Here is a 114,191-nt window from a genome sequence, read left to right as displayed (position 1 = left end):
TGGTGGTGTAGCGCTTGACGTGCTCGATCGAGCGCATTCCCTCGCGCACCGCAAGGCGCAGGTCCTTGGCGGTCACGTCGTTCTGGTAGTCGACAAAGGCCTTGGCCTTGCCGGGGCTGCGATCGGTCGGCAGTTCCTTATGCGATACGCCGGTGCCGGGGCGATCCTCGGCGACGGCATAGGCGCGGGTGTCGCCGGATTTGCCGAGCGCCGCCACGACCTCCCGGCCTTTCTCGGCGCCGTCGTTCAGCACCGCTTCGATGCCCCAGAGACCACGGCTCGCGCCCGCGATGACGCAATCCTCGGGGGTGCGCTCGGGCAGGAAGGTGGTGCGGTCGTCGTCCCAGGCCAGCGTGCCCTTGGTGTGCGAGAAAAGATGCAGCGAGGGGGTCCAGCCGCCCGACATCAGCACCGCGTCGCAAGCGATATTCTCGCCCGAGCCGACAGCGCCGCCGGAGACCGGGTTGATGCGGATCGAGGTCACCCGCAGGCGGCCCTTGGTGGCGGTGGCGGTGCGGCCCAGCTTGATCGGAATGCCGCGCGCGCGGGCCCCCGCCAGCAGCGCCTCGGAGACACTGTCGCGGGTGTCGGCAATCGCCTGCACCTTGGCGCCTGCGTCGGCGAGATCGAAGGCAGCGTACCATGCGCTGTCATGCGAGGTCAGCACCACGGGGCGCTGCCCCACCAGCACGCCGTAGCGGTTGAGGTAGGTCTGCGCCGAGCCCGCCAGCATCACGCCGGGGCGGTCGTTCCCGTGGAACACCAGCGGCTTTTCCAGCGCGCCCTGCGCCAGAACCACCTGCTTTGCGCGCACCCGCCACAGCCGCTCGCGCGGGGTGTCGGCGGGCTGCTGTGCAAGGTGGTCGGTGAGACGCTCGCACAGGCCGATGAGGTTCTGATGGTAGTAGCCGATGGCGGTGGTGCGGGTCATCACCTTGACGCCCGCCGCTTTCAGCGCGGCCAGTTCCGAGGCGATCCAATCCCACGCCGCGGCGCCGTCGATCTGCGCCTGCGGCTCGGACAGCAGCGTGCCGCCCACTTCCGCGTTCTCGTCGACCAGCACGACCTTCAGGCCGGCATTCGCAGCGACGCGCGCGGCGGCGAGGCCTGAGGGACCGGCGCCGACGATCAGCACGTCACAATGCAGGTTGCGCGAGGCGTAGCTGTCGGGGTCTTCCTCGGTCGGACTGACGCCGAGACCGGCGGCGGCGCGGATGAAGGGCTCGTAGACCTTGTCCCAGAAGCTGCGCGGCCACATGAAGGTCTTGTAGTAGAAACCCGCCGAGAACAGCATGTAGGCGGCATCGTTCACCGCGCCCACGTCGAACTTCAGGCTGGGGTATTTGTTCTGCGAAGTGGTCTCAAGCCCGCCCCAGATCTCCTGCACCGTGGCGCGGGTGTTGGGCTCATACCGGCCCGGCCCGCGGCGGGTGCCGATGAGGGCGTTGGGCTCTTCAGACCCGGCCGCAACCGGACCGCGCGGGCGGTGGTATTTGAACGAGCGGCCCATCAAATGCACGCCGTTGGCGAGCAGCGCCGAGGCGACGGTGTCGCCCTCAAAGCCCTGATAGGTCTTGCCGTCGAAGGTGAAATTCACCGGACGCGCCGCGTTGATGCGGCCCTTGCCGGAAACGCGGTAGCTGCTCATTTCTGGCCCTCCTTCAGCGCGGCGAGATTGGGACGGGGCGCGCCCGCCTCATAGGTGGTGAGGAATTTGTCGGTGATGGTGTTGCGCACTGCGTTGAAGAAGCGCCCGCAGCCATGCATGTGGCGCCAGCGTTCGAAATGGTCGCCCTTCACGTTGTCACGCATGAAGAGGAACTGCTGCCAGTCGTCGTCGCTCATCTCCGAGGGGTTTTCCGGGCGTGCGATATGGGCCTCACCGGCATAGGTGAACTCGACCTCGGGCAGCGTCTCGTCGCAATAGGGGCAATGGATCAGAAGCATGGTCGTCGTCCTTAGTGAGCTACTGCCGCGGCGGCGGCTTCGTCGATCAGGCGCCCGGTGCGGAAGCGGTCGAGCGAGAACGGCGCGTTGATCGGATGCGGCTCGTCCTTGGCGATGGTCCAGGCAAAGACATGGGCCGAGCCCGGCGTGGCTTTGAAACCGCCGGTGCCCCAGCCGCAGTTGACGTAGAGGTTCTTCACCGGGGTCTTGCCGATGATCGGCGAGCGGTCCGGGGTGTTGTCGGTGATCCCCGCCCATTTGCGCAGCATCCGCATGCGGTTGAAGATCGGGAAGACCTCGGAGATCGCCGCGATGGTATGCTCGATCAGCGGCAGCCCGCCGCGCTGGCTATAGCTGACATATTGGTCGGTGCCCGAGCCGATCACCAGCTCGCCCTTGTCGGACTGGCTGCAATAGGCGTGCACGGCATTGGACATGACCACGCAGGGGAAGATCGGCTTCACCGGCTCGGAAACCAACGCCTGCAGCGGCATGCTCTCCAGCGGCAGGCGCACATCGGCGGTCGCCATGACCTGCGTGTTGTGCCCCGAGGCCGAGACGGCGACCTTCCCCGCCTTGATGAAGCCCTTCGCCGTCTCAACCCCCGCGACGGAGCCATCGGCATTGCGGCGGATGGCCGTCACCGCGCAGTTCTGGATGATGTCGACGCCGCGCGCCGCCGCGCCGCGGGCATAGCCCCAAGCCACCGCATCGTGCCGCGCGGTGCCCGCGCGCTCCTGCAGCGCGCCGCCCATGACGGGATAGCGGGCGTCCTTGGAGATGTTGATCGGCGGGCAGTATTCCTTGCACTCTTCGGGGGTGAGCCAGCGGTTGTCGACGCCATTGAGACGGTTGGCGTGGACGTGGCGCTTGAAGCTCTGCACGTCGTGCACGTTGTGCGCCAGCATCAGGCAGCCACGGTTGGAGTACATGACGTTGTAGTTCAGTTCCTGCGAAAGGTTCTGCCACAGGTCCACCGAGTGATCGAAAAGCCGCGCGCTCTCGTCGTAGAGGTAGTTCGAGCGGATGATCGTGGTGTTGCGCCCGGTGTTGCCGCCGCCGAGCCAGCCCTTGTCGATCACCGCGATATTGGTGATGCCATGCTGGGTGGCAAGGTAATAGGCCGCGCCGAGACCGTGACCGCCCGCGCCGACGATGACCACGTCATATTCGGCTTTCGGCTGGCTGTCGGGCCATTGCTCGGTCCAGTCCTTGTGACCGGTGACGGCATTCTTGAGGAGGGTGAAGGCGTTGAAGCGAGTCATGGGCGGCCCCCGCTGGAGTGAGTGTGCTGGCAAAAGTGCTAGAGGATCATTCCGGCCTACACGTGAAGAATTGCGCCAGCAGAAATGAACTGGAGCGTCAGGCGTGAATTTTCTGATGAGTCCAAGGTAGCCGGGCGAGCGCCGGCCCGTGGGGTGGCGCCGCAACGATTGATCCGAGAGCTTTATCCGCGCCACGTCCGAGTGAACTCTTTGCCTCGCGGAACCATGCCAAAGCGCCAGCCCGCCGGGACGGCGTTGTCCATCGCGCTTGGACCGATAGCGCCACGATGAACGATCGCTCGCCCGGCGGCTTCGCCTTGATTCCGGGCGGAGCAGTGCGTCACCCTCTTCCCCACCGCTTCACACTCATGTAAGATTCCGCCAAACCGTGAAGATTCCCGCCATGCCTCCTGCCCCGAGCCGCTCACAGAAACGCCTGCGTGTCGCATTCCTCCTTGCCGACAAGTTCACCCTGTCGGCCTTTGCCAATTTCGTCGATGTGCTGCGCCTCGCCGCCGACGAGGCGGATCATTCGCGGCCCATCCTCTGCGACTGGACGGTGCTGTCGGACACGCTCGAGCCGATCCGCTCAAGCTGTGGTGTCCGGGTACAGCCCGAGACCCGCCTGCGCAGCGCCGAGAGCTATGATTACCTTGTGGTGGTCGGCGGGCTGATCAGCGATGAGGCCGCGCTCAACCCCGCCGAACTGGCCTTCCTGCGGCGACAGGCGGCTGCCGGTGTCCCGATCGTGGGTCTGTGCACCGGGGTCTTCATCCTGCACCAATTGCATCTGCTCGACGGTTACCGCTGCTGCGTCAGCTGGTTCCACCATCAGGATTTCATCGACCGTTTCGAAGCCGAGACACCTGTGTCGGACCAGATCTTCGTCGTCGACCGCGACCGGCTGACCTGCTCGGGCGGCCATGGCGCGGCGCATCTGGCGGCCTTTCTGGTGCAGCGCCACATCGGCCAGTCGGCGGCGATCAAAAGCCTCAACATCATGATGATCGACGACGCGATGAGCGGCGAGAAGGCGCAGCCGGGCCAAGCCCTCACCCGCCGCGCCAGTGACGAGTTGGTCAAACGCGCGGTGCTGCGGATGCAGCAGCACCTCGAAATGCCGAAATCCATCGACGAACTGGCGCGGGATCTGGGCGTGGGGCGCCGCACGCTCGAGCGGCGCTTTCTCGCGGACCTCAAGCAAACGCCGCTGAAGGCCTATCTCGAGTTGCGGCTGGAACGGGCGCTGAACCGGTTGCGCACCACCGACGCCTCGGTGACCGAGGTGGCGCTGGCCTGCGGGTTCTGCGACGGGCCGCATCTGTCGCGCACGCTGAAGGCCGAGCGCGGCGTGACCCCCGCCGAATACCGCAAGGCACAAAGCGGCGGGGCCGAGGATCAGATGGCGGTCGGCGTACTTTTGCCGGGTCCGGACTGAGCGGAAGACTGGGCGGGAACCCGCACGCGACGCGGAACATTGCCGCGGCGCAGCGTGTTGGACCAGCAAGGAGACCTCTCATGCTGACCGACATATTCTCGTCGCCCTGGTTCCTCGCCGCTTGGGCTGCCCTCATGATCCCCGCGCAGATCGTCTTGATCCGCGACCTCGCGCGCAACAACAGCCACCTGATGAGCCTGATGAAACTCGTCTGGGTTCTGACCGTGCTCTACTCCGGCCCCATCGGGCTTGCGGTCTATTGGACCTGCGGCCGCAAAGAGATCGCCCGTGACAGCATCTGGCGCCGGGGCTTTCGCTCGGTGGCGCATTGCTATTCCGGGTGTGGTTTGGGCGAGATCATCGGCGTGACGATTGCCGTCGGGCTGCTGAGCCTCGGCAATTACGGCACCGCCGCGATCACCTTTCTCTTTGCCTATGTCATCGGCTTCCTGCTGACCTTCGGCCCGCTGGTTCAGGACGGCATGCCGGTGCCCAAGGCGCTGAAGGACACCTTCATCGCCGAAACCCCCTCGATCGCGGTGATGGAGATTGTCGCGATCGGCGTCGACCTCGCGCTCGCCGGCAGTGCCGGGATGGGCGATGTGATCTTCTGGTCGTCGATCATCGTCTCGCTGAGCTGCGGCCTCTTCGCCGCCTATCCGGTGAACCTGCTGCTGCTGAAAGTCGGCGTAAAAGAGGGGATGATGGATCCGCGAATGACCGATCACGGCCATGGTCACGACCATGAAGACGCGCACAGCCACGGTCATGAGCACGCGATGAGCCACGGCTGACCGGCCCGCAGACTTAATACGGACTTAAAACGGCGCGCCCAGCCCTCCCAAGCCGGGCGCGCCGTCCGCCGAGAGTGCGAAACGTCTCAGGCGGGTTCTTTGGCGTATCCCATGGGCGTCACCGCGTCGCGGATCTCGCCAAGGATCGCCGGATCGTCGATCGTCGCGGGCGTCTTGAAGTCATCCCCATCGGCGATCTTGACCATTGTCGCACGCAGTATCTTGCCCGAGCGGGTCTTGGGCAGGCGATCCACCACGGTGCAGAGCTTGAATGCCGCGACCGGCCCGATCTGATCGCGCACCAGCTTCACCGCTTCCTTGACCACCTCGTCATGCGCCCGATCACAGCCAGCGTTGAGGCACAAAAAGCCCATGGGCAGCTGACCCTTGAGCGGATCGCTCACCCCGATCACCGCGCATTCGGCCACATCCGGGTGGCTGGCCAGCACCTCCTCCATCGCGCCGGTCGACAGGCGGTGCCCCGCGACGTTGATCACGTCATCGGTGCGCGACATGATGTAGAGATAGCCGTCCTCATCCTTCATGCCCGCGTCGCCGGTCTCGTAATAGCCGGGGAAATGGGTGAGATAGGCGGACTTGAACCGCGCCTCGGCATTCCACAGCGTCGGCAGCGTGCCCGGCGGCAGCGGCAGCTTGATGGCGATGGCGCCAAGCTCGCCGTCCTTCACCTCGTGGCCGCCCTCGTCGAGAATACGCACGTCGTAGCCCGGCATCGGCACTGAAGGCGAGCCAAGCTTCACCGGCATCTCCTCGATCCCCAGCGGGTTGGCCGCGATGGCAAAGCCGGTTTCTGTCTGCCACCAATGGTCGATCACCGGGACTTTCAGCTGATCCTGCGCCCATTTGATCGTGTCGGGATCGGCGCGCTCTCCGGCGAGGTAGACCGCCTGCAGGCAGCTGAGATCATATTTCTTGACGAATTCGCCCTTGGGATCCTCTCGCTTCACAGCGCGGAAAGCGGTGGGCGCGGTGAAGAAGCTTTTCACCTTATGCTCAGAGATGACCCGCCAGAATGTGCCCGCGTCGGGGGTGCCGATGGGTTTGCCCTCAAAGACGATGGTGGTGTTGCCGTGGATCAGCGGGCCATAGCAGATGTAGCTGTGGCCAACGACCCACCCCACGTCCGACGCGGCCCAGAAACGGTCCCCCGGCTCGACGTTGTAGATGTTCTTCATCGTCCAGTTCAGCGCCACCAGATGGCCGCCGGTGTGGCGCACCACGCCCTTGGGCTGGCCGGTGGTGCCGGAGGTGTAGAGGATATAGGCCGGGTGGTTGCCCTCGACCGGCACACATTCGGCGGGCTCCACTCCGTATTGGAAGCCGTGCCAGTTCACATCCCGCCCTTCGATCAGCGTCGCCACTTCCTGCTCGCGCTGGAAGATGACGCAGAAGTCCGGCTTGTGGGTCGCCTGATCAATCGCCCCGTCGAGCAGCGGCTTGTAGTGCACGGTGCGGCCCGGCTCGAGCCCGCAGGAGGCGGCGATGATGCATTTGGGCTTGGCGTCGTCGATGCGCACCGCCAGTTCATGGGCGGCAAAGCCCCCAAAGACCACCGAATGGATCGCGCCAAGGCGGGCGCAGGCGAGCATCGCCTCCAGCGCTTCGGGGATCATCGGCATATAGAGGATCACCCGATCGCCCTTCTCGACGCCTTTGGCGCGCAGCGCGCCTGCCAGCGTGGCCACGCGGTTGCGCAGCTCCACATAGGTGATCTCGCGCTTGGTGTGGGTGATCGGGCTGTCCCAGATGACGGCCACCTGCTCGCCGCGTCCATTCTCGACGTGACGGTCCACGGCATTCCAACAGGTGTTGGTCATCCCGTCGGCGAACCATTCAAAGAGGCCCTCTCCTTTATCGAAGAGCGCCTTCGACGGGGCCTTGTCCCAGTCGATCGCCTCGGCTGCCTGCATCCAGAACTGCTCGGGGTCCTGCATCCAGCTGTCGTACACGTCCTTGTAGCCCATCGTGCTCCTCCTCACGTCGATGCCGATTCTGATACGGCCCCGCCCTGCGCCCCGGCAAGCCTGTTACCGCGCACAGGGACAGTATATCGCAAGAATTTGCGGATTTTTGCGAAATCAGCCCCAGAATACTTTGCAAATTGCGAACTCTGCAAATGAGTCCTGCGAAACATCGCGATTCTTGCAAATCAGCTAACTACCATACCAATTTGGATAGGTAATGTCTTGTGACATATCGCCTACCCGATTGGATAGGGGTAAGCACATATATCATACATTTCGGAAGTTTATTTTTCAGAATCTATTTACATAAATTAATATTGAGCCCAGCATTTTTAATAAGAGGAGGCAGATTCTATCGCGAGCATTACTTTTGCTCACGTGTCGAACAATTGCCCAAGACGACGATAAAAATTAAATAAATATATCGAGTAAACGTCATGGCATCGAGTGATATAACGGTAACCCCGTATGATGGGGCTTTGCTGACAACGCAGCTTCTGGCATCGCAACAGACCATCGTTCTGGGCGATTTCGGGTCGGAGACGAGCGGCACGCTCATCGACGATGATGGGCTTTTAGGATCAACTGACGACGGTACAGCGTTGTTTAATGGCGATCCTGTAACCTACATTGGCAGCGGAACGGCAACGCCAGGTGTTGACGTCGGTGGGGTCACGGTGCCGCTTGGCACATCCGTCGATGTCGTCGCCTTCGAAGCTGCTGGGCAAATCTATTTTCACTACCCCGCCGGGGGGCCAAACCTGCTCAGCGCGGTCGCGGTGGTCGTTGATATCGACACCTCACCATACCAGGTTTTTACCCCGCTTTGCTTCGCCCAAGGCACACATATTCTGACCTCCTTTGGGGACCGGAGAATAGAGACCTTAAGGCGTGGAGATATGGCCAAGGATATTGACGGGAAACTCCATGAAATAAAGTGGATCGGGCGACTGGAACTGCGCATCCCGAACCGCCCCGCCTATCGCAAATGGCGGCCTGTCAGGGTGGCCGCGCATGCCTTCGGGCGCAATCATCCCTACCGCGACACATGGCTGTCGCAGCAGCATCGGGTGCTGGTGAAATCCGCGCTCAACGAATTGTATTTCGGCGAAAATTCCTGCCTCGCGCCGGTCGTGCGCCTCGCCGACGGGGATCGCATCAGCATTGATGCCAGCGTCGAGACGATCACCTATTACCACGTGCTCTGCGAGCGCCATGCGGTACTGCGCGCGAACGGCATGGCCGCCGAGAGCCTGCACCCCGGTCAGGTCGCGCGCGAGGGTGCCGGACGCGCGGCGTTCGGAGAATTTGATCTGGCAGAGATGAAGGACAAGGGAGACGGGCCACCCGCGGCACCTGTGCTGCGCGGTTTCGAAGCCCGTCTGATGGCCAGTCAGGGGATACGCTGAGCCGGCCTGTGGCGGCGCGGGTCCACTCCCCGCGCCGCCGCAGCGTTTTACTTCAAGAGCGCTTTAGCCGTAGTGCGCCACCGGCGTACCGGCAATCGCCGCCATGTTCAGCAGCCCGCGCGAGGTGATCGACGGGGTCACGATATGGGCGCGGTTGCCCATGCCCATGAGAATCGGCCCCACTTCCAGACCGCCCGCCTTGACCTTGAGGATGTTGCGCACGCCCGAGGCGGCGTCGGCCTCGGCAAAGACCAGCACGTTGGCAGCGCCCTTCATCCGGCCATTGGGCAGCAGACGCTCGCGCAGCTCCGGATCGAGCGCGCTGTCCACGTGCATCTCGCCCTCATAGACGAAATCACGCGGCGCGCTGTCGAGGATCTCGAGCGCCTTGCGGATGCGCGGGCCGGACCCGTCGGCATGGTTGCCGAACTGCGAGCGCGAGCAGAGGGCAACCTTGGGCTCGAGCCCGAAGCGCCGCACGTGACGCGCCGCGCCAATGGCGGTGAGCGCGATCTGTTCGGGCGTCGGCTCGATCCAGATCTGCGTGTCCGAGATGAAAAGCGGCCCATCCTCGAGGATCATCATCGACAGAGCGCCATGCGGCTGCGCGCGCTGGCTGCCAAGCACTTGCGTCACGTAGTTCAGGTGCCAGCGGTATTCACCGAAAGTGCCGCAGATCATGCTGTCGGCCTCGCCACGATGCACCATGACCGCGCCGATGGCGGTCAGGTTGGTGCGCATCACCGCGCGCGCCAGATCCGGCGTCACGCCGCGCCGCGCCATGATGCCGTGGTAGGTTTCCCAGTAGTCCCGGTAACGCGGATCGTTCTCGGGGTTCACCACGTGGAAGTCCTTGCCCGGACGCACCGTCAGGCCAAGCCGCTCGCAGCGCATCTCCAGAACCTCGGGACGGCCGATGAGGATCGGCGTCTCGGTGGTTTCCTCGAGGATCGCCTGCGCCGCGCGCAGCACCCGCTCGTCCTCGCCCTCGGCAAAGACGATCTTGCGCGCCGCGGTGGCCGCCGCCTCGAAGACCGGGCGCATCAGCAGCGCCGATTTGAACACCGACGCGTTGAGGCTGTCCTTATAGGCCTTAAGGTCCTCGACCGGGCGCTCAGCCACGCCGGTTTCCATTGCCGCTTTGGCCACCGCCGACGACACGACACCCGACAGGCGCGGATCGAAGGGCTTGGGGATCAGGTAATCCGCCCCGAAGGTCAGTTGCTCGCCATGATAGGCGGCAGCCGCTTCCGCCGAGGTGGTCGCGCGGGCCAGCGCCGCGATCCCCTCGACGCAAGCCACCTGCATCTCGTCGTTGATCTCGGTCGCGCCGACGTCCAGCGCGCCGCGGAAGATGAAGGGGAAACACAGGACGTTGTTGACCTGGTTCGGGAAGTCGCTGCGGCCCGTGGCGATGATCGCATCGGGCGCCACTTCGCGGGCGAGATCGGGCATGATCTCGGGCGTCGGATTGGCCAGCGCAAAGATGATCGGGCGCGAGGACATTTTCTTCACGTGCTCGGGCTGGAGCACCCCCGGACCGGACAGGCCAAGGAACAGGTCGGCACCGTCGATCACCTCGTCCAGCGTGCGCTTGTCGCTCTTCTGGGCAAAGGCCGCCTTATGCGGGTTCATATCCTCTTCGCGGCCCTCATAGACCAGTCCGTGGATATCGCAGAGCCAGATGTTCTCGCGCTTCACGCCAAGCTTCAGCAGCATGTTGAGACAGGCGATGCCCGCAGCGCCGCCGCCGGTCGAGACGATCTTGATGTCTTCGAAGGATTTGCCGGCCACATGCAGCGCGTTGGTCGCGGCGGCACCGACCACGATGGCGGTGCCGTGCTGGTCGTCATGGAAGACCGGGATGTTCATCCGCTCGCGGCAGATTTTCTCGACGATGAAACAGTCGGGCGCCTTGATGTCTTCAAGGTTGATCGCGCCGAAGGTCGGCTCCAGCGCGCAGACGATCTCGGCCAGCTTCTCTGGATCGGGCTGGTCAAGCTCGATATCGAAACAGTCGATATTGGCGAATTTCTTGAAGAGGACAGCCTTGCCCTCCATCACCGGCTTCGAGGCCAGCGGGCCGATATTGCCTAGCCCAAGCACCGCGGTGCCATTCGACACCACCGCGACGAGGTTGCCGCGCGAGGTGTAGCGCGCGGCGTTGACGGGGTCCGCCTTGATCTCGAGGCAGGCCTCGGCAACGCCGGGGGAATAGGCACGGCTGAGATCGCGACCGTTCGCCAATGGCTTGGTCGCGCGGATCTCGAGTTTCCCGGGCTTGGGGTTTTCATGGTAGAAGAGCGCGGCCTGGCGCAGGCTCTCCTGAGCGGTATCGGTCATGTCGTAGGCCTCCCAACGAAGATGGTTCAACGTTGAACAATCTGCCCATACGGGCTCGGGGGCCGGGTATCAGGATTTCGTCATCCGGTAAACGAAAAACGCGCCGGGGCATGTTCACGCCCCGGTCATGCGCAGCCGCGCGGGCCGCTGCGCAGCGCTTAAATCAAGCGTTGCGCTCAGCTGGCCGGCGCTTTCTTGCCTGCGAAATCCTCAAGCTCTTCGATGCGGCGGTCGGCCTCGCGCAGGGTCAGCTCGGCATCGAAATCCTCGCCCACCGCTTCGGACAATTCGCGCAGGCGCACTTCCTGTACGTCGGTCATCGGCTCGCGCGGGTCGGGCGGCACATCCATTGCGGCGTCGACGGTCATGTGGCTCATCATCTGGCTCATGTATCATCTCCTTATGGACGCCCCAACGCGAGCGGAAACGGCTTTGTTCCATGACCTTTGCCGGTTTGCGCTCACAGCCGTGCAGGCGCAGCATTGGCTGCGTGACAAGCCTCGCGCGCGTGCCTATAAACCCCGCGACTGCACATTTGCCTGCAAGATGCACCCAAGGAGTTTCCCGCATGACCACCCTGGTTTTCGGCCATAAATCCCCCGACACCGACTCCACCGGCAGCCCGATCATCTGGTCGTGGTACCTGAACGAGGTGAAGGGAGAGGCAGCCAAGCCCGCGCTGCTGGGCGAGCCCAACACCGAGGCTGCCTTCATGCTCGAGCACTGGGGCCTCGAGAAGCCCGAGATCATCGGCGATGTGGCCGAAGGCGCGCCCGTGGTCATCGTCGACACCAACAACCCCGCCGAGCTTCCGGCCTCGATCAACAGCGCCGACATCCGCGCCATCATCGACCACCACAAGCTGGTCGGCGGGCTGGAGACGAAGGCTCCGATCGACATCACCGTGCGCCCGCTGGCCTGCACTGCGACCATCATGATCGACCTCATCGGCCGTGACGTCGCGAACATGCCCGAGGCGATCAAAGGCGCCGCGCTGACCTGCATCCTGTCGGACACGCTGGCCTTCCGCTCGCCCACCACCACCTCGCACGACAAGGCCGTGGCCGAAACGCTGGCCGCCGATCTGGGCGTCGATCTGGCCGACTTCGCGGTCGAGATGTTCGCCGCCAAATCGGATGTCTCCGAGTTTTCCGACGCCGAGCTGATCCGCATGGACAGCAAGGAATATGAAGTCGACGGCACCAAGTTCCGCGTCTCCGTGCTGGAAACCACCGCGCCCGAGATCCCGCTCGGCCGCAAAGACAGCCTGATGGCCAGCTTCAAGACTGTCGCCGCCGAGGATGGCGTTGACGAGGTGCTGCTGTTCATCGTCGACATCCTCAAGGAAGAAGCCACGCTGCTGATCCCCAACGATCTGGTGAAGGGCGTCGCCGAGAAAAGCTTTGGCGCGACGGTCGAGGGTGACACCGTGGTGCTGCCGGGCGTGATGAGCCGCAAAAAGCAGATCATTCCGAACCTGAAGGTCTGAGCGTCAAACAGCGCGAAGCATCGAGGGCACCCTGCGGGGTGCCCTTTTCGTGCCTGTCCCCGCAAAAGCGCCCGTTTCGCCCTATTGGACTTCGCCTGCCCGCGCGCCATAGTTCTGAGGTGCTCTTACAGCAAAGCGAATGCCCCATGACCCAGCCCGCCAGTTCCCAGCCAGACGTGTCGCTGTCCCAAGCTGACCTCACGCTCACCGTCGCGGCGCTTGGTGCCGAGATGCAGAGCTTTCGCAAGGCCGGGGCCGAACTGCTCTGGCAGGGCAACCCCGAGTATTGGTCGGGCCGCGCCCCAATCCTCTTCCCCATCGTGGGCCCCGCGCCCGAGGGGCGCATCCGCATCGGCAGCCATGAGGCCGAAATGGGCCAGCATGGTTTCGCCCGCCGCCGCGCGTTCACCCTGCTCGAAGCAGGCAAGACCATGTGCCGCCACGCGCTCAGCGACGACGCGGAGACCCGCGCGCAATACCCCTTCGCCTTTCGCCTTGAGGTGACCCACCGGCTGCATCGGGGCCGCCTTGAGGTGAGCGCCGAGGTGATCAACACCGGCGATGTCGCGATGCCCTTCTGCCTTGGCTTCCATCCCGCCTTCGCATGGCCGCTGCCGGGCACCGGGGACGCACCGCATGAGGTGATGCTGGCCAACGCCGGTGAGCCCAAACTGGCGCGCATCAAGGGCGGGCGCCTGCCCGACGGCCGCCACCCCTCGCCCTTCGCCGCCGGGCGGCTGCTGCTGGAACCGGAACAGTTCGAATCCGACGCGATGATCTTTCCCGAGGGTGCGGGTGATGCGCTGACCTATGGCGTCTTCGATGGCCCGCGCCTGCAGTTCACCTTTGAAAACCTGCCCATCGTGGCGCTCTGGCAGAAACCCGGCGCGCCGTTTCTCTGTGTCGAGCCGTGGCACGGGATGCACGCCCGCGTCGGCGCGTCGGCGGAATTGTCCGAACGCCCCGGCGCGCGCAGCCTCGCCCCCGGCGACAGCGCGCGCTTTGGCTATACCGTCACGCCGCGCATGTGAGCGCTGGTCACTCCGTGCGGCCTGCCCTATCAAAGGGCGAACCCAAGAAATCCGGCGTCAGACAAAGGCTTCCCATGTCCCGTATCATCCAGTCGCTTTCCGAGGTCTCGCAGAACTACGAGGCGATGTTCGTCGACCTCTGGGGCTGCGTGCATGACGGCGTGAAAGCGCTTCCCGAAGCCATCGAGGCCCTGCGCGCTTATCGCGCCCGCGGCGGCATCGTGGTGCTGCTGACCAACGCGCCGCGCTCGCGTCACGAAGTGGTCAAGCAGATCGAGAAATTCGGCGTGCCCGAGGATGCGTGGGACAATATCGCCACCTCCGGCGACAGCGCCCGCGTGGCCATGTTCCGCGGTGAGGTGGGCCAGAAGGTCTGGTTCATGGGGGTCGATTTCGATCTGCCGTTCTTCGAGCCGATCAAGCTACTGGACGAGCCGCTTGAGATCGAGCGCGTGGAGCTTGAAGAGGCCGAGGGCATCGTTTGCTGTGGCCCGTTCGACGCCCATGCCCATCCCGACACGCTGCGCCCGCAGTTGCTCTATGCAAAGCAGAAGGGCCTGAAGCTGCTCTGCGCCAACCCCGACATCGTGGTCGACCGCGGCGAAGAGCGCGAGTGGTGCGCCGGTGCGGTGGCCAAGCTTTATACCGAGATGGGCGGCGAAAGCCTCTACTTCGGCAAACCGCATCCGCCGGTCTACGATCTGGCCCGCCGCCGCCTTGCCGAGATCGACCGCGACGTGCCCGACAGCGCGATCCTCTGCGTCGGCGATGGCATCCGCACTGACATCCTCGGGGCGATTGGCGAGGATCTGGATTCGCTCTTCATCACCGGCGGGCTCGCCGCCAAGGAAACCAAGACCGAAACCCAGCCCGAGGCAGAGGCGCTTGCCGCCTATCTCGAGAAGGAAAGCCTCGAGCCGACCTATTCGATCGGCTTCCTGCGCTGAGCCGCTGACCGCCAACCACCGGTTTCCCAAGATCAAACCGCCGCCCGCACCGCCGGGCGGCGGTGTCGTTTCGGGCGTTGGAGCCGCCCCGGACCCGCCGCGATCCCGCGCCGAAGGTGAATTTTACACCTTGATTTTCTGCGCCCGCGAAGTAATAAAATTACCCAAAGCCAATCATGGCAGCCAATTTATTGCCGGACCACCGATGATGGAGGAGAAGATGCTCGACAACCTGCCCCGCGGGACGATCTGCATCGAAGACATCGAGATGGGCATGTCGCGCCACCTGCGCAAGCAGGTCACCGACCGCGACATCGAGCTCTTTGCCGAGGTCTCCACCGATCACAACCCGGTCCATCTCGACGACGCCTATGCGCAGGATACGATCTTTGAAGGGCGGATCGCCCATGGCATGCTCACCGCCGGGCTGATCTCGGCGGTCATCGGCGAGCAACTGCCCGGCCACGGCACGGTCTACCTCGGGCAGACGCTGAAATTCGTCGGCCCGGTGCGCCCCGGCGACACGGTTCTGGCCGAGGTCACCGTGACCGACATTGATTTCGCCAAGCGCCGCGTCATGCTCGACTGCAAATGCACCGTCGACGGCAAACCGGTGCTGGTCGGCGAGGCCAAGGTGCTGGCGCCGTCGCGCAAGTTCGACTGACCCCGCTCAGAGCGTTTTGACCAGCAGCACCCATTCGCGGGTCTTCGTCTCCCAGCCATCGAAACTGCAGGGTCGCGAGGCTTCGACCACATAGCCCTGCCGCTCGTAGAGCCGCCGCGCGCCCTCGTTGTGCCCGGCGACGATGATGCTCATCCGCGAGAGCCCCTCGGCGCGCGCAATCTCTTCAGCCAGTTTCAGCAGGCCGGTGCCCAACCCCATGCCGCGGTGATCCGGATAGCAGGCCAGTACGTTGACATACCAACTGCCCGGAGCGGAATTCTCAAGCTCCTGCAGCGGGCGGTAGATGGCGGGCAGATCGTCGGGCACCGGATCGGGGCTCTGGTCGATGGCGTAGCCGGTCAGCGCGGCAACCGCCCCAGCGCCAAAGTCCACCACGACGACCTGCTCTTCGCCGGCCTTCTCGGCCTGCCGCCGACGGCCCACTTCCCATGGGTCCATCCCCGGCTCAGCCAGATCCTGCCACAGAAAGTACGGCAGCCCCTCCCCGGCAAAATTCACCAGCTCCGCAAGTTCCTGAGCATCCTCGGGTGTTGCGATGCGATACGGCGGTTTCAGGTCAATCATTACCGGTCCTCCCATACGACTGAGGGCCGAGCGTATCACGGGGTTCGGCAGTTGTCGTCTGGCGGCTTTCCGCGCAGTCATCCCGTTCGGCACTAGACGACCGGTCTATTTTGATTATCTACGCCCTATGACAGAGCCGAAGAAATCAGACACCACCCGCCGCAAAATCCTCGCCACCGGCCGCGCACTTGTGCTGCATGGTGGCTTCACCGGTGTGGGCCTGTCGCAAATCCTGCGCGAGAGCGGCGTTCCGAAAGGATCGTTTTACCACTACTTCCCGTCGAAGGAGGCCTTCGGCTGCGCCCTGCTGCACGAGTATGTGGGCGAATACCTTCTGAAGTTCGACGCCCTCGCCGAAGCGCCCGGCACCGCCGGAGACAGGCTCGACGCCTATTGGGACGTCTGGCTGGACGAAAGCGCCCAGGAAGGGCTTGCCAGCCGCTGCCTCGTGGTGAAGCTCGCCGCCGAGATCGCCGATCTTTCGGAAGATATGCGGCGTATTCTCGATGCGGGTGTGGAGCAATTGGTGGCGCGCATCGCCACGCTGCTGCGCGAGGGCGCCGAGGATGGAACCCTGCGCCCGCAGCCAGACCCCATGGCGACGGCAGGCGGGCTCTACGCCCAATGGCTTGGCGCGGCGATCCTGTCGAAACTGGCGCGCAGCGAAGCGCCGCTGCGGCAGGCCCGGGCGGATACGGCGCTTCGGCTCGACCCCCAGACACCCTGACACCCTGACACTCATACACAGACCAAGGAGCACTCCCATGCGAGCTGCCTATCATGACGTCTTCGGCGACCCGGCCGAAGTGATGCTGTTCGGCGAAGCCGACACCCCCGAACCCGGCGCCGGACAGGTGCTCGTCAAGACGATCCTCTCCCCGGTTCACAACCACGATCTGTGGACCATCCGCGGCCAATACGGCTATGTCCCCGAACTGCCCGGCGAGATCGGCGGATCCGAAGCGGTGGGCAAAGTCGTGGCCGTTGGCGAGGGCGTGGACGACGCGCTCATCGGTCAGCGCATTTCGGTCGGCGGCGTGCACGGCAGCTGGGCCGAGTATTTCGTCGCGCCCGCCGCCACTCTGTTGCCCCTGCCCGCCGAGATCGCGGACGAAGCGGCGGCGCAGCTCATCGCCATGCCCTTCAGCGCCATCGCCCTGCTGGACTCGCTGAAAGTCGGCGAAGGCGAATGGCTGGTGCAGACCGCCGCCAATGGGGCGGTTGGCAAGATCATGGTCAGCCTCGCCAAGGCCCGCGGCCTCAAGCTGCTCAACCTCGTGCGCCGCGCCGAGGCGGTGGATGAACTCAAAGCGCTTGGCGCCGAGCATGTGCTCTGCACCGCGGAGGCGGGCTGGCTGGAGCAGGCCAAGGCGCTTCTGGGCGAGGCTGGCGCGGTCTCGGCGATCGACTCCGTCGGCGCGGAACTGGGCATGAATCTGGCCGCGCTGCTGGGACAGGACGGCGAATATGTGGTCTTCGGCACCGCCACCGGTGCGCCGCTGCAACTGCCGAGCGGCGAGATGATCACCAAACACCTCGCGGTGCGCGGCTTCTGGGCCGCACGCGTGTTCAAGGAAATGAGCGGCGAGACGCAGGTTCGTCTGCTGACCGAACTGGTCACGCTGGCGGCTCAGGGCAAGCTGACGCTGGACGTAGGCGGCATCTTTGATCTCGAAGAGATCACCGAGGCGATGAAGGCGGCGCAGACCCCGGCGCGCACGGGCAAGATCCTGCTGCGGGGCTAAGCCCGCCCGCCCCTGCGCAAAGCCGCCGGATAACCAACCGGGGCAAAACAAAGCCCCCTCACCGTCGCCGGAGAGGGGGCAGGTTCCACGGGCCGGGGATGCGCGGCCCGTGGTGGGGATCAGGGAGCGATCAGAGGAAGGCCTGCGCCACCATGGCAGAGCCCACATAGGTGCCGGTCATCACCAGCACGGCGACCACGGCGATCTTCCAACCCGAGGTCTTGGCGATCTCGATCTCACGCTTGGCAATCGCGATGCCCGCATAGGCGAGGCAGGGCGTGGCCAGCGTCAGGAAGTTCACGTGGCTCACCTTGTCGAGGATCCACGCGCTGCCCGGCGTCCACGGCATGGTGGCAAGGATGCCCACGGCAGAGATCCACGCCACCGAGGGCAGCTTGAACGGCACGAATTTGGTCAGCACCATGCCGATCATGCACATCACCCACAGGATGATCAGGCCAACCAGCCCCTGCGGCACGGTGTTCTCGGTCGCAACGGTGTTGCCCACCAGCGCGATCACGCAGACCACCGCCAGCGCCGCGGCATGGGCCCCGAGGCCGAGCTTCGGCTCTTCGGTCAGGTCGATGTCGTCGGTACGGATATCGCTCATGGCTCAGGCTCCGGCTTTGGTGGGCTCTTTGCGGCCCAGCAGGTCATAGAGTTTCTCGGTCAGCGGCAGCGCCACGAAGACGCAGAGGTAAAGACCGGTGGCATAGGTCAGCACGTTCGACGCACCAGCGAGCGCGAGGATCTGCTCTTCCATATCCGGCACCGCATGCACCAGCGCGCCCGAGCAGGCCGCCATCATGCTGCCCGAGCCGATGCCGCAGGCCATGGCCAGCGCTTCGATCGAGAACGCCCCCGAGGTGGCGAGGATCGAGGCGAGAATGGCAAAGATGAAGGTGCCGAAAAGCGTGCCGATCACATAGACGCCCATCACGCCCGCGCCCTCTTGGCTCTTGAGCCCGTATTTGTCGGCGATGATCGCGATGTTGGGCTCGCGCGCCACCGAGAAGCAGGCACCGATCGCCTCGCGGCCCATGCGCAGCACCAGCACCGCAACCGGGAAGGCCAGCACGATGGTGCCGAGGTTGCCCAATTCCTGCAGCACGAGCGCGGGACCGGCGGCGATGATCTTGTCCATCGACGGGCCGATGATCGTGCCGAACTTGGCGATGAAGGGCATGATCGCGATGACGATCAGCGGCGAGGCGGCATGCACCTGCCGGTCGCGGATCAGCGCCCGCGCGCCCGAAATGACGTTGGGGTTGATCAGCAGCCCCAGCACAAAGGCGTAAAGCAGCGGCAGAAGCAGGATCGAGCCGATGCCGATGGGCACGGCGATGACCCCAATCAACTCGGCGATCACGGTGATGACCAGCACGCTGACATGCAGCCGCCAGTCCAGAAGAATGTCTTTGATTGGCATGAGGGGACCTCTCTGTTGACGCCCCCCATTCGGGGTGACGCATTGGCCGGGACCGGGCGCCTACCCGGTCCGCGGCAAAAGTTGAAGGGCAAACGCTCGGGTTCAGCCCGGCGCGTAGCCAAAGCCCTGCGCGGGGTTTTCAGCGGTCTCGACCCAAACGGATTTGGTCTGCGTGTAGGCGGCCAGCGCCTCGCGGCCCGACGAGCGGCCATAGCCCGAGCGCCCGAAACCGCCAAAGGGCGACATGACGTTGATCGTCTTGTAGCTGTTGACCCAGAAGGTGCCCGCCCGGACCTGCGCCGCCATGCGATGCGCCCGGCCCACGTCCTGCGTCCAGACAGCACCGGCAAGGCCATAAGGCGTGGCATTGGCCAGAGCGATGGCCTCTTCCTCGGTGTCAAAGGGCAGCACAGAAACCACCGGGCCAAAGACTTCCTCGTTGGCGATGGTCATCTGCGGGGTCACCTGATCGACGACGGTCGGCGCAAAGAAGTAACCGCCGCTGGCCGCCAGCGCCGCGGGCTTGGCACCGCCGCTGGTGATCTCGGCACCCTGCGCCGCCGCCTCGCGCACCATCTCGTCGATCTTCGACCATTGCCGCTGGTTGTTCACCGGGCCGATCTGCGTCGCCGGATCCATCGGCGCGCCGACGGGAATATTGCCAGCCGCAACGCTCAGCTTTTCAACCATTTGCGCGTGCACGGACCGGTGCACTAGCAAGCGCGAGCCCGCCACGCAGCTTTGACCGCAGGAGGCAAAGATCGCCGCCTGAGCGCCTACCACGGCACGGTCGATGTCTGCATCGCCAAAGACGATGTTGGCCGATTTGCCGCCCAGTTCCAGCACCGAGGGCACCAGCCGCTTGGCCGCCGCGCCTGCGATCTTGGAGCCCGCCTCGGCGGATCCGACAAAGACCACCAGCGCCGTCGCCTCGTTCTCGATCATCGCCTGCCCCGAGCCCGGCCCGTCGCCTGCGATGACATTGACGAGGCCTTTGGGCGCGCCCGCCTTCTCGCACAGGATGCCGACCACGATGGACGACAGCGGCGTCAGTTCCGAAGGTTTGATCATCACGCCGTTGCCCGCGCAGATCGCCGGGGCGACCTGCCAGCAGCAGGTGAAGAGCGGCGCGTTCCACGGCGTGATCTGGCTGACCACCCCGAGCGGCTCGTGCCGGGTGTAGTTGAGATGGGTCGACGGCACCGGGATCACGTCGCCGGTGATCTTGTCGCACCAGCCCGCGTAATATTCGAACATCTCGGCCATACGCGCGGGCTCGCCGGTGGTGTCGCGGATCGGACGGCCCGAGGACAGCGCCTCAAGCTCCGACAGCGCGGCGGCATTGGCGCGCAATTGACGACCGATCTCGAACATGATGCGCCCGCGCTCAGACGCAGTCTTGGCGAACCATTCCTTCTGCGCGCGCGTCGCGGCCTCGGCGGCCTGCGCCACCACATCCGCCCCGGCGTCCTTATAACGGGCGAAGACTTCGCCGGTCGCAGGGTCGGTCAGCTCAAGCGCGTGCCCGGTGCCCGGCACCAGCGCGCCGCCCACATAAGATTGCACTTCGGACGAGCCGGTGAGACCCTTCAGCAGCTCGGCCACGCGGGCCGCGGTATCGACCATGTCTTTGGCCATCACATCTTCTCCTTCTGGGTCAGGCGGTCCACCGCGGGATCGCCCATATGCATGAAATCATCGCCGTCGGTCAGCCCCGAGTTCTCCTCGGCCCAAAGGTCCGCCACCAGATCGGCGACCGGCATGGCGACCCCGCTGCGCTCGGCCAGTTCGCGGGCCAGCCGCACGTCCTTGCGCATCAGCCCGGTGCTGAAGCCGCTGTCGAAGCTGCGCGGCAGCACCCAGTTGGGGAAATGAATCTCCGACAGCGCGCTGCGCCCGGTGGCCGAGTTGATCACCCGCAGCGCGTCCTCTGCGCCAACGCCCGCCGCCTCGGCCAGCCGCAGCGCCTCGAGCGTGGTGACCATGTGGCTCGCGACCAGCATGTTGTTGACCAGCTTGGCGACATTGCCCGCGCCGCTGGGGCCGACATGGAGGATCTTGCCCGCCATCGCCTCGAGCGCGGGCATCGCTTCGGCCACCCAGACCTCGTCGCCGCCGAGCATCACCGAAAGCTGCCCCGCCGCCGCGCCCGCAGGCCCGCCGCTGACCGGCGCGTCAAGAAAGCCGTGCCCCTCGGGCGCCAGCATCGCCGCGAGCTTGCGGCTGACCTCCGCCTCGGAGGTCGAGGTGTCGATGATCACCTTGGGGGCCGCGCCCTTTTCGAGCAGTCCCGCGCCGCCTGCAGCCGCGATCACTGCCTCGACATGCGCCGCCGTAGGCAGCGAGAGCACGACCACATCCGCCGTCGCAAAAACCTCTTCGGGGCTGGCCTTGGGCGCGATGCCCGCCTCGCGGGCGCGCTCCTGAGCCGCCGGAGCGGGGTCATAGCCCGAAACGTCAAAGCCTGCCCGCACGAGGCTCGACGCCATGCCAAAGCCCATCGCCCCTAGGCCGATCACCCCGGCTTGTTTGCCTGTCTGTGCTGCCATGTGATCTCCTGTCGTTGTCCGTTGCCAGCCCCTTTGGGCCGGTGCTTCGGAAAACTATCAGGAGCGAAAGCGTTCTCTGGAAGACTTGGATCAAGCACATCGCGTTGCCCTGAGAGCAACGCGAGGGCTCAGGCGCGGAAGGCCACCATCCGGTCAGACAGGAAGCTCGCCACCAGTTCCACCGATTTCGGCAAGCGCCGCCGGGCGCGCACCAGAAGATGCGTGCTGACCTGATGCAGCGATGGCTCGTCGAGGTCGATCACCGCCAAATCGCCGCGATCCGCCTGAATCGACGCGGAAAACCGGGGCAGAAAGGTCACGCCCATGCCTGCACTGACGTAGCGGATCAACAGCGCGATCGAGGCGGTTTCCACATGCACCCGCAGCGCCAGCCCCCGGTCGGCGGCCACCTGCCCGACGAGGTGGCGAATGGCGTGGCGGGCGTCGAGCATGGCCACCGGCTGCTCCAGCACCTCGGCAAGCGAGACGCTCTTGCGCGCGGCCAATGGTGAATTTCTGGGCACCACCGCGCAGAGCGGCTGCCGCCCGACGGCGACAGAGCGCGTCGCCTCGGTCACCAGCGGGTTGTAGGCAATGCCGATGTCCGCCTCGCCCTCGATCACCCGACGTTGCAACTCATCGGTGCCCGCGTGGTCGATGCTGAAGCGGATCTGCGGCTGCAGGCGGCTGAGGTCCGACAGGCCGTTCTCCATGAGATCGGCGGTGAACCCCTCGCCAAGCGCGATCCGCACGGTCTGGCTGCGCCCGTCGCGGTAGCGCCCGATCTGGTCGAGCAGAAAGGTCTGCTCGTCCTGCAGGTGCAGCGCGTGTTCACGCAGGAGCTCGCCAGCCTCGGTCACCGTGACGCCTTTCGAACTGCGCTCGAAGAGGCTCACCCCCAGCCGCGTCTCGGCGTCGGCGATCTTGCGCGAGATCGCCGAGGGCACGACGTTCAGCCGCTCCGCCGCGCGGCGGATCGACCCCTCCTGCGCGACCGCGAGGAACTCGCGCAGGAAGCGGCTGTCGAAGGCGTCCATCGGCGCGGCCTTACCCGGCGGTGGCGCGGCGGGCGAGCCGCACCCAGTATTCCGCCCCGGCGGGCAGCACCGCGTCGTTGAAGTCGAACTTGGCCGAATGCAGGCCGGGGTTCTCACCCTCGCGCGCAGCACCGAGCCAGAGGTAGGCGCCCGGCACCTCGTTCAGCATGAAGGCGAAATCTTCGGAGGCCATGCTCGGGCCGACCATGGTGGTGTCGAGCCCCATCTCAGCCGCAACCTCGCGCGCCAGCGTGGCTTCGGGCGCGCTGTTGAGCGTGGCCGGGTAGCGGCGCTGGTAGTCGACATTGGCGGTGCAGCCCTGCGCCGCCGCCTCGGAGTCCGCGATGCGGCGCAGCCGCTCTTCGATGATGTCACCCGCTTCGGCACCGAACCAGCGGCAGGTGCCGCTCAACACCGCGCGGTCGGGGCAGACGTTGTAGGCCGAGCCGCTGTGGATCTGCGTCACCGACACCACCCCCGGCTCCAGCGGCGAGAGCGCGCGGGCCGGGATCTCCTGCAGCGCGGCGGCGGTGCGCCCGGCGGCGGCGATCACCCCGTCGGATTGCTCTGGCATGGCGCCATGGCCGCCCTTGCCACGGATCTCGATGTCGAAGACCGAAAACGCCGCCATCATCTTGTCGTCACGCGCCACGAAGCGCCCCGGCGCCAGCCCCGGCCAATTGTGAATGCCGAACACCTTGTCGAGCGGGAACTGCTTGAGCAGCCCGTCCTCGATCATCACCCGCGCGCCGCCTTCGCTTTCCTCGGCGGGCTGAAAGATCAGCGTCACGGTGCCCTGCTCCACGCCCTCTTCGGCGATCTTGCGCGCGGCGAGCAGCAGCATCGCGGTGTGACCGTCGTGGCCGCAGGCGTGCATCTTGCCGGGCACGGTCGAGGCATAGGCCGCGCCGGTCGCTTCCTCGATGGGTAGTGCGTCGATATCGGCGCGCAGGCCGATCACCGGCGCGCCCTGCCCCATTTGCGCGACCACGCCGGTGCCTGCGAGCCCGCGATGCACCCGCCAGCCCCAGCCGGTCAGCAGCCCGGCGATCATCTCGGAGGTGCGGTGCTCTTCGAAGCCAAGCTCGGGGTGGCGGTGCAGATCGTGACGCCAGCCGATGGCCTCTTCGATATGGTCGGTGTCGAACATGCGGTCTCCTTAGGGCGCCTCGGGCGCCTCCTGAAATGTGAGAAGGATGCCGCCCAGCCGGGCGACGTCGGTCAGGACAAGCGCGCCCGCAACCTCGCGATAGGCGAAATCGCCACGGTCGAGGTAGGGGCGGACGCGGTCCAGTGAAGAACAGCCGAGGTCGAGCGAGATCACCGAGGGCGCGCCATCCGGTGCCAGCGCCTCGGGCAGCGGGCCAAAGAGCACCCGCGCGGCATCGCGGCTGACCACGCGCCAAAGGCCCTTGCCGGTGGCCACCTCGAACCCCCAGCCGGTGTCGCGCAGCGCCTCGGGGCCGTGCAGCGTGGTCAGCCAGTCGCGCACCGCGGGCTGATCCGCTGGCGCGGCGAGGATGGTGGCCGAGACGAACCCATGCGCGCCGTTGGGGTGGTCCATCCACTTGGGAAACTCGATGAGATCGCGGCGGTGCTGCTGACAGGCAAACATCGTCAGGCGCGGCAGGCCGGACCGGGTGAAGATCTTCAGCGTGGTCGCTGTGCGGTCGGGCGTGCCATCGTCGCGCACCACGTCGCGCCCGAACTCGATGGTGCCCGCGCATGTCCCGCCGCGCGCCACCACCGCCGCCTCATCCGCCGCCGCATCGCTTGAGTTGAGCGCCGAGAGCGGCACGCCCTCGCGTTCGCCCAGCCCCTGCTGCACGTGGCGGCCAAAGCGGAACTCTCCGGCCGAGTAGCCGTCCAGCAGACTCTCGTCACCGATCCCCACCAGTTCCAGCAACTGGTTGCGGAAGATCACCAGCGCCGTCGACGTCCCCCAAGGGTGCATCCCCGGCGGCTTCATCAGGAAACCGAGCGACAGGTAAGTCTCGCGGGTCTTGGCCAGATCGCGCACGCAGACCAGCGGGTGGTCGATCCCCAGAGAGCTCATTCCGCATCCCCTTTCAGCTGTGCCAGCGGCACGAACCCCGCGAAACGCCCGGCGCCGCGGTCGGTGCCGCGCGGGCCGGTGACCACATGGCCGGGCGGCACATCCTTGGTCACGATTGCCCCGGCGGCCACGGTCGCCCCGGCCCCTACCTCGACCGGCCCGAGGATCAGCGCACCCGCCCCGACCACCGCGCCGCGGCGCAGCTTGGGGTGTCGCCCCTCGCCCATGTCGACAAAATTCGAGCCCAGCGTGACCCCGTGCCAGAGACTCACGTCCTCTTCGATCACCGCCGTCTGGCCGATCACCAGCCCGATGCCGTGATCGAACCACACGCCGCGCCCGATGTCGGCCTGCGGCCAGATCTCGACCGAGAGCGCGCGGGTGAACTGACCTTTCACCGCCAGCGCCAGCTCCTCGCGCCCGGCCAGCCAGAGCGCCCGGCTCACCCGGTAGGACAGCAGCGCGTGATAGCCATTGGCAAAGAGCAGCACCCGCGGCGCGCCGCCGGGCTGAGCGTCACGCGCGGTGGTGACCAGCAGATCGTCAAGCGCGGTCTCCAACAGCTCTGCGTCATGGCGAAACAGCTCCACCGCCAGCCCGCGCAGCCATGCCCGCGCCATGCCCTCGGGCAAGCAGGCTGCAAGCGCGGCGGCCATCAGTTCGGGCAGATCGGTCACCTCTCCCGCCTCGATCCCCAGCAGCACCGACAGGCCCGGCTCGGCGGCAAGCAGGTTTCGGGTTTCGGGCAGAAGGGAGGTCTGCAGGGGATTTGCGGTCATGGGGCCTCGCGCGGGTCTCGGTGGCTGGCGCAAAGCTGCCCCGAGGAGGGTGCTGCGCACAAGAGCAGAATTGCCTCCGCCGTGTTGCCCTGAGAAGAACACCCGGCGGTGCCTTCGTGCACACGCCGAGGCCCAGCGAGGCGGCTGTGTCTGAACGGCGCAGACGGAATGCTCAGCCCTCTGCCATCCGCGCCTTCAGCCATGCACCGAAGGTCCGCGCTGCGGGCACCTGTTCGCGCACCGCGATGAAATAGCCCTCGCGTGCGGCGATCGTCCCGGCGTGCGCGGGCACCAATTGCCCCGAGCTGAGCGCGTCGCGCCCCAAGAGCGCGCTGACCAGCGCCACCCCGGCCCCGCCCACCGCAAGCTGCAGCGCCATGCCATAGGAATCGACGTAATGACTGGGGCGCAGATCGCTCAGCCCATGCGCCGCGCCGAACGCGTCCCAGCCCACCGAGGTGCCGACCGACTCGATCAGCGGCAGCGCCTCCAGAGGGCCTGTCAGCGCCGGCGACTTCAGCGCCATCAACTCGCTCGGCTCCAGCGGCAGCGCGCTTTGCCCGACCTGCCGCTGCGAGCCGAAACGGATCTCCACATCCGCCATGGCGCTTTGGAAATCATCGGGCCAGATGGCGCTGACAAAGCGGATGCGGATGGTCGGATGGCGGCGCTGGAAGTCGGCCAGATGCGGCGCGATCACCCAATGCGCCATGCTCACCGAACTGGCGACGGTCAGCAGCTCTTCCTCGGGAGCCACGTCGAAGGCCAGCGTCGCGGTTTGCAGCATCTCGAGCGCCGAGCCCACCTGCGGCATCAGCTTGCGCCCGGCGTCGGTAAGCGCCAGCCCGCGCGGCTTGCGGGTGAAGAGCGGCGCGCCGAGGCGGGTCTCGAGCGCTTTGATCTGCTGGCTCACAGCCGATTGCGTCATGCCGATTTCCTCGGCGGCGGCGGTGAAACTGAGGTGCCGGGCCGACGCCTCGAAGGCGCGGAACCAGCCGACCGGGGGCAAGGCGCGGGGCATGCATCACTCCATTAGCATAACTAATGGATAAGCCCCGAATTTCCGCGTTTGTCAAACGGCACCTTGGCCACGCATCACTGTATGAGCGAACAGGAGTGAGTGAATGCAGCCGGAAATTCGGAAAATCGTGACTTATGACGAAGAGGTGCTGATCGAAGGGTTTCGCCCCGCCGACACGCCGTGGCGCATGTTCGCCGTGGCTGCCGTGGTACGCAATCCTTGGGCCGGGCGCTACGTCGAAGACCTCAAGCCCGAGATCCACGCCTACGGCCCGGTGCTGGGCGAGATGATGACCCAGCGGATGATCGACCTTGCAGGCGGCGGCGCGGTGATCGAGGCCTATGGCAAGGCGGCGGTCGTCGGGTTGAATGGCGAGATCGAGCACGCCTCGGGCCTCATTCACACGCTGCGCTTTGGCAATCACTACCGGCAGGCGGTGGAGGCCAAGAGCTACCTCGCCTTCACCAACACCCGCGGCGGGGCCAATGCGCCGATCATGGTGCCGCTGATGGACAAGAACGATGCCGGGCGGCGCTCGCATTATCTGACTATCCAGTTCGCCATCCCCGACGCGCCGCGCGACGACGAGATCGTCGTGGTGCTCGGCGCGGCCACCGGCGGGCGTCCGCATCACCGCATCGGCGATCGCTATCAGGATCTGAAGGACCTCGGCCATGATCTGGACAACCCGGCGGCGGTCTGACCTCGGCGGCGGTCTGGCGGGGATCGAGGCGGGGTCTTCGGGCCCGCGCGTGCTGCTGATCCACGGCGTCGGCCTGCGGGCCGAGGCATGGAGCGCGCAGCTGGAGGCGCTTGCGCAGCACTGCCGCGTCACGGCGGTGGACATGCCGGGCCATGGCGAAAGCACTCTGGCCGGAGAAAGCGCGCTGGTGGACTACGCTACGCGGATCGCGGAACCGCTGGACGGGCCTACGCTGATTGCCGGGCATTCGATGGGGGCAATGATCGCCGCCGAGATCGCCCGGCAGGCGCCGGAGAGGGTCAGCGCCCTCGCCTGCCTCAACGCCATTTACCGGCGCTCGGATCAGGCGAAACAGGCCGTCGCGGCGCGTGCCGCGCAGCTGGATGGGCTCAGCATCGCCGACCCCGAGCCGACGCTCAGCCGCTGGTTCGAAGATGCCGAGACCCCCGCCCGCGCCGCCTGCCGCGACTGGCTGACCAGTGCCGACCCCAAAGGCTATCGCGCCGCCTACCGGGTGTTCGCCGCCGAGGACGGACCACGCGATGACACGCTGCGCGGCCTCACCTGCCCGGCGCTCTTCATGACCGGCGGGCGCGAGCCCAACTCGACCCCGGCGATGTCGCAGATGATGGCGGCGCTGGTGCCGCAGGGCCGCGCCGTGGTCCTGCCGGACGCCGCCCACATGATGCCGATGACCCATGCCGATGCGGTCACCGCCGAGCTGCTGCGCCTGATCCCGGCGCAGGGCTGAGCCAATGCCGCCCGCGCCAATTCGGCGCGGGCCATCTCCCAAACCCCGAACGCGAGGAGCCGAGCAATGGAGTTTTCCCTCTTTGCCCATATGGAACGCCTGACCCCGGACCAGCCGCATGAGGTGCTGCACGAGGAGTTCATTTCGCTGTGCAAGATGGCCGACGAGGGCGGGATGCGGGCGATCTGGACCGGCGAGCATCACGGCATGGAATTCACGATTGCCCCCAACCCGTTTCTGTCGATCGTCGATCTGGCGCATCACACCAAAAACGTGCGCCTCGGCACCGGCACGGTGATCGCCCCTTTCTGGCATCCGATCCGGCTCGCCGGAGAGGCGGCGGCCACCGACATGATCACCGGCGGGCGACTGGAGCTTGGCATCGCCCGCGGCGCCTATAGCTATGAGTATGAGCGGATGATGCCCGGGCTCGACGCGGCACAGGCAGGCGCGCGGATGCGCGAGAGCGCGCCGCTGTTGCGCCCGCTCTGGTCCGGCGACTGCGCGCATGAGGGGGCATATTACAGCTTTCCCAGCACCACCGCCGTGCCCAAAGCCGCGCAGGCGGGCGGCCCGCCGATCTGGATCGCCGCGCGCGAGGAAGCCAGCCACAGCTTCGGCGTCGAGAACGGCTTCAACATTCAGGTCACGCCGCTGTGGCAGGGCATGGAGGCGATCACCACGCTCAAGCAGCGCTTTGACGATGCCCGCGCGCGGAGCCCCGGCAAGACCCCGAAGATCATGCTGCTGCACCACACTTATGTGGGCCGCGACGACGCGGATGTGGCGCAGGCGGCAAAGGAAATCTCGCGCTATTACTGCTATTTCGGCGCGTGGTTCCAGAACAAGCGTCCCGTCCGCAATGGTCTGATCGAGGCGCTCAGCGACGAAGAGATCGCGGGCAACAACATGATGGCGCCCGAGAACCTGCTGCGCGACCTGACCATCGGCACCAAGCAGGAGGTGATCGACCGCCTGCGGCGCTACGAGGACATGGGCTATGACGAGTTCTCCTTCTGGATCGACACCGGCATGACCCATCAGCGCAAGCGCGACTCCCTCGCCCGTTTTCTCGACGACGTTCTGCCCGCCTTTGCCTGAGGACCTCCCATGACCGACCTTCCCCACTATCCGCTCTACATCGACGGCGCCTTCTGCGAGGGCTCCGCCGCGCAGGTGATGCGCTCACAGAACCCTGCCAGCGGCGAAGACTGGGCCAGCTTTGCCTGCGCCGCGCCGCGCGATGTGGACCGCGCCGTCTGCGCCGCGCGGCGGGCGCTTGATGCGCCCGAATGGCGCGACCTCAGCCAGACCGCGCGCGGCAAACTGCTCTACCGGCTCGCCGATCTGGTCGAGGCCAATGCGCAGGTGCTCGGGCGGCTGGAGACCACCGACAGCGGCAAGCTGCTGGCCGAGACCGCCAGCCAGACCGCCTATGTTGCCGACTATTACCGCTATTACGCGGGGCTCGCCGATAAGATCGAGGGCGCGGTGCTGCCCATCGACAAGCCCGACATGCATGTCTTCACGCGGCCCCTGCCGATCGGCGTGGTTGCCGCCGTGGTGCCGTGGAACGCGCAGATGTTCCTCACCGCCACAAAGCTCGGTCCGGCGCTGGCGGCAGGCTGCACGGTGGTGCTGAAGGCGTCAGAAGTTGCGCCCGTGCCGATGCTGGAGTTTGCCCGGCTGATCCACGAGGCGGGCTTCCCGCCGGGCGTGGTCTCGGTGATCACCGGCGATGCCAAGGGCTGCGCCATCCCGCTCACCAGCCATCCCGACGTGGACCGCATCGCCTTCACCGGCGGACCGGACACCGCGCGCCATGTGATCCGCAACTCGGCCGAGAATTTCGCGGTCACCACGCTGGAACTGGGCGGCAAGTCCCCGATCCTCGTCTTCGAGGATGCCGACCTCGATGGCGCGGCCAATGCGCTGATCGCGGGCAATTTCGGGGCCTCGGGGCAAAGCTGCGTGGCGGGCTCGCGCGGTCTGGTGCAGCGGAGCATCTTTGAGGCGCTGGTGACCAAGATCACCGAGAAGGCGCAGGGCATCATCGTCGGCGATCCTCTGGACACGAGCAGCCACATGGGGCCGCTCTGCACCCGGGCGCAGGTGGATCTGATCGCGAAGACGCTGAGCGAGGCACAGGCGCAGGGCGCCATCCTCCGCTTCGGCGGCGCGGCACTGGAGCGCGCGGGCAACTACATGGCGCCGACGCTGGTGGAATGCGCCTCGCCCGAGACCGCGACGCTGACCACCGAGATGTTCGGCCCGGTCATGTCGCTGCTGCCTTTCGACATCGAGGAAGAGGCCATCGCGCTGGCCAACGACAGCCTCTACGGGCTGGGCTCGGGGGTGTTCACGCAGAACCTCGCACGCGCCCATCGGGTCTCGGGCCGGTTGCGGGCTGGCATCTGCTGGGTGAACACCTACCGGGCGATCTCGCCCATCGCGCCCTTCGGCGGGTTTGGCGATTCCGGCTACGGGCGCGAGGCGGGGATGGAGGCCATCAAGGACTACACGCGCACCCGCACCACATGGATCAACACCTCGGCAGAGCCCATGGCGAACCCCTTCGTGATGCGGTGAGACGAGAGCCGGGCGAGCGCTGGCCCGTGGGATGGCGCTGCAACTTTCGAGATCTGCGCTTTATCCCGGCCAAGTCCGAATGCCTTCAATCCGCAGCGCAAGAATGACAAGCGCCAGCCCGCCGGGACGGGCCAGCGCTCGCCCGGCGGCTTCGCCTTGATTCCGGGCGAGTTGAGAAAAGGCGCGTTCTATCAGCCCCAGGTCGGGTGGAACTTGCCGCCCGGCGAGAGGGTGAAGATATCGACTCCATCGGCGGTCACGCCGACCGAATGCTCGAACTGCGCCGAGAGCGATTTATCGCGGGTCACCGCTGTCCAATCGTCGGCCAGCACTTTGGTCTCGGGGCGGCCGAGGTTCACCATCGGCTCGATGGTGAAGAACATGCCTTCTTCGAGCACCGGACCCGAGCCCGCGCGGCCATAGTGCAGCACGTTGGGCGCGGCGTGGAACACCCGGCCCAGACCATGGCCGCAGAAATCGCGCACCACCGACATGCGCTGCGCCTCGACGTAGCTCTGGATGGCGTGGCCGATGTCGCCGAACGTGTTGCCCGGCTTCACCGCTTCGATGCCCAGCATCAGCGAGTCGTGGGTCACCTGAATCAGCCGCTCGGCCTTGCGCGAGAGCTTTCCGGCCACATACATCCGGCTGGTGTCGCCGTACCAGCCATCGACAATGACCGTCACGTCGACGTTGAGAATATCGCCGTCCTTCAGCTTCTTCTCGCCCGGAATGCCGTGGCAGACCACGTGGTTGATCGAGATGCAGCTGGCGTGCTGATAGCCCTTGTAGCCAATCGTCGCCGAGGTCGCGCCCGCCTCTTCCACCGCAGTGCGGATGAAATCGTCGATCGCCCCGGTCGTCTGGCCCGGATAGACCAGCGGCGCGAGGTCGTCGAGAATGCGCGCGGCAAGCTCGCCGGCCTTATGCATGCCAGCAAAATCGCCGGTTTCGTGAATGCGGATGCCGTCGCGGGTGAGACGGCCGCTCGTGTCATTTCGCAAGACGGGGCGCTCCATGGGTCTCTTCCCTTCAATACTTAATGCGTGTTGTGCTGCATTGCCAGAGGATGGCAGGGGAACGCAATGCCGCGCGGGCGCGTTATGCACGGCGCCCCGCCGCTGCGCCCACTGGCACGGCATAACGTGATGATAAGACGCGCACAGACGCGAGAAAAGGGATAACGAGGGACGATGGACAGCATCAACGAAGTACTCAACACCGAGATCTACAACGGCACGTCGCTGTCGGACGTGTTCACCTTGGATTATCTGGCGCAGATGCTGGGCAATGTGGTGGCGGCGATCGTGCTGCTGCTGATCGGCCTCTTTATTGGCCGCTGGGTCAAGGGCCGGATCACCGCCATGGCGGCGCGCAGCCCAAAACTCGACGACACGCTGTTCAACTTCCTTGGCAATATCGCGCGCTATACGGTGCTGATCTTCACGGTGCTGATCGTGCTCAACACCTTCGGCGTGCAGACCACCTCGATCATCGCCGCGCTGGGTGCTGCGGGCCTTGCCATCGGGCTTGCGCTGCAGGGCACGCTGTCGAATGTCGCCGCCGGGGTGATGATCATCATCTTCCGCCCGATCAAGCTGGGGGATTTCATTTCGGTTGCCGGGCAGTCGGGCACGGTGAAGGACATCACGCTCAACACCACCGAACTGGCCAGCATCGGCAACTCGCAGATCATCATCCCGAACTCCGAGGTCTGGGGGAATGTGATCGAGAACTACTCGGTCTACGACACCCGCCGCGCCGAGTGGACCTTTGGCGTCGGCTATGGTGCCAATCTCGCGCAGGCCGAGCAGGTGATCCGCGACACGATCATGGGCGACGCCCGCTCGATGAACGAGCCCGCGCCCTTCATTCAGGTCAACAACCTCAACGACAGCTCGGTCGATTTTCTGGTGCGCGTCTGGGTCGCGAGCGGCGATTACTTCCAGTATCAGGCCGATATGAAGCGCAAGGTCAAAGAGGCGCTGGATGCCAATGGCGTCGACATCCCCTTCCCGACCCGCACGCTGCATATCTCCAAGGATGAGAGCGAGGACGCAGGCGAGAAGCGCGAAAATCAGGGCGGTGAAATGCCCAAGTCACAGCTCGTCTGAGCCCGAACCAGTGGATGGGGGCGCTGCCCCCGTCCGCGCCTGCGCGCGGCCTCCCCCGGGATATTTTGATCTAGACGAAGCCCATTGTCCTGCTCAGGGCGCGCGGAACGGCAGAGGTGCGGCGAGACGGATCCCCTCGGGGCTGATGTCGCAGCCCATGGTCAGCACCTCGACGCCCGCCGTATGCGCCGCAGCGAAGGCGCGCGCGTAAGCCGGGTCGATGTCTGCGGCCAGCGTCACCTCGCGCGCATCGGTGCGCTGCACCAGATAAAGCATCACCGCGCGATGCCCCTGCGCCACCATCTGGCGCAACTCGCCCAGATGCTTTGTGCCGCGCGCCGTGACGCTGTCGGGAAACTCGGCAAGACCCGGCTGGCGTGACAGAGTCACCGATTTCACCTCGACATAGCAATCCGGGCGGCCAGCGCCTGAGAGCAGGAAATCGATCCGGCTCTTTTCGCCGTATTTCACCTCGGGCCGGACGGTCTCATAGCCCTCGAGCCCCGGCACCTGCCCCGCCTCGAGCCCGGCGCGCAGCACCCGGTTGGCCGCGCCCGTGTCGACGCCCGTGAAGGCACCGGCGAAGGCGCCGCTCTCATGCTCCAGGAGCCGCCACGCGAATTTGAGCTTGCGCTTGGGATCGTCGTTCGGCTCCAGCCAGACCTTCGCGCCCGGATCGGCAAGCCCCAGCATGCTCCCGGGATTGGCCACATGGGCGGTGATTTCACGCCCGTCGGGCAGCGCGCAATCGGCCAGAAAGCGTTTGTAGCGGCGCAGCAGGCGGGCGGGGATGAGCGGTGTGTCGTAGCGCATGGGGGCCGTCATAGCATGCCGCTTGAGCGGGGCAAGCGCCGCGCGGCGCAATGGGCTTGACGGGAGCACCTCGCAGCGGTCATTCATATGTGGAGATATCTTTCACAGAAGAATGAGAGCGCCATGACCGCCACGCCCCCGCCCACAGAGACATCGAGCCCCGCGCAGGTGGCGCCGGAGCGCCCGCTGGACGGGCTGCTGGTGGTCGATCTGAGCCAGTTTCTTTCTGGGCCCTATTGCTCGCTGCGGCTGGCGGACCTCGGCGCGCGGGTGATCAAGATCGAGCGCGCGGGCGCCGGGGATCTGTCGCGGCACCTCTATCTGTCGGACACGGAGATCGGCGGCGACTCGACGATCTTTCACGCTATCAACCGCGGCAAAGAGAGCCTCGCGCTCGACCTCAAGGACCCCGCCGACCTTGCCGCGCTGCGCAAACTGGTGAGCAAAGCCGACGTGATGATCCAGAACTTCCGCCCCGGCGTGGCGGCGCGCATCGGGGTCGGCTGGGAGGAGATGCATGCGCTCAACCCTCGGCTCGTCTATGGCTCGATCTCGGGCTATGGCGACGATGGGCCTTGGGTGAAATTCCCCGGACAGGACCTGCTGGCGCAGGCGCGTTCAGGGCTGATGTGGCTCACCGGCGACGCCGCGCAGGGGCCCGTGCCCATGGGGCTGGCGGTGGGCGACATGTTCGCCGGCGTGGCGCTGTCGCAGGGCATTCTGGCGGCGCTGGTGCGGCGCGGCATCGACGGCATCGGGCGGCATGTGGAGACCAGCCTGCTGGAGGCGCTGGTCGATCTGCAGTTCGAAGTGCTGACCACATGGCTCAACGACGGGCGGCGCATGCCGCAGCGCTCGGAGATCAACGGCGCGCATGCCTATCTGGGCGCGCCTTACGGCGTCTATGCCGCGAAGGACGGTCATCTGGCGCTGGCGATGACCCCGCTGGACCGGCTCGCGGATCTTATGGAGCTGCCGGAACTGGCCGGGCGCCCGCCGCGCGACGCTTTCTCTGCCCGCGACGCCATCAAGACCCTTATCGCCGAGCGGGTGGCCGAAAAGACCGTCGCCGAGTGGCTGGCGATCCTGCAGCCCGCCGACATCTGGTGCTCGGAGGTGCTCGACTGGTCGGGACTGATGGAGGCCGAGGCGTTCAAGCGGCTCGACCTGCTGCAGACCGTCACCCGCGACGACGGCGTGCGCATCGACACCACCCGCGCCCCGCTCACCATCAACGGCTGCCGACCGCAAACGGCGCAGGCGGCGCCGCGGGTCGGCGAACACTCACGCCTCATCCGGGAGGAATTCGGACTATGATCACCCTCAAGGGCATGACCTGGGATCACCCGCGCGGCTATGACCCGCTTGCCGCGCTGTCACAGGAGTGGGAAGCCGCGCGGGGCGTGCGCATCACGTGGGACCGCCGCTCGTTGCAGGATTTCGAGAGTTACCCGGTGCTGGATCTGGCCAAGGCCTATGACCTGATCATCATTGACCATCCGCATGTCGGGCAGATCACTCAGGAAGGCTGCCTCGTGCCGCTGCCGGAGGCCCCCGAAATTGCCGCGGGCTCGCTGGGCCATTCGTTCGAGAGCTACACATGGGACGGGCAGCAATGGGCGTGGCCGGTGGATGCCGCTGCGCAGGTGCAGGCGGTGCGGCCCGATCTTTGCGCGCCGGTGGCGGATTGGGACGCGGTGATGCGGCTCGCCGCCGAGGGCCGCGTGATGATCCCGCTGCGCCCGCCGCATGTGCTGATGAGTTTCTATACGCTCTGCGCCAACCTCGGGCATCCGTGCCGCGTCACGCGGGACGCGCCTTTCGTGGATCGCGCCGGAGGGCGGGACGCGCTGGCGCTGCTGCGGGATCTGGCGCAGCGGGTGGATCCGGCCTGCTATGAGATGGACCCGATCGAAGTGCTGGCGCATATGGCGCAAAGCGACCGCATCGCCTGCGCGCCGCTGATCTACGGCTACATCAGCTACGCGCTGCCGGGCGCCAAGCCGCACCGTGTAACTTTCCACGACATCCCCGAGGCCGCGCCCGGCGCCGGACCCAAGGGCAGCGCGCTCGGCGGCACCGGGCTGGCCGTCTCAGCCTTTGGCCAGCACCCCGAGGCGGCCATTGCTTTCGCACGCCATGCCGCGGGACCCGAGGCGCAGGCGGGGCTTTGGGCCAGCGCGGGCGGTCAAGCCGGGCACCGCGACGCATGGACTTCGGCCGAGGTTGATGCGGGCGCGGGCAGTTTCTACTCGGGCACGCTGGCAACGCTGGATGCGGCGTGGATGCGGCCCCGCCACGACGGCTACATGCCGTTCCAGCAGGCGGCCTCCGAGCGCCTCAACGCGGCGCTGAAGGACGGGGCATTCGAGGCCGCCATGGACGACCTCGACCAGCTTTTCGCCGAGACCTTCTGAGCCCGTTCAGAGCTTCCAGATGCGCGCCGCGTTGCCCTTGTAGAGCGCGGCGCGTTCATCCCCGCTCCACCCGGAGACGATCGCCCTAGTGGCCGCCACCCAAGTGGAGAGCCCGCCGCCCAAGGTGCAGACCGGCCAGTCCCCGCCCCAGCAGATGCGCTCCGGCCCAAAGCTCTGGGCGGTGTGGTCGACCCAGCGGCGCAACTCGTCCAGCGTCCAGTCCTCGCCGCCATAGGCGATCACGCCCGAGATCTTGGCGCTGACGTTCGGACGCCGCGCGAGATCGGCGAGCGCCTCCGCCCATGGCTCCCAGCCACCCCCGGCGATATCCGGAACGCCGCAATGGTCGAGCACGAAGCGCACATTCGGCGCGGCGTCCACCAGGTCGATGGCGAGCGGCAACTGACGTGCCAAGACGCAGAGATCGAACGGAAGGTCCTTGTCTGCCAGCAGGCGCAGGTTCGCGCGGAAGGTCTCGGTCTGCGACAGCGCGTCAGGCACCACATGCAGCGGACGGCGGAACCCCACCACCAGCGACCGGGACGCCGCGCGGTCGAGGAACTCCGGAAAATCCTCTGCCTCGGGGCGGCAGGCGGCGATCACCCCCTTGAGCGGAAAGACCCCCTCCTGCGCCACCTCCTCGAGCCACTGCGTCTCGGCCTCGATCTGCGCGTCGGCGACATCCACCTCCATGTGCAGCGCGCCGGTGATGCCGAGGCGCCGCGCCTCCTGCGCATAGGTCTCGAGCGGCCAGTCTCGGTCGAGCGGCGGAGCGCCCGACAACCACGGGTACTCCAGCCGCGCTCGGTTCACGAGATGCAGATGGCTGTCCAGGATCGCATCGTCCGACATGAAGTCCTCCCTGAGTGATGCATTCACTCAAGAATGAATCATTCAGATGCGAATGTCTCCCCCTCAGCCCCATTGCCAGCGAAGCGCGAAAGCGCGGCGGTGGTTTCCAGCAACGCCTCGGTCGCCTCTTCCGGGCTGGGCGCGCCTTCGCTATCCACCAGCGGCAGATAGGGGATGGTCACGGCAGCAATCGCCTCGCCGCCCGGCGCAAGCACGGGCGCGGACAGGTTGGTCACCCCGACGGTCTGCGCCGAGGGTTTCACCTCATAGCCGCGCGCGCGCACCATCTCGAAGCGCGACTCGAGCTCGGGCGGGATGTCGCGCGCCGGGGCGCCGGTGTCACGGTTTTCGGCCACCATCATCTGCCGCCGCTCGGGACTGGCGAAGGCCAGCAGCACGTTGCCCGAGCCGGTGTCGAACAGGTTGATGTGGCTGCCGACGCGGATCGAGATGCCCCAGTAGCCCGGCGCCTCCTGCTGGGCGATGACCACGGCATTGCCCCGGTCGAAGACAACCAGTTGGTTCGCCTGCCGGGTACGCTCGGACAGATCGCGCAGCAGCGGCGTGGCCAGCGAGGCCAGCCGACGCGTCGGGGCATGAAACTGCGCCATGCCGAACATCTTCAGCGTCAGCGCATAGCGGTCCCCCTCGACCCGCGCGACATAGCCGCGCCGCGCGAGGCGTTCGAGCATGCGGTAGAATTCATTGGGGGACCGTCCGAGCGCCTTGGCGATCTCGGACTGGGTGAGCCCGCCTTCGATCCCCGCCAGCAACTCGAGAATATCGAGCCCCTTGTCGAGGGCCGGCGCGCGGTAACGGTCAGCGGTGTCGGTCATTCTGCTCTCTGTGAATTTCGTCATTCATATAAGAATACCCTCTGCACATCCAGCGGAAAACCTTGACAGGCGGGCACGGTCGGTATTTGCATATAAATAGATTATCCATAAGTGAGCAAATTTTGTCTCGCGGATTTTCAGGGAGGAGAACCATGAAATATCTGACCACCGCCTCCGCGGCGGTGCTGGCGCTTGCCAGCGCGGCCGCCGCGCAGGATCTGCCCGGCAGTTTTGAGGGCGTCACCATCGAGGCCAAGCTGATCGGCGGCCAGCAGTATGAGCCGCTTTATGCGCGCATCGCCGAATGGGAGCAGGCAACGGGCGCCAAGGTCGAGGTGATCTCGAAGAAGAACCACTTCGAGCTTGATCGGGAGATCAAATCCGACATCGCCACCGGCCAGCTGGGCTGGTGCGTCGGCTCGAACCATTCGTCCTTTGCCCCGCAATACCCCGGCATCTATGTCGACCTGCGCGAGTATCTGCCCGACGAAGCGCTGGCCGATTTCGTGGCGGGCAACATCGAGGCCGCCACGCTGGACGGCAAGCTGGTGATGCTGCCGCGCGCGCAGTTCGACGTCTCGGCGCTTTATTACCAAAAGAGCCTTTACGAAGACACCGCCAAGGCCGAGGCCTTCGAGGCGGAATACGGCTATCCGCTCGCGGTGCCGGAGACCTGGGAGCAGGTCGCCGATCAGGCGAAATTCTTTGCTGACGCGCCGAATTTCTACGGCACTCAATATGCGGGCAAGGAAGAGGCCATCGCCGGGCGCTTCTACGAGATCCTCGTGGCCAATGGCGGCGAATTCCTCGACGCCGATGGCGCGCCTGCGTTCAACTCTGAGGCGGGCGTCGAAGCGCTGAACTGGTTCATCGACCTCTATGCAGCCAAGGCCGTGCCTGCGGGCGTGCCGAACTACCTGTGGGACGATCTGGGTCAGGGCTTTGCCTCGGGCACCGTCGCGCTGAACCTCGATTGGCCGGGCTGGGCCGGGTTCTTCAACGATCCCGAAGCCTCGAAAGTGGCGGGCAACGTTGGCGTCGCACCGCCGCCCAAGGGCTCGGCGGGCATTCGCTCGGGATGGTCGGGCTTCCACGGCTTCTCGGTGACGCAAGACTGCGAGAGCCCCGAGGCCGCCGCGTCGCTGGTCTGGTTCCTGACCAACGAAGACAGCCAGAAGCTGGAAAGCGCCGCTGGGCCCCTGCCCTCGCGCACGTCGGTCTGGGAGCATGTGATCGCCGAAGCCGAAGGCGACGCCTATCGCACTGAAGTGCTGCAGGCCTTCCAGACCGGTGCCGAGACCGCTTTTGCGGTGCCGAAAACGCCCAGCTGGATCGAGATCACCAACGTGCTCTACCCCGAGCTGCAGGCCGCGATCCTTGGCGACAAGAGCGCGCAAGACGCGCTCGACACGGCCGCCGAAGAGGCGACCTACGTGCTCGAAGACGCGGGCGAGCTTTGAGCCGCCCGGCGTAATCCCTGCCACGGGCCGCGTCCGCGCGGCCCGCTTCCCCTGACAGGAGACAACGATGAAGGCCTCGCGCCTCCCCCCTCATATTGTGCTGCTGCTGCCGGCGGTGATCGTACTGGCCGCGGTGGTCGTGCTGCCGCTGGCGCTGTCGCTGTGGTCGAGCTTTACCCCTTTCCGCCTGACCAGACCCGAGTCCGTCTACAGCTTTATCGGCTTTCGGAACTACCAGCGCATCTTTGGCGACATGGATTTCTGGATCGCCTTCGGGCGCACCGTGCTGCTGCTGACCGTGGCGCTGAACCTCGAGATGCTGATCGGCCTCGGCCTTGCGCTGCTGGTGGACCGTCAGACCCGTGGCCAGCGCGTGCTGCGCACCATCCTGATGTTCCCGATGATGTTCTCGCCGATCCTCGTCGGCTTTCAGTTCAAGTTCATGTTCAACGACAACGTCGGTCTGGTGAACAACGCGCTGCAATCGCTGGGGCTGACCGATCAGGCGATCCCGTGGCTGATCGACGGCAAGCTGGCCTTCATCGCCATCACCGTGGCCGAGATCTGGTCCTCCACCGCCGTTTTCGCGATTTTCATTCTTGCCGGGTTGATGGCCATGCCGCGCGAGCCGCAAGAGGCCGCACGGGTCGACGGCTGTACGCCGTGGCAAACCTTCCGCTATGTCACATGGCCCTTCCTGATGCCATTCGCCTTCATCGCGATGACCATCCGCAGCCTCGATGTGGCGCGGGCCTATGACATCATCAAGATCATGACCGACGGCGGCCCGGCGGGCCGGACCGAGGTGCTGTGGACGCTGATCGCCCGCACCGCCTATTCGGACGCGCGCATGGGGATGGCCAACGCCATGGCTTATGTGGCGATCCTGCTCTCGGTCGCCTTCACGGCCTATTTCTTCTCCAAGCTCGGCAAGGCCCGGGCGCAAGTCGCGGCGGACTGGTGATGGACGAGAACACTTCTGCAAGACTGAAAAAACGCAGCTCTGGCTGGGCTCTGAACATCGCGCTGTTCATCTCGATGATGATCATCTGCCTGCCGGGTCTGTGGATTGTGCTGAACTCACTGCGCCCGACGGTCGAGATCATGGCCAAGCCGCCGGTCTGGATCCCGCGCGAGCTGTCGTTCGATGCCTATGTCGACATGTTTTCTGGCGTCGGTCAGGGCGGCATCCCGGTGATCGAGTACTTCCGCAACTCGGTGATCATCGCCGTCACCTCGACGGTGATCTCGCTGGCGATCGGCATGTCCGGCGGCTACGCCTTCGCGCGCTACCGCTTCAAGGGCAAGTCGGCGTGGTTTCTCGGCCTGATGCTGACCCGCACGGTGCCCGGCATCGCGCTGTCGCTGCCGCTGTTCTTTCTCTACGCCAAGACCGGGCTGATCGACACGCACGCAGGCATGATCATCGCCTATGTGGCGCTCAACGTGCCCTTCACCATCTGGCTGATCGACGGCTTCTTCCGGCAGGTCCCGCGCGATCTGGCCGAGGCGGCGCAGATCGACGGCTGCACCCGCTGGCAGGCCTTCTGGCAGGTCGAGTTCCCGCTCGCCCGCCCCGGCATCGCCAGCGCTGGCATCTTCGCCTTCCTCACCTCGTGGAACGAGTTTGCGCTGGCCAGCCAGCTCACCCGCTCCACCGACAGCAAGACCCTTCCCGTGGGCCTGCTGGATTACACCGCCGAATTCACCATCGACTGGCGCGGCATGTGCGCGCTCGCCGTGGTGATGATCATTCCGGCGCTTCTTCTGACCTATGCGGTGCAAAAGCACCTCGTCTCGGGCCTGACCTCGGGCGCGATCAAGGGATAAGACATGGCCACGCTCACTCTATCCACACTCGACAAGAAATACGGTGCCTTCCACGCGGTAAAGGGCATCGACCTCGACGTCGCCGATGGCGAGTTTGTCGCGCTCGTCGGCCCGTCGGGCTGCGGCAAATCCACCACGCTGCGGATGATCGCCGGGCTCGAGGACATCTCGGGCGGTGAGTTGCGCATCGGCGAGCGGGTGGTCAACGACCTGCCGCCGCGGGATCGCAACATCTCGATGGTGTTCCAGTCCTACGCGCTCTACCCGCATATGACGGTGGCCGAGAACATGGGCTTCTCGCTGAAGATCGCCGGGCGAGATGCCGCCACCATAGACACCGCCGTGAACGAGGCCGCGCGCATCCTCGACATCGAGCCGCTGCTGGAGCGCCGCCCGGCGCAGCTTTCGGGCGGCCAGCGCCAGCGCGTCGCCATGGGCCGGGCCATCGTGCGCGACCCGGACGTGTTCCTGTTCGACGAGCCGCTGTCGAACCTCGACGCCAAGCTGCGCGGCCAGATGCGCACCGAGATCAAGCAGTTGCACGCGCGGCTCGGCTCCACCGTGGTCTATGTCACCCACGACCAGATCGAGGCGATGACCCTCGCCGACCGCATCGTCATCATGCGCGGCGGTGTGATCGAGCAGGTTGGCAGCCCGGACGAGGTGTTCAACCGCCCCGCCTCGCGCTTTGTCGCCAGCTTCATCGGCTCGCCGCCGATGAACATGGCCGAAGCGGTGGTCACCGGCGGCGCGCTGCGCATGGACGATGGCACCACTCTGCCGCTGCCGCCCGCGTTCAACGTCGCCGAGGGGCGGCGTGTGGTGCTGGGGCTGCGCCCCGACGACGTCTATCCCGAGGGGCATGGCATCCACAGCGAAAGCGGCCACGCGGTGGAAAGCCGCGATCTGCCGGTGATGCTGTCCGAGCCGCTGGGCAATGAGACGCTGCTGTTCACCGAACTGGGCGGCCAAAGCTGGACGGCGCGGATGCTGAACCCACGCAGCGTGAAGCGCGGCGAGATGCTGCGCTTCCATCTCGACCTGTCGCGCGCCCATCTATTCGACGCCGAGACCGGGCTGACCCTGCGCGGCTGAGGAGTGAAGATGGACACGCTGAAACAAGACTGGACCGCGCCCGGCACCCGCCGCCCGATCGTCATCTTTGGCGCGGGCTCGATCGTGCGCGACGCGCATCTGCCCGCATGGGCCGCAGGCGGCTATGAGGTGGCCGGGATCACCGATCCCGATCATGCCAAGGCCGAGGCGCTGGCCGCTGAACATGGCACACGGGCGCTTTCTGCCGAAGAGGCGCTGGCGGTGCCGGATGCGCTCTTTGACCTTGCCACGCCGCCCGATGCCCATGCCGGGATCCTTGCCCAACTGCCGAAAGGCGCGCCGGTGCTGATCCAAAAGCCCATGGGCAGCACGTTGGACGGCGCGACAGAGGTGCTGCGCATCTGCCGCGAGCGCGATCTGCTGGCGGCGATGAACTTCCAGCTGCGCTTTGCCCCTATGGCGGTGGCGTTGAAGGACGCCATCGACAAGGGCCAGCTGGGTCAGGTGGTCGATATCGAGATGCATGGCGTGCTGGCGACGCCGTGGGGCCTCTGGACCTTTCTCGAGGGGCTGCCGCGGATCGAGATCGCCATGCATTCGATCCACTACCTCGACCTCATCCGCCACCTCGTGGGCGACCCCAAGGGCGTCTCGGCCCGCACGCTCGGTCATCCGAGCCACGCCGTCGCGCAGACGCGCACTGCGGCGATCCTCGACTACGGCCCCGAGTTGCGCTGCCTGCTCTCGGTCAACCACGACTGGGACTTCGGGCGCCCGCATCAGGCCTGCGAGCTGCGCGTCGCGGGCACCAAGGGCGCGGCCTATATGAAGCTCGGCGTGAACCTCGACTATCCCAAGGGCGAGCCCGACGTGCTGGAGATCAACGACGGCAGCGGCTGGCAAGCGATCCCGCTCACCGGCTCGTGGTTCACCGAAAGCTTCACCGCCCGCATGCACAACCTGCAGCGCGCCGCCGCCGGAGAAGAGGCGCTGATCGCCCCTGTCGCGGACGGCTGGCGCACCATGGCGCTGGTCGAGGCCTGCTATGCCGCCTCTGCCGCGCCGCTGACCCCCATTCAGGAGACCCCGTGATGGAACGTCCCCGCTACCTTGATGAGATCGAGATCGGCGAGATCCGCGAGACCTATGGCCGCACGATCACCGAGACCGATTTCGTCGTCCACGCCGGGCACACCGGCGATTTCTTTCCGCATCACATGGACGCTGAGTTCATGGCCAAGTCCGAGTTCGGCGGGCGCATCGCCCATGGCACGATGATCTTTGCCATCGGGGTCGGGCTGACGGCGACCGAGATCAACCCGCTCTCGTTCTCTTATGGCTATGACCGGCTGCGCTTCGTCCGGCCCGTGTTCATCGGCGACACCATCCGCACCCGCGTCACCGCCGCGCGCAAAGAGGACGACCCAAAGCGCCCGCAGTCGGGCAAGCTGTTCGAGACGGTGCAGGTGCTCAACCAGCGCGATGAGGTGGTTCTGGCCTGCGAGCACATCTACGTGGTGCAGAAGAAACCGGCACCTGCCGCCTGAGCGATGCACCTGAGCCGGGCCGTCTTGGCACGGCAGCCGATCCGCGCAGCTGTGACAATCCCGGCCTTGTTAATCTTTGGCAAGGCTGGGAGACTGCGCGCGACTCGCCGCCTCGGAGCAGACACCGCGGACCAGCCATGGCCAAGGAAATCGAGCGTAAATTCCTCGTCGCCTCGGGTGACTGGCGCCGCGCCGCGACCCATAAGGTTGAGATACGCGATGGCCTGCTGGCGTTCCGCGACGGACGCAAGGTGCGGGTGCGTTTCTACGATGATCGCGCCACGCTCAGCGTGAAGGGGCCGAAGTCCGGCCTCACCCGCGATGAATTCGAATATGAGATCCCGCATGGCGATGGGCTGACGCTGCTGGAGCAGCATTGCGATGGCGAAGTGCTGCGCAAGACCCGCCATTTCGTGCCCGAAGGCGCAGACGTCTGGACCGTCGATGAATATCACGGGGTGCATGAAGGGCTGGTGGTCGCAGAGCTGGAGCTTGCCACCGAAGAGACCCCCTTCGAGCGTCCGTGCTGGCTTGGCGCGGAGGTCACGGGCAAGAGTCGCTACCGCCAGTCTTCGCTGTTCAAAGAGCACCGCCGGGTGATGAAGCGCACGGGCTGAGGCCGCATTGTCCGAGAGTATGTCGCGATCAACGGCTCTGTTCGCCGGGGTCCGCTGCGGCGTGTTGGCGGCCGATCCCTACGCGGGATGAACCCACCCAGAATGAAAATGCCGCGCCAGCGAAGGGCCGGCGCGGCGCTCGATCAGGGCGGAGGAGATCAAACCGCCGGCAGGTGATCGAGATACTTATCGAGCGTCATCGGATAGTCGCGCACGCGCACGCCGGTGGCGTTGTAGACCGCATTGGCCACGGCGGCGGCGACACCGCAAAGCCCCAACTCGCCGACACCCTTGGCCTTGAGCGGCGAGGCGATCTCGTCGAGCGTGTCGAGGAACAGCACCTCCTGCGCGGGGATGTCCATATGCACGGGCACCTCGTAGCCGGCGAGGTCATGCGCCGGGAAGTACCCACGGCCGGTGTCGATCGCCATATCCTCCATCATCGCGGCGCCGACGCCCATCACCATGCCGCCGATCACCTGACTGCGCGCGGTGATCGGGTTGAGGATGCGCCCAGCGTCACAAGCTGCCAGCATCCGGCGCAGCCGGATCTCGCCGGTGCCCACATGCACGCCCAGTTCGACGAAATGCGCCGCGAAGGTCGAGACCACATGCTCGTCGCGGGTGCCGCCGAACTCCATGCTGTCCTCGGCGACCAGCTCTCCATCCGATGCCAGCGAGGCGAGCGTGACCTCGGTCTCTCCGGTGCTGACCGAGCCACCCGCAAAGCTGAGCGTGTCGGCGTCATTGACCTTCAGCTTGCCAGCGATCTGCTCGCGCAGCGCAAGGCAGGCGGCATAGGCGCCCGCCGTGGCGCTGGCCGCGCCCCACTGCCCGCCCGAGCCTGCCGAGACCGGAAAGGCACTGTCGCCGAGACGGACATCAACCGCATCGAGATCGACGCCCATGGTCTCTGCCACGGTCTGCGCAAGGATCGTGTAAGACCCGGTGCCGATGTCGGTCATATCCGTCTCGACAATGATCCGGCCCGTGTCCTGCAAGCGCAGCCGCGCGCCGGACTTCATCACCGGCCCGCCGCGGTAGGCCCCTGCCACGCCATGCCCGATGAGCCATTGCCCATCCCGCGTCGCGCCCGGCGCGGTGTTGCGCTGGTCCCAGTCAAAAGCCTTGGCCCCCTCGCGCAGACATTCGACGAAATGCCGGTCGGAAAAGCTCTTCTCCGGATCTTCGGGGTCCACCTGCGTGTCGTTCATGGCGCGGAACTCCACCGGGTCCATGCCCAGCTTCTCGGCCATCTCGTCCATCGCGATCTCGAGCGCCATCAGTCCCGAAGCCTCGCCCGGTGCGCGCATCGCGTTGGCCTCGGGCAGATGCATCTCGGCCAGATGTTTGACGATCAGCCGGTTGTCCCCGGCATAGAACTTGCGGGTCTGGTCCACCGCGTCCTCGCCCGAGCCACCGGGCAGCGTGTGCGAGATCGCCTCATGGGCGATGGCGGTGATCTTGCCGCTTGCTTCCGCCCCGATGCGAATGCGCTGGATGGTCGAGGCGCGGTGCGTGGTGTTGTTCATCACAATGGGCCGCGGCAGCATGACCTTCACCGGCTTTTGCAGCTTGCGGGCCGCCAGCACCGCCATGACCGCATCGGCGCGGAGGAACAGCTTCGCCCCGAAGCCGCCGCCGATATAGGGGCTGTCGACACGGATGTCGTCCGCATCCATTTCCAGCGTGGTGGCGAGCGACTGGCGATCCCATTCGATCATCTGGTTCGAGGTCCAGACCGTCAGCTTGCCATCCTGCCATTCGGCGATGCTGGCGTGGGGCTCCATCATCGCGTGGCTGTGACTGGGGGTGCGGTATTCCTGCTCGAGCGTCACATCGGCGGCCTCAAAGGCGGCTTCGAAATCGCCGACGCGGGACACCGGGTCGGAACTGTCGCCCTTCTTCTGCTGCCAGACCGCTTCGAGATCGAAGCTGCCCTTGGTGACCTCATAGTCGACCTTCACCAGCGCGGCGGCGGCGCGCGCCTGCTCAAAGCTTTCCGCCACCACCACGGCGATGGCCTGATGGTAGTGCCAGATCTCGGCACCGCCAAAAAGCGGCGCGGTGTGCATGCCCGAAGGCGTGGGCATCTCGCCGACGTCCAGCGTGGTGACAACGCCGACAACACCCGGCGCGGCCTCGGCGGCGGCGGTGTCCATCTTGGTGATGCGGCCCTGCGCGATGGTCGAGACCACCGGGTAGCCCACAAGCTGCCCCTCGGCCACATCGTGGCGCTCGTAGGCGTAAGGCGCGCGCCCCGAAACCTTCAGCGGGCCGTCGATGCGCGTGGCCGGGCGTCCGACGTAGCGGGCATTGTCAAAGATGTTCTTTCCGGCGGGTTGATCGAATTTCATGATCTCACTCCTCTGCCAGCATGGCGGCAAGCGTGCGCGTCGCCAAGGTGATCTTGAAGGCGTTCTCCTCGGTCGGGCGTGCGCCCTCCAGCAGCTTCGCCATGACGGCCTCTGCGCCTTTGGGCAGTTCCGCATCCGCCTCGGCAGAGCGCCACGGCTTGGGCGCGACGCCCCCCAGCGCCACCCGCCCGGTGCCATCGGGCTGGCGGATCAGCGCCACCGAGATCAGCGCAAAGGCATAAGACGCCCGGTCGCGGACCTTATGGTATTTGTGCACGCCGCCCACCGGCGCGGGCAGGGTCACCGCAGTGATCATCTCGCCGGGTCGCAGCACGGTTTCCTGCTCCGGCGTGTCACCGGGCAGAAGGTGGAAGTCTTCGAGCGGGATGCTGCGGGCGACGCCGCTTGGGCTCATGGTCTCGACCACCGCATCCAGCGCGCGCATCCCCACCGCCATGTCGGACGGATGGGTCGCGATACAGGCATCTGATGTGCCGATGACGCCAAGCTGACGCGAAAACGCCCCCTCGCTCAGCGCCGCGCAGCCCGTTCCGGGCGCGCGTTTGTTGCACGGCTGGGCAGTGTCATAGAAATACGGGCAGCGGGTGCGCTGGAGCAGGTTGCCCGCCGTGGTCGCCTTGTTGCGCAACTGGCCTGAGGCACCCGCCACCAGCGCGCGGGTGAGCACCGGATAGTCCCGGCGAATGCGCTCATCTGCGGCCAAAGCGGTGTTGCGCACCAGCGCGCCGATGCGCAGCCCGCCTTCTTCGGTTTCGGTGATCTCATCAAGGCCAAGCCCGTTCACGTCGATCAGATGCACCGGGGTTTCGATCTCGAGCTTCATCAGGTCGAGAAGATTGGTGCCGCCCGCAATGAACTTCGCACCCTCGACCTCGGCGGCGCGTGCGGCGGCGTCGATGGGGCTGGTGGCCCGCTCGTAAGAGAACTCCCTCATGTGCGTGCTCCTTCGCTCTGCTCTTCGGCAACCTGCGTGATGGCCGCGAGGATGTTGGCATAGGCGCCGCAGCGGCAGATGTTGCCGGACATGCGCTCGCGGATCTCTGCCTCGGTGGCTTCGATGCGGGTGGTCAGATCGGCCGTGACATGGCTGGGAATGCCCGCCGCGATCTCTTCGAGCACCGATTTGGCCGAGCAGATCTGCCCCGGCGTGCAATAGCCGCATTGGAACCCGTCATGCTCGACAAAGGCCGCCTGCATCGGATCGAGCGCCTCGGGCGCGCCGAGCCCTTCGATGGTTTCCACCTCGTCGCCATCATGCATGACCGCAAGCGACAGGCAGGAGTTGATGCGTTGCCCGTTCACGCTGCAGGTGCAGGCGCCGCATTGGCCGTGGTCGCAGCCTTTCTTGGTGCCGGTAAGCTGCAGGTGCTCGCGCAGCGCGTCGAGCAGCGTGGTGCGGTTGTCGACGGTCAACTGGTGCGTGGTGCCATTGACGTTAAGGCTGACGGTGCTGGTGGCAGGCCCGACCGCGCCTTTGGATGCCGATCCGGACAGAGCGCCGTCGCGGCTCGGGTTGAAGTCTGTATCTGGGGGCATGGTCATTTCCTGTGTATCTGGCTGGCGCCGGGAGGCGGCGGCTGGGTCGGAGGAGCGGTTTCGGCTCAGGTAGCCGGACAATGCGCGACAGCCACGTCGCGCGGCAAAAACGGCAGGGTTTCCCCCTCACAAAATGGTCATCTGCTGCTCTCAGGTCCGTCTCTGGCCGGGCAGCGCGCGCAATCGAGGAGGCGGAGGGGCCGAGCCCTCACCCATGATCAGAACGCCCCCAATGCGCAGCCGGTTCCCCTCCTGCGGTACCGCGGACGGCTGCGATCCTGCGAAGGCGCCGTTGCAGCGGGCGGGCAAAAGAAAACGCCCGGCGCGGGCGCCGGGCGTCGAAAGGCACTGAATGCTTTGTGCGTCAGCGCAGCGCAGCCACCGCGCGCGCCAGACGCCGCACGCCCTCTTCCAGTGTCTCCGCCGGATTGGCGGTGAAGTTCAGCCGCGCGCTGCTGCGGTCGCGCCCCTCGGGATCAAAGACCGAGCTGGGCGAGATGCAGACGCCATGCTCCAATCCGACCCGCATCAGCGCATCGGTGTCGAGCGCCGAATCCTTTGCGGTGATCCAGACAAACATCCCGCCCACCGGCCGGGTGAAGGTGAAATGCTCGGACAGATGCGCCTCAACGGCGGCGCAGAGCACGTCGCGGCGCGGCCGATACGTGTCCAGCGTGGCGCCCCGCACCCGGTCCATCAGCCCGTTTTCCAGCGCGCTGCAAACCATGCGCTGGCACAGACTGCTGGTGGCCAGATCCGACCCCTGTTTGACCACCGTCAATTGCTCGATCACCTTGGGCGCGGCGATCACCCAGCCCACCCGCAGCCCCGGCGCCAGTTCCTTCGAGACGGTGCCAAGATAGATCACCGGCCCGTCATAGCGCGCGGCGGGATGCGCCTCGGCGTCGATCTCGATCATCCGCGGCAGCGGCGTGTCGTCGTAATAAAGCGCGCCGTAGGGGTCATCTTCGACCAGCGGCGTGCCACTGGCACGGGCGGCGGCGACCAGCGCGCGGCGCGCGGCAAAGTCCACCAACGCGCCGGTCGGGTTGGAGAAATTCGGCACCGTATAGGCAAAGCACGCGCCGCTGAGCGCGGCAGCGGCGCCGCTCGCGAGCGTCTCAAGGTGCATCGAGCGATAGCGCGGATAGCGCGGCCGCCACGCATCGAGCGCACCAAGATAGGTCGGCGCCTGCGCGGCGATCACATCGCCCTTGTCGGCGTAAAGCTTGCCGACCAGATCGAGCGCCTGCATGCCGCCGGTGGTGATAAGCACATTCTCCGGCCCCAGCTTCAGCGCCCCGGTGGAATAGCGCCGCGCCAACGCTGCGCGCAGGTCGGGCAGACCCTCGATCGGGGCGTAACCAAGGCTTTCGGCGGGATGATCCGCAACGGCGGCGCGCGCCAGTTCCGCAAGCTCTTCGGTCGGGAAGGTCGCCGGGTCCGGCAGGCCGCCGCCCAAGTTGATCATGCCCGGAATGCCCGCCGCGCCAAGGAAGGTGCGCGTGACCTCATTGGTCTCGCCCATCCACGCGGCGGTCGGGGCGATGGCGGGGGCAAGGCTGCAGTCTGTCACGTCTCGGCTCCTGTCGGTCTCGGTCTGGCTGGCGGCGCGACCCGCGTCCGTCCGTGGCCGGTATCGTACCAGAGACGCGCAAGAGCAAGCGGCACGTCGCGGCGTATTGGGCAAAGGATTTGGCCTGCGCGCCCTAGGCCCGCCATGGATCGGCCACGCGAAAGCGGGTGCAGCAATGCGGATGATCACGCTTACAATCGGTTGCCGTCGCGCAACCGCCTCTCTTAGCGAGAGAAATCCGGCCCGTATCCGCGCTGCTTGAGGGTTGCCGCGACCTGCATCAGCGCGGTCACCGCGTGGCCCTCGTCGGGAAAACGCTCGGCCCGGCTGCGGCCACGTGTCCCGACCCGTCCCCATTCCTGAACGAGGCTGGCCCCGCCAAAGAGATCGCGCTCCACATGCAGGCGGTAAAAATAGCGCGTGGTCCGGTTGGGCGCGACGCGCAGCAGGCGCAGGCGCGACGGGAAGACCTCGAACTGATCGGTGCAGGCGTTCATGAGCTACGGGCAACAGGTTGACGGACCGCCGGTATAGCAGCGCCTTTCCGGCGCCGCCATGCCCCTTGCGCGAGCTTTTCCCGGCCCGGCGCGCAGGCGTCTCGCTGCCCGTTTCAGCCGGTCCTTGCCGCCTCAGCCGGTTCCGCCTCAATCGGTTCCGGCCATGCCCGCGGTTCCGAGGATCGTCGCCAGCCCCGCGTAAAGCCCGCGCAGCGACAGCTCCGGCGCGACGTCGATCCATTCCTCCAGCGAATGCGCCCGCCCGCCGGTGCCGCCCGAGCCGAGGCAGATCGCCGGAACGCCAAGGCTCATGGGGATGTTCGCGTCGGTCGAGCTCTGGCCGGTGCGCGGCTCGAAGCCGAAGGCCGGAAGCGCGCTCAGCGCAGCGCGCACGATGGTGCTGTCATGCGCCGTGCTGCCCGCCGGACGGTTGCCGATACGGGTCAGCTCGGCGCGGATCGCGCCATTGGCCGTGTCGCCGCGCGCGTTCTCGCCCTGCACCGCCGCGTCGACCAGCGCCTTGAACGCTTTGTCGAGCTTGGCCAGTTCTCCCGCATCCACAGAGCGCAGATCGACCTCCAGCCAGACAGCCTCGGGGATCGCGTTGATCGAACTGCCGCCGCCCATGATTGAGGCGCAGAAGGTGGTGCGCGGCGTCTTGGGCACCTCGATGCGGGCCATGCCCGCCATCAGATGTCCTAGCGCATAAGAGGGGTTCACCGTGCCAAAGGCGTTCAGCGAGTGCCCGCCGGGGCCACGGAAGGTCACGCGATAGCGCAGCGAGCCGACCGCGCCGGTGGTGAACTGATCCAGCTCCAGCCCGTCGATGGTGAAGAACCCCGCGATCTTTTCCCGATAGCGCCCCGCTTCGAAGAGGTGGCGGACGCCGCGCAGGTCGCCCTTGCCCTCCTCGCCCACGTCGCCGACGAACAGCAGGTCCTGCTCGGTCTCGATGCCCGCCGCGTCGAGCGCCCGGATGAAAGCCAGCAGCGCCGCCAGCCCGCGCGTGTCATCCCCCACGCCCGGCGCAAAGAGCTTTGTGCCCTCGCGCCGCACGGTCACATCGGTGCCTTCGGGAAACACCGTGTCGAGATGCGCCGCCACCACGATCATCTGCCCGTTGCCCCGGCCACGGCGGATCCCCAGCACGTTGCCGATCTCGTCGCGCTCCACATCTTCGAGCCCCAGTTCGCGGAACTTGGCCGCATAGGCCTCGGCCCGCCGGTCCTCCTTGAAGGGCGGCGCGGGGATCTCGGTCAGCTCGATGATCTCCTCGACAAAGCGGTCGTGGCCGAGGCGCAGGTCCTCCTGCGCGCGTTTGAACGGCTCCGAGGCGATGATCCGGGCGACGTCTTGGGTCATTATTGGGTCCTATGCTGCGTGCGATGTGTCTGGCTTAAAGCCTGCGATACGCGATCCCCCGCGGGCGTGCGAGGGAGATGCCGACAAGGTGATGCGCTAGGGCCGCGTCAGGCATGGCGTGGCCGCCGCTCCCACCAGAGCCCCCAGAGCGAGCCGCTGACGATCAGCCCGGCCCCCGCAAGCGTGCTGAGCGTGGGGGATTCCAGAAAGAACACCGCGCCGATCAGCGCCGCATAGACCAGCCGCAGGTAGTCGAAAGGTGCCAGCGCCGTGGCCTCTCCGACGCGGAAAGCAAGGAAGTTAAGGCTCTGACCCACGGTCGACAAAAGCCCGATGCACAGCAGCATGGCCCATTGCGCGGGGCTGGGCGCCACCCACGACAGGGCCGCGGGCACGACGAGGATCGCCCCCACGCCCACCGCCTGATAGGTGACGACAGTGCCCAGTTTCTCTTGCTGCGCCAGCTTGCGCACGATGACCATGACCAGCGCCACCGCCCCGGCCGAAAGCAGCGCCAAAAGCGTGTAGTGATCGATCTGGCCACCACGCGGGTCGGTGATCACCACCACCCCGGCAAAGCCCGCCCCGATCGCCACCCAGCGGTGCGCCCAGACGGTCTCATGCAGGATCAGAATGGCGAAGATCGCGACAAAGAAGGAGCGCGAGAAACTGATCGACACCGCATCGGCGAGCGGCAAATGCACCATGGCGGTGAAGCCTGCGACCATGGCCAAGGCCGAGAGCGCAACACGGGCGCCATGCAGGCGCGGCGCATCGGTGCGGAAGGCGCCGCGCGGATCGCGCAGGATGCGCGGGCTCATCGCGGCGGTCATCACGAGCTGGCGTATAAAGAGCACCTGAACCACCGGGATCCCCTCGCCCACGGTTTTGATCAGCGCGGTCATGATGGTCATCACCAGCCCCGCCATCGCCACCCAGATCGCGCCCTGCAGGTTTCCTGGCAGGCCCGCAATCCTCCCGCGCAGCCCGCTGGCCAGCCCCTCTAGGGCACTCAAATCCGAGTACTCGGGGTGTGCGTGGCGCTGTCACGGCTTGGGCGGGGGCGGCGATGGGTGAGGGCATTGCATACAACCAACTTCACAACCGGCATCTATCGCCCCTCATTTCCCAATTTTCCGATCTATTGAGGCAGTCCTACGCCCGGAATTTTCGACTCGCAAGTCAGGTTGGATACAATTATGCGATTTGACATGCCGCGCGGTGACAGGCGGCTCTTTCCCGGGCAGGATCGCGGCACGGGACACGAGGATCAGAGTACGGGGATCGGGGCAGGCCATGTCGACACGCGGGCAGCAGGTGGTGCGCCATATCCGGGACGGGATCGCCGACGGGCGCTTTCCCGGCGGCAGCCGGATGAACGAGGTGGAGATCGCCGAGCGTTTCGGCGTCTCGCGCACGCCCGTGCGCAACGCGCTCAGCGCGCTCGCGGCAGAGGGGCTGCTGGATTACACGCCGAACGCCGGATACACCGTGCGCCGCTTCACCGTAGAAGACATCTCGCGCATCTTCCGGGTCCGCACCGAGCTTGAGGGACTGGCGGCGCGGCTCGCCGCGGAGCAAGGGCTTTCCCCCACCGGCGAGGCCGAAATGCGCGACCTGCTCGACCAGACCGCACGGCTGGTCGAGGCCGCGCGCTGGGATGACGAAATCCGCGAGACCTTCCTGCCCCTCAACCGCCGCCTGCACATGTTGGTGCGTGAGACGGCGCAGAACCCTTTCCTTGCCGAGATGATCCGCAAGACCAACGAGGTGCCGCTCTTCGATCTGATCCGCTGGCGCTGGTTCGACGCCGATCTGCTGCGCCAGTCGCAGGACGAGCATCTGGAGCTTTTCGACGCCCTGCGCAACCGCCAGCCCGACCGCGCCTACCGCATTCAGGCCGAGCACACCTACCGCTCGGGGCGGCGGATGATCGAAAATTGGTCGCGCACCGAGGCGGAGATCCACGCCAAGCGCGGCACGCCCGCGTTGCGTTCCCCCTAAGGTGGCAGCTTAGAGCCGCAAGCGCATTCGCGCAGAAACGGCTGTGCCAAATTCGCCGGAACTGAGAGCGCCGCACGGCTGGGGCGGCCTCAGCCGTCGGCGCTCAGCGGCGGCGGCTCAGCCAGACCCCCAGCAGGATCAGCGCCACACCGGCGATCTGCATCCACAAAACGCCCCCCTCGCTGCGCAGCAGATCGAGCGACACGCTCGACAGCATCTGCCCCGCCACCAGCAGCCCGCCGGTCAGCGCCGCGCCGAGCCGCGGGATCAGCCAGCTGCCGCTGGCCACAAAGATCACCCCGATCGCGCCGCCTGCCCAAGCGAAGATCGGCGCGCTCGCAGCCGTCTCGGGCCAGAGGCTTCCGGCGATCAGCGCGCAGGGCACCAGCACCACAAATCCAACGAGATGGTTCCAGAAAGACGACTGCATCGCCGAAGTGGTCAGCGCCAACCGCCCGTTGAGTTGCCGCGAGAGCGTGACGAGCATCCCCGACGCGACACCAAGACAGATGAGAAAGATCATTGCCCGCTCCCCCGCGCGAAGATGATCAGCAGCGTGCCCGCCACGATCGCCGCCAGCGCCAAGAGGTCATTGCGGCGCGGCATGCGCTTCTCCAGCCCCAGCGCCCCGGTGATGTCGAAGATCAGCGCCAGCACCACCTGCCCCGCCAATCCCAGTGCCAGCGTGCCGGTCAGCGCCAGCGAGGAGTTCACGACGACCGTCGACAGCACCACCGTCAACGCCCCCGAAACACCGCCGAGATAGGCCCAGAGCGGCGCCCGCCGCCGCGGCTGGCCACGCTGCGCCGAGGGGCGGCGCATCCAGAACAGCCCAAGCAGCAGCGCCGCCACCACCGAGCCCACGCCATGCGCGGTGAGCGAGGCGAAGACCGGCGTCGTATGCGCGGCCATCATGCCGTTGCTCAGCAACATGAGCGTCAGCAGGCTGCCCGCGCAAAGCGCCGCAGCGATCTCCAGCGGATGGGGGGGGCGCGGTGATCCGGCGCGGTGGGAGGCAGTGTCAGAGGCGGGCATCGGCGGTCCTTGGGCGGAATGGGCAACGGCAAGGCGACGCTGGGTCACCGGGAATCTCCTGCCACCCATAGCCAGCCTGAGCGCCGGAGGGTACCTCTTGTCACGCAAAGCCAGCCCACGCGTTCCGCACGCACCTTTGAAACCCCGCTGCGCCGTGGAAGAATTTTTGCACTTCAACCGTTCGCAAAATGAGTACGGCTAAATTTCAATCATTTCGCGCGCCGACTACGCCGCCTCTCCCTCGTTTTATTGGCGATTATTCCTGTATTTTCGCCGCAGCAATTCTTGAGCCTGCTCGAATTGCGCTCCGCCTCGCCGATTTTGCCCGAAATATACGCAGCGTGAAAACTCACGTTTTCCCGTTGATCGCACTGCAATTGCCGTTCCATAAATCAGGGCACGAGTAGAAGCGGTCTGGACCCGGTCCTGGACATTGCTCGCCAGTCGTTCCGACACTGACGAGGCCAATATGTCCAACAAGCATCTGCTTATTAACGACAAAATACAAAACCCCGATCTTGCGGCGCATAAGTGCCGGACCTGCCTGATGTGCGCAGATCCGGAACGGCGGCGCTGTGCCCGCGACCGGATGCTGTCTGACGGCATCCGCCGCGCCGAGATCGACCGACTGCAACTGTCCAACAAAATCGCACACTAGGGAGAGGCCCCCATCATGATGTCCAAATCCACCCCGCTCGCGGCATTGGCTTTCGCGCTCAGCGCCACCACCGCGCTCGCCGGTGATCCCGTCACCTATCAGCTCGACTGGCTGCCCGGCGGCGACAAGGCACCGATCTATGTCTGCGTCGATCAGGGCTTCTGCGCCGATGCAGGTCTCGATGTGACCATCGCCTCGGGCCGCGGCTCGTCGGATGCGATCTCGCGCCTCGCCGCCGGATCGTCCGACATCGGTATGGCCGACATCGGCGCGCTGATGGCCGCCAAGGCGCAGGAAGGCGTCGGCGTCACCTCGGTGCTGTCGGTGTTCAACAAGGGCCCGCACGCCTTCTACACCGTCAAGGACAGCGGCTTTGACAGCGTGGCGGACGTGAAAGGCAAGAAAATCGCCACCTCGCCCTTCACCTCGTCCAATGTCTACCTGCCGCTGGTGCTGCAGGATGTGGGGCTGACCGAGACCGACCTTGACCTGACCAAGGCCGACGCGGGCGCGCTCGGGCCGATGCTGATGACAGGTCAGGTCGACGGCATCGTGGCATGGATGACCGATCTCTCGCGCTACACCGGACAGGGCAAGGGCGCGGGCAAAGAGATCATCGCGCTGCCGTGGTCTGCCGCCGGGCTCGAGCTTTACTCCGCCGCGCTGAACGCCAATGACGCCTTCCTTGCCGAGCGTCCCGAGGTGGCCGCGCGCTTCGTCGCCGCCTTCAAGAAATCCATCGAGTTCTGCCAGACCAACCCCGAAGAGGCCGCGCAATCGGTGGTCAACATGGTGCCCGAACTGGAGCATGGCGACGTGCTCGGCTCGCTGAACGACATGCTGGGGCTGGTGTTCAACGATGTCACCGAAGAGGACGGCCTCGGCGTCTTCGAGCCGGGCCGCCTTGCCGCCACATGGACCCGCGTCGCCGCGGCGCAGGGACTGGACGAGAGCGCGCATAGCGCCGAAGATTTCGTCACCCGCAGCTTCCAGCCCGGCGGGGAAGGCTGATGGAAACGCCCGCCGCCATTCGCTTCGACCGGTTGGGTCAGGTCTTTGAGACCGGCTCGGGCCGGGTGGAGGCCCTGCGCAATGTCAGCTTCGAGGTCGCCCGGCACGAGTTTCTCGCCGTGCTCGGCCCCTCGGGCTGCGGCAAGTCCACCTTGCTGCGCATGATCGCCGGACTGCTGGAGCCCACATCGGGCGCGGTCGAGGTGTTCGGGCGGCGGGTCACCGCCCCGCGCGAGGACATCGGCATCGTCTTCCAAAAGCCGACGCTGCTGCCTTGGGCCACTATCCAAGACAACGTCATGTTCCCCGTCCGCCACAAGCGCGGACGGGTGGGCAGCCACGACCGCGACCGCGCGCAGGAGCTTTTGCGCATGGTCGGGCTCGAGGGCTTCGGCAAGCGCCTGCCGGACGAGCTTTCGGGGGGCATGCAGCAACGCGTCGGCATCGCCCGCGCGCTGCACATGGACCCTGACATTCTGCTGATGGATGAACCCTTCTCGGCGCTCGACGCGCTGACCCGCGAGGAAATGGGGTTCGACCTTCTCCGCATCTTCGGCGAACGGCCCAAGACCGTGGTCTTCATCACCCATTCCGTCAGCGAGGCAGCGCTGCTCGCCGACCGCGTACTGGTGATGACCGGCCGCCCCGGCTCGGTGCTAACCGAACTGCCCGTGCCCGTCGCCCGCCCGCGCGGCCGCGAGACGATCAAGGATCCCGCCGTGACCGAGCTTGCCGCCCACCTGCGGGACCTGCTGCTGCAAAGGGACGCCGCCTGATGACCCTCTCCATGCCAGATTACACCAAGCCCGAGAGCAAACGCCCCGACCTGCGCCGCCTGCTCGCCGCGCCCGGCGTCGCCGCGGTTCTCACCATCCTTGGCACCGTCGCGCTCTGGGAGCTTGCCGCCCGCACGCTCGATATCCCGAGCTACCTGCTGCCCGCGCCGAGCGCGATCTTCTCGACCTTCCCCAGCATCGGGGCAGAGCGTTGGGTTGGTCACCTCTGGGCAACGCTGCGGGTGGCGCTGCTGGGCTTTGCGCTGGCCATCGCCATCGCCATTCCGCTGGCCATCGCGCTGGTGCGCTCGCCCGCGCTCAACCGTACGCTCTATCCGCTGCTGGTGATCGTGCAGTCGACGCCGGTCGTGGCCATCGCGCCGATCATCATCGTGGTGCTGGGCGCCGGCGACGCGCCGCGCATCGTCATCACCACACTGATCTGCTTCTTCCCGCTGGTGGTCTCCACCGCCACCGGCCTTGCCGCCACACCGCCGGAACTCATCGAGCTGTCGCGCAGCCTGCGCGCCCCGGCCTTCCGCGAGATCACCCAGATCCGGCTGCCCTTTGCCGTGCCCTACATCTTCTCGGCGCTGAAAATCTCGGTGACGCTGGCGGTGATCGGCGCGGTGGTGGCCGAGTTCTGCGCTTCGGATGCAGGGGTCGGCTACTTCATCCAGTTCTCGACCTCGATGTTCAAACTGCCGCAGGCCTGGGCCGGGCTCTTTGTCCTCGCCGCCATGTCGCTGGCACTGTTCCAAGCGGTGAGCTGGGCGCAGAAGCTGCTCTTCCCGTGGAGCCTGCCACGCAAGCGCTAACCCTATCCGCGCCGGGCGGCCCGCCGCCCGGTGCATCCCCCGGAGTAGAAGCAGACAGGCCCCGGCCCGGACATTGCTCCCCACCCTGCCGGACCCTCCGGCGACCTACTTTGGAGACTGCAATGAGCACCAACTACGACCTTGCCGAGCTGAACAAGGAAACCACCATCGGCGGCATGGGCAGCACCATCGAGCGTGACGTGCCCGCCATCGACCTGTCGGACTTCGAAAACCGCAAGCACGAGATCGCCGACGCGCTCTGGGAGGCCTCGACCGGTATCGGCTTCTTTCAGGTCTACAACCACGGCATCCCCGAGGACGACATCGACGCCGCCTTCGACACCGCATGGGAGTTCTTCGAACTGCCGACCGAGGTGAAGGCGCAATACCCGATGCCCAAGGGCACCAACGCGGGGTGGGAATTCAAGGCGCAGGTGCGCCCCTCCACCGGCACGCCGGACAACAAGGAAAGCTATCAGGTCACCCGTCCGCTGATGGAGGGCAAATGGCCGACCGAGGAAGAACTGCCCCGCTTCAAGGAGCGCGCGCTGAAGTTCGAGCGCCAGAACTGGGAACTGGGCATGCGAATCCTGTCGTGCTTTGCGCTGAAGATGGGCTTCCCCGAGGACTTCTTCACCCACGCCCATGACCCCGAGTCCGACCAGTACCAGTCGACCCTGCGCCTCATTCACTACATGTCGATGGAAGACGCCAAGCCCGAGGACTTCAAGGCATGGCGCGCCGGGGCGCACAGCGATTTCGACTGCCTCACCATCCTGCACCAGAAGGAAGGTGAAGGCGGGCTGCAGGTCTGCCCCGGCAAGGACGCAGGCACCAACGCATGGACCGACGTGCCGCCGCGCCGCGGCTACATCACCTGCAACATCGGCGACATGCTGATGCGCTGGTCTGACGATCAGCTGCAGTCGACCCTGCACCGCGTGCGCATGCCCACCGAGGGCGAATACAAAGGCCGCCGCCTGTCGCTGCCGTTCTTCTGTCAGGCCAACCGCGACGCGGTCATGCAGGGGCCGCTGGGCAAATACGAGCCGATCACCGCGGGTGACTATCTGACCATGCGCATCAACGCCAACTTCGCCGCCGCCAAGGCCGCCAAGAAGTAAGGCGTTGAGCATGGGCCTTCCGGGTGACAACATCACGAAAAAGGGCGGGGTCTCGATCCCTGCGAGACCCAGCTTCGGAAGGTCCATGCTGCACGGCCGCGCATTGCGCTACATCGACGAGGTCGCCCGTCAGGGCTCTATCCGCAAGGCGGCGCGCGAGCTGAACGTCGCCGCCTCTGCGGTGAACCGTCAGGTGCTTGAGGTTGAGGCCGACTTTGGCGTGCCGATCTTCGAGCGGCTGCCCAAGGGGCTGAAGCTGACCGCACCGGGCGAGCTTTTGATCGCCCATATCCGCGAGACGCTGCGCGACCATGACCGCCTGCAGGCACGCATCCACGCGCTGAAGGGGCAGAGCCATGGCACGGTGACGGTGGCGACAATGGCCACGCTCGCCGCCGGACGGCTCGCCGATGTGGTGGCCGACTACCGCGAGCGGCATCCGCGCGTGGATCTGAAGGTGACGGTCTGCGACCGCGCGGGCTTGATGGAGATGGTGGCCTCGGGCGAGGCCGAGATCGGCCTTGGCTACAACCTGCCGCAGGACAATCGCATGCAGCTTGTCGCGGTGTTCCAGCACCGGCTCGGCGCGGTGGTCGCCCCCGGCCATCCGCTCACCGCCAAGCCCAACGTCCGCGTCGCCGATTGCCTGATCTACCCGCTGATCCTCGCCTCGCACCGGCTGTCGCTGCGCCCGCTGATCGAAAACCTCGCCCCGGCCACCGCCGATCTGCGCCCGGCGGTCGAGACCAACTCCACCGAGATGATGAAACGGCTGGTGCGCCAGCCGCCCAATGTGACCTTCCTCAACCGGGTCGATGTGGATCAGGAACTGCGCGACGGCGATCTCGCCTTTCTGCCGCTTCTGGCCGCCGCCGGACGGCAGAGGCTCAGCCTCGTGCACCGCAGCCGCGGCGCGCTGTCGCCCGCCGCCGATGGCTTCATGCAGGCGATCCACGACCATTTCGGCAAAGGCGACGCCTGAGCCGTCCCAGACATACGGAACCGACAAGATGACCCAGACCACCCCCCGCCCGCTGACCGAGGCGCTGGCGTCCGGCGGCGACCTGCTGCTGCGCAACCTGCGCTGCCCCGAGGCTTTGCTCATGGGCGGCGCCCCCGCTGGCGCGCCCGTGGACGCGAGCGGAACCGCCAGTGTGGACATGCTGATAAAAGGCGGACGGATCGCCGCCCTCGAAGCGCCCGGACGGCTGGAGGCAAGCGCCCGCACGGTCGATCTTGGCGGGCGCCATGTCTGGCCGATGCTGATCGACGCGCACACCCATCTCGACAAGGGTCACGTTCTGGGCCGCGCGCCGGACTCGGGCGGCACCCATGCCGGTGCCCGCGAGGCCACCACGCAGGACCGGATCGCCCATTGGCGTCATGACGATCTGATCCGCCGCATGGACTTCGGCCTCTCCTGCGCCGAGGCCCATGGCGTCGCCGCGATCCGCACCCATCTCGACAGCCACGAGGGACAGGGCGAGACCACATGGGGCGCTTTTGCCGAGACCCGCGAGGCGTGGAAGGACCGCATCGCGCTGCAGGCGGTGGCGCTGGTGCCGCTGGACGCATGGGGCACGGAGTATGCGCCGCATCTTGCCGATCTCGTCGCGCGCCATGGTGGGCTCATCGGTGGGGTGACCCGCGCCTCGGGCGGCACTCACGGCTCGCTGAGCGATATTGACGCGCTGCTCGACCGGCTGTTCACGCTGGCGCGCGAGCGTGATCTGGACATCGACCTGCATGTGGACGAAGCCGCCGAGGGCGGGGCTCTGTCGCATGTCGCCCGCGCCGCGATCCGTCATGGCTACGAGGGGCGCGTGACCTGCGGCCACTGCTGCTCGCTCGCGCGCCTGCCAGAGGACGAGATGCATGCGGCGATTGCGCTGGTGAAAGAGGCCGGTCTGTCGCTGATCACCCTGCCGACGGTGAACATGTACCTGCAGGACCGGGTGCCGGGCCGCACGCCGCGCTGGCGCGGGGTGATGCCGCTGCACGAGCTGCGCGAGGCCGGTGTGCCGGTGGCCGTGGCCGGGGACAACTGCCGCGATCCATTCTACGCCTATGGCGATCACGACATGCTCGACACATGGCGCGAGGCGGTGCGGATCTGCCATCTCGACCACCCGCTCGGCGCCGCTGCCGCGCTGGCCGGACCCGCCCCTGCGGGCATCACTGGCCTTAAGGGTGGCAGCCTCGGCGTCGGGCAGCCTGCCGATCTGATGGTGCTGGAGGCGTGGAGCATGGATCAGGTCATTGCCCGCCCGCAGTCCGACCGCCTGCTGCTGCGCGCCGGAAAGCTGCTGGACGTTGCCCTGCCCTCTTACGCCGCGCTGGAGGCCGCGCCTGCCGCGCATGAAGCGGCCTAACCCACGGCCAGCGCCGTGAAAAACGCAACGGGCCGACGTCGATGGACGCCGGCCCGTACCTCCCCTCGCGAGGACCCGCTCAGCCTGCGGGCTGGGCCTTGCGGCGCCAGATCAGCGCGACAACGGCAAGCAGGATGATCAGCGCCGCAGCGATGCCCACCCATGTCAGCCACGCCGCATTCTGAATGAGCCAAGGCGCGCTGCCCCCGGCCCGAATTTGCGCCACGCCATCCGCGTCGAGCCCCGGTTCGCGCCCGCCGAAATTGGCCGCGACATAGTTCGTCAGCCCGGCGATCTGCGCGTTATCGAGGTCGTCTGCAAAGGCCGGCATGACCGTATAGCCGTTCGCGTCATGGCGGCTGATGCCTTCGGCGATGGTCATCACGAGGTTCGACGGGTCTTGCCCGGTGACCGAAGCCGCCGTGGTCAGATCGGGGAAATGGCCGTCGCTGGCGCCTTTGCCGTCCACCCCGTGACAGGCCGCGCAGGCGCCGTTGTAGAGCGCCGCGCCCTCGGTCGTGTCATGACGAGCAAGATCATCGGGGTTGCCGGTCCAATCGGTGGTCTCGTAGCTGGTGAGCGCGACCTCGTGGACCTGCGCATCCGGGGCCACACCGTCCTCGGGCGTGCTGACCGCTGGCACCGTTTTCAGATAGGCGGCAATGGCACCAAGGTCGTCTCCCTCGAGATGGCTCAGCGAGTATTCCACCGCTTCGGCCATCGGCCCGGCCGCCGATGCGCGCCCCGGCGCATGACCGTCGCGAAGATAAGTCACGATCTCGTCCTTGGACCAATCGCCGATGCCCGTCTGCGCATCGGGCGTGATGTTCGGTGCCCGCCAACTGCCCAGCGAGGCACCGCCAAGAAAGGCGCTCTGCTGCGAGTTCATCAGCGGCCCGCGCGGCGTGTGGCAGGTGCTGCAATGCTCCAACGCCTGCACCAGATAGGCGCCGCGCTCTTCACTGGCATCAAGCCCTTCGGGCGGCGTCCAGCCGGGCGCGTCGGTGAACAGCAGGTTCCAGCCCGCCATCAGCGCCCGCACATTGAAGGGGAAAGGCAACTCGGTCTTCTCGGTCAGACCCGCATCCACCGGCTCCACCTCGGTCATCAGGTAGTCGTAGATCGCCGAGACGTCTTCATCGGTCAGCTTGGCGTAGGAAGGATAAGGCATCGCCGGGTAGAGATGCGTTCCGTTCGGGGTCACCCCCTCGCGGATCGCACGGGCGAATTCCTCCTCGCTCCAACTGCCGATGCCATATTCCTTGGAGGGCGTGATGTTGGTCGCGACGATGTTGCCCATGGGCGAGGCGATGGCATAGCCCCCCGCGAAGGGAGCGCCGCCGTTGGGGTTGGTGTGGCAGGCGGCGCAGTCGGCTGCCGTTGCCAGATAAGCCCCGCGCGAGAGTTGGCCGGTGTCATCCTGCGCCGCCATGGCGCCGGAAGCAAAGAGACCGGGCAGCGCGAACGCGGCGAGAGCGGCGGTTCTGACATATCCCATGATCACACCTCCCGCGCGATGGTGTCTGCGGCGCGGATGCCCAAGGCCACCGCGGTCAGCGTCGGGTTCACCACCGAAGAGGACGGCAGGTTGCCGGTGCCCACGACGAAGAGGTTCTCGTGCTCCCAGCTGCGGCAGTCCTTGTCGACCACCGAGTCCGAGGGATCGTCGCCCATGATCGTCGTCCCCATAATGTGGTCGTGGTTGGCCAGATCGCGCGACATGTTCAGCGTCTCGCCGTCCATCGCCTCGACGAAGTTGGTGAAATCGGCGATGCAGGGATCGATCGCGCCGCGGCAGTAGTCGTCGACGTTGAAGGTCAGGCGGATATTGGGATTGCCAAGCGCATCCGTCTTGTCCCCCAGCTGCACCCGGTTGGCCGGGTCGGGCAGCGTCTCGAACATCGAATAGAGGCTCATGTAGCGCGCGCTGTCGTGGCGGATGCGCTCGTCAAGCTCCGAGCCCAGAACCCCCTGCCCCAGAAGCCGCTTGGTGATGTTCTCATTCGGCACGAAGTTGTTCACCGCGTGTTTCATCCCCGAGTGGCGCGAGCGGCTCTCGCCATCGCGGTGGCTGAAGATGGCGCCCTGCTGGATCGGCCCACGCCCCGGCCAGACCGCGTCTTTCGAGAAGAAGTCCACGCCAAGCCCGAGGTGCGGCATCAGGTAACGCCCGACCATATCGTTGGAATTGCCGACGTCCGACATGATCATCAGCTTGGGGCTTTCATAGCCATGCGCCGCCAGAACGAAGGCCTTGGCCGACAGCCGCGCTTCCGAGCCGTCCGAGGATTTGTAGTGCACCGAGGCGATCTTGCCGTCCGGCCCCTTCTCGATCTTGTCGACCGTGGCGTCGGTGATCAGCTTGCAGCCCGCCTCGACCGCCAAGTCGGCATGGAAGACGCCGCTATAGTTGGCCCCGATCGGGCAGACCGGCGCGCAGTTGTTGTTGCCCACACAGCCCGGACGGCCCCGGTAGTTGCCGCTCATCATCGCCGAGGGCTCGGCGACGATCTCGTAGCCCTTGGGCGCGATGGCCGCGGCAAAGGTGTCGAGCATGTAGCTGTTCTTTTGCGCCGGCATCGGAAACTCGCGCGAGCGCGGCGGCCATGTCTCACCGGGGCGGATGCCCGACTGATCTTCCTGCAGATTGCCCGCGACGCCGATCTCATATTCGGCCTTGTCGTACCACGGCTCGAGGTCTTCGTATTCGATCGGCCAGTCGCGCGAGACGCCGTAGAGCGACTTCATCTTGAAATCGCTGGGAATGAAGCGCCATGTCGCCCCGCCCCAATGCCATGTCGAGCCGCCCACCAGTTTGAGGAAGTTAGCGACCATTTCGTAGTCGCCGTCGTTCTCGACGTAACCATGCGACGAGGACGTATGCGCCCAAGGCTGATCGGGGTACGGGCCGTTATAGTCCTGACGGCGCGGCGATTTGCGAAAGCTCTCGATCAGCTTCCAGCGCGGGATGCGCACGCCGGCCTCAAGGATGATGACGGATTTGCCTTGCTTTGCCAGCTCGTAGGCGGCGTTGCTGCCGACGGTGCCGGAGCCGATGACGATGACATCGGCGTCGTAGTCTTGTGCCATATCTGGGAATCCAGTTCGGTGAAAAAGGGGCGGAGGAGACCGGGCAAACCGCCCGCGTCAGTCGTCGGCGACACTCGCCGGAGGCTCGGCCCAATAGTTCATCTTGTGCTGTGAATAGGTGGGGATCGGCGTCGCGTCGGAGGTCGGCCCCCACATCAGCGCATCGCGATAGGTGACGAAGCGCGCGTCGTCGCTTTCCTGCGACGGGTCCGGTGTGCCGGTGTAGCCAAGATACCAGACCGCGGTGATCGTGGTCATTGTATCACGCAGGTCCTGCGCGGGCCCGGTGGCGAGGAATGCGTCCACCGTCTCGCTGCCGCTTTCGGTCAGGGCGGTGTCCAGCGCCTCGAGCTTCGCGCCGAAGTCCGGGTCAAGCTCTGTCAGCTGCGCATAGGCCCGCTCGACCAGCGCCGGGTTCAGGCTGTCCTGACGGGTGACGAAGGCACTGATCGCGCCGAAGCCCTCGGCGCCGCTGCTTGCGGCCAGCACGCGCCCCGCACCGAAGGTCGCGCCCGAGGCCGCCGCCAGACCGGCCAGCGCCGATGTCAGGAGGAACTCACGCCTGCGAAGTCTGTGTCCACTCGGCACGCTGGAGGCGCTTCCGCGATGGGGGGTGCGCCCTCCGCTCGGACTGCGCGGGGGAAACAGGTTCGGCATGGTGATACTCCCTTACTGGAATGCGGGCGCACACCGGGCAGCATCAGAGAAACCTCTGGGAAACAAAGAAGATCCCCGTCCGGCCCGGTGGAGGCGCGGCGCAATGCAGCAATATGCCGCAGGGGAAAGCCGCACAATCCGTCGGCGCTCGAAGGAACTCTTCACGAAAATCGAAAGATAGGGCGCATGCCTTTGCGATTTTCAGGCAGTCCGAAAGGACGCGCGATGAGAAAGGGACCGGCAGCGCCCCGCGCTCCGGTCCCCATCAATACTGGCAGACAGGCGGAGGCCCGCGCTTACCAAGCGTTGTAGCCGAGGTATTTTCCGGACATCTCGATCTTCACCCGGTCGCCCTTTTCATGCGGCACGCGCGTCACCTCCATGTCGAAGTCGATGGCCGACATGATGCCGTCGCCGAACTCTTCGTGGATCAGCGCCTTGATGGTCGGGCCATAGACGCCGACGATCTCATAGAGCCGGTAGATGCAGGGATCGGTCGGCACGGTCTGGCTCCAGACCTTGGTCGGGCTTTCGATCAGCGCCTCTTCGGCTTCGGCGGGCAGGTCAAGCAGCGCCACCAACGCTTTGGCCTTCGCGGGCGGCATCGCGTTCATGCCGACACAGGCCGAATGGGTCCAAACCGGCGACATGCCGATTTCCTTGGCGATCCCCTCCCAGCTCAGGCCGGCACGTTTCTTGGCGGCGAGGATCAGCGCGGCGACATCGTCCTTGGTCAGATCCTGCGGGATGAGTGCGTCTTTCATGGCATTGCTCCTTTCGAGGGTGAGGGTCAGCCGCCCAGTTGGGCGGCGAGGATAAGGCAGAGCGCCGCAAGGATCGCGGAGACGGCCTGCCAGAAACGGACGGGATTGCGCGCTGCAAGCGGGCGACGATGCGCGGCCTGCCAGCCCGGCGCGGGACGGCGCAGATCGGCAAGGAATTCCGAAAGCGCGTCGGGACGGCGGAGCGGGTCGGGATGCAAAGCGCGTTCCAGCGCGGCATCCACCCAGCCGGGCACGCCGCTCGTCTCGTCGCAGGCCGAGCGGTAGACGAGGCGCATCTGGTCCCGGCGCGAGGCGATGCGGGCCACCTGAGAGCCATAGGGCAAAAGCCCGGTCAGCATCTCGTAGCCGATCACCGCCAGCGCATACATGTCGGACCGCCAGCTCACCACATCCCCCGAAAGATACTCGGGCGCGGTGTATTGGTAGGTTCCGGGCATCTCGCCCATGAGGCCCGGCGTCGCCTCTTCCACACCGGCCACGGCGACCGAGCCGAAATCGATGATCCGCAGCGTGCCGTCACCGTCGATCAGCAGGTTCTCGGGCCGGATATCCTGATGGATCATCTCGCGGCGGTGCATCGTGCGCAGCCCGTCCGCCACCTGCTGCAAGATGCTGCGCACCTCGTCGAGCGATGGCTTCGGGTGGTCGGTCATCCATTGGCGCAGGGTGACGCCCTCGACATAGTCGGTGACCCCGTAAAGCGCGCTGCGCGGCCCCGGCAATGGCGCAGCGCGCAGCACATGCGGGCTGTGGATGCGGCGCGCCACCCAGTCCTCCAGCAGGAAGCGCCGCCGCGCCTCTGGGTCTTCGGCGATCTCGGAGGCGGGAATTTTCAGCGCCACCCGCGTGCCGTCTGGTGCGGCAGCGAGGAACACATGGCTGCGCGCAGAATGGTGGAGCGCGCGCAGGATGCGAAACCCGTCGATCTCCTGCCCCGGCTTCGGCAGCGGCGGCACCGGCAGGCGCGCCGCCTCGTCGCCCAGCGCGGCGCTGCCGGGCTCGGGCAACGCGTCGACACGCAGGATCTGCGCGGTGAGATTGTCAGCGCTGCCCCGGCGCAGCGCATGGGCCACCAACTCCTCGGCCACCGCGTCGAGATCCTCGGTCCGGTCCAGCACCGCGCGCAGGTCGCGCCCGGTGACATGCTCATGCACACCGTCGGTGGTCAGCACGAAGACATCCCCCACCTGGAGCGGCACCCGGCGGTGGTCGATGCGCAGCTCTGGGCTGACGCCCATGGCCCGCGCCAGCATCCCGCCGCTGCGGTGGTCTTCGGTGAGCGGCTCTAGGCTGTCGCCGGAGAGGCGCGCAATGTGGCTGTCGCCGATGTGAAAGAGATGGGCGCTGCGGCCCTTCAGCACCATCGCCGAGAAGGTGCACACATAGCCCCGGTCGGGATCGCCCGGTGCCACGGCGCGCGACTGGCCGTGCAGCCATGCGTTCGTCGCAGAGATCACCCGGCTGGCAGAGGTCTGCACCGTCCAGCTTTCGGGCGTGTCGTAGTAATCGGTCAGCATCGCGCCCACCGCCATCTCGGCGGCCGCGCGGGAAAAGCGACTGCTGGAAATACCGTCAGCCAGAGCCACCACCGCGCCTTTGAGCGCCAGTTGCATCCCCTCCGGCAGCAGCGCGCCGTGAAAGTCCTGCATCTGCGGCTTCGCGCCTTGTGCGGCGTGCTGGCCAAGCGAGAGGCGCAATCCGGTGGCGGCGGTCATGGCGTCGGCGGTGTCTCGGGGCATGGCGGATGTCCGGTCACAGGGACAAATGAAAAAGAGGCCCCGCACGCAAGCGGGGCCCAAGGGGGAGGTCAATCTTATTCGGCGGGAACGCCTGCGGTGTCGTCGTTGCGGCCCGCGTTGCGCTTCGGCGATTCACGGAAGTGGGTTGCGTAGATCATGCCGCCCACGAAGGTCAGACCGCCGACGAGGTTGCCCAGCACCACCGGAATCTCGTTGTAGGCGAGGTAGTCGAACCAGGTGAACTGGCCGCCCAGCATGATGCCCGAGGGGAAGAGGAACATGTTGACGATCGAATGCTCGAAGCCGAGGTAGAAGAACACGAGGATCGGCATCCACATGGCCATGATCTTGCCGCCCGTGGAGGAGGACATCATCGCCGCGACCACGCCGGTCGAGACCATCCAGTTGCACAGCACGGCGCGGGTGAAGACGGTCAGCAAGCCTGCGCCGCCAGCTGCGGCATAGCCAAGCGTCCGGGCCTCACCGATCGAGCCGATCTTCTGGCCCACGGCGTTGGGCTCGGTCGAGAAGCCGGTGGTGAAGACGATGGCCATCAGGATCGCGGTGGTCATAGCGCCCGCGAAGTTGCCGCAGAACACCAGACCCCAGTTGCGGAAAACACCTTTCCAGGTGCAGCCCGGACGCTTGGCGATCACCGCCAGCGGCGCGAGCGTGAAAACGCCGGTCAGCAGGTCGAAGCCCATCAGGTAGAGCATGCAGAAGCCGACCGGGAAGAGCAGCGAGGCAACGAGGAAGTTGCCGGTGTTGACCGCGATGGTCACCGCAAAGGCGGCGGCCAGCGCGAGGATGGCACCGGCCATATAGGCGCGGATGAGCGTGTCCTTGGTGGACATGAAGATCTTGGATTCGCCGGCGTCGACCATCTTGGCCGCGAATTCCTTGGGAGCGATATACGACATTTTCTGTGTCCTTTGCTGAGAAGGGTTCGGGGCCGGAAGTCAGGCGCCCATTTCGAGGTTCGGTTCGAGGTTCAGGTAGATGTCCCGCCCATCCAGACGGACGGGGAAGGAGGCGGTGCGGCCTTCGTCGGCGCCTGTGGCGGCACCGGTCTCCAGCGAGATCACCCAGTTGTGCAGGGGACATGTGACGCAGCCGTCATGCACGATCCCCTGACTGAGCGGCCCGTTCTTGTGCGGGCATTTGTCTTCGAGAGCGAAGACGCGGTCATCCGCGGTGCGGAAGACGGCAATCGTGGTCTCCCCGTTTTTGACGCAGCGCGCGCCTTGGCTGGGGATGTCGTCGATGGAGCCGATCAGGCGCCATGCGTTGGTGTCGCGCGTGAGGGCGTTCATTCTGCAGGCTCCACTTTGGCGGTTGCGGGGGCGAGGTCCTCACCGAAGACGGCGAGCGGCTTGAATTCATGCTTGTCGACGCCCGAGACGCGCTCGGACCACGGGTCGGACTGCGAGAATTTCTGGCTCAGCACGAAGCGCTCGTAATAGGCGCGGCGGCTCTCCAGATCGTCGAGGATCGCGGCCTTCACAGTGTCGTAGCCGACGCGATCCGCCCATTTGTAAATCCGCTCGAGGTAAAAACCCTGCTCGCGGTACATCTGGGTCATGGCGGCGGCGATCTCGATCACCTCCTCCTCGGTAGCCACGGTGCCAAGCTTGGTCGTGCCTTGGATGTGCAGGCCCGCAGCGCCGCCGTAGACGATCTCGTAGCCGCTCTCGACACAGATCACGCCGATGTCCTTGCAGGTCGCCTCGGCGCAGTTGCGCGGACAGCCAGTCACGGCCAGCTTCACCTTGGCGGGCGTCCACGAGCCCCAGAGGAACTTTTCGAGCTTGATGCCGAGCCCGGTGCTGTCCTGCGTGCCAAAGCGGCACCACGTGCTGCCGACGCAGGTCTTTACCGTGCGCAGCCCCTTGGCATAGGCGTGGCCCGAGACCAGCCCGGCAGCGTTGAGATCGGCCCAGACCGCGGGAAGGTCTGCCTTCTTCACCCCCAGCAGGTCGATGCGCTGGCCGCCGGTCACCTTCACGTCGGGGATGGCGAACTTGTCGACCACATCCGCGATGGCGCGCAGCTCATCCGAAGAGGTCATCCCGCCCCACATGCGCGGCACGACGGAATAGGTGCCGTCCTTCTGGATATTGGCGTGCACGCGCTCGTTGATGAAGCGGCTCTGCTGATCGTCTTTATACTCGCCCGGCCAGTCGCTGAGCAGGTAGTAGTTCAGCGCAGGGCGGCATTTGGCGCAGCCGTGCGAGCTCTTCCACTCCAGTTCCTGCATCACGGCGGGGATGCTCTTGAGCCCCTGCGCCTTGATCAGGCGGCGCACCTCGCCATGGCCGAGATCGGTGCACCCGCACATGCCCTCGGCCTTCTTGGCGAATGTGTCGCCAAGGGTCAGCGCCATGACCGCCTCCACGAGCCCCGTGCAGGTGCCGCAGGAGGCGCTGGCCTTGGTGTGGGCGCGCACTTCTCCGAGCGACGTCAGCCCCTTTTCATTGATTGCCTGTACGATCTTGCCTTTGCAGATGCCGTTGCAGCCGCAGATTTCCGCGTCGTCCGAAAGATTGGCGACGGCGGCCAGCGGGTCGGCTGCGACGCCGCCACCCTGATGCGCCTGTCCGAAGATCAGCGTGTCGCGCATCTTTGACACATCCTCGCCGGACTTCAGCAGCTCGTTGTACCACATGCCATCGGCCACATCGCCGTAGAGCACGGCTCCGATCACGCGATTGTCCTGCAAGATCACCCGGCGGTAGCTGCCACGGGCGGCGTCACGCAGCACCACGTCCTCGCGGTCCGGCCCGTCGCCGAAATCCCCGACCGAATAAAGGTTGATGCCGGTGACCTTGAGCTTGGTGGGTGTCTCGGCATGGGTGAACGCGGCCTCGGAGACGCCGGAGAGGTGCTCGGCGGCGACCTTTGCCATCTGGTAGAGCGGCGCGACCAGACCGTAGACGCGGCCATCCACCTCGGCGCATTCCCCGACGCTGAAGATGTCCGGGTCCGAGGTGCGCATGGCGAAATCCGTCTGGATGCCGCGCCCCACCTCAAGCCCCGCCTCGCGGGCCAGATCGACCGCAGGCCGGATGCCCACCGCCATAACCACCAGCGAGGCATCGATGATCGTGCCGTCTTCCAGTTCGACGCCTTCGACCTCGCGCTCGCCGAGGATCGCCTTGGTGTTGGCACCGCAGCGCACTTCGATGCCGCGGCTCTCCAGTTCTTTTTGCAGCAGGTAGCCCGCGGCGGGATCGAGTTGGCGCTCCATCAGGGTCGGCATGAGGTGCAGCACGGTCACATCCATGCCGCGCGATTTCAGACCGGCGGCGGCCTCGAGACCAAGAAGGCCGCCGCCGATCACCACGGCCCGGCCGCCCCTATCGGCCGCCCGCAGCATTCCATCCACGTCGTCGAGATCGCGGTACGCCAGCACGCCGGGCAGCTTGTGGCCGGGCACCGGGATGATGAAGGGCGACGAGCCCGTGGCGATCACCAGCTTGTCGTAGGCGGCGGTGATGCCGCTCGCGCCGGTTACGATGCGCGCCTCGCGGTCGATGCCGGTGACCTTCTCGCCGCGGTGCAGCGTGATGCCATGGCCTTCGTACCAAGCGTCGCCGTGGATGATGATGTCTTCAAAGGTCTTCTCGCCCGAGAGCACCGGCGAGAGCATGATGCGGTCGTAGTTCACCCGCGGCTCGGCGTTGAAGATAGTGACGTCATAAGCATCAGGGGCGGCCTCGAAGAGGTGCTCCAGAAGGCGGCCGGGGGCCATGCCGTTGCCGATGATGACGAGGCGCTGTTTGGACATGAGGGGACTCCGGTTTCAGCAGGAAGCGGAACGGGAGACCCCGGGCCGCGGCGATTTCTGTCAGGGAAAACGGAAGGTTGGCAGCTTGCGTTAACCCACGAACCGACATGTGTCGGAGCGAAGATGCAGCGCCTTTGCTGCCTGCCCTCGAAGGGCTCTTGACGGAAATGCCGCGCCGTTGCGGCCGTGGATCGGGGTCGTCCCCGATCGGATGGCTCTGTGCTTAGACCGGACCCGATGCACCCGGCAATATTAATTTGAGGGTCGGTTCCAAATTTTCAGAAAATTACTTCGATGAGGCGCAAAGATGCGCAAAGCACACGCCATGAAAGCCGCGCTTGCGCGGAAAACGTGCATTGCAAGAATGAAGCTCTCTGCGGAAATCAAGCCCCCACGGCTCGCTCATCCCGCCGCGACCACCCTTTGATCGCCGCTCGAACGCGCGCTTTTACCCGTCCGATTCCTCGCCGATCACGATCAGCAGCGCGCCTGCGGGAACCTCAGCCATCCCGGTCGGCACGCGTTCTCCCAGATCGCGCAGGTCGTGCTTCTGCAGCCCCATCTGCGGCAGATCCCGAAGCGCAAAGAGATAAGTGGCGCACGGCGCAGCCGCCTCGGGCAGCGCCTGCCCCTCGCAAAGAACCGCACAGCGATAGGGCGCCCGCACCATGACATTGAGATCAAGCAGCCCGGCCCCGTGAAGTTCTGCCGTGCAGGGCGTTTCGCCGCTGAAGGCAAAGGGGCCGCTCGCCGTATCGAGACGCACCGGCGCGCCGGACCCGACGGTGAGGCTCATCGCGCCGCCCTCCAGCACCGTCAGATTGCGCGACACGCCGGCAAAGGCCGAAAATGGCCCGGAGCCTTCGACCTTCGCCGTGCTGATACGCCACGCGAAATCATCGAACCCCGCGCCCTGCGGGACGCAAATGATCTCTGCGGTCTCGCCGCCGCCGTTCTTCCACGGCGCGAAGTGCCGCTCTGCCCGACTGTGGATCGCGTCGCTCATCATCTGACCTCGCCCGGCGAAGAAGCGGCGTTGAGCCCCTGCGGCTCGATCTTTCCGCTTCCCCTGCCCCCATATTGTATATACATAAAAACAGACGGACAAGCCGTGTCCCCATCGCGGGCATGCGGCGCCCGGGCGCTGACAGGTGAGGCAGGCAACCATGGCAAAAACGACGCTCCACGCGGAACACGCACTTCTTCCCGATGGCTGGGCAAAGGATGTACGGCTCATCCTGCAGGATGGCGAGATCACCGCCGTGGAGACCGCCACGCCGCCGAGCGCCGGAGACGAGCGTCACGCCTACCTTCTGCCGGGCACCGGGAACCTGCACAGCCACGCCTTCCAACGTGCCATGGCGGGCCTTGCAGAGCTGCGCGGCCCCGGCGACGACAGCTTTTGGAGCTGGCGCGAGGCCATGTACCGCTTTGCCCTGTCGATGACGCCCGAGCACGTTCAGGCGGTGGCGGCGCAGCTTTACATGGAAATGCTGGAGGCCGGGTTCACCCGCGTCGGCGAGTTCCACTATCTGCACCACGACAAGGATGGCGCACCCTATGCCGAGATCGGCGAGATGGCCGCGCGCATCGCCGAAGCCAGCCGCGAGACCGGGCTGGGGCTGACCCTGTTGCCGGTGTTCTATGCCCGCTCGGGCTTTGGCGGCACCGCGCCCAATGAGGGCCAGCGCCGCTTCATCAACGAGCCCGACCGCTTTGCCCGCCTGCATGAGGCCTGCCGGGGCATCCTCGGCGATCTTCCCGGCAGCGTTCTCGGGATCGCGCCGCACAGCCTGCGCGCCGCGACGCCGGAGGATCTGGCCGAGGTGCTGCCGCTTGCGCAGGGCGGGCCGATCCATATCCATGTGGCCGAGCAGGTCAAGGAAGTGGAGGATTGCCTCGCGTGGTCCGGCGCGCGCCCGGTGGAATGGCTGCTCGAGAATGCGCCCGTGGACGCGCGCTGGTGCCTGATCCACGCCACGCATATGACCGCTGACGAGACACGCGGCGCGGCCACGCGCGGCGCCATCGCCGGTCTTTGCCCAATCACCGAGGCCAATCTGGGCGACGGCATCTTCGACGCCCCCGGCTATCTCGGGGCCGGTGGCCGCTTTGGTGTGGGCTCCGATTCCAACATCCGCATCTCGCTCACCGAAGAACTGCGCAGCCTCGAATATTCCCAGCGTCTCGGGCTGCGCGCGCGCAACGTGGTGGCCCGCCCCGGCGGCTCCACCGGGCGGCATCTTTTCGAGGGCGCGCTGAACGGCGGCGCCGCGGCGCTTGGCTGTGCGGCTGGCATCGGCACTGGCGCGCCCGGCGATCTGGTCTCGCTCGACACCAGCGCCGCGCCACATGTGCCGCGCGAGCAGTTGCTGGATCACTGGATCTTTGCCGATGGCATCACGGTGGATTGCGTCTGGGCCCGCGGCGCGAAGCGCGTCGCGCAGGGCCGCCACCTGCGCCGCGACGAGATCAGCGCCGCCTTCCGCGCGGCCATGCTCGATCTGGCGCAGAGCCAGCCCTGACAGCGGCGCGCTATCCCGCAAAAAGAAGGACCCTGCCCGGCGCATCCGCAAAGGGACGACCACGGCAGGGCCCAGACATCTGACAGGACGGATTTGAAAAGTCGGATTTCAGCCTTTGCGCACGATCCGCTTTTCAGCCCAAGGCGGGGCGATCCGCATCTCGGGGTGGACCGGGTAGTTCATGTGGTATTCCAGATCGCCGTAGCGGCGCTCGTATACGCCCCAGTCACAGACATACTCGACCCGGTAACCAGCCAGCTTCAGAAGACCTTTGACCATTTTCACTCTCCTTCGTGAAATCTCGGGCCGGTCCGTAGGTGTCGCGGGCCGGTGAAACTGTTCTACCAGCCCACCCCGCCCGGCGCAGGACCCGCGCAGGGATGGGCGGCGGCACCCGGCGGATAGCGACCTAGCCGGTGGGATAGGCGCCGCTCTCCCCGAAGACATATGCGCCAGCCCGCCGCGCCGTCGCGCAGCTGCGACGCCGAGCGACGTCGCGCGATTGCCGCCTTGGTGCTATGGCTGATCCATGGTGTGGAACATTCTCTCTGCTCTGGGCGGCGTCGGCATTTTCCTTGTGGGGATGCTGATGCTCACTGGCGGGCTCAAAGGCCTTGCCGGACGGCAGATGCGCGAGATCCTCGCCCAGTTCACCCGCACCCCGCTCAGCGGCGCGGTCACCGGCGCGCTCACAACGGCGGTGGTGCAATCCTCCAGCGCCACAACCGTGACCGCCGTCGGCTTCGTCGCCGCCGGGATCCTGACCTTCCCGCAGGCGCTGGGGATCATCTTCGGCGCCAATATCGGCACCACGCTCACCGGTTGGATGGTCGCCACGCTCGGCTTCAAGCTCGACCTCGGCGAAGCGGTATTGCCGGTGATCTTCCTTGGTGCGGTGCTGCATCTGTCGGGCCGTCCGCGGCTTGCGGCGCTCGGACAGGCGCTGGCGGGCTTCGGGCTGCTGTTCATCGGCATCGATCATCTGAAGGACGGGCTCGAAGCCTTCGAGGGCGTCGTCACCCCGTCGGATTTCCCCGATGACAGCTTCTGGGGCCGGTTGCAGCTTGTGGGCATCGGGCTGCTGATCACGCTGGTCACGCAATCTTCCAGCGCCGGTGTGGCGACTGCGCTTGCGGCGCTTGGCGCCGGGGCGATCAATTTCCCGCAGGCCGCCGCGCTGGTGATCGGCATGGACGTCGGCACGACATTCACCGCGCTGCTGGCCACCGTCGGAGGCGGCACGATGACCCGGCGCACCGGATCAGCGCATGTGATCTACAACGTGCTGACCGGGATCATGGCACTTGCGCTGCTCGGCCCTTACGCCTCTCTCGTCGCGCCGTGGATCGCCGAAGGCAGCGGGCAGATCGCGCTTGTCGGCTTTCACACGCTGTTCAACGGTTTGGGCGTGATCCTCGTGCTGCCCCTCGCCCGACCCTTTGCGCGGCTGATCGAATGGCTGGTCCCCGAGCGCGGCACCCCGCTCACCGCAGAGCTCGACCCGGCGCTGGTGAGCGAGCCGCGGGTCGCCACGGTGCTGGCGCGGGAGTGTCTGGGCAGGCTCAACACCGCCACCTGCGATCTGCTGGGCCAGCGGCTTGGGGGCACACCCCCGCAGGATGCGCCGACCTATGAGCCGGGGGAGTTGCGCGCGGCGCTGACCGAGCTGCGCGCCTATCTCGACCGCATCCGTCTGACCGAGGCAGATCGCGCGCAAGCGGCGATCATCGGCAGCGCCTTTCATGCCATCGACCACCTGTTCCGGCTGCTGCACCGCTGCGAGCAGGCCGAGCGTGTCGCGGCGCTGGCCAGCACGCACCGGCTGCGGCGTCTGAGCGGCCTCGTCGCGCGCGGCGCCGCCTGTCAGGCGCGGCCCGAGGATCCGATCACCGCCGAGGCCGCGCTGGACCGGCTGCGGCAACTGGCCCGCGATCAGCGCAAGCGCCCGCGCGACCGTATCGTCGATGCGGCGGTGACCGGGCGGATCACCGATGAAGACGCGCTGCACCAGCTTGATGCGCTGCGCTGGCTGCACCGGACCTGCTATCACCTGTGGCGCATCCGGGTGCATCAGAACGCGGCAGCGCCGACCCCTGCGCCCGCCGCCACCGCGTCGGAAGAGGCACGGATCGACGTCGCGCAGGATTGATCTGCAGGGAGAAAATTTCGAGGAGTGCCCAAGCCTTCGGGTTTGGCCGATGCCCACCGCGCGGTTAGGCTCGGGCCATATAAGCCCAGCCTGCCCCCGAGGCCCCATGCTCGAGATCCTCTCCGACCGCGCCTACCGGCACCTTTTCCTAGCTCAGATCGTCGCCCTGCTCGGCACCGGTCTGGCCACGGTTGCGCTGGGGCTGCTGGCCTTCGACCTTGCTGGCGAGAACGCGGCGATGGTGCTGGGCACGGTGTTTACCATCAAGATGGTGGCCTATGTGGGCATCGCCCCCATCGCCGGAGCCTTCGCCGATCGGGTCAACCGGCGGGCGCTTCTGGTCGGGCTCGACCTGCTGCGCGCGGCGGTGGCTCTGGCGCTGCCCTTCGTCACCGAGGTTTGGCAGGTGTATCTGCTGATTTTCGTGCTGCAATCGGCCTCAGCGGGTTTCACCCCGACCTTTCAGGCGACCATCCCCGACGTGCTGCCCGACGAGGCGCGCTACACCCGCGCGCTGTCGCTCTCGCGCCTCGCCTATGATCTGGAGAATATCGTCAGCCCCACCCTCGCGGCGCTGCTGCTGTCGGTGATGAGCTACAACGCGCTGTTCTTCGGCACGGTCGCGGGCTTTCTAGGCTCGGCGCTTCTGGTCGTCTCGGTGCTGCTGCCGAGCCCGCAGCCCGCTGCCCCGCGCGGCATCTATGAGCGCACCACCCGCGGCATCCGCATCTATCTCGCCACGCCGCGGCTGCGCGGCCTCTTGGCGCTGAACCTCGCCGTCTCCGCCGCCGGGGCGATGGTTCTGGTCAATTCCGTGGTGCTGGTGCGCGGCCAGCTTAGCCTGCCCGCCAGCGCGCTTGGCTGGACGATGTTTGCCTTCGGCGCGGGCTCAATGCTTGCGGCGCTGCTGCTGCCGCGGCTGCTGGATCGCCTGCCGGACCGCCCGGTGATGCTCTGCGGTGCCGCGCTGATGGTCGCGGTGCTGCTGGCGCTGGCCGCGCTGACTGCCCGCATGGGCCTCAGCTGGGGCTTACTTCTGCTCTCGTGGATGCTGATCGGGCTGGGATATTCGGCGGTGCTGACGCCTTCGGGACGGCTGCTGCGCCGCTCTGCCCATCCCGAAGACCGCCCGGCGCTCTTTGCCGCGCAATTCGCCCTGAGCCACGCGTGCTGGCTGCTCACCTACCCGCTCTCCGGCTGGCTGATGACAAGCTTCGGCACGGTGCCCGCGCTGCTGGTGCTCGCCGCGCTTTCCGGTGTCGGCATGCTGCTGGCACTGCGGCTCTGGCCCGCGGGCGATCCGACCGAGGTCGAGCACACGCATGACAACCTGCCGCGCGATCATCCGCACCTCAAAAGCGGTCCCCGCCACCGCCATGCGCTGGTGATCGACGACGCGCATCCCACATGGGCGACGAAATTCTGAGCCGCCACCGCAACGCCGGGAACTTGTGCCCGCCGCACAGGCGAGGCAAGACAGAGCAATGCAAACGATGACAGCAGATAGAGGCCGCCGCGGCCAAAGCCGAAAGGCGCGCCGCACATGAGCCGCGCGCTGGTGATCGGCGGCGGACCCGCCGGGCTGATGGCCGCCGAGGCGCTGCTGTCGGCGGGCCATGACGTGACGCTGGCCGAGGCGAAACCCTCGATCGGGCGCAAGCTTCTGATGGCCGGAAAATCTGGACTGAACATCACCAAGGCCGAACCTTTCGCCGCTTTCCTCTCGGCCTATGGCGAGGCTGCGACGGATCTGCGTCCGATGCTCTCGGCCTTCCCGCCCGAAGAGGTGATGCATTGGGCAGAGGGGCTGGGACAAACGCTGTTCACCGGCTCCACCGGGCGGGTGTTTCCGCATGGCATGAAGGCCTCGCCGCTGCTGCGCGCATGGCTGGCGCGGCTCGATGGCATGGGGCTGGAGCGGCACACCCGCTGGCGCTGGACCGGCTGGGACGGCGATGCGGTGCTGATGGACACGCCCGAGGGGCCGCAGCGGCTGACGCCCGAGGCGACTGTGCTGGCGCTTGGCGGCGCAAGCTGGGCGCGGCTCGGCTCGGACGGCAACTGGGCAGGGATCTTCGCCACTGCGGGCCTGCCCGTCACCCCCTTTGCGCCGGCCAACGCCGGGTTGGTGGTGGCGTGGTCGCAGCATATGAAGGCCCAGTTTGGCGCCCCGCTGAAAGGGCTCGCCTTCCGCGCGGGCACGCAGCGGTCACGCGGCGAGGCGGTGATCTCGGCGCGCGGGCTTGAGGGTGGCGGGCTCTACCCGCTGTCGCCCGCGCTGCGCGAAGGCGCGCCGCTGAAGATCGATCTCTGCCCCGACATCGAGCGCGACACGCTGGCCAAGCGCCTCGCCCGCCCGCGCGGCAAGCAGAGCCTGTCGAACCATCTGCGCAAGGTGGTGAAACTCTCGCCCGCCGCCCGCGCCCTTCTGATGGAATGCGCGCGCCCGCTGCCCGATGACCCCGCCGCACTGGCGGCGCTGCTAAAGGCGCTGCCGGTGCCGCATGAAGGGCTGCGCCCGCTGGACGAGGCGATCTCTGTGGCGGGCGGCGTGCCCTTCGCAGCGCTCGACGCAGGGCTGATGCTGAAGGACCGCCCCGGCACATTCGTTGCCGGAGAAATGCTCGACTGGGAGGCCCCGACCGGGGGCTATCTGCTGACCGGCTGCCTTGCCACCGGCCTCTGGGCCGGACGCGCAGCGGCGGCGAGGCTGGGTTAGGCGCCCGCCGCCTCAGGGCTTGGCGGGCGCGCCATGGCGTCAGATATCCAGCGTGTTGTCTTTCTCCCAGCGGGAGAAATGCGACACGAAGGAATTCCACTCCTGCAGCTTCATCTTGGCGTAGGAGGCCGAGAATTCGGCGCCCATCATCGCCTTCAGCTCCTCATCCGCATCATAGGCACGGATCGCATCCAGCAGGTTCAGCGGCAGTTTCGGCGCGTCCTTCACCGTGTGCCCTTCGGCGTACATGTCGATGTCGTAGCGCTGGCCCGGATCGGCCTTGGAGCGGATGCCCGACAGACCCGCCGCGATGATCACCGCCTGCAGCAGATAGGGGTTGGTGGCGCCATCCGGCAGCCGCAACTCGAAGCGGCCCGGCCCCGGCACACGGACCATATGGGTGCGGTTGTTGCCGGTCCATGTGACGGTGTTCGGCGCCCAAGTGGCGCCCGACATGGTGCGCGGCGCGTTGATGCGCTTGTAGCTGTTGACCGTGGGGTTGGTGATCGCGGCCAGCGCCTCGGCGTGCTTCATGATGCCGCCAAGGAAGTGCCCGCCCTGCTCGGAAAGGCCGACCTCGCCGATCTGGCCACCGGCATCTCCGGCGAAAGCATTGGTCTTGCCGTCCAGATCCCACACCGAGATATGCGCGTGGCAGCCGTTGCCGGTCAGCCCTTCGATCGGCTTGGGCATGAAGGTGGCGCGCAGCCCGTGCTTTTCAGCGACCGATTTCACCATGAACTTGAAGAAGCTGTGGCGGTCGGCGGTGACCAGCGCGTCGGCGAACTCCCAGTTCATCTCGAACTGGCCGTTGGCGTCCTCGTGGTCGTTCTGATACGGGCCCCAACCCAGTTCCAGCATGTAATCGCAGATCTCGGCGATCACATCGTAGCGGCGCATCACCGCCTGCTGGTCGTAGCAGGGTTTCTCGGCGGTATCGAACGGGTCCGAGATCTGCGTGCCTTCGGGGGTAAGCAGGAAGAACTCGGCCTCGATGCCGGTCTTCACACGCAGCCCCTCGGAGGCGGCCTCATCGACCAGTTTGCGCAGCACGTTGCGCGGCGCTTGATCCACCGGCGCGCCTTCCATGACGCAATCGGCGGGCACCCAAGCCACCTCGGGCTTCCACGGCAGCTGGATCGCCGCCGCGGCGTCGGGCACCGCCAGCATGTCGGGATGCGCCGGGGTGAGGTCGAGCCATGTGGCGAAACCGGCAAACCCCGCGCCGTCTTCTTGCATGTCCGCGATCGCCTGCGCGGGCACCAGCTTGGCGCGCTGCCCCCCGAAGAGATCGGTGTAGGAGATCATGAAGTACTTGATGCCGCGTTCGCGGGCGAATTCAGCCAGATCGGCCATGGCGATACCTTTCGTTCCCTGTTGTGGCGGGCGGGGCGTCTGCGCACCCTCGCCCGGTCTTCCCGTCGCTTGCAGCCGGTTCAGAAGCCCGGCTTGCCTGGGTACCACTCTGTCCCGGCGAGCGGCACGCGCGCCATGGCGGCGGCCTCCATGGTCAGCGCGCAGAGGTCTTCTGGTTCAAGATTGTGCACATGGCTCTTGCCGCAGGCGCGCGCGATGGTCTGGCATTCCAGCGTCATCACGTTGAGGTAGTTGCGCAAACGGCGTCCCGCGGCGATGGGATCGAGCCGCGCCATGAGATCGGGATCCTGCGTGGTGATGCCCGCCGGATCGCGCCCTTCGTGCCAGTCGTCATAGGCCCCGGCGGTGGTGCCGAGCTTGCGGTACTCGTCTTCCCATTTGGGATCATTGTCGCCAAGCGCGACCAGAGCGGCGGTGCCGATGGCGACCGCGTCGGCCCCCAGAGCCAGCGCCTTGGCCACATCGGCGCCGGTGCGGATGCCGCCCGAAACCACCAGTTGCACCTCGCGGTGCATGCCCAGATCCTGCAGCGCCTGCACGGCGGGGCGGATGCATGCCAGCGTCGGCAGGCCGACGTTCTCGATGAACACATCCTGCGTCGCGGCGGTGCCGCCCTGCATCCCGTCGAGCACCACCACATCGGCCCCGGCCTTCACCGCGAGCGCAGTGTCATAATAGGGCCGCGCGCCGCCGACCTTGATGTAGATCGGCTTTTCCCAGTTGGTGATCTCGCGCAGCTCGAGGATCTTGATCTCCAGATCGTCCGGCCCGGTCCAATCGGGGTGACGGCAGGCCGAGCGCTGGTCGATGCCCACCGGCAGATCGCGCATCCCGGCGACCCGTTCGGTGATCTTCTGGCCCAGCAGCATGCCGCCGCCGCCCGGCTTCGCCCCCTGCCCCACGACCACTTCGATGGCATCGGCGCGGCGCAGATCGTCGGGGTTCATGCCGTAGCGGCTGGGAAGATACTGGTAGATCAGCTTTTCCGAGTGGCCGCGCTCTTCCTCGGTCATGCCGCCGTCGCCGGTGGTGGTCGAGGTGCCTGCCAGCGTCGCGCCGCGGCCCAGAGCCTCCTTAGCATTGCCCGAGAGCGCGCCAAAGGACATGCCCGCGATGGTGATCGGGATCTTCAGTTCGATCGGCTTCTTGGCGAAACGCGTGCCGAGCGTGACCGAGGTGTCGCATTTCTCGCGGTAGCCTTCGAGCGGGTAACGCGAGATCGAGGCGCCGAGAAACAGCAGATCGTCGAAATGCGGCACGCGGCGCTTCGCCCCGCCGCCACGAATGTCATAGATGCCGGTCGCCGCCGCGCGGCGGATCTCGGAATTCACCTCGCGCGAGAAGGTCCAGGACTGGCGCGGCTCGGTGTGGGGGGTCTTGTCCATTGTCCGCTCCTCAGTATTCGTCGGCGTGGTCGATGTTGAAGTTGTAGAGCTTGCGAGCCGAGCCGTAGCGCTTGAACTCTTCGGGCTTGGCATCGGCGCCCGCGCGCTCGAGCAGGTCCTTGAGGATGGCGAGATGCTCGGGGCGCATCTCTTTCTCGACGCAGTCGGCGCCCAGCGATTTGACCGTGCCGCGCACGAAGAGCCGCGCCTCGTAGAGACTGTCCCCCAGCGCATCCCCGGCATCGCCCAGAACGACCAGATTGCCCTTCTGCGCCATGAAGGCCGACATGTGGCCGATGCTGCCATGCACGACGATGTCGATGCCCTTCATCGAGATGCCGCAACGCGAACTGGCGTTGCCCTTGATGTTGAGCAGCCCGCCATGGCCGGTGGCCCCGGCGTATTGGCTGGCGTCGCCGTCGATGATCACCTCACCCGACATCATGTTTTCGGCCACGCCGGGACCGGCCGAGCCTTCGACGTGCACCGTGGCGAGCTTGTTCATCCCGGCGCAATAGTAACCGGTATTGCCCCTGACGGTGACCGACAGAGGCCCGTCCAGCCCCACCGCCATGGCATGCGCGCCGCGCGGGTTCTCAATCGTGAAGCTTTCGTTGGCCTGCGCCTTCGCGGCCTCCTGCAGCGCCGCGTTGACTTCGCGCAGCGGCGTTTGCGACATATCCAGTACCGGCATTCTCAGCGCTCCCAGAAATAGACGGTTGCGGGTTCGGGCTCCCAGACGCGGGCGGCGTCGATGCCCGGCAGATCGGCAAAGGCGCGGTACTCGCTGGCGAAGGCGACATAGTCGTCGGTCTCGGCCATCACCGCGGGCTTGCAGGCGACCGGATCGCGCACCACGCCAAAGCCGTTCTTGGTGCCGGTGACGAAGGTGAAGAAGCCGTCGAGATCCTTCAGCGTGCCCTCCAGCGCCTCGCCCAGCGTGGCTCCCTCGGCGATGCGCGAGGAGATATAGGCCGCGCCCACCTCGGTGTCGTTCTCGGTCTTGGTGAAGACGCCTTTCTTGGCCAGTCGGCGGCGCATGTCGTTGTGGTTCGACAGCGAGCCATTGTGCACGAGGCACTGATCGTCAGCGGTCGAGAACGGGTGCGCGCCCAGCGTGGTCACCGCCGATTCCGTGGCCATGCGGGTGTGGCCGATGCCGTGGCTGCCGCCCATCTCGCGGATGCCGAAGCGGGCGGCCACGTCTCGAGGCAGGCCGACCTCCTTGAAAATCTCCATGCTCTCGCCCGCGCCCATGACGCGCAGCCCGCGCGCCTCGAGCCAGTCGAGTGCCGCCGCCTCATGCTCTTTCGGCAGGGTCAGCACCGCATGGGTGTCGACGACGCGCAGCGTGGCATCGGGGCCGAAGGCCTCGGCCAGCGCCTCGCCAAGACCGGCGAAGGCCGCGTCGGGCGTGTCGCTCTGCACGGTGATCTTCAGACCGCCCGTCTCATCACCGTAGATCGCAATGCCCGCGCTGTCGGGGCCACGGTCGGTCATGGTGATGAGCATGTCGGTCAGCATGTCGCCCAGCTTGGGGCGCAGGTCATCCTTCTTGAGGAAGAGGCCAACGATGCCACACATGGTTTTCTCCGTTAGGTCAGGGGCGCGGCGCGCCCGTCCCCTGCTGGGTAACGGAGCAAAACTTTCCCATCAAGAATATTTATATCTCTTATGGAAAGTTTCGGCCTGCAGAGCGTCACTGCCCAAAAACTGTGCGCCCGCTAGCGCGCCTGAGGGTAGGAGATGATCGCAAGGTAGCGGATCGGCAGCTGCACCAGCTCTCCGGGGCCATGCGGCGCGTCGGCGTCGAAGAACAGCGAGTCGCCCGGCTCCAGCAGATATTCCTGATCGCCATGGCGGTAGTTGAGCAGCCCCTCGAGCATATAGAGCATCTCAAGCCCCTCATGCTGAAAGGTCGGGAAGAGGTCGCTCTCGCTGTCGAGCACGATGAGATAGGGCTCCATGACGACGCCCGAGTTGTTCGAGCCGAGGTGCCCCAAGAGGTGGTACTGGTGGCCCGCGCGGGTACCCGCGCGCTCGACTTCGACGCCCTGCCCGGACTTCACGTGGATGCAGCCGCGCTCTTCCTCATATCCGGCGAAAAGCTGCACCAGCGGCACGCGGAGCGCATGCGCCAGCACAGAGATGGTGTTGAGCGAGGGCGAGATCACCCCGTTCTCGATCTTCGACAACATGCCCACCGACAGACCCGCCTGCGCCGCAAGCTCGGCGCCCGTCATGCGCTGGCGCTTCCGCAGATCGCGTACCTGCCGCCCGATGGCCACCTCGAGGTTCTTCTCGCGCGGGCCGCGCTCGGCATGGGGGTCTTGGGTGAATGCCTGATCCTGTCGCTTCACGCGCGCCTCTCCTGTCGATCGCTTGCGGGCTGCAGCATAGGCGCAGCGCCACAGAAATTGCGACAGGGAATTTTCCTACGAGGAAAATTCGGCGCGCGTGGCGACCTCAGCGCCCGCGTCTCGCCTCTCCGGCCAGTTGCCGGATCACCGACAGCAGCATCGCCACGAGAATGAAAGAAAACGGCACCGCGCCGACCACCATCAGGTCTCGGATCGAGCCGACGCCGCCCACCGCAATCACCGCGCCGGTCGCCGTGGCGATCAGCACCGCCCAGAGGATCGAATGCATCGGCGTCTCGGCCAGTTCGCTGCCCCCTGCGCCGATGGATTTGATCGCGATGATCGCCGCGGTGGCCGAGGACACTACCAGCACCAGCAGGAGCAGAGCCAGCAGCGCCTTCACGGCAACGCCCCCCGGTCCCGGCAGCATCACGTCAATTGCGGCGAAGACTCGGAAGGCATGCTCGGCCTCCAGAATGCGCCCGCCCCCGCGTCCGCCCAGTTCCATCAGCAATGCCGATCCGCCGGTGGCAGAGAACCAGATAAAGCACATCACCGTAGGGCCCAGCATGGCGCCGCAGATAAACTGCCGCACGCTGCGGCCTCGCGAGATGCGCGCCAGAAAGACCCCAACGAAGGGTGCGAAGGCGATCCACCAAGCCCAGTAAAAGATTGTCCAGTCGCTTTGCCATCCGCGCTGTGCCGCGCCGAGCTCGGACCCGTCACCGTAGAGCGTGAAGATTTGCCCGGGCAGTGCTGTCACATAGGCCGTTACACTTTGGGCAAAAACCACGGCGACCCCGTCTCGCCCGCCGCAGAAGATAAAAACGACCAACACCACGAAGGCCAGAACAATCCCCGCGTTGGACATCCATTTCACGCCCCGCTCCACGCCCGAGACCACAGAGGCGATGGTCACCGCAATGGTCAGCACCAGAGCCGAGAGCAGCGCAACCAACGGCGGGTTGCCTACGGAATCAGCGAAAAAGGCGCTGCCGGTGAGGATCGACAGGCCCGAGCAGATCTGTTCGAGTCCAAGCACGATGGTCGTGGTGATCCCGGCGGCAATGGCGAGGATCGAGACGATGTCGATCCCATGCCCCAAGGCCCCTTCGAGCCTCCGGCCCAGCAGCGCGGCCAGCGCCGAACGGATGGTCATAGGATGGCCGCTGCGATGGCAAGCGAGACCGAGCGCAAGGCCGATCACCACGTAGCAACTCCACGCCGACAGCCCCCAGTGCAGAAACACGAAGCGCATGGCAGAGGGCACCGTCTCGGCGCTGCCGGCAGAGATGTCGCCGGCCAGAATGTCGGGGTTGCTGAGGAAGTTGGACACCGGTTCGCTCACGGAAAACACCAGAATGCCGATACCGATGCCTGCGCAGAACATCATCGACAGCCACGACAACGTGCCATGTTCGGGCTTCACACCCGGTATGCCCAGCGTGATCCGCCCCGAGATCGGCAGGCAGACAAGCACCAGATTGAACACCACAAAGCCGCCCATGATGTAGACATACCAGCCCGCGAAGCGCGTCAGCGTAAGACGTTTCAGCGCCTCCAGAACGGTTGTCGAGACCTCCGGCGCCAGTAGCAGAAACAAGGTTCCGAGGGTGATCAGCAGCTTGGCCGATAGCGAGACGACGGGATTGAAACCTCTGTAGAAGCCTCCCGCCACCGTACGGACGCGGATCTGCGATGGTGGCAGTTCTATCGTCATGAAAAATCTCCGGATGAAATCAAATGTGGGCAGGCGCGCAGGCGGAGACTGCTGCCACAAACGGCACAGCGAGGAGGTTCCAAAGTCCTGCGCGCCCTGTCGGGACAATCGGCGACGACGGCTGCGACGCCGCGGTCAGGCCCCGCTGCGGGCGCGACGACTCTGGCTGGGAGCCACCAGAGCGCGCAGCGCCGACGCGAGGGTCAGATCCCGTTCGCTGCCAGGGTGGCGCGTATAGCGCACCACCAGAGAGGCATCGACCGCGATGACCAGCGCATTGATGGCGTAGAGAACGATGATCGGCGGCATCGCACCGGTCTGCACATAGATCATCAGCTTGGAGGCGACGCCGCAGAGGTAGCCAAAGCAGATGACCAAAACGAAGGGCAAACTCTTGCCACGCGCCTGTCGGACGCGCAGCATTTTGTAAATTGAGCAGTACCAACCAGTCGAGAATGCGACGAGCATGATGGCTTCTAGAATATCGGACATAATGCAATCTCTCCAACGGAATGTCGGGAGTGATGCCGGGGGAAGGTGAGTGACCTAAGCACCACTGGGCAGAGGATGCGGGCCAATTGTTGTGAGACTATTTGAAAATCGCAGTTCGCCCGGAGGCTTTTGCGGCTCAGAACTGATAGGCGGCCTGAAACCACAGACGGTTCGTGTCCTGATCCGCCGCGCCGAGAGGTTCGTCGAGGATATGGGTGATCGACAGCTCGCCGAGGAAATCTCCCTGTAGGTGCCGCAACCCCCATGACAGGCTCGCCCATTGATCAGTCTCGGCGCGCAGCAGCGCATTGCTGTTGTCCCGCAGCCAGCCGCCATCGAGCCCGACGAAGCCCTGCGTGCGTTGCAGCTTGCCGGACTGCAGGGCGGGGCCACGGAAATCATGGGCGACTTCGATCCGCGCACCTAAGCAGCGATCGCCATTGACGAAGCTTTGATCGAAGCCGCGCGCGTAGTTGTTTGTGCCATAGCCACAGCGCTGGCTAGGCGGCAAGCTGTCTACACTGTACTGGCCGATCACCCCGAAGTTCAGGAAATTCTTGCCCCGCAGCGGCACCGAAGCCTCGGCGCTCGCCGCCAGCCGCAGGAACTCGCTGGTCACTCCGGGTGCGCTCGCGCGCGGGTTGTCGGCGCGCGACGCCCCCAACCCGGCAAGCCCTTTCGTGAGCGAGACTGAAAGACGGCGCCTCGCGCCGAACAGCTGCCCGGTCTCATGCAAAAGCGCGAACCGCAAAAGGCGCAGATTTTCGTCTGTCCCCGGTTGGCCAAGCACCTCGGCGCGGCTGCCTCTGGCGGTTAGTTCCAGCGATCCGGTCAGCCGCGCATTCAGCCCTGTACTCCAGACCCGGCGCAGACCTAAAGACAGGGTGTCGTTGCTGCCTCGCACGTCGAGCGGCAGCAAATCCTCAGTCCCCAAAAGATAGCCACCCGCATCGTAGTTGATATAGACCGTCGTCTCAGCCCCGAGATCGAAGCGATAGCCGATCCCTCCGGCCAGCAACTCGCGTCCGCCCTCTTCGGCCGGACCGCCAACCACCGCGACCAGATCAAGCTGGCTCGCCACCGGCAGCGCAAACGGAAGTGAAAGCCCGAACGACGCGATATAGGGACCGATGGGCTCGGACCCGATCGAAGAGAGCGTCACAAACCGCTGAGGCTCGTCTACCCGTCGGATTTGCGTGGTGGAGCCGCGATCCACCCCGGTCACCGGATCCGCGACAAACTCGGCAAAAAACGACTGCGCCCGCGCCTCGCCCCCCAAGACCAGAAGGGTGCAGAGCAAAAGCCCTGAAACAATAGATTTTATGATCAAATTGCGGACCTCCTCCGAAACGCATGTTCTGATTTAAATCTCGAACCGTTAGCAATACTCGACCAAAACATGCATATCAGGCTGCCGGAGAACCGATATTCGTGATAGTGTTTTCGGCAACACTCACTCAGCAATTCAAAAAGTCTATAATTCCCTATTTTGCCTAGCCCTTCGCTGGTCGAGGAGCGCATCCAATTACCGAGATCGGACCTATTCACAGCCTGACGTTTTCTGAAGATTTCTCTTCGGCATGGGGCGAAGACGGACAGCAGTTGCGTTTCACCCGTTCTGAAGCCCGCACGCTGGCGCTTCTGGCACGTCATCCCGAGCGGATCGCCACGCGCGAGATGCTTCTCGACGGGTTGAGCGAGGTTGGCTCTGACCGCAACGAACGCAACATCGATTTCATCATCAACCGGCTGCGGCGCAAACTGTCCGACAACGCGCGCGATCCGCGCTTCATCGCCACGCGCTATGGCGAGGGTTATCTCTGGGTCGCCGCGCCGCCCGTGCTGGAGCGCGACGCCGAGGAGGCGGATATGATCGTTGGGCCGTTGCGCGGGCTGGCACCGCTCGGGCCGCTGCGCGGTCAGGCCGAGGCATTCGCCGCCGAAGTCTTCCGCGCCACGAAATCACAGGTCGCCGAAGGCCAGCGCGTCGCCTTCCTTCCCAGCGGCGCGCAGCCGCACGTCCGGGCCGGGACCGAGCCGAAGCTGACGCTTGAACTGACCTTCTTCGCCGAAGCCGGGCAGGTCCACTGCATCACCGCGGCAAAGCTTTTCGACACCGGCCGCATTCTCGCCATGCACCGGAACGCACTGGCTTCGAATGACGCGGCGACGGGCTCGGCGATGCCTGACGTGGCCGATGAACTGGCTCGCCGTGTCCTCAACGATGCGTGGCATATGATCGCCACTTCCGCCGAGAGCGGCGGCCCACTGCCGGTGATGATGCATCTCGCCGGCTTACAAAAAGAGCCCGAGGACGGCACCGCGACGGACAGCCTCGCGCGTCTGAAGGCTTTGCTGGGGGAACGTGAGCGCCATTCGATGGCCAGTTGGAAACTGTCCGAAAGGCGGATTCAGGAACTGCGCGCCGATGCGCCGGATGATCCCCGCCTGAAGATTCTGCAGGCATCGCATCTGCATACCAAATACATCCTGTTCGGACACAAGCTCTTCGCCGATGGCGTCGATGGGCGCGCCGAAGATGAGGACGGGATCGAAACGCTGGTCCTTGAAGCGATGCCGCATATCCGCGGCGCGCCGGAGGTCGCGATCATGGGCGCGAAGCTGCTGCACTTCCTCGACCGCGGTTACAAGGACCTCGCGCGCGAAATCGCAGAAGACGCCTATCGCTCGAGCCTCGCGGTGGACAGCGCATTGCCGTTGATCGGCCAGTTGCGGGCCTATCACGGCGATTTCGAGGCTGCGCTGCCCTGCTTGGATCAGGCGCTGCATCTCGCAACGCCGCGATCCAAGACCCACCTCTATGCGCTGACCATCAAGTGTCAGGCACTGGTTGCCGCCGCAGATGCGAAGGGGCTCGCCGAAAGCCGCCGCGAACTCTATGCTGTCTCGCCGCTTGCGCCGCTGTTCTTTGAGCCGATGTTCGGCGATCCGCACAACCTTTCGCTGCGCGGGCGGGTCGCCACCATGGCCCTGTCGCGCAAGATGTGCGTCGGCGTGCTGATGCACTGCCACTACACATCTGCCCGCCTCTTCCTTCATGAAGCGCAACGCGACAACGTCATCCGCTGCGTGCTGACCATCGTCGCAAGGCGCTTCGGGCCAAGCGCAATCCCCGCGGAAGTCGCTGCGCGTTACCCCAAGGCGATGGCGGAGCTTTCCTGACCACCCGACCGCGCTGCCACAACATAAGTGGTGCAAGACAGTGACACTCGCCCGAAAGGGCTTTGCTACGGCACGCGCGCATCTACATGCTGACTTGTGACACTTTGCAATCGCCCGAGGCCGTGATGCGTTTTTCGCTCTTCAAACCAAGACGGCCTTCACCGGCAGAAACCTCCGACCCTGCATCCGATGATCAAAGGACGCAGAACGAGAGGGAGCGCCGCGAGGCCGGCTATCGCGCGCTCTTCGAAATCATCGACGACGGGTTTTGCATCATCCAATTCATTGATGGCCCAGACGGTCCGCTTTCGGACTACGTGCACATTGAGGCCAACTCGGGCTACGAGCGGCACACCGGCATTCAGGGGATCGTCGGCAAGACGGTCTTTGATGTGGCCCCCAACGACGGGCGCGAGTGGGTGAAGATTTACGGCGAGGTGCTTGCGACGGGAAAGGCGATCCGCTTTGAACGCCAGTTCTCGGAGATCGGCCGCTTCATCGAGGTATCCGCCCGGCGGGTGGAGCCGGAAAGCCTTGGCCAGGTCGCGGTGCTGTTTCGCGATGTCACCGACCGCAAGCGCGCCGAGGCGGAAATCCGCGAGAGCGAGACGCGGGCGCGGGAAAACGAAGCGCGGGTCAATCTGGCGCTTGCCGCGGGTGCCATCGTCGGCACTTGGGTGTGGGACGTGCCCGCGAATGCATTCATCGTCGATGAAGCACTTGCGGAGGCCATGGGGCTTGCCCCCGAGCAGGACCGCGCGGCGCTGACCCTCGATATTCTGGTCACCAATGTCCACCCAGAGGACAAGAACACGCTGCTGCAGCGGATCAACGAGACGCTTGCCGCCGGTGGCCCCTATGCCCAGCAGTTCCGCGTGCTTCAGGCCGACGGCGCGTATCACTGGATCGAGGCCAACGGCAGCGTCGAACATGACCGCGACGGCAAGCCCAAGACCTTTTCTGGCGTTCTGATGAACATCGACGCGCGCCGCGCAGTCGAGGCCGAGCGCGACCGTGCCATTGCCGAGCTCTCGCGCCTCAACGAGACGCTGGAACAGCGCGTCACCGAGCAGACCAACGAGTTGATGGCCAAGGAAGAGGCGCTGCGGCAGGCGCACAAGATGGAAGCGGTGGGACAGCTTACCGGCGGGCTCGCGCATGATTTCAACAACCTGCTGGCGGCCTGCTCGGGGTCGCTGGAGATGATGCGCAAGCGTCTGGACGAGGGGCGCAGCGACGATCTCGCCAAATATCTCGACGCCGCCAAAAGCGCGACCGACCGCGCCGCCCATGTCACCCAGCGCCTTCTGGCCTTCTCGCGCCAGCAATCGCTCGCCCCCAAGCCGACGGACCTCGTGCAGCTCACGCGCGGCATGGAGGAACTGGTGCAGCGCACCATGGGCCCGCATATCGAGGTTTCCACCGTTGCGTCTGATGATGTCTGGCCCACCCATGTGGATCCGAACCAGCTGGAGAACGCCCTGCTGAACCTCTGCATCAATGCCCGCGATGCGATGCCCGAGGGCGGGCAACTGACGATCCGCATCGACAATTGCACCCGCGAGGCGGATCAGGCGCAGGAAGGCGACCTCGCGCCGGGCGACTATGTCGAGGTTTCGGTGACGGATACGGGCACCGGCATGGACCCAAGCCAGATCGCCCGCGCCTTCGATCCGTTCTTCACCACCAAACCGATGGGCGAAGGCACCGGGCTGGGTCTGTCGATGGTCTATGGCTTTGCGCAGCAGACCGGCGGCGCGGCGGTGATCCGGTCCGAGAAAGGCACGGGCACCACCGTGTCACTGCTGCTGCCGCGCAGCCTCGCACCCGCCGAAGACGCGCAGCCCCTCGCGGCCGAGGGCCGCGCGGTGCCTGATGCCTCGGGCAAGACCATCCTCGTGGTCGAGGATGAAATCCTCGTGCGTATGGTGGTGGTCGACGCCCTGCGCGACCGCGGGTTTACCGTGCTCGAGGCAGGCACCGGCACCGAGGCGCTGGACGTGCTGGCCACTGAGGCGGCGATCGACCTGCTGCTGACCGATGTCGGCCTGCCCAAGGGAATGAACGGTCGGCAACTGGCGCAAGCCGCGAGACAGGCGCGCCCGACGCTGAAGGTCGTCTTCGTCACCGGATACGACGAGGGCGTGGCACTGGGGGACGAACTGCCCGCCTCGGACGTGGACGTGGTGCAAAAGCCCTTCGACCTCGACCGGCTGATCGACAAGCTGGCCGGGCTGGCCAACGCCGCAGAGTGACCGGCGAGGCAAGCACAGGCCACAAGGCCCGGCACGGCCTCATCGCAGCCGCCAGCGCCGCCCTGCCAAGCTATGACCTAGCTCAGCTTTCGACGCGGGGCGCACCCTTTTTGAGATCCGGCTCGGCGGGGTCGGACCATGTCACGCGCAGGCTGACGGTGGATGTGCCATCCTCGCGATCCGCCTTGATCCGCACGTTCATCAGTCCGCCGGGTTTCAGGACAAGCTCGTCCCCCTCGTCGCCCAGCGTCATCTCGCCCTTGGAAAACCCCTTGGCCAGCGAAGACAGAAGCGTCTTGATCGTCTTGGAATCCTGCAAGGATTCATGCGTAAAACGCTTCGTCGAGCCGCCCATCAGCTTTCCCCGTGCTGCCGCGTGTCAGATCATCCGGTCCGGCGCGAAATGTTTGGCGCGCGGATAGTCCCTGCTCAGACCGATCACATCCCCGGACGGAAAAATCAAGGTGGCCCCGGCGCCGATCCCGTCGAGCCCCTCGAGGCGGCGCGAGGCGCGATCCAGCGTAACGTCGCCCTCCAGATGCAGCAGCCCGCGCTTGGCCAGCAGGCGCTGGCCTTCGTGGCTGTTCACATGGCCCTGCACCACCATATGGATGCCCGCCTCGTGCAGCGCGGTGACGCCCCGCTCGGTCAGTTGGCAGTCGGTGACGCGGTATTTCGTGCGCACGAGGTTCGCCAGCGGCCCGAAGTAGAACCCCAGCGAGGCCCGTTCGGCCCCAGCCTGATAGCGCGTGTTCACCGCCTCGACGCCCTCGCTGGCGAGCAGCGCGCACATATCGTCGCAGAGCCCCGCATGCACGAAGAGCAGCGAGCCGCTGCGGGTCACCACATCCATCGCCTCGTAGAACCACGCATAGGCACCGCCCGGCTTGAAGAAAACCTCATAGCACTTCAGCACCGACGCCAGCGTCTGGCGATGGCTGAGCCCGGCCCGCGCCAGTTCGCGGTCGAACTTGCGCAGCTTCTCCTCGAGCTTGTCGACCTCCTTGGCGATGACCTTGGCGCGCAGTTCCGGGCGGGCGGCCTTGGCAAAGCGCGCGGCCCAGTCCTCGCCGGGCAAGAGCCGGGCGCGGCAGGCCGCCTCATCCGGCATCGCGGCCAGATCGGCGGGGGTGACGAAACGCTCAAGCACCTCGCGCAGCGCGGGCAGGATCTTGCGCCCCATCCGCACGAACAGATGTTCGTTGAGCGCATGGCGCGGCCCGCGCAGCGCGTCCACCGCCATCCGCATGCGCAGATCGTGGTTCCCGGCAAGGATGTGCAGGTCCGCCCCAATGCCCCGCAGCGCGCCGAGCGCGTCGAGCAGCGCAAGATTGCTCGGGCCCTTGTCGAAACTGTCCCCGCCAAGGATGATCCGCGCGCTCTGGCCAAAGCGGGTGAGCCCGATCCGTCCTCCCTCGCGGCGGATCACCCCGCCGGCGATCAGCGAGCGCAGCAGCCCCTCGGCATCCGCATGCGGGTCGGACACGAAGATCACCGGGCGCTCGGGCCAGCGCCAGCCGCCGTGCTGGCGCGCGCGGGCAAGGCAGGCAGAGATCTGCGGCTGCGCCCCTGCGCCGGGCCATGGCTCGATCTCGCGCGGCAGATCGGACAGGCAGCGCTCGGGATCGAAGACCTGCGGCAGAAGACGCGCGGACGCGCTGATCTCATGGCTGCTGGCCTGACGGATACTGGTCTGACGGCTGCTGTACATGGTCCGGCCTCTCGCTGCGGTGCCGGCTCAGTCGATCGGGTCCTCTTTCGGAGCCCTGACCTTCCACGCGCCAGCCAAATGACGCCATCTACCATCGGCATCATGACACAGAAGTAACGGCCTTGCGTGAAACATCGAGAGTTGGGCGATCTCTTTTTGTGCCAGCAGGCCGAGGTGGTGGCAGGCATGGCGGAACGAGGCCCCGTGACCGGCGTGGATCGTCAGCCTGCCCGGCACGGCGCTGCGGCGCAGATGATCCGCGACGCGCTGCCCGGCCTCCATCAGACTTTCCGCCCCTTCCAAGGGCAGGCGGTACATGCTGTCGGACTTCCAGCCCGGCGGCGGTGCGGCATAGCGCGGATCGGCGGCCAGCGCCGCCTCGATCTGCGGCACCGTCATATTGGCGGCACAGCCAAGACCGCGCTCGGCAAGATCGGAAGTCTCGGCGATGCGCAGCGCCTGATGACCTTGCGCGGTCAGCTCCTTGCGAATTTCCTCGGCGGTCTGCCACGCGCGCAGCTGCCGCGAGGCATAGAGCACCGGCGAAAGCGTCAGCCCCCGCTCGGCGATGATTGCGGCCAGCGCGACACCCGCAGCGCGTGCCTGCGAAAGCCCCTCCTCGGTCAGCGGATGCGGCTGGCGGGCCGAAGGCGCGCCCGGCTGCTGGTGATAGGCCCCGTGCCGCAGGATCGCGACATAGGCGGGCTCTGCATTGGCTTCAGGCATCGAGCAAGGCGCGCCCCTCTGCCGCGAGCGCATCGAAATCCACCCTGCCCGACACCTCGAAGACCCGCACATCGCGCAACGCCTCAAGATAAGGCGCGGGCACCGGCGCGGCGCCATTGGGCTCGAAGCGGCCATCCGAATGCTGATAGAACGGCCCCGGGCTTTTCATGATCGCGCCCAGCAGGTCCGGGCGGTCTGCCAGATCGACGGGCGTCAGCGCCGTCGGTGCGTCGCTCTCCCGGCTCCAGTTGAGCACCCAGAAATCGGTGAGCGGCGCCTCATAGCACACCCTTCCGGGCCCATAGACCTCGGGGATGATGAGATCGTATTTCTCCTCAAGGTCCCAAAGCTCCGCAATCGGCATCGTCGCCAGCTCTGCCCGCCGTTCGGCGCTGAGCAGGCCCTGCAGGCGCGGGTTGCCGAGGATCGTGCCGGGGTTGATGCGCGGGTGCTTGGGAATGCCCAGAGCCCGCGCCGGTGCGCCGCCGCGCACCAGCACCCGGTCGTTCGACACAAAGCGCGTGTCCGCAATATCCATCATCCGCAGGATCGACGTGGATTTGCCGCCCCCCGACAGCCCCGCGATTGCCAGCGACCGCCGCGCCCCGGCGACCGCCGCCGCGTGGCACAGCTGCCAGCCCTCACGCAGGCAGGCGTTCAGCACCTGCGTGTTGATGAAATTGATGACCGTGCTTTCGTTTTGCGCCAGAGGGCCGAAGGCGATGGCATGATCCGGGGATTGCAGAAAGGTCACCCCGCTGCGGACCTTGCGGATCAGCCGCGCCCCCTGCAGATCGAAAATCGCATCCTTGCGCCCGGACTTGCCTCCCTCGCGCGCCCAATCGGACCACGCGGGCTCGTCACCCAGCGCCAGTCCTTCGAGCAGATGCACCGCGATGTCTCCGGGCTGGCCACTCAGGGCGGGGGCGAAATAGCCGACGAGGGCCTCGCGCAAGGGCCCTTGCGGGCAGAACACGCTGATCCGGACGGGCCCCACGGCGAGGTGAAACGGCGGTGCCGAGGTGGCTTGGGTCAGGTCGAGCCGGTCCAATACGTCGCGCGTGGACTTCATGCCGAGACCTCCTTGATCACATGCTCTGCCACCAGCGCCGCCGCGTCGATGCCGCAGCCCTTTTGCGCGCCGCTATAGCCGCCGAAGGCCGAGACTTCGAAGACGATCGGCCCGTCCGGGGTCAGCGCGATGTCGACCGTGGTGAAGGTGAGCCCAAAGGGCGCCTGCGCCTTGCGTCCAAGTTCGATCAGTTCGGGATCCGGCTCAAACGGCGCGTATTTGCCGCCCGAATGGATGGTTGTGTTCCAACTGCCGGTCTGGCTGACCCGGGCATAGGTGCAGACGTACGCGCCGTTGAGGAACACCATGCCAAGATCATGCCCCGACAGATCCGCCTTCTTCTGAATATACATCACCGGGTTCTCGGACTTGAAGGCGGCGATCTGCGCCTCGGTATCGGGTGCCCCGCGCTCCAGCAGCAGCATGCCGCGCGCCTTGGTCGAGAAGAGCGGCTTGAACACCGCGGCACCGTAGCGCTCCAGCGCATCGCGGGCCGCGGCGGGGTCTTCGGTGATCGTCGTCGGCGGCATGGGCACCCCGGCGTTCGAAAGCGTCACCGTGCAGGCCAGCCGGTCCATCAGCCGCAGCACCCGTTCGGCGGAGCTGAAGATGCGCACGCCGCGCGCCTCGGCCACGCGCAGCATCTCGAGCCGGTCAAGCGCGTCGGGGCTGTAGGTTTCGGCCACCTTCTTCAGGATCAGCCCGTCGAGCGAGGCAAGATCGATGCCCTCCGACATCAGCGTTCCGGCGTCGAGGTCCAGCGTCACCCGCGCCATGTCGATCACCTGACGATAGCCGGTCCGCGCTTCGAGCGCATCGGCCAGTGCCTCGGTCGACCATTTGCCAGGGGTGCCGATGACGGCGATCTTCTTAGTCACTGAACAGCATCCTCATGGGAAGTTTGAACCGCGGCTCCTTGCCCTCGGGCACGCCCAGCGCGGCTTCCAGAATGTAGCGGGACCGCAGGATCATGCGCTTGGCGTGATCGCGGTCCATGACGAAGCGCGTGGAACTGGCGAAAGAGCGCGCCAGCCCCAGCGCAAGGCGATATTCAAAGCTGGGGTCTTTCTGCCGCTTGGCAAATTTGGCGGCCATCTCGTGCATCCCCACGGCGACCGATGCGATGCGGGCACGGGCGACCGGATCGAGCACCTGCAGCCGGTAGTTCGACACCATGAAGACCGACACGTCCTGCACATAGTCCATGTAGCGCGAGCGATGCAGGTCGATCAGGCGGATCTTCCCCTCGTCTGCATCGTAGATGATGTTGTCGAGGTTGAAATCCCCGTGGATATAGACCGAGAAGGGCGCTGGCAGGTCGCGCTCGCGTCGCGCCGCGGCGGCGATCAGCCCGTCGAGGCTGTCGACCTTCTGGCCCTGCACGAAATGCGCCGGCTGAGCAAACCGCGGGTGCAGACGGTAGACATCCGGCATCCGCTTGGCCAGTTGCTCCATCGCTTTCATCTGTGCGGGCTCGTCGCTGCGGGTCTGCCGCCAGATGTCACGCACCGTCCGATGCAGCGCCTTCTGCGCCTCGGCAAGCCGCGCCTCCGAAGCGCCCAGCACGATATCCTCAAAGGTCTCGCCCTCTAGGTGCTCGATCAGCAGAGCCGCAGAGCCGCCGCGTTTTTCGTAAGAGAGGATCTCTGGCGCGACACCGGGGTAAACCGAGTTCCAGCTTTTCACCCCGACCCGCTCTTCCTTGACCTTCCGGCGGTCGCCATCCTTGAACACCGCATCGACCGTCTTGCCCTGCCCGTCACGCATCCGCACGCCGGAGATCGCGCTTCCGGAGCGCGTCTCGGCGAGGGGCCGAAGCTCGACATCCTTTTCGGGGCCAATCCCCGCAAGCACGCTGCGCAGGGTGAAATAGCGCTCGAACTGAACGTTCTGGCCAAGGTTGTTCGACAGGATCGCCTCGCTGATCGCCTGCAGCGCCTCTCCGGCGCGGCAAATCTCGTTCAGCGCCAATAGCGCATGCGCCAGATCCTCGGGATGCTTGGCACCGGGCATTTCGGCGGTGTAGGCAGCAAAGAGCCGCGTCCGCAGGCGCTCCAGTGCAGCGCTGCCCTCACCGATCTCCACCGCCAGACGGCTGTCGCGGGACTGCAGCGCTTCGGAAATTCCGGCCACCGAGGCGCGCAGCATGCGCAGCGGTTTGAGATAGGCCTCGGCGCAGAGGGTTTTGCGGCGCTGCACATGTTCCGCGTGCTGAACGCCGCGCCGCGCAAGCCGCGAGATCAGATCAAGATTGCGGGCGATGGTGTCGATGCCCTCAAGCTGCAGTTGCCGCGTGCGGCTCCGCTTGCCCCGGCTCATCGCCGCAAGACAGGCCTTGCGCAGCCGCGACGAGAGGTTGTGCGCATAGCCGGCGCGGCTGACAAGCTGCCGCGCGGTGTCGGGACCGGGCGCTTCGAAATAGCCAATCAGACGCGCAAGCTGGCCGTCGATCTCGGCCAGCAGGAAGGCGAAGTTCTCTTCAACCGCGTCAGGGAGCTTCACAGCGCAGCCTCCCGAGGTAGACCGGCGCATCCGGCTGCAAGAGCGTCAGATCATAGCGCGGCAGAAAAAGCGCATCCGGCGCTGCCGGGTCGGTCCAGATCGTCCCCTCCTGCCGCTTGTCGGGATGCGCACCAAGCTGCGGCGCGTAGTCCTCGGGCACAGAGCACTCGAAAAGGGTCTCCAGAAGCAACCGGGTCTTGCCGTGCCCGACGCGAACCACATCGGCCACATGCAGCAAAGCGCCGACCTCGGGGACCACGCCGATCTCTTCAAGACACTCCCGGCGCAGGCATTCCACGAGGCTCTCGCCCGGCTCCTGCCGTCCCCCCGGAAGCGTGAGATAGGCCTGCCCCGACGCGGCGCGTTTGACCTGCACCAGCACCAGCGGTCCCTTGCGGATCACCGCACGCACGGCAGAGCGGATGTCGTTCTCCTGCAACATGCGCAAGCTATGCGCGCAGCGGGTATGAATTTCAAACCCATATTGGCCCGGAAATCGCCCGGCCCGGCGGTATTCTTACGTCTCCGCCGAACTCCGGCGGCGCGCCAATCGCTGTGCCTCGGTTTCAGCCACGGGCACGCGCACGACCTCGCCTGAGGGTAGCTCAAACGCGGGGTCTGCCCCCGTATCGGTGATCAGCTGGTCGATCTCGCCTGTGCGGCAGATGGCCACCCGGCTTTCGGTTCCGATCTTCGACGAGACGCAGAGCATCATGCAGCGGCGGGCGCAGCGGATCATCTTGCGCGCCACTTCCGCCTCGTGAAGCTCGTAGTCGGTAGCACCGCGGGAGGGATCGATCCCGACGGGCGAGATCACCGCATAATCCGCAAGGAAGCGGTCAATCTCCGACAGGGTCAACTCGCCGAAGGTCGCGGGCACATCGCCATGCGGCTTGCCGCCCAGCAGCAGCATGTCGATGCCGCTGCGCGCCGCAAGCACCTGCGCGATCTCGATGGAGTTGGTGATCACCCGCAGGTCGCGGTCCTGCTCAAGCTCATGCGCGAAGGCCAAGGTTGTCGTCCCGGCGTCGATGAAGATCGTCGAGCCCGGCTCGATCAGCGCGGCGGCCCGGCGGCCGATGGCGCGCTTGGCTTCGGCGTTTTCGACCAGACGGTCCGAAAATGCGGGCTCGGGCAGGATCACCTTGTCCGAGGTCACCGCGCCGCCGTGCACCCGCACGAGCGTGCCGCGCTGGTCGAGGTCGAGAAGATCGCGGCGGATGGTTTCCCGCGAGACGTCAAAGACCTCGGCGAGGCGGTTGGTCTCGACCTTCCCCTCCTGCGAGAGATACTCGAGAATCTTCGACTGCCGCTCGTGCGACCACATGGCGTTTCCTTTCCATGGGCGCATCTGCCCCCGGCTGGCTTCCCTAAGTTTGGCAGGACCTTAGCAAGACGGCCCGACAAATCCACAAGTATCCTCACGTAATGTGGATTTATGGCCGATTCGTAAATCCACAGTCCATAAATCACAAAATTAGGCGCAATTATCGCCCATTTATGCGGCGATGTGTGTTTTTACCTGCCGAATCCACAAAAAGAATGTGCACCTCTGCCCGTTTGCATGTGAGCGTGAGGCAACAGCACCGGGCGGATGACCCGCCAGCCAGTCAGCCCGCCGACCAGATTGAAAGAGACTGCATGTTCGACCTTCCTCAGGCCCTCGCCTTCGCCAACGCATCCGCCGACGAAGCTGGCCAACTCGCGCGCAAGCATTTCCGCAAGGCGCTCAGCGTCGAGCACAAGGTCGACGACAGCCCGGTCACCATCGCCGATCGCTCCATCGAGACCATGCTGCGCGCGCGGATTGCCGAGGCCTATCCCGATCACGGCATCTTCGGCGAAGAGCATGGGGTTGAGAACCTAGACCGCAAGCACGTGTGGGTCGTCGACCCGATCGACGGCACCAAGAGCTTTGTCACCGGCCATCCGCTGTTTGGCGGCCTGATGGCGCTGCTAGAGGACGGCGCCCCGAAGCTGGGCCAAATCGACATGCCGGCCATTGGCGAGCGCTGGTGCGGCATCGAAGGCCAGCAGACCACGCTCAACGGTGTCCCTGTGAAGACCAGCGATTGCCGCGAGCTGTCGCAGGCCTTCGCCTATACCACCGACCCGATGCTGTTCACCGGCAGCCGCGCCCCGGCCTTCGAGATGCTGCGCGAGGGCTGCCGTCTGCTGCGCTTCGGCGGCGATTGCTACAACTACGCCCTGCTCGCCTCGGGTCACTGCGATCTGGTGCTGGAATGCGGGCTGGAGCCCTATGACTACCTTCCCGTGGTGCAGGTGATCCGCGGCGCTGGCGGCGTCATCACCGACTGGAACGGCAACCCGCTCGGCACCGGATCGAGCGGCGAGGTGCTGGCCAGCGCCACCCCTGAACTTCACGCGCAAATGCTGGACGAACTGGCCCGCCTGCGTGCGACCGAAGCGGCATAAAGACCGAATAACCAAAGATAATCCAACAGGAGAACGACATGGACAGACGCAACTTCCTGCGCTACGGCGCGATGGCCGGGGCCGCCGCGGGCGCCCTTCGCCTGAACCCTGACTTCCTCTTCAGCTCGGCACATGCGCAAGAGTCCAAGCCGCTTGTGTTCCTGTCGGCAGAGAACATCACCGGCAACTGGGACCCGACCGCGCACACCACCCTCTCGCAGACCAACATTGAGGGCTTTGTCATGGGCTTCCTGACCCGTGCCCCGATGCGTCCGGACAACCCCGACGAGGTGATCTACGAGCTGGCGACCGAGATCAACGAGCTCGACGCCCACCGCCTCGAAATCAAACTGCGCGAAGGCGTGACATTCCACGACGGCGAGCCCTTCACCGCCAAGGACGTGAAAGCCACCTTCGAATACGGCGCGCAGCTTGACCGCCCCAAGCAGGTCTATCCCGGCCCGACCGACACGTTCGAAGTCACCACCCCCGACGATTACACCGTCGTGGTCGACACCACCAAGGGCGGTTACGGCGCCTCGCTGTTCATCTTCCTTGCCTCCTACCTGCCGATGCTCTCGGCCAAGGATGTCGCCGCTGGCCCCAACGGCCCGCTCAGCCAGCGCCTCAACGGCACCGGCCCGTTCAAATTCGTCGAGCAGCGCGGCAACGACACGGTGATGGAAGCCTATGCCGACTACTTCCGCGGCGCGCCCAAGATCCCCGGCGTGACCTTCTCCTTCGTCGGCGACGCCACCACCCGCATGCTGTCGCTGATGAACGGTCAGGCCGATGTCATCGAACGGCTCGAGCCCGAACAGGTGCAGACGCTGGAAGGCAACGAGGACATCAAGCTCTCGCGCCTCGTCTCGGTCGAGAACAAATACCTGTGGTTCCGCTGCTCCAAGCCGCCGTTCGACAACCCGCTGCTGCGCAAGGCCGCCGCGCATGCCATCGACCGCTCGATCATCCTCGAGATCATGGGCACCGCCGGTGAGGCCTCGAGCAACTTCGTCTCGCCCATCAAGTTCGGCTACACCGATCTGGAAAACTACCCCGAATATGATCCCGACGAATGTCAGCGCCTGCTGGCCGAAGCGGGCTATCCGGGCGGCGAGGGTCTGCCGGAGCTGGAATATATCACCTCCACCGGTTTCTACCCCAAGACCAAGGAATACGGCGAAGTGATCACCGCGCTGCTGCAGGAGCAGGGCTTCCCGGTGACGCTGAACGTGATGGAAGTGGCGGCATGGAACGAGCGCCTCTACGATCGTCCGGGCGGCGGCCCCGGCCATATGGTCGACTGCGGCTGGTCCACCGGCTCGCCCGAACCCGATCTGGTGCTGCGCACGCATTTCCACTCCACCTCGAAGCGGATCTGCGGCATCGAAGACCCCGAGATCGACGCCGCGCTCGACGCCGAGCGCAACGCCTCCTCGCTGGATGAGCGTCGCGAGAGCCTGCAGACCAACCTGATGCCGATGCTGGCAGAAAAGGTCCCCGCGCTGAGCCTGTTCACCTCGGTGCTGATCCACGGCATGCGCTCGGATGTGGAAGACCTCTTCATCTATCCCGACGGCATGTCGGACGCGTCGGAAACCACCCTCTCCTGATCCTGTCAGGCACGTGACGGCCGGAGCCTTCGGGCTCCGGCCCCTCCTCCCAACAAGACACCCGACAGGAGCTGCCGATGTTCATCGCAAGATTCCTCGCCCGACGGCTCGCACAGGGGGCGCTGATCGTCTTCCTCGTCTCCGCCCTGATCTTCACCCTGCTGCGCGTGGTGCCGGGCGATCCCGTGCGCCTGATGGCTGGCGGCATGGCCCCCGAGGCGCTGATCGAGGAGATCGCCACGAACATGGGTCTGCGCGATCCCATCTACGTGCAGTTTGGCCGCTATGTCGGCGGCATCCTTCACGGCGACCTTGGTCAGAGCTTCGTGCGCCCGGCCAATGGCGCGGCGGTCGGCGGGGCCAGCTTCAACGACAGCACCCGCAGCGAACGGGCCGAGGTCTGGTCGCTGATCGCCGAGACCGCACCGATGACGCTGCAGCTTGCGCTTCTGGCCATGGTCTTTGCGCTGATCATCGCCATTCCCATCGGGGTCTGGGGCGGGCTCAGGCCGGGACGCTTCCCCGACCGGCTGGCGCTCTACACCTCGTCCCTCTTCGTGAGCCTGCCGAACTTCTGGCTTGGCATCGTGCTGGCGCTGCTGCTGTCGGTAAAGCTGCAACTTGTGCCTGCCATCGGCTACAACGGCTTTGCCTATACCATCCTGCCCGCCTTCGTTCTGGCGATCGAGATCGCGCCCTTCATCATCCGTACGCTGACCGTTTCCGTGGCGGGCGTCATGGGGCAGTCTTTCATCGACATCGCGGCGGTGCGCGGACTGACGCGAAACCAGATCATCTTTCGCCACGCGCTGAAAAACTCCTCGGTGCCGCTGCTGAACCTGCTTGGCGTGCAGTTCTCGATGTTGCTCGGCGGGGTTCTCGTGATCGAATTCATCTTCGACTACCCGGGGCTCGGCCTGCTGACGATCAACGCGGTGATGCAGCGTGACTTCCCGCTGATCCAAGGCATCGCCATCGTCACCGCCGCCGCATTCGTCCTGATCAACATCGTCGTCGATCTCTGCGCGACGGCCATCGACCCGAGACTGGAATACTGATGAGCTCCATCGACATCTCCCCCGAGGCGCTGCCCGCCCCCAAGGGCCGCAAGATCTCTGCCCGCATCTGGTCCGAGGCCTTCTCCTCCATCGAGTTCCGCATCGGGCTGGCCGTCTTCCTTGTGCTGCTTGCGGCGGCGATCCTCTACCCGTGGCTGTCGGGCATCGACCCGACCAAGATGAACATCCGCGCCAAGCTCAGCCCGCCCGTCTTCATGGGCGAAGGCTGGAGTTGGGCAAATCCGCTGGGCACCGACCAGTTGGGCCGCGACATGCTGGCCCGCTCGCTGGTCGGGCTGCGCTATTCGCTGCTGATCGGCATCTCGACCACCGTTCTGATGCTGGCCGTGGGCGCGCTGGTGGGGCTGTTTTCGGGCTACTTCGGCGGCAAGACCGACACCGTGCTGATGCGCCTCACCGATGCGCAGCTGTCGATCCCGATGATCATCCTCGCGATCACCATCCTCGGCGTCTCGCGCCCCACGATCCCGTCGATCATCCTCGTGCTGGGGCTGGCGGGCTGGCCGGTCTACGCGCGGGTCATGCGCTCGACCGTGATGTCAGAGCGCAAGAAGGAATTCGTGCGCGGCGCCATGGTGCTGGGGGCGACGGACTGGCGCATCATGTTCACCCTGCTGCTGCCTCTGGTGCTGCCGCCCGTGGCCTTCGTCGCGGTGCTGGATATCGCGCGCATGATGATCTTTGAATCGGTGCTGGGCTTTCTCGGCCTCGGCGTGCAGCCGCCCACCCCCACCTTCGGCAACATCATCGCCGACGGGCGCAAATACCTGATGAACGCATGGTGGATCGCCACCATGCCCGGTGTCTTCCTCGTGCTGACGCTGACCTCGGTCAACCTTATGGGCGCCGCTCTGGAACGCGCACGCAACAAGATCTACGGAGGCGCCTGAGATGTCGCTCGACATGGCACAGACCCAATCTCTCCTTTCGGTGCGCAACCTGAGCGTCGTGGTCGAAGGGCAAGGCGCAGACCGCACCGTTCTGGATGGCGTCAGCTTCGATCTCGCGCCGCGCCGCATCCTGTCGGTCATCGGCGAAAGCGGCTCGGGCAAGACCGTGCTGGCCCGCGCGCTGGCAAGCTGGCTCTCGGCACCGCTCAAGATCACCTCGGGCGAGATCCTCTTTGAGGGCCGCGATCTGATCCGCGACCCGTCCCATGCCCGCAGCCTTGCGGGGCGCGAGATCGCCTATGTCGGCGGCAACCCCGCTGGCGCACTCGACCCGACGATGACCGTGGGCGCGCAGCTGGTCGAAAAGCTGCGCGCGGTGCGGCCCGACATCTCATCGCGCGACGCGCAGGAAAAAGCCATCCGCCTGCTCGAGGCAGTGAAAATCCCCGCCGCCGAGCGGCGCTTTCACGAGTATCCCTTCCAGTACTCGGGCGGCATGATGCAGCGCGCGATGATCGTCGATGCGCTGATCTCGGACCCGGCGCTGCTGATCGCCGACAACATCACCCAGCCGCTCGACGTGACGGTGGCGGCGCAGATCCTCAAGCTGATGCGCGAGCTCAACGAGGATTTCTCGACCGCGGTTCTGTTCATCTGCTCCTCGCTGCCCGTCGCCTGCGACGCGGCGGATGAGGTGATGGTGCTGCACGCGGGCCGGGTTGTCGAACGGCAGCCGCCGCAGGCGCTGGTCAGCGGACCCGAGCACAATTACACCCGCGGACTGATCGAAGAGCTGCCGACGCTCTGGGCCGAAGGGCGCAAAGAGGTTTCCCGCCCGCAGGACCGCGACCAGCAGGCGATCATGTCGGTGCGCGGCGTCGCCAAGCACTATGAGACCCGCGGCAAAAGCGGCAAGGCACTGGTGCAGGCGGTGCGCAACGTCGAGTTCGACGTCTTCCCCGGCGACAACTTCGGCATCGTTGGCGAGTCCGGCTGCGGCAAATCCTCTCTGATGCGGCTGCTGACCGGGCTTGAACGGCCCGACGCGGGCTCGATCTTCTTCGAAGACGAGAACGTCGGTCAGGCCAGCCCCAAGCGCCTGCGCGAATTGCGCCGCAAGTTCCAGCTGGTGCTGCAGGATCCCTATGGCTCGCTGCCGCCGCAAAGCTCTATCGGCGCCATCCTCGAAGAGCCGCTGAAGATCCACAAGCTTGGCAATCGCGCCGAGCGCCGCGACCGCGCGCGCGCCGCCATGAGTGAGGTCGGCCTACACGAAAGCCTTTACGACAGCCTGCCCACAGGCCTCTCGGCCGGTCAGCGCCAGCGGCTCAACGTCGCCCGCGCCATGGTTCTGGAGCCGCGCCTTCTGATCATGGACGAGACCCTTTCGGCGCTCGACCAGACCGAGCAGGGCAAACTGCTCAACCTCTTCGAGCGGCTGCAGGCGCAGCACGGGTTCACCTATATTTTCATCTCGCACGATCTGACCATGGTGCGGCAGGTCTGCTCGCGGATCGCGGTGATGTATCTGGGCGAAACTGTGGAAGTCGCACCCAACGAGCGGTTGTTCTTCGATCCCGGCCACCCCTACAGCCGCGCGCTTCTGTCGGCGGCGCCGACGCTCGAAGAGCGGCGCTACCGGCCCGAGGATTGCCTCATGGAGGGCGAGCCGCCCTCGCCCATCAACCTGCCTCAGGGCTGCGCCTTTGCCGGTCGCTGCCCGCATGCCTTTGACCGCTGCCGGGTCGAGAACCCGCGCCTCACCTCACGCGGCAATCAGGCGCTGGCCGCCTGCTTCCTGAATGAAGACCACCCCCAAGGAGAGCCCCAATGACCGAAACGCTGGATCTTGCCCGGATCGACGCGGCGCTGCTGCAAGCGTTGATGGAGAAACAGGCCGAGTTCGGCAGCACAGGGGACGGCGGCATCGACCGCCCCGTTCTCACCGACAACCACAAGGCCGCCCGCGACTGGTTCCGGGCGGAGCTTGCGGAGCGGGGCTATGACGTGCTGGTCGACAACATCGGCAACCTCTTTGGCCGGATCGATCTGGCGGGCCCCGATGCACCGCTGGTGATGATCGGCTCGCATCTCGACAGCCAGCCGCGCGGGGGCCGCTTCGATGGCGCGTATGGCGTTGTCGCGGCATTGGCCGCGATCGAGACATGGCGCAACGAGGCGAAGGCACGGGGTGAGACCCCCAGCTGCAACTATGTGATCGCCGACTGGATGAACGAGGAAGGCGCGCGCTTCCAGCCCTCGCTGCTGGGCTCTTCGGTGTTTGCGGGCGGGCTGACCCGCGAGTTCGCCCTCGCCCGCACCGACCGAGATGGGCTCAGCGTCGAGGCGGAACTGAACCGCACCGGCTACATGGGCAGCGATCCCGCGCCGCAGCCCGACATCTACCTAGAGATCCACATCGAAGGGGACGACAAGATGGAGAAGGCTGGCGCGCGGATCGCGCCCTTCGTCCGTCACTGGGGCGCCCTCAAGGTGCGGATCGAGGTCACCGGCGAGCAAAACCACACCGGCCCGACCCCGATGGAAGACCGTCACGATGCGGTGCTTGGGGCCGCCTATATCATCGCCAAGGTGCGCGAGCTGGCCGACACCGCCAGCGACACGCTGTTCACCTCGGTGGCGCGGGTCGATATCTCGCCCAACTCGCCCAATATCGTGCCGGGCAAGGCCATTCTCTTTGCCGAACTGCGCGCGCCCGAGCCCGCGATGCTGGAATGGTCCGAAGCCGAACTGCGCGCCGCCCTGCCCGGTCTGGCCGAAAAGGCCGCCGTTTCGGCAGAGATCGTCTCGGTCGACCGCCGCCCTGCGGGCCGCTTCGATGCGCGATTGGTGGCGCTGGCCGAAAGCGCGGCGGATGACTTCGGCTATCCGCGCATCGCCATCGACACCATCGGCGGCCATGACGCGGTGGCGGTGAACGCGATCCTGCCGTCGATCGTGGTGGCGGTGCCCTCGGTCAATGGCGTCATTCATCGCAATGACGAATACACCTCGCCGGAGGACCTCAACGCCGGCGGCGATGTGCTGGTCGAGATGATCCGCCGCATCGACCGCGCGGGCGGCAACCTCGACAAGGCCGCAGGAGCCAGCGCATGAGCCAGCTCGTCACCGATGACATGATGGCCGAGACGCTCGCGGCGGCGGGGCTTGACCCTGCCGCGGCGACGCCCGGCCCGGCGGCGCTGGCCTCGCCCAGCTACAAGGCGCTGGAAAGCCGGTCGGCTCTGGCGGGCGGGACCTTCGTCAAACGCATGCACCCTGAGATGATCCATTGGTTCGACCTGCCCGCTGCCATCGCCGGGGCCCGCGCCGCGGGCGACACCGGGGCCGGGCCAAAGGTGCTTTGGTCCGACGAGGCCACTGGCGCCATAGCCATGACCGCCTGCGCAAAGGGCTGGGTCACCGCGCGCCAGCACCACCTGCAGGATGCGCAGACCGTGGGCACCATCATGACCGCGCTGCGCAAGCTGCACGCTGGTCCCGCGCTGCCACGCCGCTTCGATCCCTTCGCCGAGATTGACCGGGTGATCGAGGCCCATGGCGCGCAGGGCATCGCCTTGCCCGATGACATCCTGTGGCTGCGCCGACTGGTGGCGCAGGCCGAACCGCTGCTCGATGGCGCGCTCGCGCCCTGCCGCAACGATGGCTCATCCTCCAACATCCTGATCGGCCCCGAAGGCGAGGTGCTGCTGGTGGATTACGACCGCGCCGGGATGAACGACCCGCTCTATGACGTCGGCTGCCTGCTGGCCGAGATGACCGACATCGAGACCGACATGGAAGCCGCCTACACCGCCTATGCCGGCAGTTTCGACGCCGCTGGCTTTGCGCGGGCACGGCTTTGGTCGCATGTGGACGATCTGATGCATGCGCTTTGGGCGCGGCTGATGTCGCACCTGTCGGAGCGCGGCGCGGTGGAATGGCTGAAATACGGGGAATGGCGGCTGCTGCGCCTGCGCATGATGCTGCGCCATCCCTCTTTCGAAGAGAAGATCCGCATCACGGGAGTGGCCGCATGATGATGAAACCTCTCGGCAGCGCCGCGCATGCCATGGAAGAGACGATCGAGACAGTGATCCGCGATGCGCCACTGTTCGAAGGCGGGCGCGATGTGGTCTATGGCCCGGTTTCGGGCGGCATTTCGAACGAGAACTGGCGGGTAAAGCGCAAGGACGGCAGCGGCGATTGGTTCGTCAAAGTCCCCGGCAATGGCACCGAGATGTTCATCGACCGCGACGCCGCCATGGACGCCTCGCGCAAGGCCGCTGCGGCGGGTCTGGGGCCACGGGTGCATGATGACCTCGCGCACCGGGGCGTCGAGATCAACGACTTCCTGCCCGACCGCCGCGCCTCGACCCACAGCGATTTCGCCGACATCGAAAACTGCCGCGCCGCCATCTCCGCGTATCGCACGATGCATGCGCTTCCGGCGCTCGGGCTGACCAAGACCGTCTTTGACATGATCGACGAACACGCCCAGCAGGTCGCCGAGCTTGGCGGGCGCAAGTATCGCGAGGACGCCTGGCTGCGGCTCAACACCCAATTGGCGCGCGAGGCGATCGATGCCTCGGGCGTGGACCTCGTCGCCTCGTTCAACGATCCGATGCCGGGCAATTTCATGATCGGCGAGGATGGCTCGATCATGCTGATCGACTACGAATACGCCTCGATGAACGACCGCTGCTATGATCTGGGGATCTGGTTCGGCGAGATGTTCTTTACCCCCGAGCGCGAATTGGAACTGATCGAGGCCTATTTCGGCGAGGTCCGCCCCGAGATCATCAGCCGCGTCACCGTGCACAAGGCTCTGGCCGATGTGAAATGGTCGCTGTGGTCGATGGTGCAGCTCGAGGTGTCGCGGCTCGACTTCGATTTCCACAAATACGGCATGTGGAAGAAGATGCGCGCCCGTTCGATCATGGAAGCGCCCGACTGGGCCACTCACCTGCGGAGATTGTAATGCCGACCTATCGTGCCACCGCGCGCGGCGAACAGTTCGTGTTCCGCTCGCTTGCGCATCTTCTGAGCGCAGCCACGCCCGAGAAATCCGGCGACCAACTGGCGGGCATCGCCGCAAGCTCGGCGCTGGAGCGCGTGGCCGCGCGCCGCGCCCTGCTCGACCTGCCGCTGAAGACCTTCCTCACCGAAGCGGTCGTGCCCTATGAGGCCGACGAGGTGACGCGGCTGATCATCGACAGCCATGACGCGGCAGCCTTTGCGCCTTTCGCGTCGATGACCGTCGGCGATCTGCGCGACTGGCTGCTCTCACCAGCGGCGCATACCGCCGCGCTCAGCGCCGCCGCGCCGGGTTTCACCCCCGAGATGATCGCCGCCGTCAGCAAGCTGATGCGCAATCAGGACCTGATCCGCGTCGCGCGCAAGACCGAGGTGATCACCGCCTTTCGCACCACGCTGGGCAAACGCGGCACCCTGTCGACGCGGCTGCAGCCCAACCACCCCGCCGATGACCCGCGCGGCATCGCCGTGGCCATGCTCGACGGTCTGTTCTTCGGCGCGGGCGACGCGGTGATCGGGATCAACCCCGCCTCCGACAATATCGGCAACTGCCACGACCTTCTGGTCGCGCTCGACGACATCCGCACCCGCTTTGACATGCCCGCGCAATCCTGCGTGCTGACCCATGTGACCAATGCGCTCGACCTGCTCGACGCCGGTGCGCCGGTCGACCTGATCTTCCAGTCGATCGCGGGCACGCAGGCGGCGAATGACGGCTTTGGGGTTACGCTCGATGTGCTGCGTGAGGCCAATGACGCCGGACGCGCCGCCGGGCGCGGCACGGTCGGTCAGAACACAATGTATTTCGAAACCGGCCAGGGTGCCGCGCTGTCGGCCGATGGCCACCACGGCGTCGATCAGCAGACGCTCGAGGCCCGCGCCTATGGCGTCGCCCGCGCCTTCGAGCCGATGATCGTCAACACGGTGGTCGGCTTCATCGGGCCGGAATATCTCTACGACGGCAAGCAGATCATCCGCGCCGGGCTGGAGGATCACTTCTGCGGCAAGCTGCTCGGCCTGCCGATGGGCGTGGACGTGTGCTACACCAACCATGTGCAGGCCGATCAAGACGACATGGACGTGCTGGCCACGCTGCTCGTCGCGGCGGGCGTCACCTTCCTGATCACCGTGCCGGGCGCCGATGACGCGATGCTTGGCTACCAGAGCCTCGGCTTCGAAGACATCGCCTATCTGCGCGAGGTCTCCGGCCTGACACCGGCGCCCGAGTTCGACGCGTGGCTCAAGACAGCAGGGCTTGGCGGTCAGCGCGGCGCACTGCCGGACCCCGACATGATCCTGCGCAACATGGGACTGGTGGCATGAGCGATATCAGCAGCAAACTGGCCCAGCTTGGCCGCATGACTCCCTCTCGCGTGCGGCTCGACGCCAGCGCGAGCCCACTGCCGCTGTCGAGGCTACTGGCCTTTCAAGAGGACCATGCCGCCGCCAAGGACGCCATCTTTGAGACGCCCGATTGGGACGGCTTGCGCCGCGAGTTGCGCCCGCTGGCGCAGGTCTCCAGCCGCGCGCGGAGCCGCGCCGAATATCTCAAGCGCCCGGACCTCGGGCGCCAACTCGCGCCCGGCACCGAACTTCCGCTCATCGAGCCGGATCTGGCGATCGTTATTGCCGATGGCCTCTCGCCGCCTGCCGTCACCGCCCATGCCGCAGCGGTCGTCCGGCACCTGCGCGCGCTTTTGCCCGAGCTCACCGAGGCCCCCGTCTGCTTTGCCGAGCAGGCGCGGGTGGCGATCGGCGACCAGATCGCCGAGCGGCTCGGCGCGCAAATGGTGCTGGTGCTGATCGGCGAACGTCCGGGGCTCACCGTCTCGCACAGCCTTGGCGCCTATCTCACTTGGGCACCGCGCAGCGGCACCCGCGACAGCGCCCGAAACTGCGTGTCGAACATCCACACCTCCGGCGGCCTGACGCCGCCGCGCGCCGCCGAGCGGCTGGCGTGGCTGATCACCGAGGCGCGGCGGCTGTCCACCACCGGCATCGGCCTCAAGGACCGCAGCGGCGAGCTGACCATCGTTTCCTGAGACACCCCTGAGGGGCAAAAAACATGCCCGGCCACAAGGCCGGGCATATTCCTTATCGCTCAGCGCCAGCCAAGGGCAGGTGCCACATGGCTGAGGATGCTCTCGATCACATGGGCGTTGTAATCGACCCCGAGCGAGTTCGGCACCGTCAGCAACAGCGTATCGGCCTCGGCAATCGCCTCATCGCCTTTCAGCTGCTCGATCAACCGATCGGGCTCGTCGGCATAGGAACGCCCGAAGATCGAGCGCTGTTGCTCGATGAAGCCCACGGAGTCGTCCCCTTTGCCGCCAGTGCCGAAATACATCCGGTCCTGATCGTTCATCAGCGCAAAGATCGAGCGGCTCACCGACACCCGAGGCTTCCGACTATGGCCCGCAGCTTTCCAAGCCCCACGATAGGCGCGGATCTGCTTGGCCTGCTGGATGTGGAAGGGCTCGCCGGTCTCATCGTCCTTGAGCGTCGAGCTTTGCAGGTTCATACCCAGCATGGCTGCCCATTCGGCGGTTTTGTTCGACCCGGCGCCCCACCAGATGCGGTCCTTCAGCCCCTCCGAGAAGGGCTCGATCCGCAGCTTGCCCGGCGGGTTGGGGAACATCGGCCGCGGGTTCGGCTCGGCAAAGCCCTGCCCCTCGAGCATCTGCAGGAAGACCTGCGCGTGACGGCGCCCCATGTCCGCGTCGGTCTCATCCTCAGCGGGGGCATAGCCAAAGTAGCGCCAGCCGTCGATCACCTGCTCGGGGCTGCCGCGGCTGATCCCCAGCTGCAGGCGGCCCTGGCTGATCAGATCGGCAGCGCCGGCATCCTCGGCCATATAAAGCGGGTTCTCATAGCGCATGTCGATGACGCCGGTGCCGATCTCGATCTTCGAGGTCCGCGCCCCGACCGCCGCGAGCAGCGGGAAGGGGCTGGCATGCTGGCGCGCAAAATGGTGGACGCGATAGTAGGCCCCATCGAGCCCAAGCTCTTCTGCCGCCACCGCAAGCTCGATAGCCTGCAGCAAAGCGTCAGAGGCTGTGCGCGTGGCCGACCCGCGCTGCGGCGACCAATGGCCGAAAGACAAAAAGCCGATGTTTTTCATAACGATACTCCTCGGGCTGCGCGCGCGGGGCGATGACCCCGGCGCCGAACCCGTTTGGAGCATAGCTAGTCATTCCACCCCCACGCCCGCAAGCGGCGGCGCTGTTTGCCACGGCGCAGCCTCTGTGCATGCACGTCGGCGTGGCAGTGAAAGTCGCCCACACAAACGCGTATAGCGCGACCGGGGTGGGTCGCGTGGCGGTCGCTCGGCGCTGCAGGATAGGAATATAAGGCTGAGGATCGTTTTGAGAGATACGTTGATTTATTGAGGGTTTTACTAGGTTTGGCGGTGACCTACTCTCCCACGTCTTGAGACGCAGTACCATTGGCGCGGCAGCACTTAACGGCCGGGTTCGGAATGGAGCCGGGTGTTTTGCTTGCGCTATGACCACCAAACCAAGAAAAACCCACAACGCTGCGCGTTGTGGCTTTTCTTGGTTTGGTTGGCGGCAGACAGCGTCTCGCGAAGCGACGACGCGTTGCCGCACCTCTCCATGCCGGGCGCAGCGCTAATCAACGAGTTACCAAGTCAAGTATGTGTAGGGGTTGTATGCTTCGTCTGATCTTGGAACAGCCTTGCTGTTCCTGGATCGGATCAAGCCTATCGGGCCATTAGTACCGGTCAGCTGAATGCATTGCTGCACTTACACCTCCGGCCTATCGACGTGGTGGTCTTCCACGGCCCTCAGGGATACCTTGTTTTGAGGGGGGCTTCCCGCTTAGATGCCTTCAGCGGTTATCCTGTCCGATCATAGCTACCCAGCACTGCCGTTGGCACGACAACTGGTCCACCAGTGGATCGTTCACCCCGGTCCTCTCGTACTAGGGGCAACTCCTCTCAAGTATCCTACACCCACGGCAGATAGGGACCGAACTGTCTCACGACGTTCTAAACCCAGCTCACGTACCTCTTTAAATGGCGAACAGCCATACCCTTGGGACCTGCTCCAGCCCCAGGATGAGATGAGCCGACATCGAGGTGCCAAACACTGCCGTCGATATGGACTCTTGGGCAGTATCAGCCTGTTATCCCCGGCGTACCTTTTATCCGTTGAGCGATGGCCCTCCCACTTGGGACCACCGGATCACTATGGCCGTCTTTCGACTCTGCTCGACTTGTCAGTCTTGCAGTCAGGCTGGCTTCTGCCATTGCACTCAACGAGCGATTTCCGACCGCTCTGAGCCAACCTTCGCGCGCCTCCGTTACGCTTTAGGAGGCGACCGCCCCAGTCAAACTACCCGCCACACAGGGTCCCGGAACCCGATAAGGGATCGCGGTTAGACATCAAGCAATGCAAGGGTGGTATCTCAAGGGAGGCTCCACGGACACTGGCGTGTCCGCTTCGAAGCCTACCACCTATCCTGCACATGCATGGCCTGATGCCAGTGTGAAGCTGTAGTAAAGGTGCACGGGGTCTTTCCGTCTAACCGCGGGAAGCCTGCATCTTGACAGGCAATTCAATTTCGCTGAGTCGATGTTGGAGACAGCGGGGAAGTCGTTACGCCATTCGTGCAGGTCGGAACTTACCCGACAAGGAATTTCGCTACCTTAGGACCGTTATAGTTACGGCCGCCGTTTACCTGGGCTTCAATTCAGAGCTCTCACCCCTCCTTTTAACCTTCAGGCACCGGGCAGGCGTCAGACCCTATACGTCGTCTTGCGACTTCGCAGAGCCCTGTGTTTTTAGTAAACAGTCGCCACCCCCTGGTTTGTGCCCCCAGCCAAAACTTGCGTTGAAACTGGGCCTCCTTCTCGCGAACTTACGGAGGTATTTTGCCGAGTTCCTTCAACATCGTTCTCTCAAGCGCCTTGGTATTCTCTACCAGTCCACCTGTGTCGGTTTAGGGTACGGTCTCAAAGTGGGGCTATTTCCAGGAACTGCTAAGCGGCCCCTCCAATCCGATAAGGAGGAACAACCTTCGCAATCCGTCACCACCACATGGCCCAGGAATATTGACCTGGTTCCCATCGACTACGCCTTTCGGCCTCGCCTTAGGGGCCGGCTTACCCTGCTCAGATTAGCTTTAAGCAGGAACCCTTGGACTTTCGGCGAGAGTGTCTCTCACACTCTTTGTCGCTACTCATGTCATCATTCTCGCTAGTGATCTCTCCACCGGATGCCTTACAGCCCGGCTTCACAGAAAGGACTTGCTCCTCCATTACATCCCGAAGGATGCAGAAGAGGAGTAGTCCTATGTCACACTACGCTCCGCTACCATGCGCTATGCGCATCCTCGGCTTCGGCTCATGGCTTGAGCCCCGTTACATCTTCGCCGCAGGACAACTTAATTAGACCAGTGAGCTGTTACGCTATCTTTAAAGGATGGCTGCTTCTAAGCCAACCTCCTGGTTGTTTTGGTCGTCCCACCTGCTTTCCCACTTAGCCATGAATTGGGGGCCTTAGCCGGAGGTCAGGGTTGTTTCCCTCTCCACTACGGGCGTTAGCACCCGCAGTGTGTCTGCCATCTAGTACTCCCTGGTATTCGGAGTTTGGTTAGGATCAGTAAGCCTGTGGGGCCCCATTACCCATCCAGTG

103 protein-coding genes and 2 rRNA genes (2 of these 105 cut by a window edge) are annotated in these 114,191 nt (G+C 65.8%); 47 read left to right on the top strand and 58 right to left on the bottom strand.

Annotated elements, in window-relative coordinates; genetic code table 11:
- The 3 genes in view from AYJ57_RS19360 to AYJ57_RS19350 are tightly spaced (at most 11 nt apart) and all read right to left on the bottom strand, a layout consistent with a single transcriptional unit that may run on beyond the window.
- Positions 1–1,648 carry the 5' portion of a sarcosine oxidase subunit alpha gene (locus tag AYJ57_RS19360; protein WP_066109899.1) on the bottom strand. The gene continues 1,343 nt to the left of window position 1, outside the view, so 1,648 of the gene's 2,991 nt are visible here — the first part of the coding sequence; the start codon lies at positions 1,646–1,648; its stop codon lies off the left edge, out of view.
- Positions 1,645–1,947 carry a sarcosine oxidase subunit delta gene (locus AYJ57_RS19355; RefSeq protein WP_066109897.1) on the bottom strand — a complete coding sequence of 101 codons (303 nt, stop codon included), beginning with the start codon at positions 1,945–1,947 and terminating at the stop codon, positions 1,645–1,647. Before AYJ57_RS19355 ends, AYJ57_RS19360 begins: the two co-directional genes overlap by 4 nt.
- A gap of 11 nt (positions 1,948–1,958) precedes the next feature.
- Positions 1,959–3,212 carry a sarcosine oxidase subunit beta family protein gene (locus tag AYJ57_RS19350; RefSeq protein WP_066109894.1) on the bottom strand — a complete coding sequence of 418 codons (1,254 nt, stop codon included), beginning with the start codon at positions 3,210–3,212 and terminating at the stop codon, positions 1,959–1,961.
- Positions 3,213–3,615: 403 nt separating this feature from the next.
- Between AYJ57_RS19350 and AYJ57_RS19345 the strand changes: the two genes are divergently transcribed.
- Complete coding sequence (locus tag AYJ57_RS19345; protein WP_066109891.1) at positions 3,616–4,650, top strand: GlxA family transcriptional regulator; 1,035 nt, start codon at positions 3,616–3,618, stop codon at positions 4,648–4,650.
- 80 nt (positions 4,651–4,730) lie between these two features.
- Positions 4,731–5,444: a DUF4396 domain-containing protein gene (locus AYJ57_RS19340; protein ID WP_066109888.1), complete on the top strand. Its 714-nt coding sequence runs from the start codon at positions 4,731–4,733 to the stop codon at positions 5,442–5,444.
- A gap of 86 nt (positions 5,445–5,530) precedes the next feature.
- On the opposite strand, the gene prpE is transcribed toward AYJ57_RS19340, so the two are convergent.
- Positions 5,531–7,429, bottom strand: coding sequence for a propionate-CoA ligase PrpE (gene prpE / locus AYJ57_RS19335; RefSeq protein WP_066109885.1), 1,899 nt, complete (start codon positions 7,427–7,429; stop codon positions 5,531–5,533).
- A gap of 479 nt (positions 7,430–7,908) precedes the next feature.
- Between prpE and AYJ57_RS25595 the strand changes: the two genes are divergently transcribed.
- Entirely contained in the window at positions 7,909–8,838 is a 930-nt protein-coding gene (locus AYJ57_RS25595) for a Hint domain-containing protein (protein ID WP_193789538.1), read from the top strand.
- Between the two features lie 63 nt (positions 8,839–8,901).
- Here the strand turns inward: AYJ57_RS25595 and AYJ57_RS19325 are convergent, their stop codons facing one another.
- Positions 8,902–11,181 (bottom strand): NADP-dependent malic enzyme, encoded by a 2,280-nt coding sequence (locus AYJ57_RS19325; protein ID WP_066109879.1) that lies wholly within the window; start codon positions 11,179–11,181, stop codon positions 8,902–8,904.
- A 176-nt stretch (positions 11,182–11,357) separates the two neighbouring features.
- Positions 11,358–11,570, bottom strand: coding sequence for a DUF3072 domain-containing protein (locus tag AYJ57_RS19320; RefSeq protein ID WP_066109876.1), 213 nt, complete (start codon positions 11,568–11,570; stop codon positions 11,358–11,360).
- 179 nt (positions 11,571–11,749) lie between these two features.
- Here AYJ57_RS19320 and AYJ57_RS19315 point away from each other — a divergent pair, with 179 nt between their 5' ends.
- From AYJ57_RS19315 to AYJ57_RS19300, 4 genes are all read left to right on the top strand, one after another.
- On the top strand, positions 11,750–12,670 hold the full coding sequence (locus AYJ57_RS19315; protein ID WP_066109873.1) for a manganese-dependent inorganic pyrophosphatase: 921 nt from the start codon (positions 11,750–11,752) through the stop codon (positions 12,668–12,670).
- Between the two features lie 146 nt (positions 12,671–12,816).
- Entirely contained in the window at positions 12,817–13,701 is an 885-nt protein-coding gene (locus AYJ57_RS19310) for an aldose 1-epimerase family protein (RefSeq protein ID WP_066109870.1), read from the top strand.
- A 74-nt stretch (positions 13,702–13,775) separates the two neighbouring features.
- Complete coding sequence (locus AYJ57_RS19305) at positions 13,776–14,648, top strand: TIGR01459 family HAD-type hydrolase (RefSeq protein WP_066109867.1); 873 nt, start codon at positions 13,776–13,778, stop codon at positions 14,646–14,648.
- A 220-nt stretch (positions 14,649–14,868) separates the two neighbouring features.
- The gene (locus AYJ57_RS19300; RefSeq protein ID WP_066110477.1) at positions 14,869–15,312 is read left to right on the top strand and encodes a MaoC family dehydratase; all 444 of its coding nucleotides are present in this window, start codon (positions 14,869–14,871) and stop codon (positions 15,310–15,312) included.
- A 6-nt stretch (positions 15,313–15,318) separates the two neighbouring features.
- Here AYJ57_RS19300 and AYJ57_RS19295 read toward each other — a convergent pair whose 3' ends face one another.
- The gene (locus AYJ57_RS19295; RefSeq protein WP_066109864.1) at positions 15,319–15,897 is read right to left on the bottom strand and encodes a GNAT family N-acetyltransferase; all 579 of its coding nucleotides are present in this window, start codon (positions 15,895–15,897) and stop codon (positions 15,319–15,321) included.
- Between the two features lie 127 nt (positions 15,898–16,024).
- Here AYJ57_RS19295 and AYJ57_RS19290 point away from each other — a divergent pair, with 127 nt between their 5' ends.
- Positions 16,025–16,624, top strand: coding sequence for a TetR/AcrR family transcriptional regulator (locus AYJ57_RS19290; protein WP_066109861.1), 600 nt, complete (start codon positions 16,025–16,027; stop codon positions 16,622–16,624).
- 37 nt (positions 16,625–16,661) lie between these two features.
- Positions 16,662–17,642 carry a zinc-binding dehydrogenase gene (locus AYJ57_RS19285; protein ID WP_066109857.1) on the top strand — a complete coding sequence of 327 codons (981 nt, stop codon included), beginning with the start codon at positions 16,662–16,664 and terminating at the stop codon, positions 17,640–17,642.
- Positions 17,643–17,772: 130 nt separating this feature from the next.
- Here AYJ57_RS19285 and AYJ57_RS19280 read toward each other — a convergent pair whose 3' ends face one another.
- The 9 genes from AYJ57_RS19280 to AYJ57_RS19240 form a co-directional block, all read right to left on the bottom strand.
- Positions 17,773–18,252, bottom strand: a complete 480-nt coding sequence (locus AYJ57_RS19280; RefSeq protein WP_066109854.1) for a hypothetical protein — start codon at positions 18,250–18,252, stop codon at positions 17,773–17,775.
- Between the two features lie 3 nt (positions 18,253–18,255).
- Positions 18,256–19,071 carry a DUF3100 domain-containing protein gene (locus tag AYJ57_RS19275; RefSeq protein ID WP_066109851.1) on the bottom strand — a complete coding sequence of 272 codons (816 nt, stop codon included), beginning with the start codon at positions 19,069–19,071 and terminating at the stop codon, positions 18,256–18,258.
- A gap of 102 nt (positions 19,072–19,173) precedes the next feature.
- Complete coding sequence (locus AYJ57_RS19270) at positions 19,174–20,709, bottom strand: aldehyde dehydrogenase family protein (RefSeq protein WP_066109848.1); 1,536 nt, start codon at positions 20,707–20,709, stop codon at positions 19,174–19,176.
- Positions 20,709–21,620: an NAD(P)-dependent oxidoreductase gene (locus AYJ57_RS19265; RefSeq protein WP_066109845.1), complete on the bottom strand. Its 912-nt coding sequence runs from the start codon at positions 21,618–21,620 to the stop codon at positions 20,709–20,711. Before AYJ57_RS19265 ends, AYJ57_RS19270 begins: the two co-directional genes overlap by 1 nt.
- A 128-nt stretch (positions 21,621–21,748) precedes the next feature.
- Positions 21,749–22,657 carry a LysR family transcriptional regulator gene (locus tag AYJ57_RS19260; protein ID WP_066109842.1) on the bottom strand — a complete coding sequence of 303 codons (909 nt, stop codon included), beginning with the start codon at positions 22,655–22,657 and terminating at the stop codon, positions 21,749–21,751.
- A gap of 10 nt (positions 22,658–22,667) precedes the next feature.
- Positions 22,668–23,807: a M20 aminoacylase family protein gene (locus tag AYJ57_RS19255; RefSeq protein WP_066109839.1), complete on the bottom strand. Its 1,140-nt coding sequence runs from the start codon at positions 23,805–23,807 to the stop codon at positions 22,668–22,670.
- 9 nt (positions 23,808–23,816) lie between these two features.
- Positions 23,817–24,713, bottom strand: coding sequence for a VOC family protein (locus tag AYJ57_RS19250; RefSeq protein WP_066109836.1), 897 nt, complete (start codon positions 24,711–24,713; stop codon positions 23,817–23,819).
- On the bottom strand, positions 24,710–25,492 hold the full coding sequence (locus tag AYJ57_RS19245; RefSeq protein WP_066109832.1) for a serine O-acetyltransferase: 783 nt from the start codon (positions 25,490–25,492) through the stop codon (positions 24,710–24,712). The genes AYJ57_RS19250 and AYJ57_RS19245 overlap by 4 nt, the downstream gene beginning before the upstream one ends.
- Positions 25,493–25,664: 172 nt before the next feature.
- Positions 25,665–26,513 (bottom strand): LysR family transcriptional regulator, encoded by an 849-nt coding sequence (locus AYJ57_RS19240; RefSeq protein ID WP_066109829.1) that lies wholly within the window; start codon positions 26,511–26,513, stop codon positions 25,665–25,667.
- Positions 26,514–26,616: 103 nt separating this feature from the next.
- Between AYJ57_RS19240 and AYJ57_RS19235 the strand changes: the two genes are divergently transcribed.
- From AYJ57_RS19235 to AYJ57_RS19220, 4 genes are all read left to right on the top strand, one after another.
- Positions 26,617–27,216: an amino acid synthesis family protein gene (locus AYJ57_RS19235; RefSeq protein ID WP_066109825.1), complete on the top strand. Its 600-nt coding sequence runs from the start codon at positions 26,617–26,619 to the stop codon at positions 27,214–27,216.
- Complete coding sequence (locus AYJ57_RS19230) at positions 27,188–27,967, top strand: alpha/beta fold hydrolase (RefSeq protein WP_066109822.1); 780 nt, start codon at positions 27,188–27,190, stop codon at positions 27,965–27,967. The genes AYJ57_RS19235 and AYJ57_RS19230 overlap by 29 nt, the downstream gene beginning before the upstream one ends.
- A gap of 66 nt (positions 27,968–28,033) precedes the next feature.
- Positions 28,034–29,068 (top strand): LLM class flavin-dependent oxidoreductase, encoded by a 1,035-nt coding sequence (locus tag AYJ57_RS19225; protein WP_066109818.1) that lies wholly within the window; start codon positions 28,034–28,036, stop codon positions 29,066–29,068.
- Positions 29,069–29,077: 9 nt separating this feature from the next.
- Positions 29,078–30,556, top strand: coding sequence for an aldehyde dehydrogenase (locus tag AYJ57_RS19220; protein ID WP_066109815.1), 1,479 nt, complete (start codon positions 29,078–29,080; stop codon positions 30,554–30,556).
- Positions 30,557–30,747: 191 nt separating this feature from the next.
- Here the strand turns inward: AYJ57_RS19220 and map are convergent, their stop codons facing one another.
- Entirely contained in the window at positions 30,748–31,575 is an 828-nt protein-coding gene (gene map / locus AYJ57_RS19215; protein WP_066109812.1) for a type I methionyl aminopeptidase, read from the bottom strand.
- A 174-nt stretch (positions 31,576–31,749) separates the two neighbouring features.
- Here map and AYJ57_RS19210 point away from each other — a divergent pair, with 174 nt between their 5' ends.
- Entirely contained in the window at positions 31,750–32,670 is a 921-nt protein-coding gene (locus AYJ57_RS19210; protein ID WP_066109809.1) for a mechanosensitive ion channel family protein, read from the top strand.
- 93 nt (positions 32,671–32,763) lie between these two features.
- Here AYJ57_RS19210 and sfsA read toward each other — a convergent pair whose 3' ends face one another.
- Positions 32,764–33,483, bottom strand: coding sequence for a DNA/RNA nuclease SfsA (gene sfsA / locus AYJ57_RS19205; protein ID WP_066110476.1), 720 nt, complete (start codon positions 33,481–33,483; stop codon positions 32,764–32,766).
- A gap of 123 nt (positions 33,484–33,606) precedes the next feature.
- On the opposite strand from sfsA, the gene AYJ57_RS19200 reads away from it, so the two are divergent.
- Together AYJ57_RS19200 and AYJ57_RS19195 are read left to right on the top strand one after the other, a co-directional pair.
- On the top strand, positions 33,607–34,800 hold the full coding sequence (locus AYJ57_RS19200) for a CaiB/BaiF CoA transferase family protein (RefSeq protein ID WP_066109806.1): 1,194 nt from the start codon (positions 33,607–33,609) through the stop codon (positions 34,798–34,800).
- A complete protein-coding gene (locus AYJ57_RS19195) occupies positions 34,797–35,900 on the top strand; it encodes an extracellular solute-binding protein (RefSeq protein WP_066109803.1) in 1,104 nt (367 codons plus the stop codon). Before AYJ57_RS19200 ends, AYJ57_RS19195 begins: the two co-directional genes overlap by 4 nt.
- Before the next feature lie 6 nt (positions 35,901–35,906).
- Here the strand turns inward: AYJ57_RS19195 and AYJ57_RS19190 are convergent, their stop codons facing one another.
- Both AYJ57_RS19190 and AYJ57_RS19185 read right to left on the bottom strand, forming a co-directional pair.
- Positions 35,907–36,752 (bottom strand): amidohydrolase family protein, encoded by an 846-nt coding sequence (locus AYJ57_RS19190; RefSeq protein ID WP_066109800.1) that lies wholly within the window; start codon positions 36,750–36,752, stop codon positions 35,907–35,909.
- A 38-nt stretch (positions 36,753–36,790) separates the two neighbouring features.
- The gene (locus AYJ57_RS19185; RefSeq protein WP_066109797.1) at positions 36,791–37,588 is read right to left on the bottom strand and encodes an IclR family transcriptional regulator; all 798 of its coding nucleotides are present in this window, start codon (positions 37,586–37,588) and stop codon (positions 36,791–36,793) included.
- A gap of 152 nt (positions 37,589–37,740) precedes the next feature.
- On the opposite strand from AYJ57_RS19185, the gene AYJ57_RS19180 reads away from it, so the two are divergent.
- The 7 genes from AYJ57_RS19180 (at position 37,741) to AYJ57_RS19150 (ending at position 44,098) form a co-directional block, all read left to right on the top strand.
- Complete coding sequence (locus AYJ57_RS19180; RefSeq protein ID WP_066109794.1) at positions 37,741–39,048, top strand: ABC transporter substrate-binding protein; 1,308 nt, start codon at positions 37,741–37,743, stop codon at positions 39,046–39,048.
- Positions 39,049–39,115: 67 nt separating this feature from the next.
- A complete protein-coding gene (locus AYJ57_RS19175) occupies positions 39,116–40,012 on the top strand; it encodes a carbohydrate ABC transporter permease (RefSeq protein WP_066109791.1) in 897 nt (298 codons plus the stop codon).
- Positions 40,012–40,878, top strand: coding sequence for a carbohydrate ABC transporter permease (locus tag AYJ57_RS19170; protein ID WP_066109789.1), 867 nt, complete (start codon positions 40,012–40,014; stop codon positions 40,876–40,878). The genes AYJ57_RS19175 and AYJ57_RS19170 overlap by 1 nt, the downstream gene beginning before the upstream one ends.
- 3 nt (positions 40,879–40,881) lie before the next feature.
- Positions 40,882–41,973, top strand: a complete 1,092-nt coding sequence (locus AYJ57_RS19165; RefSeq protein WP_066109787.1) for an ABC transporter ATP-binding protein — start codon at positions 40,882–40,884, stop codon at positions 41,971–41,973.
- Positions 41,974–41,982: 9 nt separating this feature from the next.
- Positions 41,983–43,026 (top strand): Gfo/Idh/MocA family protein, encoded by a 1,044-nt coding sequence (locus AYJ57_RS19160; RefSeq protein WP_066109784.1) that lies wholly within the window; start codon positions 41,983–41,985, stop codon positions 43,024–43,026.
- Positions 43,026–43,481, top strand: a complete 456-nt coding sequence (locus AYJ57_RS19155) for a MaoC/PaaZ C-terminal domain-containing protein (RefSeq protein WP_066109781.1) — start codon at positions 43,026–43,028, stop codon at positions 43,479–43,481. The genes AYJ57_RS19160 and AYJ57_RS19155 overlap by 1 nt, the downstream gene beginning before the upstream one ends.
- A gap of 137 nt (positions 43,482–43,618) precedes the next feature.
- Positions 43,619–44,098: a CYTH domain-containing protein gene (locus tag AYJ57_RS19150; RefSeq protein ID WP_066109778.1), complete on the top strand. Its 480-nt coding sequence runs from the start codon at positions 43,619–43,621 to the stop codon at positions 44,096–44,098.
- Between the two features lie 158 nt (positions 44,099–44,256).
- On the opposite strand, the gene paoC is transcribed toward AYJ57_RS19150, so the two are convergent.
- From paoC to AYJ57_RS19115, 7 genes are all read right to left on the bottom strand, one after another.
- Positions 44,257–46,455 carry an aldehyde oxidoreductase molybdenum-binding subunit PaoC gene (gene paoC / locus AYJ57_RS19145; protein ID WP_066109775.1) on the bottom strand — a complete coding sequence of 733 codons (2,199 nt, stop codon included), beginning with the start codon at positions 46,453–46,455 and terminating at the stop codon, positions 44,257–44,259.
- 4 nt (positions 46,456–46,459) lie between these two features.
- Positions 46,460–47,410: an FAD binding domain-containing protein gene (locus tag AYJ57_RS19140; protein WP_066109772.1), complete on the bottom strand. Its 951-nt coding sequence runs from the start codon at positions 47,408–47,410 to the stop codon at positions 46,460–46,462.
- Positions 47,407–48,012 (bottom strand): aldehyde dehydrogenase iron-sulfur subunit PaoA, encoded by a 606-nt coding sequence (gene paoA, locus AYJ57_RS19135; protein ID WP_066110475.1) that lies wholly within the window; start codon positions 48,010–48,012, stop codon positions 47,407–47,409. Before paoA ends, AYJ57_RS19140 begins: the two co-directional genes overlap by 4 nt.
- A gap of 364 nt (positions 48,013–48,376) precedes the next feature.
- Positions 48,377–49,588: an aminotransferase-like domain-containing protein gene (locus AYJ57_RS19130; protein ID WP_237220230.1), complete on the bottom strand. Its 1,212-nt coding sequence runs from the start codon at positions 49,586–49,588 to the stop codon at positions 48,377–48,379.
- 224 nt (positions 49,589–49,812) lie between these two features.
- Entirely contained in the window at positions 49,813–50,085 is a 273-nt protein-coding gene (locus AYJ57_RS19125; RefSeq protein WP_066109770.1) for a WGR domain-containing protein, read from the bottom strand.
- A gap of 147 nt (positions 50,086–50,232) precedes the next feature.
- Complete coding sequence (locus AYJ57_RS19120) at positions 50,233–51,447, bottom strand: M20/M25/M40 family metallo-hydrolase (protein WP_066109765.1); 1,215 nt, start codon at positions 51,445–51,447, stop codon at positions 50,233–50,235.
- 107 nt (positions 51,448–51,554) lie between these two features.
- The gene (locus tag AYJ57_RS19115) at positions 51,555–52,463 is read right to left on the bottom strand and encodes a DMT family transporter (protein ID WP_157374275.1); all 909 of its coding nucleotides are present in this window, start codon (positions 52,461–52,463) and stop codon (positions 51,555–51,557) included.
- A 280-nt stretch (positions 52,464–52,743) separates the two neighbouring features.
- On the opposite strand from AYJ57_RS19115, the gene AYJ57_RS19110 reads away from it, so the two are divergent.
- Positions 52,744–53,451, top strand: a complete 708-nt coding sequence (locus AYJ57_RS19110; protein WP_066109763.1) for a GntR family transcriptional regulator — start codon at positions 52,744–52,746, stop codon at positions 53,449–53,451.
- Between the two features lie 103 nt (positions 53,452–53,554).
- On the opposite strand, the gene AYJ57_RS19105 is transcribed toward AYJ57_RS19110, so the two are convergent.
- Positions 53,555–53,974: a DMT family transporter gene (locus AYJ57_RS19105; protein WP_066109760.1), complete on the bottom strand. Its 420-nt coding sequence runs from the start codon at positions 53,972–53,974 to the stop codon at positions 53,555–53,557.
- On the bottom strand, positions 53,971–54,534 hold the full coding sequence (locus tag AYJ57_RS19100; RefSeq protein ID WP_237220229.1) for a DMT family transporter: 564 nt from the start codon (positions 54,532–54,534) through the stop codon (positions 53,971–53,973). The genes AYJ57_RS19105 and AYJ57_RS19100 overlap by 4 nt, the downstream gene beginning before the upstream one ends.
- Positions 54,535–54,955: 421 nt before the next feature.
- Between AYJ57_RS19100 and AYJ57_RS25970 the strand changes: the two genes are divergently transcribed.
- From AYJ57_RS25970 to AYJ57_RS19070, 7 genes are all read left to right on the top strand, one after another.
- On the top strand, positions 54,956–55,144 hold the full coding sequence (locus tag AYJ57_RS25970; protein WP_157374273.1) for a hypothetical protein: 189 nt from the start codon (positions 54,956–54,958) through the stop codon (positions 55,142–55,144).
- Positions 55,145–55,159: 15 nt separating this feature from the next.
- Positions 55,160–56,155: an ABC transporter substrate-binding protein gene (locus AYJ57_RS19095; RefSeq protein WP_217621124.1), complete on the top strand. Its 996-nt coding sequence runs from the start codon at positions 55,160–55,162 to the stop codon at positions 56,153–56,155.
- On the top strand, positions 56,155–56,931 hold the full coding sequence (locus tag AYJ57_RS19090) for an ABC transporter ATP-binding protein (RefSeq protein WP_066109754.1): 777 nt from the start codon (positions 56,155–56,157) through the stop codon (positions 56,929–56,931). Before AYJ57_RS19095 ends, AYJ57_RS19090 begins: the two co-directional genes overlap by 1 nt.
- Complete coding sequence (locus tag AYJ57_RS19085; protein ID WP_203595353.1) at positions 56,931–57,749, top strand: ABC transporter permease; 819 nt, start codon at positions 56,931–56,933, stop codon at positions 57,747–57,749. Before AYJ57_RS19090 ends, AYJ57_RS19085 begins: the two co-directional genes overlap by 1 nt.
- 122 nt (positions 57,750–57,871) lie before the next feature.
- The gene (locus tag AYJ57_RS19080) at positions 57,872–58,873 is read left to right on the top strand and encodes an isopenicillin N synthase family dioxygenase (protein WP_066109749.1); all 1,002 of its coding nucleotides are present in this window, start codon (positions 57,872–57,874) and stop codon (positions 58,871–58,873) included.
- Between the two features lie 85 nt (positions 58,874–58,958).
- On the top strand, positions 58,959–59,855 hold the full coding sequence (locus tag AYJ57_RS19075; protein ID WP_083191409.1) for a LysR family transcriptional regulator: 897 nt from the start codon (positions 58,959–58,961) through the stop codon (positions 59,853–59,855).
- Positions 59,856–59,883: 28 nt separating this feature from the next.
- Positions 59,884–61,245: a cytosine deaminase gene (locus AYJ57_RS19070; RefSeq protein ID WP_066109746.1), complete on the top strand. Its 1,362-nt coding sequence runs from the start codon at positions 59,884–59,886 to the stop codon at positions 61,243–61,245.
- Between the two features lie 79 nt (positions 61,246–61,324).
- Here AYJ57_RS19070 and AYJ57_RS19065 read toward each other — a convergent pair whose 3' ends face one another.
- From AYJ57_RS19065 to AYJ57_RS19025, 9 genes are all read right to left on the bottom strand, one after another.
- Positions 61,325–62,743 (bottom strand): cytochrome c, encoded by a 1,419-nt coding sequence (locus AYJ57_RS19065; RefSeq protein WP_066109743.1) that lies wholly within the window; start codon positions 62,741–62,743, stop codon positions 61,325–61,327.
- 2 nt (positions 62,744–62,745) lie between these two features.
- Positions 62,746–64,335 (bottom strand): GMC family oxidoreductase, encoded by a 1,590-nt coding sequence (locus AYJ57_RS19060; RefSeq protein ID WP_066109740.1) that lies wholly within the window; start codon positions 64,333–64,335, stop codon positions 62,746–62,748.
- A gap of 57 nt (positions 64,336–64,392) precedes the next feature.
- Entirely contained in the window at positions 64,393–64,923 is a 531-nt protein-coding gene (locus AYJ57_RS19055; protein WP_193789537.1) for a sugar dehydrogenase complex small subunit, read from the bottom strand.
- A gap of 365 nt (positions 64,924–65,288) precedes the next feature.
- The gene (gene cynS / locus AYJ57_RS19050) at positions 65,289–65,756 is read right to left on the bottom strand and encodes a cyanase (RefSeq protein WP_066109737.1); all 468 of its coding nucleotides are present in this window, start codon (positions 65,754–65,756) and stop codon (positions 65,289–65,291) included.
- A gap of 26 nt (positions 65,757–65,782) precedes the next feature.
- Positions 65,783–67,516: a bifunctional protein-serine/threonine kinase/phosphatase gene (locus AYJ57_RS19045; RefSeq protein ID WP_217621123.1), complete on the bottom strand. Its 1,734-nt coding sequence runs from the start codon at positions 67,514–67,516 to the stop codon at positions 65,783–65,785.
- A gap of 74 nt (positions 67,517–67,590) precedes the next feature.
- Positions 67,591–68,436: a formate/nitrite transporter family protein gene (locus AYJ57_RS19040; protein ID WP_066109735.1), complete on the bottom strand. Its 846-nt coding sequence runs from the start codon at positions 68,434–68,436 to the stop codon at positions 67,591–67,593.
- A gap of 39 nt (positions 68,437–68,475) precedes the next feature.
- On the bottom strand, positions 68,476–68,829 hold the full coding sequence (gene nirD, locus AYJ57_RS19035; RefSeq protein ID WP_066109732.1) for a nitrite reductase small subunit NirD: 354 nt from the start codon (positions 68,827–68,829) through the stop codon (positions 68,476–68,478).
- Positions 68,826–71,303 (bottom strand): nitrite reductase large subunit NirB, encoded by a 2,478-nt coding sequence (gene nirB, locus AYJ57_RS19030; RefSeq protein WP_066109728.1) that lies wholly within the window; start codon positions 71,301–71,303, stop codon positions 68,826–68,828. The genes nirD and nirB overlap by 4 nt, the downstream gene beginning before the upstream one ends.
- A 448-nt stretch (positions 71,304–71,751) precedes the next feature.
- The gene (locus tag AYJ57_RS19025; protein ID WP_066109725.1) at positions 71,752–72,312 is read right to left on the bottom strand and encodes a HutD/Ves family protein; all 561 of its coding nucleotides are present in this window, start codon (positions 72,310–72,312) and stop codon (positions 71,752–71,754) included.
- 157 nt (positions 72,313–72,469) lie between these two features.
- Between AYJ57_RS19025 and AYJ57_RS19020 the strand changes: the two genes are divergently transcribed.
- Positions 72,470–73,828, top strand: a complete 1,359-nt coding sequence (locus AYJ57_RS19020) for a formimidoylglutamate deiminase (protein ID WP_066109722.1) — start codon at positions 72,470–72,472, stop codon at positions 73,826–73,828.
- A 108-nt stretch (positions 73,829–73,936) separates the two neighbouring features.
- Here AYJ57_RS19020 and AYJ57_RS25965 read toward each other — a convergent pair whose 3' ends face one another.
- Positions 73,937–74,107, bottom strand: coding sequence for a hypothetical protein (locus tag AYJ57_RS25965; protein WP_157374271.1), 171 nt, complete (start codon positions 74,105–74,107; stop codon positions 73,937–73,939).
- A gap of 250 nt (positions 74,108–74,357) precedes the next feature.
- Here AYJ57_RS25965 and AYJ57_RS19015 point away from each other — a divergent pair, with 250 nt between their 5' ends.
- The 3 genes from AYJ57_RS19015 to AYJ57_RS19005 all read left to right on the top strand — a co-directional run bounded on the left by AYJ57_RS19015 (position 74,358) and on the right by AYJ57_RS19005 (position 78,696).
- Positions 74,358–75,977, top strand: coding sequence for a Na/Pi cotransporter family protein (locus AYJ57_RS19015; RefSeq protein ID WP_066109719.1), 1,620 nt, complete (start codon positions 74,358–74,360; stop codon positions 75,975–75,977).
- 106 nt (positions 75,978–76,083) lie between these two features.
- The gene (locus AYJ57_RS19010; RefSeq protein WP_066109716.1) at positions 76,084–77,403 is read left to right on the top strand and encodes an MFS transporter; all 1,320 of its coding nucleotides are present in this window, start codon (positions 76,084–76,086) and stop codon (positions 77,401–77,403) included.
- 117 nt (positions 77,404–77,520) lie between these two features.
- The gene (locus tag AYJ57_RS19005; RefSeq protein ID WP_066109713.1) at positions 77,521–78,696 is read left to right on the top strand and encodes a TIGR03862 family flavoprotein; all 1,176 of its coding nucleotides are present in this window, start codon (positions 77,521–77,523) and stop codon (positions 78,694–78,696) included.
- A gap of 39 nt (positions 78,697–78,735) precedes the next feature.
- Here AYJ57_RS19005 and glnT read toward each other — a convergent pair whose 3' ends face one another.
- The 8 genes from glnT to AYJ57_RS18965 all read right to left on the bottom strand — a co-directional run bounded on the left by glnT (position 78,736) and on the right by AYJ57_RS18965 (position 87,309).
- Positions 78,736–80,052 carry a type III glutamate--ammonia ligase gene (gene glnT, locus AYJ57_RS19000; protein ID WP_066109710.1) on the bottom strand — a complete coding sequence of 439 codons (1,317 nt, stop codon included), beginning with the start codon at positions 80,050–80,052 and terminating at the stop codon, positions 78,736–78,738.
- An 80-nt stretch (positions 80,053–80,132) separates the two neighbouring features.
- Complete coding sequence (locus AYJ57_RS18995) at positions 80,133–81,458, bottom strand: FMN-binding glutamate synthase family protein (protein ID WP_066109706.1); 1,326 nt, start codon at positions 81,456–81,458, stop codon at positions 80,133–80,135.
- 10 nt (positions 81,459–81,468) lie between these two features.
- Positions 81,469–82,152: a GXGXG domain-containing protein gene (locus AYJ57_RS18990; protein WP_066109703.1), complete on the bottom strand. Its 684-nt coding sequence runs from the start codon at positions 82,150–82,152 to the stop codon at positions 81,469–81,471.
- Positions 82,153–82,154: 2 nt separating this feature from the next.
- Positions 82,155–83,042 carry a class II glutamine amidotransferase gene (locus tag AYJ57_RS18985; protein ID WP_066109700.1) on the bottom strand — a complete coding sequence of 296 codons (888 nt, stop codon included), beginning with the start codon at positions 83,040–83,042 and terminating at the stop codon, positions 82,155–82,157.
- A gap of 140 nt (positions 83,043–83,182) precedes the next feature.
- Complete coding sequence (locus tag AYJ57_RS18980; RefSeq protein WP_066109698.1) at positions 83,183–83,818, bottom strand: helix-turn-helix domain-containing protein; 636 nt, start codon at positions 83,816–83,818, stop codon at positions 83,183–83,185.
- 106 nt (positions 83,819–83,924) lie between these two features.
- The gene (locus AYJ57_RS18975; RefSeq protein ID WP_066109695.1) at positions 83,925–85,538 is read right to left on the bottom strand and encodes a BCCT family transporter; all 1,614 of its coding nucleotides are present in this window, start codon (positions 85,536–85,538) and stop codon (positions 83,925–83,927) included.
- Positions 85,539–85,673: 135 nt separating this feature from the next.
- Complete coding sequence (locus AYJ57_RS18970; protein WP_157374269.1) at positions 85,674–86,030, bottom strand: hypothetical protein; 357 nt, start codon at positions 86,028–86,030, stop codon at positions 85,674–85,676.
- A gap of 136 nt (positions 86,031–86,166) precedes the next feature.
- Complete coding sequence (locus AYJ57_RS18965; protein ID WP_157374267.1) at positions 86,167–87,309, bottom strand: ShlB/FhaC/HecB family hemolysin secretion/activation protein; 1,143 nt, start codon at positions 87,307–87,309, stop codon at positions 86,167–86,169.
- A gap of 323 nt (positions 87,310–87,632) precedes the next feature.
- Here AYJ57_RS18965 and AYJ57_RS18960 point away from each other — a divergent pair, with 323 nt between their 5' ends.
- On the top strand, positions 87,633–89,213 hold the full coding sequence (locus AYJ57_RS18960) for a helix-turn-helix domain-containing protein (protein ID WP_066109686.1): 1,581 nt from the start codon (positions 87,633–87,635) through the stop codon (positions 89,211–89,213).
- A gap of 125 nt (positions 89,214–89,338) precedes the next feature.
- Complete coding sequence (locus AYJ57_RS18955; protein ID WP_083191407.1) at positions 89,339–91,468, top strand: ATP-binding protein; 2,130 nt, start codon at positions 89,339–89,341, stop codon at positions 91,466–91,468.
- 82 nt (positions 91,469–91,550) lie between these two features.
- Here AYJ57_RS18955 and AYJ57_RS18950 read toward each other — a convergent pair whose 3' ends face one another.
- From AYJ57_RS18950 to AYJ57_RS18915, 8 genes are all read right to left on the bottom strand, one after another.
- The gene (locus AYJ57_RS18950) at positions 91,551–91,787 is read right to left on the bottom strand and encodes an amphi-Trp domain-containing protein (RefSeq protein ID WP_237220228.1); all 237 of its coding nucleotides are present in this window, start codon (positions 91,785–91,787) and stop codon (positions 91,551–91,553) included.
- Between the two features lie 60 nt (positions 91,788–91,847).
- On the bottom strand, positions 91,848–93,179 hold the full coding sequence (locus AYJ57_RS18945; RefSeq protein WP_217621122.1) for a metallophosphoesterase: 1,332 nt from the start codon (positions 93,177–93,179) through the stop codon (positions 91,848–91,850).
- 27 nt (positions 93,180–93,206) lie between these two features.
- Positions 93,207–93,905, bottom strand: a complete 699-nt coding sequence (locus AYJ57_RS18940; protein WP_066109680.1) for a histidine phosphatase family protein — start codon at positions 93,903–93,905, stop codon at positions 93,207–93,209.
- A complete protein-coding gene (locus AYJ57_RS18935) occupies positions 93,898–94,977 on the bottom strand; it encodes an HprK-related kinase B (RefSeq protein WP_066109677.1) in 1,080 nt (359 codons plus the stop codon). Before AYJ57_RS18935 ends, AYJ57_RS18940 begins: the two co-directional genes overlap by 8 nt.
- A complete protein-coding gene (locus AYJ57_RS18930; protein WP_066109675.1) occupies positions 94,974–95,855 on the bottom strand; it encodes a GAK system ATP-grasp enzyme in 882 nt (293 codons plus the stop codon). The genes AYJ57_RS18935 and AYJ57_RS18930 overlap by 4 nt, the downstream gene beginning before the upstream one ends.
- Entirely contained in the window at positions 95,848–97,479 is a 1,632-nt protein-coding gene (locus AYJ57_RS18925; protein WP_066109671.1) for an aminoglycoside phosphotransferase family protein, read from the bottom strand. Before AYJ57_RS18925 ends, AYJ57_RS18930 begins: the two co-directional genes overlap by 8 nt.
- The gene (locus AYJ57_RS18920) at positions 97,466–97,921 is read right to left on the bottom strand and encodes an NUDIX domain-containing protein (RefSeq protein ID WP_066109669.1); all 456 of its coding nucleotides are present in this window, start codon (positions 97,919–97,921) and stop codon (positions 97,466–97,468) included. The genes AYJ57_RS18925 and AYJ57_RS18920 overlap by 14 nt, the downstream gene beginning before the upstream one ends.
- Before the next feature lie 75 nt (positions 97,922–97,996).
- Complete coding sequence (locus AYJ57_RS18915) at positions 97,997–98,806, bottom strand: DeoR/GlpR family DNA-binding transcription regulator (RefSeq protein WP_066109667.1); 810 nt, start codon at positions 98,804–98,806, stop codon at positions 97,997–97,999.
- 314 nt (positions 98,807–99,120) lie between these two features.
- Between AYJ57_RS18915 and hisN the strand changes: the two genes are divergently transcribed.
- The 10 genes from hisN (at position 99,121) to eutC (ending at position 110,576) form a co-directional block, all read left to right on the top strand.
- Positions 99,121–99,915: a histidinol-phosphatase gene (hisN, locus tag AYJ57_RS18910; protein WP_066109664.1), complete on the top strand. Its 795-nt coding sequence runs from the start codon at positions 99,121–99,123 to the stop codon at positions 99,913–99,915.
- A 38-nt stretch (positions 99,916–99,953) separates the two neighbouring features.
- The gene (locus AYJ57_RS18905; RefSeq protein ID WP_066109661.1) at positions 99,954–101,528 is read left to right on the top strand and encodes an ABC transporter substrate-binding protein; all 1,575 of its coding nucleotides are present in this window, start codon (positions 99,954–99,956) and stop codon (positions 101,526–101,528) included.
- 77 nt (positions 101,529–101,605) lie between these two features.
- Positions 101,606–102,586 carry an ABC transporter permease gene (locus tag AYJ57_RS18900; protein WP_066109659.1) on the top strand — a complete coding sequence of 327 codons (981 nt, stop codon included), beginning with the start codon at positions 101,606–101,608 and terminating at the stop codon, positions 102,584–102,586.
- Positions 102,586–103,497: an ABC transporter permease gene (locus tag AYJ57_RS18895; protein ID WP_066109656.1), complete on the top strand. Its 912-nt coding sequence runs from the start codon at positions 102,586–102,588 to the stop codon at positions 103,495–103,497. The genes AYJ57_RS18900 and AYJ57_RS18895 overlap by 1 nt, the downstream gene beginning before the upstream one ends.
- Position 103,498: 1 nt before the next feature.
- Positions 103,499–105,331 (top strand): ABC transporter ATP-binding protein, encoded by a 1,833-nt coding sequence (locus tag AYJ57_RS18890; RefSeq protein WP_066109654.1) that lies wholly within the window; start codon positions 103,499–103,501, stop codon positions 105,329–105,331.
- Positions 105,328–106,614, top strand: a complete 1,287-nt coding sequence (locus AYJ57_RS18885) for a Zn-dependent hydrolase (protein WP_066109650.1) — start codon at positions 105,328–105,330, stop codon at positions 106,612–106,614. Before AYJ57_RS18890 ends, AYJ57_RS18885 begins: the two co-directional genes overlap by 4 nt.
- Positions 106,611–107,537: a phosphotransferase family protein gene (locus AYJ57_RS18880; protein WP_066109647.1), complete on the top strand. Its 927-nt coding sequence runs from the start codon at positions 106,611–106,613 to the stop codon at positions 107,535–107,537. The genes AYJ57_RS18885 and AYJ57_RS18880 overlap by 4 nt, the downstream gene beginning before the upstream one ends.
- Positions 107,534–108,478 (top strand): phosphotransferase, encoded by a 945-nt coding sequence (locus AYJ57_RS18875; RefSeq protein WP_083191369.1) that lies wholly within the window; start codon positions 107,534–107,536, stop codon positions 108,476–108,478. Before AYJ57_RS18880 ends, AYJ57_RS18875 begins: the two co-directional genes overlap by 4 nt.
- A complete protein-coding gene (locus AYJ57_RS18870; protein WP_066109643.1) occupies positions 108,478–109,857 on the top strand; it encodes an ethanolamine ammonia-lyase subunit EutB in 1,380 nt (459 codons plus the stop codon). Before AYJ57_RS18875 ends, AYJ57_RS18870 begins: the two co-directional genes overlap by 1 nt.
- Positions 109,854–110,576, top strand: a complete 723-nt coding sequence (eutC, locus tag AYJ57_RS18865) for an ethanolamine ammonia-lyase subunit EutC (protein WP_066109641.1) — start codon at positions 109,854–109,856, stop codon at positions 110,574–110,576. The genes AYJ57_RS18870 and eutC overlap by 4 nt, the downstream gene beginning before the upstream one ends.
- Before the next feature lie 59 nt (positions 110,577–110,635).
- On the opposite strand, the gene AYJ57_RS18860 is transcribed toward eutC, so the two are convergent.
- The 3 genes from AYJ57_RS18860 to AYJ57_RS18850 form a co-directional block, all read right to left on the bottom strand.
- A complete protein-coding gene (locus AYJ57_RS18860; protein WP_066109639.1) occupies positions 110,636–111,655 on the bottom strand; it encodes an LLM class flavin-dependent oxidoreductase in 1,020 nt (339 codons plus the stop codon).
- A 280-nt stretch (positions 111,656–111,935) separates the two neighbouring features.
- Positions 111,936–112,050: ribosomal RNA gene (gene rrf, locus AYJ57_RS18855) — 5S ribosomal RNA — on the bottom strand.
- Positions 112,051–112,245: 195 nt separating this feature from the next.
- A 23S ribosomal RNA gene (locus AYJ57_RS18850) occupies positions 112,246–114,191 on the bottom strand (it continues 888 nt past the right edge of the window).

Origin of the sequence: Salipiger sp. CCB-MM3 (assembly GCF_001687105.1) — a bacterium.
Classification (GTDB): Bacteria; Pseudomonadota; Alphaproteobacteria; order Rhodobacterales; family Rhodobacteraceae; genus Salipiger.
The sequence above is the reverse complement of the archived record's forward strand: the minus strand, read 5'-3'. Positions and strand labels throughout refer to the sequence as shown.

Coding starts and splice junctions, on each gene's coding strand:
- AYJ57_RS19155 (WP_066109781.1), top strand. CDS start 43,026: ATGGAACGTCCCCGCTACCTTGATGAGATCGAGATCGGCGAGATCCGC.
- AYJ57_RS19305 (WP_066109867.1), top strand. CDS start 13,776: ATGTCCCGTATCATCCAGTCGCTTTCCGAGGTCTCGCAGAACTACGAG.
- AYJ57_RS18970 (WP_157374269.1), bottom strand. CDS start 86,030: ATGTCCGATATTCTAGAAGCCATCATGCTCGTCGCATTCTCGACTGGT.
- AYJ57_RS18895 (WP_066109656.1), top strand. CDS start 102,586: ATGAGCTCCATCGACATCTCCCCCGAGGCGCTGCCCGCCCCCAAGGGC.
- AYJ57_RS19210 (WP_066109809.1), top strand. CDS start 31,750: ATGGACAGCATCAACGAAGTACTCAACACCGAGATCTACAACGGCACG.
- AYJ57_RS25965 (WP_157374271.1), bottom strand. CDS start 74,107: ATGGTCAAAGGTCTTCTGAAGCTGGCTGGTTACCGGGTCGAGTATGTC.
- glnT (WP_066109710.1), bottom strand. CDS start 80,052: ATGGCCGATCTGGCTGAATTCGCCCGCGAACGCGGCATCAAGTACTTC.
- AYJ57_RS19185 (WP_066109797.1), bottom strand. CDS start 37,588: ATGACCGACACCGCTGACCGTTACCGCGCGCCGGCCCTCGACAAGGGG.
- AYJ57_RS18875 (WP_083191369.1), top strand. CDS start 107,534: ATGATGATGAAACCTCTCGGCAGCGCCGCGCATGCCATGGAAGAGACG.
- AYJ57_RS19260 (WP_066109842.1), bottom strand. CDS start 22,657: ATGGACGCCTTCGACAGCCGCTTCCTGCGCGAGTTCCTCGCGGTCGCG.
- prpE (WP_066109885.1), bottom strand. CDS start 7,429: ATGGGCTACAAGGACGTGTACGACAGCTGGATGCAGGACCCCGAGCAG.
- AYJ57_RS19150 (WP_066109778.1), top strand. CDS start 43,619: ATGGCCAAGGAAATCGAGCGTAAATTCCTCGTCGCCTCGGGTGACTGG.
- AYJ57_RS19085 (WP_203595353.1), top strand. CDS start 56,931: ATGACCCTCTCCATGCCAGATTACACCAAGCCCGAGAGCAAACGCCCC.
- AYJ57_RS19015 (WP_066109719.1), top strand. CDS start 74,358: ATGGTGTGGAACATTCTCTCTGCTCTGGGCGGCGTCGGCATTTTCCTT.
- AYJ57_RS19230 (WP_066109822.1), top strand. CDS start 27,188: ATGATCTGGACAACCCGGCGGCGGTCTGACCTCGGCGGCGGTCTGGCG.
- AYJ57_RS25970 (WP_157374273.1), top strand. CDS start 54,956: ATGTCCAACAAGCATCTGCTTATTAACGACAAAATACAAAACCCCGAT.
- AYJ57_RS19270 (WP_066109848.1), bottom strand. CDS start 20,709: ATGGCCAAAGACATGGTCGATACCGCGGCCCGCGTGGCCGAGCTGCTG.
- AYJ57_RS18915 (WP_066109667.1), bottom strand. CDS start 98,806: ATGTGGTCGCACGAGCGGCAGTCGAAGATTCTCGAGTATCTCTCGCAG.
- AYJ57_RS19280 (WP_066109854.1), bottom strand. CDS start 18,252: ATGAGCGATATCCGTACCGACGACATCGACCTGACCGAAGAGCCGAAG.
- AYJ57_RS19025 (WP_066109725.1), bottom strand. CDS start 72,312: ATGATGAGCGACGCGATCCACAGTCGGGCAGAGCGGCACTTCGCGCCG.
- AYJ57_RS19350 (WP_066109894.1), bottom strand. CDS start 3,212: ATGACTCGCTTCAACGCCTTCACCCTCCTCAAGAATGCCGTCACCGGT.
- AYJ57_RS19095 (WP_217621124.1), top strand. CDS start 55,160: ATGATGTCCAAATCCACCCCGCTCGCGGCATTGGCTTTCGCGCTCAGC.
- AYJ57_RS18940 (WP_066109680.1), bottom strand. CDS start 93,905: ATGCCTGAAGCCAATGCAGAGCCCGCCTATGTCGCGATCCTGCGGCAC.
- AYJ57_RS19265 (WP_066109845.1), bottom strand. CDS start 21,620: ATGGCAGCACAGACAGGCAAACAAGCCGGGGTGATCGGCCTAGGGGCG.
- AYJ57_RS18920 (WP_066109669.1), bottom strand. CDS start 97,921: ATGTTGCAGGAGAACGACATCCGCTCTGCCGTGCGTGCGGTGATCCGC.
- AYJ57_RS19345 (WP_066109891.1), top strand. CDS start 3,616: ATGCCTCCTGCCCCGAGCCGCTCACAGAAACGCCTGCGTGTCGCATTC.
- AYJ57_RS19325 (WP_066109879.1), bottom strand. CDS start 11,181: ATGACCGATACCGCTCAGGAGAGCCTGCGCCAGGCCGCGCTCTTCTAC.
- AYJ57_RS19090 (WP_066109754.1), top strand. CDS start 56,155: ATGGAAACGCCCGCCGCCATTCGCTTCGACCGGTTGGGTCAGGTCTTT.
- AYJ57_RS19120 (WP_066109765.1), bottom strand. CDS start 51,447: ATGACCCAAGACGTCGCCCGGATCATCGCCTCGGAGCCGTTCAAACGC.
- eutC (WP_066109641.1), top strand. CDS start 109,854: ATGAGCGATATCAGCAGCAAACTGGCCCAGCTTGGCCGCATGACTCCC.
- AYJ57_RS19245 (WP_066109832.1), bottom strand. CDS start 25,492: ATGACCGCAAATCCCCTGCAGACCTCCCTTCTGCCCGAAACCCGAAAC.
- AYJ57_RS19195 (WP_066109803.1), top strand. CDS start 34,797: ATGATCACCCTCAAGGGCATGACCTGGGATCACCCGCGCGGCTATGAC.
- AYJ57_RS19045 (WP_217621123.1), bottom strand. CDS start 67,516: ATGCCCCGAGACACCGCCGACGCCATGACCGCCGCCACCGGATTGCGC.
- AYJ57_RS19200 (WP_066109806.1), top strand. CDS start 33,607: ATGACCGCCACGCCCCCGCCCACAGAGACATCGAGCCCCGCGCAGGTG.
- AYJ57_RS18870 (WP_066109643.1), top strand. CDS start 108,478: ATGCCGACCTATCGTGCCACCGCGCGCGGCGAACAGTTCGTGTTCCGC.
- AYJ57_RS19220 (WP_066109815.1), top strand. CDS start 29,078: ATGACCGACCTTCCCCACTATCCGCTCTACATCGACGGCGCCTTCTGC.
- AYJ57_RS19020 (WP_066109722.1), top strand. CDS start 72,470: ATGGCAAAAACGACGCTCCACGCGGAACACGCACTTCTTCCCGATGGC.
- AYJ57_RS19175 (WP_066109791.1), top strand. CDS start 39,116: ATGAAGGCCTCGCGCCTCCCCCCTCATATTGTGCTGCTGCTGCCGGCG.
- AYJ57_RS18935 (WP_066109677.1), bottom strand. CDS start 94,977: ATGAAGTCCACGCGCGACGTATTGGACCGGCTCGACCTGACCCAAGCC.
- AYJ57_RS18955 (WP_083191407.1), top strand. CDS start 89,339: ATGCGTTTTTCGCTCTTCAAACCAAGACGGCCTTCACCGGCAGAAACC.
- AYJ57_RS19070 (WP_066109746.1), top strand. CDS start 59,884: ATGACCCAGACCACCCCCCGCCCGCTGACCGAGGCGCTGGCGTCCGGC.
- AYJ57_RS18985 (WP_066109700.1), bottom strand. CDS start 83,042: ATGTGTGGCATCGTTGGCCTCTTCCTCAAGAAGGATGACCTGCGCCCC.
- paoA (WP_066110475.1), bottom strand. CDS start 48,012: ATGCCCCCAGATACAGACTTCAACCCGAGCCGCGACGGCGCTCTGTCC.
- AYJ57_RS18890 (WP_066109654.1), top strand. CDS start 103,499: ATGTCGCTCGACATGGCACAGACCCAATCTCTCCTTTCGGTGCGCAAC.
- AYJ57_RS19060 (WP_066109740.1), bottom strand. CDS start 64,335: ATGGCACAAGACTACGACGCCGATGTCATCGTCATCGGCTCCGGCACC.
- map (WP_066109812.1), bottom strand. CDS start 31,575: ATGGAGCGCCCCGTCTTGCGAAATGACACGAGCGGCCGTCTCACCCGC.
- AYJ57_RS18860 (WP_066109639.1), bottom strand. CDS start 111,655: ATGAAAAACATCGGCTTTTTGTCTTTCGGCCATTGGTCGCCGCAGCGC.
- AYJ57_RS19250 (WP_066109836.1), bottom strand. CDS start 24,713: ATGAGCTCTCTGGGGATCGACCACCCGCTGGTCTGCGTGCGCGATCTG.
- AYJ57_RS19065 (WP_066109743.1), bottom strand. CDS start 62,743: ATGGGATATGTCAGAACCGCCGCTCTCGCCGCGTTCGCGCTGCCCGGT.
- AYJ57_RS19355 (WP_066109897.1), bottom strand. CDS start 1,947: ATGCTTCTGATCCATTGCCCCTATTGCGACGAGACGCTGCCCGAGGTC.
- AYJ57_RS19285 (WP_066109857.1), top strand. CDS start 16,662: ATGCGAGCTGCCTATCATGACGTCTTCGGCGACCCGGCCGAAGTGATG.
- AYJ57_RS19235 (WP_066109825.1), top strand. CDS start 26,617: ATGCAGCCGGAAATTCGGAAAATCGTGACTTATGACGAAGAGGTGCTG.
- AYJ57_RS19110 (WP_066109763.1), top strand. CDS start 52,744: ATGTCGACACGCGGGCAGCAGGTGGTGCGCCATATCCGGGACGGGATC.
- nirB (WP_066109728.1), bottom strand. CDS start 71,303: ATGTCCAAACAGCGCCTCGTCATCATCGGCAACGGCATGGCCCCCGGC.
- AYJ57_RS19240 (WP_066109829.1), bottom strand. CDS start 26,513: ATGCCCCGCGCCTTGCCCCCGGTCGGCTGGTTCCGCGCCTTCGAGGCG.
- nirD (WP_066109732.1), bottom strand. CDS start 68,829: ATGAACGCCCTCACGCGCGACACCAACGCATGGCGCCTGATCGGCTCC.
- AYJ57_RS18990 (WP_066109703.1), bottom strand. CDS start 82,152: ATGCCGGTACTGGATATGTCGCAAACGCCGCTGCGCGAAGTCAACGCG.
- AYJ57_RS19075 (WP_083191409.1), top strand. CDS start 58,959: ATGCTGCACGGCCGCGCATTGCGCTACATCGACGAGGTCGCCCGTCAG.
- AYJ57_RS19275 (WP_066109851.1), bottom strand. CDS start 19,071: ATGCCAATCAAAGACATTCTTCTGGACTGGCGGCTGCATGTCAGCGTG.
- AYJ57_RS19160 (WP_066109784.1), top strand. CDS start 41,983: ATGGACACGCTGAAACAAGACTGGACCGCGCCCGGCACCCGCCGCCCG.
- AYJ57_RS18975 (WP_066109695.1), bottom strand. CDS start 85,538: ATGACGATAGAACTGCCACCATCGCAGATCCGCGTCCGTACGGTGGCG.
- AYJ57_RS19295 (WP_066109864.1), bottom strand. CDS start 15,897: ATGATTGACCTGAAACCGCCGTATCGCATCGCAACACCCGAGGATGCT.
- AYJ57_RS19255 (WP_066109839.1), bottom strand. CDS start 23,807: ATGTTCGACACCGACCATATCGAAGAGGCCATCGGCTGGCGTCACGAT.
- AYJ57_RS18905 (WP_066109661.1), top strand. CDS start 99,954: ATGGACAGACGCAACTTCCTGCGCTACGGCGCGATGGCCGGGGCCGCC.
- AYJ57_RS19310 (WP_066109870.1), top strand. CDS start 12,817: ATGACCCAGCCCGCCAGTTCCCAGCCAGACGTGTCGCTGTCCCAAGCT.
- AYJ57_RS19170 (WP_066109789.1), top strand. CDS start 40,012: ATGGACGAGAACACTTCTGCAAGACTGAAAAAACGCAGCTCTGGCTGG.
- AYJ57_RS19010 (WP_066109716.1), top strand. CDS start 76,084: ATGCTCGAGATCCTCTCCGACCGCGCCTACCGGCACCTTTTCCTAGCT.
- AYJ57_RS19005 (WP_066109713.1), top strand. CDS start 77,521: ATGAGCCGCGCGCTGGTGATCGGCGGCGGACCCGCCGGGCTGATGGCC.
- sfsA (WP_066110476.1), bottom strand. CDS start 33,483: ATGCGCTACGACACACCGCTCATCCCCGCCCGCCTGCTGCGCCGCTAC.
- AYJ57_RS19320 (WP_066109876.1), bottom strand. CDS start 11,570: ATGAGCCAGATGATGAGCCACATGACCGTCGACGCCGCAATGGATGTG.
- AYJ57_RS19040 (WP_066109735.1), bottom strand. CDS start 68,436: ATGTCGTATATCGCTCCCAAGGAATTCGCGGCCAAGATGGTCGACGCC.
- hisN (WP_066109664.1), top strand. CDS start 99,121: ATGTTCGACCTTCCTCAGGCCCTCGCCTTCGCCAACGCATCCGCCGAC.
- AYJ57_RS18945 (WP_217621122.1), bottom strand. CDS start 93,179: ATGTACAGCAGCCGTCAGACCAGTATCCGTCAGGCCAGCAGCCATGAG.
- AYJ57_RS19080 (WP_066109749.1), top strand. CDS start 57,872: ATGAGCACCAACTACGACCTTGCCGAGCTGAACAAGGAAACCACCATC.
- AYJ57_RS19105 (WP_066109760.1), bottom strand. CDS start 53,974: ATGATCTTTCTCATCTGTCTTGGTGTCGCGTCGGGGATGCTCGTCACG.
- paoC (WP_066109775.1), bottom strand. CDS start 46,455: ATGAAATTCGATCAACCCGCCGGAAAGAACATCTTTGACAATGCCCGC.
- AYJ57_RS18885 (WP_066109650.1), top strand. CDS start 105,328: ATGACCGAAACGCTGGATCTTGCCCGGATCGACGCGGCGCTGCTGCAA.
- AYJ57_RS19225 (WP_066109818.1), top strand. CDS start 28,034: ATGGAGTTTTCCCTCTTTGCCCATATGGAACGCCTGACCCCGGACCAG.
- AYJ57_RS18900 (WP_066109659.1), top strand. CDS start 101,606: ATGTTCATCGCAAGATTCCTCGCCCGACGGCTCGCACAGGGGGCGCTG.
- cynS (WP_066109737.1), bottom strand. CDS start 65,756: ATGAAAGACGCACTCATCCCGCAGGATCTGACCAAGGACGATGTCGCC.
- AYJ57_RS19300 (WP_066110477.1), top strand. CDS start 14,869: ATGCTCGACAACCTGCCCCGCGGGACGATCTGCATCGAAGACATCGAG.
- AYJ57_RS18880 (WP_066109647.1), top strand. CDS start 106,611: ATGAGCCAGCTCGTCACCGATGACATGATGGCCGAGACGCTCGCGGCG.
- AYJ57_RS19165 (WP_066109787.1), top strand. CDS start 40,882: ATGGCCACGCTCACTCTATCCACACTCGACAAGAAATACGGTGCCTTC.
- AYJ57_RS19140 (WP_066109772.1), bottom strand. CDS start 47,410: ATGAGGGAGTTCTCTTACGAGCGGGCCACCAGCCCCATCGACGCCGCC.
- AYJ57_RS19290 (WP_066109861.1), top strand. CDS start 16,025: ATGACAGAGCCGAAGAAATCAGACACCACCCGCCGCAAAATCCTCGCC.
- AYJ57_RS19190 (WP_066109800.1), bottom strand. CDS start 36,752: ATGTCGGACGATGCGATCCTGGACAGCCATCTGCATCTCGTGAACCGA.
- AYJ57_RS18995 (WP_066109706.1), bottom strand. CDS start 81,458: ATGGACAAGACCCCCCACACCGAGCCGCGCCAGTCCTGGACCTTCTCG.
- AYJ57_RS19125 (WP_066109770.1), bottom strand. CDS start 50,085: ATGAACGCCTGCACCGATCAGTTCGAGGTCTTCCCGTCGCGCCTGCGC.
- AYJ57_RS19340 (WP_066109888.1), top strand. CDS start 4,731: ATGCTGACCGACATATTCTCGTCGCCCTGGTTCCTCGCCGCTTGGGCT.
- AYJ57_RS19315 (WP_066109873.1), top strand. CDS start 11,750: ATGACCACCCTGGTTTTCGGCCATAAATCCCCCGACACCGACTCCACC.
- AYJ57_RS19180 (WP_066109794.1), top strand. CDS start 37,741: ATGAAATATCTGACCACCGCCTCCGCGGCGGTGCTGGCGCTTGCCAGC.